We start from the raw sequence: 112,272 nt of genomic DNA, 5'->3' as shown, positions 1-112,272 counted from the left end.
GACTCGTCGTCGATACAGGTACTGACGGTGACCGGGCGTCCGGGTTCGGTGATACGGATCGCGAAGTCGACCATCGCGCGAGCGGTGTCGCCGGCACCCCGAACCGCGACCAAGCTGCTTCGCCAGTGTCGCCGCCGGATACCGTTCGACCGGAACGCGATGACGTCGATCTCGCTGTCGAACAATCCTTTGAGAAACGACGAGAGCCCGCCGTTCTCGTGTTCGGCATACGGCGCGACGACGAGATCACAGTTCTGCTGGCGGGCGGTTCTGAGGACGAGACCCGCGGACTGGTCGCGTGCGGCCGCGACGACGGCGTCACAGGAGACGTCGTAGGCGGTCTCGAGATCGGCCGCCAGTGACTCGAGATGACGGGCCGCGTCGTCGGCTGCCCGTTCGATAGGGGGGAACTCGTCGTCACTGTCGACATCGACGTCGTCGTGCTGTTCGTCGACGACGTCAAAGAGCACGACCTTGCCAGCGTCGTGGGCGGTGGCGATCGACGCGGCGAACCGGGCGACGGTCTCGTCGGCGTCGTTCATCGGGACGAGCACGTGATCGTCACCGCTCGTCGTCCCATAGAGATAGCGGGCGCGCTGTTGGTAGAAGTGACGCCGCCAGACGACGAACGCGACCGCGACGAACGCACTTGAGATGACGATCCCGATAACGTACGCCAACTGCGCGTTGCCGGTCAGGAGCACGAGCAGTGCTGTCGAGAACGCTGCCGGCTCCTCGAGATCGAGCGCCCACGTACAGACGCCGGTGAAGAACACGCCAAGTGCCGCACCAGTTGCACTGACGCGGCCACCCCCAAGTCCGACCAGCGTCGCCAGCGCGAGCGCGAGCCAGCCACAGAGCGCGCCGACGGTCATCCCCCCGACGAACGTCGACGGCGTGGCGTACGTTCCCTCGGGATCGGCAAAGAGCGTGTACGTCCCCGACGCCAGCGGCGGAAACAGGAGGAACGAGACCGCTGCGGTCGCGTTCGCCAGCCACGTCACCACCGCGATCAACAGCGGGACGAACAGCAACACCGAGAGATGCAAGAGATTGCCCGTCCGCTCGATCCAGCGCAAGAAGGCGTCGAGTTCGCGCCGCTCGAGGCGTTGCAGTCGTCTCGCGAGCGCCCACAGCCGCTCTCGAACCCCCTCGAGCATAGCGTTTCGTTGGTCCGGGCACGACCAAAACTGTTTGGCTACGCCTGTGTCGGTGCACCCTCGAGGATCGCCACGCCACTCGAGGCACCGATGCGATCGGCACCGGCTTCGAGCATGGCGACGGCCTCGTCGTAGCTGCCAATGCCGCCGCTTGCCTTGACGGGGAGGAACTCGCTCATGAGGGCGACGTCGTCGACCGTCGCACCGCCGTCGGCGAAGCCGGTCGAGGTTTTGACCATCGTCGCGTCGGCAGCCGCGGCAGCCTCGCAGGCCCGGCGTTTCTCCGCGTCGGTCAGGAGCGCGGTTTCGATGATGACCTTGACAGGAATCGGGACGGCGGCGACCAGTTCTGCGAGTTCGTCCCTGACCGCGTCGTCCTCGCCGGCTTTCAGTCGGCCGACATTGAGAACGACGTCGAGTTCGTCAGCTCCAGCCCGCCACGCTGTCACACCTTCGTCCCGTTTCACAGCGGGATCGTGGTGGCCATGTGGGAAGCCAACGACCGTCATGAGCGTCACCTCGGGAGCGTACTCGACAGCCAGCTCGAGCGCGTACGGCGGGACACAGGCGTTCATTCCGTACTGTTGGGCCTCATCAAGAGTCATGCGAACGTCGTCGGGCGTCGTCGCGGGACCGAGAACGGTGTGATCGATCAGGGGCGCGAGGTCGCTGCGATTCATACCGATGTGGACTCGCCGGATGGGCAAAAACCCGCCCGGTCACTTTTCACGACCTGTGTGTAATCGTCTCACATGGATGGTCCCGAATCCGGTGTCGTACCGGCCGTCGAATCCACCGCCGACGATATCACTGCGATGCGGATTCGCGGTGCCGCGGCGATCGCCGATGCAGCCGCCACAGCACTCGCAACGCAGGCCGAACGCTCCACGGCCGACAGCCCCGCGGCGTTCGAACAGGAACTCCGGGCAGCGGCGACGACGCTATACGAGACGCGGCCGACCGCGGTGAGCCTCCCGAACGCCCTCCGGTATGTCCTTCGCGGGATGGACGGCGACACCGTCGCTGCCCTTCGGTCGTCGACGATTGCCCGGGCCGAGCGCTTCAAGCGCGATCTCGAACAGGCCCAGGATCGCCTCGGCGAGATCGGTTCCCACCGGCTCCAGGACGGCGACACCGTGATGACCCACTGTCACTCGACGGACGCGCTCGCGTGCGTCGAGGCCGCCCTCGAGGCGGGCAAAGCCCTCGAGGCGATCGTCAAGGAGACCCGCCCGCGCAAGCAGGGCCATATCACGGCCCGACAGTTGCGCGAGTGGGACGTGCCGGTGACGTTGATCGCGGACAACGCGGCCCGACGCTATCTCGACCGGACGGATCACGTCCTTGTCGGTGCCGACAGCATCGCAGCCGACGGCAGCGTGATCAATAAGATCGGCACGAGCGGGGTGGCGGTCAACGCCCGCGAACGGGGCGTGCCGGTGATGGTTGCAGCCCAGACGATCAAACTCCACCCGGACACCATGACCGGCCACACCGTCGAGATCGAGATGCGATCGGAGCGCGAACTGCTGTCCGACGAGGAGCGAGCGGCGATCATCGGCGACGCGACGGGCGAGGTTGCAGAGACGGAGGCAACCGAGGACAGCGACCAAACCCAAGTGACCGACAGCGGGCTGACCGTCGAGAACTCCGCCTTCGACGTCACACCGCCGCGATACGTCGACGCGATCGTGACCGAACGCGGTCAGTTTCCGCCCGAAAGCATCGTGACGCTCATGCGGGAGCTGTTCGGCGAACCGACGGACGATCCATGGGAGAGCTGAGACGAGCTACTATACCACCGTCTCGGAGCATCCACACTTGGCACTGAGATCGGCATCACTGACCGCAATTGTCTCCCGATCGCAATGGCCCTGCGATCGATGTCTCATCCGTTCTATCACCGATTCCGCTCGTGTTTATCCGGCAATCGGAAAGTGTTAGTTACTGGTGTGAGCAACACCTCGCTATGGTAGTTCCCGAGGGGTTCGTCGTCCCACCATGGTACCTGCTGGTCCCGGTCGTCGTGATACTGGGGGGCGTCATCGCACTGCTGTGGGCGCTCGAGCCGCCGGTAACTGATCGCACGGTGCTTTCGTTTGCACCCTGGATGCTGTTCGGCTCGAGTCTCCACGTGCTCTACAAGCTGGACGCGTTTCCAGCGACCATCGAACCCCTGTTCAGCGCGCCAATGGTCTATGCGGTGACCGCGGTCGTCGCGGGACTCGCCTGGATCGTCGCGATCTTTCTCCACGTCGGTGGCCTGCAGCCGACGATCGCGCGGTTCGTCGGCATCTCCGGCACGGCGTTTTTCACCGTCTTCGCGATGTTCGCTATCTTCCAGAGCATCGAGTTGGGGACCTTCGCGCCGTTTTGGCCCGTCGTTTCCGTCATCGTCGCCGGCATCCTCACCGCCATCGCATGGCTCGTACTGGGCCTCTGGTTTACCGACGTCGCGGCGACGACGGGCATGACCGGGGCGCTTGTCGTTTTCGGGCACACGTTAGACGGCGTGTCGACCGCGGTCGGCTACGACGTCCTCGGGGCCAGCGAGAACGTCCCGCTCTCGTTGCTGATCTTAGAGGCCGGGAAAGCGCTTCCGACCGCTGGCGTTATCGGTGCCGGATGGCTGTTCGTCCTCGTCAAAGTCGGCCTCGCGATGGTCATCCTCGGGCTGTTTCGGGAATACGTCGAGGAGCGCCCCCGACAGGCCCGGACGCTCCTCGCGCTGGTCGCCGCGGTCGGCCTCGGTCCAGCCGTTCACAACACACTGCTGTTCATGGTGGGGTGACATGACTACTGTCGGTCAGTTCCGGCAGAGTGACGGTCACCGTCACTAGGTTTTTATCGACGGCTCTCGTGCACCTTCTATCATCGAATGGCTTCTGTATCGGTTCTCGTGGCCGGACACGTCAACTGGGACGTAACCCTCCGGGTCGACAGGCTCCCCGAACCCGACGGCGAGGCCGCGATCCGCTCACAGCGCCAGTCTGGCGGTGGCAGCGCCGCCAACGTCGCCGCCGTACTCACCGGGTTAGGCATCGAGACTGAGCTGATCGGCAGCGTCGGCGACGACGACCATGGCCTGCTCGCCCGCCGAGAACTCGAGACAGCGGGTGTCTCCGTCTCGGGCGTTCGCGTGATCGAGGACGCCGACACGGCCGTCAAGTACCTGCTGGTCGACGAGGACGGCGAGGTCGCGATTCTGGGCAACGACGGCGTCAACGAAGCCGTCACGCCCGACGACCTCGAGCCGAGCCGGATCCGGGCGGCCGACCACGTCCATCTGACCGGCCAGCGACCCGACACTGCCGCGGCGATCGCACGTACTGCCAGCGAGGCCGGGAGGTCCGTCAGTTTCGATCCCGGCCGCCGACTCGTAGACCGGGACTACGGCGATGCGCTCGCGCTCGCCGACGTCGTCTTCGTGACCGACCGAGAGGCAACAGCACTGCTTGCAGACGAGTCGACGGCGGCGCTGGCCGACGATCGGATCGTCGTCGTCACCTGTGGTGCCGATGGCGCGGAAGCGTACACCCCGGAGGGGTCGCTCGTCCATTCGGGGTTCGACATTGAGCCGGTCGATACGGCCGGTGCGGGCGACGCCTTCGCGGCGGGCTTTCTTTCGACCTGGCTCACGGATGGCGGCGTCGATCGCGCACTCGCCTACGGCAACGCCTGCGGGTCGCTGACTGCGAGTCGTGACGGCGCGCGGAGTGCACCGACGGCCGAGGCCGTCGAAGACGTTCTCACAAACTGATGTGTTGGTAAACCGTTCTTGTGGACATTGGACCTACCGCAATCGGCTACCGCCGGGTGGTTCTCACCGGGTGCCGTCTGACGGTAGTTATATACGGAGAGGCGTGGCCCACTCGAGTAAGACGGTCACGATTTCGTGACTGAGAGACATGACGAAAGGAAGGGTAACCGAGTCCCACGGATGCGGCCTCAGACGGCACATCCAGTACGAACGAGACGCTGACGAGCCGCCGAGTATCGCCGCTGCAATGGCACTGGCCCAGTACTTCGGTGACGACGTTACTGCGACCAGTACACGGCTATACGACTACATCGACCCGGACGCACTCGATAGTCTCTTTGCCGAGACGAATCGTGGTGCTAGACGGCCGACTGGAACAGTCGAATTCGAGGTCGACGACGCCGTCGTCACGATCCGATCCGACCGCATCGACGTATGCCCCGCGAGGTAACCGCCGTGGGCACACGTCGGTAAGGGACGGGTTGGGGGATAGCACGAGAACCGAGACGACGAACCTTTTTTCTCAGTACCGACGGAAGCCATCGGTATGGCGACGCAGCCACATCTGCTGGTCGACGACGGAGAGCTGACGGATATCGCGCTCATCCCGGGCGATCCCGGGCGGGTCGATCGCATCGCCGATCACTGCGACGAGGCCGAAACGATCGCCCAAAACCGAGAGTACAAGGTCGTCAACGCCACCTACGAGGGGCGAGAACTGACGATTTGTTCGACGGGGATCGGCTGTCCCTCCGCCGCGATCGCCATCGAGGAACTGGCAAACGTCGGCGTCGAGACGTTCCTCCGGGTCGGCACCACGGGGGCACTCCAGTCGGACATCGAAATCGGCGACATGATCGTCGCGACCGGCGCGGCGAAAAACGAAGGCACCACGAAACGCTACGAGGCCGTCGAGTACCCCGCCGTGCCTGACTACGACGCGCTGTCGGCGCTGGTCGACGCCGCCGAAGCGAACGACGAGGACGTCCACGTCGGCCCCGTCACCTCCGACGACGCCTTTTACGCTGAGACTGGGGATACCGTCGACGACTGGGAGGACGCTGGCTTACTCGCCGTCGAAATGGAAGCCGCCGCCGTCTTCTCGCTTGCCCGCCGCAAGGGTCTCCGCGCCGGCGCGATCTGTACCGTCGACGGCAACCTCGTCGAAGGCACCCAGAAAGGAACCGACACCGACGACGACGAACTCCCCGACAAGGCCAAGAACAACGTGGGTCGCGCGATCGATATCACACTCGAGGCAGCGACCAACCTATGACAGCCTCCTCGGCGGAACCGCCGAGGGTTCCCGAGTCAAGCGAGTAGCTGGCGACGGCGAGAGTCTCGTTACGTCTCCTGATCGGACCGCGGCAACACGACAAGCGGCCGATCGGTCTGCGAGAGGAGTTTGCGTTCGACATCGCCGGAGAGCAGCTTCAGCCACCGGTTCGCGCTACGGGGCGTAAAGACGATCGCCGTCGCGTCGAGTTCGTGTGCAGCGTCAAGAATCGTCGCCGCAACGTCGGTACCATACAGGATCTCCGTCTCGAGGGAGACCGGTTCGTCGGCCAGTCGTGCGTCGACGTGGTCGAAGATACGCATAGCGTGTTCTTCGCGCTGTTCGACGCCTGCTTTGTCGGGTGCGCCACCGGCCTTTTCGATCACGTGGACGGCGTGGATCGTCGGTCGCTCGTCGTCGCCGATCGCCTCCAAAATCGCCTGACACGTCTCGTCGGCATCGTCCTCGCTCGCGATCGGGACCACAATTGTCTCGAGGAGGCTACCCATCGATCCACCCTCCGATGTGGTTGCGCTCGAAGTGTTCAGTCATCGTCAAGCCGTTTCGGCGGTGTGAGTATAAATCTCCGCCACCAGCCGTGTACTCACAGCTCCGCCGTGAGCTGTGTTGCGAGTGCCGTCGCCCGATCGGTCAGCGTGTCGGTCGTCTCGGAAGCGTCCTGCAGCGTCTCGTTTATCGTGCCGAAGAGTCGATCGAACGCGATCGACCCACCAGGATGGTGCCAGGCAGCCGTCTCGCAGGCCTCGAGTCCACAGGTCGAACACGTCTTCCCCTCGAGCGAGTCGAAACAGCCGTGACAGCGCTCGAGTGCCGACACGACCGTCTCGCTCAGTTCGATGACCTCGACGAGCCCCGACTGGAGGGCTGTTGCCGTCTCGGTGAACGCTTCGAGCGACGGCCGAACGTCGGGGTCAACGGCCGATTCGAGGGCAGCGAGGTCCTCGAGGTGGGCGTCGACGATCGCGATCGCAAGCAAGACATCGCGCCGGGTGCGGCGGTAGTTCGACACCGCGTCGCTGTCGCCCTGGGTCCCGTCGTCGCGAGCGGACTCGAGGGTCGCGGGCAGCGATGTCGACAGCGACGCGACGGTCGCGACGTCCGAAACCGTCGCTCCCTGCAGCCGGGTCGTCTCGCGGACGCGGTGAAACAGCGTCTCGGCGCTGACGGAGGGTGTCACCGGACCTGCCTCGAGTATCTCGAAACAGTCCGCACAGACGGTGACGAGCGCGCTTTCGTGAACGGTCCCCTCGAGTGGCACGTCACCGACGGGAGAGAGTCGAAGCGACGTCGCGTCGTCGCCGACGGTCTCGCAGTGGCGACACGTGAACGCGTCGCGGTCGAATACGGACTCTCGGTCGGCGGTCCAGTCGCGTGCAGTCACGAGCGAGCGAAGACAGCGCGGCGACAAAAACACACCGGCAGAAGAGACGATCAAGACACACCGACGGCGAGAACCAACCACTAACTCACAGCGCCACGAAGTTCCGCTATGACCGACACACCGAACGATGCCGATCGATCGGACGGCACAGACACAGCTGATAGCTTCGCCCTCGAGCGGGCGTACGACCGCACGGACGTCGCGGAACTCCTCCGCGAGTTGACGGCCGCTGCCGAGTCGGGACGACCGGTTACCTTCTCCGACGACGGTCAGACGGTCAGAATCACGATTCCGGACCGCGTCGTCGCCGGACTCGAAGCGACGAGCGATCCGACTCCCGACCATCCGGTTGCCGACCTGACCCTCGAACTCGAGTGGGACGATCCCGACGGCTCGAGTGTTCGGGTCACCGATCGTGATGACGGCGACACGACGGACGCCGAGCCAACGAACGACACCGAGCGAACCAGCCGCTTCGAGGTCTACGAGGATGCGGCGGGCGAGTGGCGCTGGCGGCTCGTCCACTGGAACGGCAACATCATCGCCGATAGCGGCGAAGGATACGCCTCGCGGTTCAACGCCGAACGGGCGGCTCGCGGTGTCATGCGCAACGCGCCGACGGCGACCATTCACCGGCACGACTGAGTACTGTCGCCGACTCCCGCACCTGCGGCCGACGGACTACCGCCGAACGTCGTCTCCGTCGAGATCGACGTCGAGATCGGCCGACCAGTCGATGCGCTCGTACTCGAGCGACGGGGTGGTCTCAGCCGGAACGGCGTTGTACTCTCGGAGGAACGTGACGATCCCGCTCGTCCCGCCAAAGTCCCCTCGATACTGGCGGAACAGGCGCGGAATCGTCGCTTTGGCTTCGCCGGAATCGTAAGAAACGTTCTCCTCTAGGAACCACTCGATGGCGATATCCAGTTCCTCGTCGACGTCACGGGGCGAGTAGACCGCGATCGGTGGGCAGTGATCGGCCCCGTGACTCACTGCGAAGTGGATCCGCGGATCACACGTCTCGAGGCGGAACTGCCGTTCGAACGACGACGGGAACAGTCGTGGCAGATAGCCCATCCCCCACGGCAGTTTCGAACTCCGAAGCATCCCGTGTTCGATGTCGTTGAGACTCAGCCAGACCCCACTAATCGGGATCTGATCGCGCGCGAAGAACTTCCATTCGTCGAGCAACCCGCCATCGAACAGGTCGTCGTCGGCCTCCTCCTCGAGGAGGAGCTGGGCGTACGCGTTATAACAGTTGAGCCAGAACGCAAGCTTTCCCTTGCGACCGGTCAGTGCCCGATCCAGGTGCGACCGCTCGAGCGTCGCGAGGCGCTCCCGCAACGGGTCCGCGTCGCCCTCGGTCTTGACAGTATAGAGGAGATCAGCCGAGAGCGAGAGTGGATCGAGCTGCGTCGACATTCGAGTCTCACTTCACGAACCAGGCCCTTGAAGCCGTGTGACGGTTCGCGACGACAGTCCTGACTGACAATACGTTCAGGCCGTGGTTTTATCTCACTAACGCTGGAAATAACAGCCGTGAATCTCAGCAAGGGGTTTCTGCTGGTCCTCATCGGTCTCTTCGCCTATCTCTCGTTGCTGCTTGTGCTCCCGTTTTTCCAGTACGTTCTCGGTGCGATCCTCATCGCCTACGTCCTGTTCCCGATTCAGGAACGGCTCGAGCAGCAGGTTCCGTCGCCGGTTGCCGCCTTCGGACTCGTCGCCGTGACAGTCGCAGGTGTCGTCGTTCCGCTGCTCGTAATCGTCGCACTGGTCGCCAGCGACGCTCGACAGCTCGTCGAAAACACTGACACGGAATCGCTCGGCGCAACTGAACTCGAGCGATACATCGAGGAACAGACCGGCATGACCGTCGATCTGACGGCCACACTCACCGACTCCGCGCAGGGAGTCGGCGGCACGGTCCTCGAGCAGTCGACGGCGTGGTTTAGCGCACTGACACACACCGCCGTCGGACTGGGGGTCGCGATCTTTCTGCTGTATTACCTGCTCAAAGACGGGACCGCGCTGTTGGACTGGATCAGGAGGCTGACGCCGCTACCCGATGACGTCCAGGACGATTTCTATCGGGAACTGGACGCGGTGATGGGGGCCGTCCTCGTCGGGCACGTCCTGATCGCGATCATTCAGGGAACGCTCGCCGGACTGGGGCTGCTCGCGACCGGAATTCCGAACGCTGCGTTCTGGACGGTGATCATGATCGTCCTCTCGTTGATCCCGCTGGTCGGCTCGTTTCTCGTTTGGGGACCGGCCGTTGCCTTCCTGTTTCTAGCGAACGAGCCGGTGCTTGCGGTGGCACTCCTCGTCTACAGTACGATCATCGTCGGGCTTTCCGACGACTACCTCCGACCGATTCTCGTCGATCGCTACGCCGATCTCAATCCCGCCGTGATTATCCTCGGTGTTCTCGGCGGCGTCTACGCGTTCGGCGTCATGGGGCTGTTCTACGGCCCTGTCGTCCTCGGCGCGCTGATCGCGACGCTGAACGTGATGAACGATCACTACAACCGACTCGAGAAAACCCCCGGAATGCAGTAGGAAAGCAGCGGTCCAACGACCAGCCGACTGTTATACAGATTCGAGGAGAACGCCCACGACTGCAGTCGTGAGAGGAGTTACTGTGCGTCAGACGTGCCTGCGAGCAACTCGTCGACGAGTCGCGTAAACCGGTCGACGAACCGATCGGGGACCGTCGGCGTCACCGTCGTCAACAGCTGGCCGGTTTCATCGGGGTTTGCGAGTTCGAGGACGACGCGGTTTTGCTCGTCGTAGCGCTTGTCGACGATCTCGTGTTCGACCAATCGGTCGAGGTGGTACTCGAGCGTACTCCGGGCGATTCCGAGCTCGTCGGCGATGTCGCCAGGCGCGGCGGGTTCGTTCTCGATCAGATGCGTGACGATCTCGCGGGCGGTTTCGCGACGGAACAGCGCCAGGGCGCTTCGCTCCCACGCGTCGTACTCCGGCGGGTAGTAGTGGGTCCGGCCGTACCACTCCTCCCGGACGAGGCGATCATCCTCGAGCAGCCGACGGATGTGGTACTGGACCTGTCCCGGCGCGAACGCCGACTCCCTGACGAGCTCATTGAAATGAACGCCAGCGTTGGTTTGGACGTGAGCGTGGATCTCATCTCTCGTATCGGTCATATCACTGTTTCCCCCCTGGAGGGTCGTATTCGTATCCGTGCCTAGCGGCGGGGGGCATATAACGGGTTTCCCGCGTTCCCACTCGCCGAGAACCGCCCGCGTACGATGCACGAACCCGAAAACAGCCGGGAAAGCCGTTGTTCGGGCCGCCGACCGAGCATTGCGGTCGGTCACGAGCTTTTCACGGACGGACCAAAGGGAATAGGTTACTGCCCCTCCCAGTTCAGATGTCGATCACATGGTGCTTGCGCTGTCGTTTGCCGACGAGTGGCTCGATCCGCAACTCGCGCCGATCCTCGTCGCCGTCATCATCCTCGCCGTCATCGGAACGACGGCGTTGTTCGTCATCGGCCTTGTCGCGTACTCACAGCGTCGGTCGGCCCGCTACGTCCTGATCACAGCTGTACTGGGAATCCTCGTCATCCGTTCGGTGATCGGACTGGGAACCGTTCTCGGACTCACCCCGATGACTGTCCACCACCTCATGGAGCACGGGTTCGACTTCCTCATCGCGGTGTTGCTCCTCTATGTGGTCTATCGGAGCGGTTCCTCGAGCCGACGCGTGTCTCGAGGGTTCGACGACTAATCGGCGGTCGGGGTCGCTTGTCGCTGCTCCGATCCGTCGGGCTTTTGCCGTCCGGTCCCCGACAGTTGGACGAAACGGATGGCCCGGTATCACATCGAAACGTATGGGTGTACGTCGAATCGCGGGGAGAGTCGCGAGATCGAGCGACGGCTCCGTGATGCGGGTCACTACCGGGTCGACGGACCGGACGAGGCCGATGTCGCGATCCTCAACACCTGCACCGTCGTCGAGAAGACCGAGCGCAACATGCTCCGACGGGCCGAAGAACTGGCCGACGAGACGGCCGATCTCTTCATTACCGGCTGTATGGCCCTCGCACAGGGCGAGGAGTTCGCCCAGGCCGACATCGACGGCCAGGTCCTCCACTGGGACGAGGTCCCCGAAGCCGTCACCAACGGCGAGTGTCCGACGACGACCCCCGACGCCGAACCGATCCTCGATGGCGTCGTCGGCATCCTCCCGATCGCGCGCGGCTGTATGTCCGACTGCTCGTACTGTATCACCAAGAAGGCCACCGGCAAGATCGACTCCCCGCCGATCGAGGAAAACGTCGAAAAGGCCCGCGCGCTGATCCATGCCGGCGCGAAGGAGATTCGCATCACGGGCCAGGACACCGGCGTCTACGGCTGGGATAAGGGCGAACGCAAGCTTCACCGCTTGCTCGAGGAAATCTGTGCCATCGACGGCGACTTCCGGGTGCGCGTCGGGATGGCCAACCCGAAGGGCGTCCACGGCATCCGCGAAGAACTCGCTGCCGTCTTCGCCGAAAACGACGAACTCTACGACTTCCTCCATGCACCGGTCCAGTCGGGCAGCGACGACGTTCTCGGCGATATGCGCCGCCAGCATCAGGTCCAAGAGTACCTCGAGGTCGTCGACACCTTCGACGACGCCCTCGACTACTGGACGCTGTCGACGGACTTCATCGTCGGCTTCCCCACCGAAACCGACCACGACCACGCACAGTCGATGGCGCTGCTGCGGGAGACGCGCCCGGAGAAGATCAACGTCACGCGCTTCTCGAAGCGGCCGGGCACCGACGCCGCCGAGATGAAAGGGCTTGGCGGGACCGTCAAAAAGGAACGCTCGAAGGAGATGAGCGAACTCAAACGCGACCTCGTCGCCGACGCCTATGCGGATATGGTCGGCCAGCGCCGCGATGACTGTCTCGTCGTCGAGGAAGGGACCGCCGACTCCGTCAAGTGTCGCGATTCGGCCTACCGACAGATCATTGTCCAGAACGCAAGCGAGCACGGCCTCGATCCCGGCGACTTCGTCGACCTCGAGGTAACGGCCCACGAGACCATGTACGCGTTCGGCGATCCGGTCTGAGACGGCTGCCGTCGTGAGGTGTCAGCCTGCCCGAATCTGCGGGAATGGACTGATACGGTTTGCTGTAACGATGTACCGGTGCAACCGCAGGGCGGTCGCGGTTGCACCGGCAATGACTGACAGTAGACCGTATGAGAGGAGTCCGTCTGACGCCGGACGATGGGTTCGACTCGAGAGAGTCAATGCATGACATAATCTTCAGTTCGCGGGAATTGGAACCGCAGATAAACCGCCCCGCAGCGACCGATCGTGCATGAGTGAGACAGCCAGACAACTCTCCCCGTGTACGCGCGCCCAGCGGGACGATGAATTCGGGTGCAATCCCGGCCAGATCATCGAGTTGCTGAGTGACGACGACGCGCGGGCCGTGTTCCTGTCCGCTGACGAGCCGACGACGGTCCGTGAGCTGGCGGCAGAACACGACCTCCCGCTCTCGACTGCCTATCGAAAAGTCGACCGACTCCACGAGTCCGGCCTGCTCACCAATCTTAACCGTCAGTCCGGTGAGACTCCGGCCATCTACGTCCGGTCAGTCGACCACGTGTCGGTGACCTACGACGAGCCGATCCGGATCGAGTGTCTCCGGAACGGCAAGACGTTGTACTGCGAACACTAACGGTCGCGTTCGTTCCGGACGATTCCGGTTGGTGTGGCGGGAGCCCTGGCGCGATCGCAGGACTGCTCGCAGTCGCGTTGGCACTGCGTGCCAGATGCCTGTCTGCGACGACCCGTCGACGAGCGCCGCTACTCGATTACGACTGCGCTGTCCGCGTCGGGAACAGTCGTTCCCTCCTGTGTGGCAAACGCCTCGTGGACGTGCTCGTACGTCGCCTCGAGCGCTTCGACGATTACTGTGGTGTCGCTTAGCACTGGCATGAAGTTGGTGTCACCCTGCCAGCGTGGGACGACGTGGGTGTGCAGATGGTCGTCGATCGAGCCACCAGCCCCGTTTCCGAGGTTCAAGCCGGCATTGAAGCCGTCTGGCTCGAGTGCAGCCTCGAGTGCATCGAAGGTTCGCTGTTTCAAGCGGGCATGATCGAGGAGAATTTCGTCTTCAAGGGCTGCATACTCGCCGGTGTGTGCGTGAGGGATCACCATGGTGTGACCCGGGTTGTACGGATAGTTGTTCAGCATGACGAAGGCATGGTCGCTTCGCGCGACGATCAGATTCTCCCGGTCGGTATCCTGCTCTGGCAGTTCACAGAAGACACAGTCCTCGATCTCCGCGTTTTTGTCCTCGCGTCTGATCCACTCGATACGCCATGGTGCGAACACCTGCTCCATACTACTGGTCTCTCGAGGAGGTCTTAAAGGGTTTCAGCCTGGATGCCCGCTCAAGCAGTTCGATACACCCTGGATCGGTGTTATAGATGATTACAACTAGGTCTTGAAGGAACGTGCGTTTCTCGTAAACGGTTCGAGCGTTCAACGAGGTTTTTCGGCGATGGTACCGCTGTCTTGCGATTTTTGCGTTTCACACGACAAAATAAAGCAGGGTTTTAAGATAATGCTACGGCAGATAATATGACAATGGCAACGACTGACGATTCCGTTAATGGGATGACTGAGTACTGCGATGAATGCGATCTCGAAACTCTCCACGAGGTATCCGTTCAGCTCCGAACCGAGAGCCTCAAGAAAGAGAACGCGCAGTTCTCTCGCGAGCCCTACCGCGTGGCCGAGTGTCAGCGGTGTGGCAACCGTACGAGTCAGCGGATGAACAACGCCTAACCGACCCTCACGGTTCGACCACCAGCGCCCGTTGGTTGGGCTCCCGTGTTCGTCGCTCCCTCCGCGGTGTCTCCCGTCTCACTGCGACGATTACCGATGCTGATCACCGATATACCCGTCCTTACTTCGTCGTCACTTCGCAGCCGTCTTCGGTGACGATGATCGTGTGCTCTTTCTGACTGACGAGGTAGCCGTCGTCTTCCTTGAGAACGGGGTAGCCGTGGATGATATCGTTGCGCTTGAGCCGGCGGAGTGCCATCTCCGGGCGATCCGTCTCGAGCCAGCGCGTCGCGAACGGCAACGTCCGGAACTCCTCGGTGATCTGTTCGAGCGCGTCGCGGGCCTGGCGGTTGCGGACCGTTCCCTCGCGCTGGAGCGAAAAGATCTCCTCGCTTGCGCCTTCCGTGACTTTGCCGCCGCCGTCGGTCGCGAACGGCTCGATCGCGACGACGTCGCCGACCTCGAGTGTCGACCCCTGCGAGACGGCTCGGTTGGGAATGTTCGGACTGGTGTGTTGTTCCCAGTGACCCAGTCCGTGACCCGTGAGGTTGACGACGGGATTGTAGCCGTAGCCGTCGATCACGTCCTCGATCTCCGCGCCGATCTCGCCGGTCTCGACACCTGGTTCGACGATCTCGAGGGCAGCCTCGAGTGCCTGCTCGGAAGCCTCCGCGAGCTCGGGAGTGCCCGACAGGTCGACGGTGACAGCGGTGTCAGCCAGCCAGCCGTCGACGTGAACGCCGATGTCCAGGTTAACCATCTCCTCGCCGAAGGTCGTCTCGTCGCCGATCGACGGGGTTGCGTGGGCCGCCTCCTCGTCGACGGAGATGTTGACGGGGAACGCGGGCTGGCCGCCGAGTTCCCGAATGCGGTCTTCGGCCCACTCGGCAACCTCGAGTTGGCTCGCGCCGACCTCGACACGGTCGGCTGCTTCCTCGCGTACCTGCGCGAGGATCTCGCCCGCCTCGCGGTGTTTCTCGTACTGCTCTGACTCGAGGTCGACCTCGGATTCGGCCATGCACCGGGGTTGGTTCGGTCGACAAAAAGAGGTTCCGTCTCCTCGTCGGACGGCACTGCCACCGCGTTGCTGCCCGTGTGGCCACTGTGACCGGACGCGAGCGGTGAGCGAACGGCGTCGCACTCGACTGTTACAGGAGTAATACAGTATAGTATCCTGCCGCTCGATGAAACGGTCGCCACGGGTTATACCGGATGCACGCCTCGAGTACGGTGGCGTGAGAGACGCCACGAACCGAGCACGTCATCATAGACGCCGGCTCGAGCCACCAACTGTCGCCACGAGACCGCACGCAGGCACGAACGCTCCCGGCGGGTCGCTCGAGCGGTCTCGAAGCGGCAGTTATAGTAGCCATTGAACATCAGTGCATATCCGATCGCATGAGGGCTGTACGATCAGTGTGTGACCAGTTCCAGTCGCTACTATATTATAGTCTGTTCCTCGCGTGGACACGCCAGATTATCACGTACAGTTGGCCACTCAGCATTCCGTATCCGACAGTGGGGCCATCGCCGAGAGAGTGCCACTGATACTGCCGGACAGAACGACGTGACGATCGGGCGCGCTGCTGTGGCCGTCACCGGTAGAGACGGCCGCGAATTCACGACCGAGTTCATATTGACTGCTGTCCGGCAGTATGCAGACACGCTTACCGAACAAATTACCTGTGTGGGTAATATAAAAAGGCAGTTCATTACCCCCTTCATTTAACGGCATTCTACATTATTTACCATCCTATTTTCGAGGCTTCGGGCCCTCAAACCCTCGTTTTCGGCATTTTCAAGAAACACATCTCGTGTAAAGATCGGGCAGGTTTTGCCAGTCGGAGACGGAAATGGTAGACCTTTTACCCCCGTCGGAGAACCGTACAGACGAGATGAGCTACGACAAGATCGACGTCCCCGAGGACGGGGAACAGATCACGCTGAAGGAAGGAACTGAAGACGAGCTCGAAGTGCCGGACAACCCAATCATCCCGATCATCTACGGTGACGGTGTCGGAAGCGACGTCGGCCCTGCCGCACAGAAAGTGCTCGAGGCTGCCGCAGACGCCACTGGCCGCGAAATCAACTGGATGCGCCTCTACGCTGGCGAGTCCGCGCGCGAGAAATACGACGAGAACCTGCCCGCCGAGACCGTCGAGGCAATCAAGGAACACCGCGTCGCGATCAAGGGTCCGCTGACGACGCCCGTCGGTGCTGGCTTCCGTTCGCTGAACGTCGGCCTGCGCAAAAAGCTCGACCTCTACGCGAACGTCCGCCCGACCTATCACCTCGACGGCGTTCCGTCGCCCGTCAAGGAGCCAGGTCAGATGGACATGATCACCTTCCGTGAGAACACGGAAGACGTCTACGCCGGCATCGAGTGGGAAGCCGGAACCGACGAAGTCGAGCAGGTCAAGGAGTTCGTCGAAGACGAGATGGGCGCAACGGGCGTCATCCACGACGGTCCCGTCGGCATCGGTGTCAAGCCGATCACGGAGTTCGGAACGAAGCGACTCGTCCGTGAGGCTATCGACTACGCCCTCGAGAACGACCGCGACTCCGTTACCCTCGTCCACAAGGGTAACATCATGAAGTTCACCGAGGGACAGTTCCGCGACTGGGGCTACGAGGTCGCAGAAGAGGAATACGGTGACGAGGTCATCACCGAGGACACCCTCTGGGAGGAGAAAGACGGCGAAGCGCCGGACGACGCCGTTGTCGTCAACGACCGCATCGCCGACAACATGCTCCAGCAGATCCTCACCCGCACCGACGAGTACGACGTCGTCGCGACGATGAACCTGAACGGAGACTACATGTCCGACGCCTGTGGTGCCCAGATCGGTGGTCTCGGCATCGCGCCCGGCGCTAACTTCGGCGACGGCCTGATGCTCGCCGAACCCGTCCACGGCTCCGCACCCAAGTACGAGGGTCAGGACAAGGTCAACCCGACCGCCATGATCCTCTCGGGCCGCATGATGCTCGAGTACATGGGCTGGGACGACGCCGCCGACCTCGTCCGCGACGCCGTCGAAGAGACCATCTCCTCGGGCAAGGTCACCTACGACTTAGAGCGCCAGCTCGAAGACGCCGAGAAGCTCGCCACCAGCGAGTTCGCCGAGGAAGTCGTTAACAATATCGAGAAACTCGCGTAAGCGAGTTTCTCGTCCTCTCACGGGTTTGCCGTGAGAAATAGAGACGCAAGCTGACACGGGCATCTCGGACGATCGGCTCGCGCCGAACAGAGACCGAGACTGTCATAACGGTTTCCACTCTCACATTCTTCTGCTATCGGTATCACTGACAGTGAGTGATCCACTCTCACGACAGCCCCGCTCTCATCGTCTCGATCGAGACGATTGTCACGGATCCTCGAGACGAAATGGCTGTGTACCTTGAGCGTGTCACGTTCGAAACTGAGCCACGAGCGTGAACTCGAGTTGTCTGTGACTGCACCGATATCGAGGACAACGTTGCAGTCGGAATGGGACTCGTGAGACGTGCTGGTGATAACCCTGGCACCACGCTCTCGACCGCGTTTTCTATTGCGCAAGACTGTTCTAGAAGTCAGGTATATTGTTCTCGAACCAATTAGCTATGGTTATTTGTTGTGCTATTGGAGTTAGTACGCTGATATATGGTAGACAAATACCCGCCATCGGCGTCGAGACGGTCGTTTCTCGTAGGAACAGTTGGGACGACAGTTATCGGAACGACCACCGCAGCTGCGACGGTGGACGAACAGCGGATCGAACAGCCGAAATCAACAGCGTGGAAGCCGACTGCCCACGATCTGACCATGGACGATGGCCACCAACTTCGGGTCTGGGAGCGGACGACCACCGACGACCCGGACGAAGCCGTGCTCTTCGTTCACGGGATGACCTACGGCGGCGTATCGATGTTCGACCCACCCCTCACCGAGGAGTTCGGTTGGCTGCGGTACGCTGCGGCACAGGGGCAGGCGACGTTCGCACCGGACATGCGTGGCTACGGCGACACCGAACTCCCGCGCGAGTACAAACAGCCACCAGAGGTGAATACGCCACCACTGTCGTTCGAACGCGAAGCGCTCGATCTCCTCGCAGTGACACAGTGGCTGCGCAAGGAACGCGGCTTCGATCGCATACACTACGTGGGCCTCTCGGGAGGGACGTGGCGCGGCCGTGCGGTGTACACGCTTGGAGAACCCGACTATGCGACAGTCACCCTCGCCGGCGGCTCGTTCGACACACTCGAGGTCGGTGCAGATCCCGAGGGCCCGGCGTATTTATCACAAGCCCGTGATGAATTCATTACGAGATGGAACGCGGAGGTCCCCGAGGACGCCGACACGGATGACTGGATCGGCGGCGACGAGTTCACTGCCACAGCGGTCCAGGCTGCAGTCTGGAAGGCGATTTTCAATACGAATCAGGCGATCGATGATAGCCCGGAGACGATCATCGCCCCGCTCGTACGCCAAGAGCAGACGTATCACCCGGCGCACATCGACGATCCGACGCTCGTGGTTCGTGGCTCGAGCGATGGGATCATCTCCCGCGAAGGTGCACTGCAGTTGTACGATGCTGTGGGTGCGACCGATCACCAGAAAGGATACGTAGAGATCGCGGGCGGCACGCATTTCATTTTCCTCGAGCGCAAGCGACGGGAGTTTTTCGACGCGGTCCGTCACTTCCAGACGCGACACTGACCTGAATCGAACCGTGGCGAAACGCTCTCGGCCGACTACGTCGTACGTGTTTCTGATGGTCGAGGTGTACGTCGCCGACTCCGAAGTGAAACGGGAAGACGCCTTTGCAGTCCGTCATACGGTGTTCGTCGAGGAGCAGGGCGTCGACGAAGAACTGGAGTACGACACACACGACGAGACGGCCACTCACTTCGTCGCATACGACAGCGACGAGCCGATCGGCGCGGCACGGCTTCGTGAGTACGCAGACAGCGTCGGTAAGGTCGAACGCGTCGCCGTCCGCGAGTCACGGCGTCGATCGGGTGTTGGCCGGGCGCTGATGGAACGACTCGAGGACCATGCCGAGACGCTCGGCTTCGTGACCCTCAAACTACACTCACAGACACAAGCCGCCGACTTCTATCGCAGCCTCGGTTACGAGCGCCACGGCGGAGAATTCGAGGAAGCCGGCATTCCACACGTCGAGATGCGAAAGCCACTCGAGCGGCGCTGAGACGTGGCGTCTGTCACTCGTCTGACTGACTTTCAAGGTCCCCGATATGGTAGTCACTACCACATGTCAGCTATACAGACTCCAACAAAGGCGATGGCAGCCATGATCGCCGCGATGTGGAAAGCTGGCCGAATACTCGTTCCGCTCGGGATCGCGGCCCTCGTTACCGGACTCGGGCTGCTCGTCTTTTTCGGTGTGGTAACCGCGCTTCCATGACAGTTCGATTTCGACCGGCAGTGACACGTGCGGTTCATACGGTCTGCTGTCCCGATGTCCCGGTGGGCCCGCAGTTCGGGTTGCGGGTGCACCGGCACTGACTGCCAGGAGTCCGTATCAGTCCCCGCTGACCCGATCGCGGACGTATCGTCCCGCCAGTCCGAGCAGTGCTAGGGCCATCGCGACCGCGAAGGCGACGACGAACGCCGAGAGCGGGTCGGTGATCGTCTCGAGTTCCCCGCGGACGAACTCACCCGCGAGGAGGGCGGCGACGACGAAGAGCACGACCCCACCGAGGTTCGCCACACGGGAGTTCGTCTTCGAGACGACGTCGGGATCGTTCAGCAGCATGAGGATGACGGCGATGGCAAAGGGGGTTCCGACGAGGCCAAAGGCCAGCGTGAGCACGAGCAACTGGAAGAACGCGCCGCCGAGGAACGCACCGACGGCGGAGACGAGTGCAACGCCGGCGACGGCGGCGCGATACCGGCTGTCGTCTGTCGACTGTTCCCAGCCGAGTTTGTCAGCGAGCAGGTACGGTGGAACGATCGTGTTCCCGCCGAGCGTCGAGACTGCCGCACCGAGGAGACCCGCGAGGAACACCCAGGTCGCATACTCGCCGGCGACCGGGCCAAGGGTCTGGGCGGCGCTGATCCCGTCGATCGTCGCGGGATCGACGCCGGCGGCCGGGAGCACGCTCGCCGCGACGAGAAAGACCGCGAGGCTGAAAACCCCGAACGCGCCAAGCATCGAGCTCAGAATATCGACGACCGCGGTGTCGGCATCACGAACGGTCCAGCCACGGGCGCGCATCGTGTAGCTTTGCATCGTCAGCAGCGTGATGTGGACCGCACCGCCGAGGATGCCCGCGGCGACGAGTGCGCCATCGACGCCTGCGGGAATCGCTGGCACCAGTCCGCCCGCCGCCGCAGTGGGGTCGATCGGGACGACGAACGCAGCTGCGACGAACGCGACGACGACCATCGAGACGAGCACCTTGGCCCCGAGTTCGGCGACCCGGTAGCCGCCGCCAGCGAGTCCCAGCGCGAGAATTAGGGCCCACGTGACTCCCCAGAGGCGCGGATCGGCCAAGACGGCGACATCGACGCCCGCACTGGCAACCATCGTCGCGCTGACCTCGGCAAGCGTCTTCATGATGATTACCTGCGCCAAGCCGGCGGCCAACACGACATCAACCACAAGCACCCAAGCCCAGGTCGATCCCAGATGGCGTTCGACGACCGAGACGATTCCGTCCTCCGTGAGCAGCCCCAACCGCATGGCGAGATACTGGCCGAGGGCACCCAACACCGCCGAACAGACGACGACCCACAACAAGGCGTAGCCGAAGCTCGCGCCCGCGACCAGCAGGCTGCCCATCGTTGCCGGCCCCGCCGCGATCGCGCCAGCGAGCCATGCCGGCCCGAGTCGCTCGAGCGCCGTTCCGATCCACCTGCGTCCCACTGACCGCTGTTCAGTTGCCATGGGCGTATCTTGCGAACCTAGTGGTATAACCTCGTGGTATCTAATAGTGGTGACCAGCAGACACGACAGTCGACGGGGCTACTCCTGCCAGCTCGGGTTCCCCCGTGGCGGGCTGAAGACATCGACGCCACGGACTGTCTCATCACCATTGTTTTCGGCCGCGTGAGGCTGCTCACCCGGAATCGCGTAGGAGTCGCCGGGGCCACAAACGACTACCTCTCCATCGACGAGAAAGGTCAACTCGCCCTCACAAATGAAGCCGGTCTGTTCGTGGGGATGGCTGTGTTCCTCGACGACCGCACCTGGTTCGATCTCGAAATGCTGGACGTTCATCGACTCGGTGCCGGCAAGCAGCGCCAGATGGACGCCGTCGGCTGCCTCCGAGGACTCGCTATCGGTCAGAGAAACGCGCTCCATACGCCTCGAGACGGTGGCAACCGCCTAAAATCCCCACCGGCTGGCCGCGTTTCACTTCCGCTTCGGTTGCCGAAGATTGAACTGCCGGGACGGCCCACTGCCAGCTATGTACGCCGTCGTCGGCTGTAGCGAGTGTTCGAACCTCTGGATCATCGAGGGCCGATCGGAGACGAGCCAGTGTCCCCGCTGTGGCGCACGCAAGGCCTACGAAAAGCGCAAGAAGTTCGTCGAGACCGACGACGCCGCCCACGCCCGCGACGTGCGCGCATCCATGCTCGCAAACCGCCAGGGTGAGGGCGAAGCCTTTGCCAAACTGGATTCCTTTGCCGAACTCGAGGCCGACGTCGCCGACGGCGTCGTCGACGAGACGGAATATCTCGAGGAGGCCGGCCTCGACGCCGACGAAATCGAGGCGGCCGGCGATCGTGATCCGCGCGGGCCGAGTCGGAGCGGCAGCAAACAGGAAATCGTAACGGGGGCACTCGAAGCGCTCGAGCAGCCGACCGAAGACGAAATTATCGCGTACGCGGGCGAGCGGGGTGTGTCGGCCGAGTACGTCCGGGAGGCGCTCGAGAAACTCACGCGGCGTGGCGTCGTCAGCGAGAGTCGCGGCCAATATCGGTTACTCTAACGGAGTGAGAGGGAATCCGGGACGGGTGCCTACCGACCCAGATCCTCGTGTGCGCTCGCGAGGTGTCGCGACGACAGTGCGCCAAGGAGGGAGAGTTCGCCCGCGAGCGCGCCGACGGCGATGATCTCGGCGAGCGCGTCGGCGTTCGAGCCCGGCGGATCGCCGCCACCCCGAAGCCCGAGAACATCGAGCGCTTCGGCCTGAGTCGGCAGTTTCGTGCCGCCGCCGACGGTACCGACCTCGAGAGAGGCAAGCGAGACGCTGGCATAGAGGTCGATGGTGCCGTCCTCGCGTTCGCGGGTGTCCATCGTGGTGATGGTATTCGCGCCTTCGACGACCTGGGCCTCGTCCTGGCCGGTCGCGAGGAAGGCTGCGCCGACGACGTTGGCGGCGTGGGCGTTGAAACCCAGACTGCCCGCTTTGGCGCTGCCGATCAGGTTCTTGCGGGTGTTGGCCTCGGCGATGGCGTCGGCGGTCGTGTGAAGCCGGTCCTCGACGAGTTCGCCGGGGATCACGACGTCAGCGGTCACGGAGCGGCCCCGACCCTCGACGGCGTTGATCGCGGCGGGTTTCTTGTCCGAACAGAGGTTGCCCGAGAGCGCGACCAGCGAGGCGGGCGTTTCGGCCTCGACGACCTCGCAGGCCTCGCCGGTGGCGATCGTCGCCATGTTCATTCCCATCGCGTCCTTGGTGTCGTAGGCAAAGCGCAGATAGACGGAATCGCCGACGACGTAGGGTTCGACGTCGAGCAGTTCGCCATGGCTCGTCGTCGACTCGGCGGTCTCACGGAGCGTCTTGAGGTTGTCCTCGACCCATTCGACGGTTTCTGCGGCCTCGGCGACGCCGTCGACCCGGAAGACCGGTGCGCGAGTCATCCCGTTTTTCGTCACCCGCGCATCTGCGCCGCCGGCCGCGCGGATCACGGCGAGCCCGCGGTTGACCGACGCCAGCAACGCGCCTTCGGTCGTCGCCAGCGGCAGGTAGTGGTCACCGTCGGCTGCACCCCCGTGGACGGGGACTGGGCCGACGACGCCCATCGGCACCTGTGCCGCACCGATCATGTTCTCGATGTTCGGCTCCGCCTGTTCGGCGGGGAACGAGTAGTCGCCGACGGCCTCGAGATCGGCCCCCGTCTCGCGTTCGACGAGCAGCCGGCGTGCCTCGGCCGCGGTGTCGTAGTCGGCATGGTCCTCGAGTTCGTGAATGCGAACGTCGCCGTCGCGCACCCGCTCGGCGAGTTCCTCGGGATCTGTCATGGATGGGTCGAGACGGTCGGCTACCCTAACAGTTGCTGATTCTCCTGACTCGAGGCTCACCGATTCTGGAGGTCAAACGAGACATCGTCGCTGACGGCACGATATCCCGAAAGCGCCTCATAACAGAGCAGTCCAAGCAGCGTGCCGGTGCCGATCGTCGCAAGCAGCAGATAGCGCACGCCCGCTGCGTCGTCAGCGAACGCGACCGCGAACACAGCAGTGGTAACAGCCGCAAATCGGAGTCGCGTCCGCGAACGTGTCCCTGTCTCTGTATACGCAAGATACAGCTGCGGCAGGGCAATGGCAACGCCGCCGACCAGGAGGAAAGACACCAGTGGCCTCTCGCGGAGCGCGATCCCAGTCTGGCGCTCGACGACGACCGAGCACGCGACAAGGAGGACGAACGCCAGAAACGAGCCAAAGACGACGCGTCCCTCCCGATCGATCATAGTGACCGATCACCGGCCGAACAGGTCAACCTTGCGCTCAGTTGCAGTTTCAGCGGCTCAGATGTGAGCGCGATGACTCAGCGCGCGAGGTCCCGCTTTGCCTGCTGGATCTCGTCGCGGGCCTCGTCTGCGCCGTCGACGCGGGCAAGGCCCTCCGCAGCCTCGAGGGTGCGGACGGCGTTATCGAGAAACGAAAGCACGTCGCCTGGATAGGCATACACCATGTAGTCGTCGGTCATCACGTCGACGATCGCATCCGGCCCGAGCCCCTGGGCACGCAACTCGAGCAGGTACTGGATAAACTTCCGCTCCGGGCAGCCACAGTAGGGGTTGTTGTCACAATCACAGTCGAGAAAGTCCTGCGTGAAATCGAGGACGCGATCACGGGTCGCGTCGTCGAGTTTCTCGAGGCCCTCGCCCTGAAAGAGCATATCGAGCGTTGCACCCTTGAACGCTCCCTTGGGGATGTTCGTCTCGAGCTGGGAGCTGAGCTGACGGTGGTTCTTGATGTAGATCTTGTCGGTGATGGCCACGCGTTACCGGTGGTACCGGCCGTGTGCCGAAAAACGTCTCGGTCGCGCGTAGTGTGATCGAAATCGCGCGGTATGGAGTCGCACACCCCGATCCTCGAGTCGTAACGTATTTCAGGCCAACCGCGTGTAGGATATGATGTAAGCGCGTCCGGGTTGGGGTAGTGGTTATCCTTCAGCCTTGTGGAGGCTGAGACGCGGGTTCGATTCTCGCACCCGGACTTTTTCCGACGAACGAAGTGAGGAGTGACAAACCCGGAAGGCGAGATCGAACGAGACGAGTCGCGTGCAGCGAAGTGAGCACGTCTCGACGTGATTCGATTCTCGCACCCGGACTTTCTGTTGCGTACTGCTCTTCGAGCCATGTAACCGGATGTAACCCACCGACTCCAGACAGTATCACCCATACGTGTGCACGCGCTATCTCTGGCGATGACCAAGACGGACGATCCCTTCGACTGCCAGTCCTGTGGTGAAACGGTCCCGTTCGACGAGACGCGCCGAACGAAGACGATGGGCGGGCTGGATCCGATGAAATGGCAGACACTGTGCTGTCCGTCCTGTGGCTCGCGGCTGCAGACGATCTACGTCGGCGAATGAGACGTACCGACAGTCGCAGACACTCACTCTGCAGCCTCGGTCAGTCGCTGTACCTCCGCGTCGGACAGCGACAGGCGTGAGGCAGCAACGTTCGACTCGAGATGGTCGCGGGTGGACGTGCCCGGAATCGGGAGCATGACATCGGCACGCTCGAGCAGCCACGCCAGCGCGACCTGCCGGCGCGTCGCGTCGTGGGCCGCGGCGATCTCGTCGAGGAGGTTGCCGTGTGCGGCCAGATCGTCGCCGTCGATCGGTGCCCACGGGATGAAGCCGATGCCCTCGTCGGCACAGATTTCGAGGACCTCGCGGCTCCCGCGGTCGTGCAGGTTGTACCGGTTCTGGACGGTCGCAATCTCGACCTGCTCGCGAGCGCGGTCGAGGAGTTCGGCCGAGACGTTGCTGACGCCAAGTTCGTCGACGAAGCCGTCGTCTTTGAGTTCTGCGAACGCCGCGATGGAGTCCTCGAAGGGCGTGTCGTCGTCGGGCTTGTGAAACTGGTAGAGGTCGATGGTGTCGGTCCGCAACCGGTCGAGTGAGGTGAGTACCTGATTGCGAATGTAGTCCGGATCGCCGTGGGGGATCCAGTCGCCCGCATCGTTGCGTAGCAGGCCTGCCTTGGTCGCGACGACCACGTCGTCAGGATCGCCGATCGCCTCGCCGATCAACCGCTCGCTGACGGCCGGGCCGTAGGAGTCGGCCGTGTCGATAAAGTCGACACCGCAGTCGACGGCGTGCTCGACTACCTCGCGTGCAGCCGCCTCGTCGTCGGGCGCGCCGATGATATTCTCGCCACAGAGTCGCATCGCACCGAAGCCGAGTCGGTGGACAGTCGTTTCGCCAATCTCGAACGTCTCGCTCTCGTTTGTGATCGAGTTGTGGCTCACAGGTTGGGTACCGAGACGTAACGGGAAAGTCGTTGGCGGTTGCGAGGGGTTTGCCAGATCCGGCACTGTTCGGCGCTCCAACCAGTGGACAGCACTAAACAGCCCGCGACCGTAGTAGCTCTGTGACCACTCCCGAACAGATCTACGCTGCAGTGGTCATCGGCCTCTTACTCGCTGCGATCGGGATCAGTATCCCGGTGCTCAAAGGGATCTATCGGGACGGCCTCGAGCGACAGTCCGAGCGACGGCACAACGATCTCGAGGCGGAGGCGACGGTAGCAGAGCCAACGGCGTCCGACGACGCCACTGGAGACCGCAAGCGACTCTCGTGTCAGCAGTGCGGTGTGGAAAACGATCCCGCGTTTACGTACTGCCGAAACTGTCTCGAACCGCTGTGACGTCCCTACGGCATTGCGGCCATCGCCTGTAAACGGGACCGCGACGTCGATCGGCAACACCCTACGAGCGTACGTTTCAGGTTGACAGCATCTGCCGAGCAATCGCGTCTCGAGCGAGAATTACGTAAAATCGGGATACCGTCTTCCGGATGACCTCCGCCCAGAAATGCTCACTCTGCTCCTTCACTGGCTCGCAGAAAAATGGGTTCAAAAATCACAGTCGGGCTTCATATTTACGGCTCACGAACATGCTCGCCGCAAAAGTATGCCGCCTCCCGGATTTGAACCGAAGGAAGACATTCCTGCTCGCTTCGCTGCGCGGGCTGTGACTTCCAGGGTTCAGAATCCACTCGGGAGCATTTTCACTGCTCACATCGTTCGCAGGAAAATGCCGCCTCCCGGATTTGAACCGGGGACAGCTCGATCTTCAGTCGAGTGCTCTCCCAGTCTGAGCTAAGGCGGCCTGCCTCAATCTCTGTCCATGATATAAAAAAGGATTTCGAATCGCGATCGTTGTTCCACGCTGCTTACAGGAGACTGCAGCGGGGTGTGATATATTGAGTATGGTACTGAAAAACCAGTAACGGAGACAATACGCGGAGGTCTATGTAAGATTACCGTTCGTCTGTTAGATTATCGGATATTCAAGACACCCTTTTCCGCACCGGGAGGTAATACCATGTTATGGAACCCCTTACCTCGAGTCAAGAGCCCACCGAACTCGATGCCGACACAATCCTCGAGTTACTGGCGAACCGACGGCGACGGTACCTCCTCTATGCGCTCCGTGGACAGGACGACCCCATCGAGCTGTCGACGCTGGCCGAGACGGTCGCCGGCTGGGAACACGACGTGCCACCGGAGGAGGTGGCGAAAAACGAGTACAAAAGCGTCTACGTCTCATCGGTCCAGTGTCACGTCCCGAAGCTGGACGACGCGGGTGTCGTCGAACACAACGAAGACAATCACACTGTCGTCCTCGCGGATAATTTCGAGCAACTCGAGCCGTATCTCCGGATCGTCGTCGAGGACGAACCGGAAAACTCGACGCTGCATTCGGCTCTCCAGCCCAGATCGGGAGACGGCCTCCTCGGCCAGATTCGAGAAAACGTTGCGCGGCTCAAACACTGACGACGAGCAGCCCTGGTCGAATCGGGTACTCGAGGGGACTCCTGCGAGATCGGCGGTGTAGTGAACTTCTGTTCGTGACGTGCGCTAGAGAACGTGTCCTCGGAGACCGTTCCGTGACCCACTGTCGGTCCCCAGAACTGGGCTCGAGCGGGTTCGAGCTACGCGAAGACGGTCGCTCTCGCATTCGCTCGATGGACTCGGGCGGGTTCGAACCACGTGAAGACGGTCACTCACTTCGTTCGCTCCGTCTTCTCTCGTTCGAACCGCCGCTCGCATCACACACCTGCTGCTCGCGAAGTTGCTCGCAGCAGGAAGTGGGCTCGGGCGGGTTCGAACCACCGACCTCGGCCTTGTAAAGGCCGCGTCATGACCAGCTAGACCACGAGCCCGCATCCGAGACGAGTAGGTCCGTCCGAATAACCTTTACTCTCTGGCCGTACAGCTATCGGGTATGACAATCGGGCGCGTAGGCAAGGGATTGCTCGCGATTGCGGTCCTCTCGATAGCCGGTGTCGTTCTCGTTCAGGCCGGGCTCGTCTCGACGCCGTGGGGGCCCGACAGCGGAGAGGTGAGGGTCTCCGACGATGCCGATAGCGACGAGCCGAAAGCAGTCATCGACGTCGAGGTCGCAGACGACTCCCGGGAACGCTACACCGGGCTGAGCAACCACGACTCGCTCGAGCCGGGTAATGGTATGTTGTTCATCTACGGAAGCGAGCAAGACCTGACATACGTGATGCGCGAGATGGATTTCGACATCGATATCATCTTTATCGGCGCGGACGGCGAGATCACGACGATTCACCACGCCCGCGCGCCCGGCCCGAACGAAGACGGCAACGATCTCGAGTACTCCGGTCGCGGGAAATGGGTGCTTGAAGTGCCACGCGGCTACACGAACGAGACCGGAATCGAGGTCGGCGACGAGGTCGACATCGATCTCGAGTCGAATCAGACGACCATCACAAGCCTCGGTGGCGGTGACAGCGCGTAAGCCACAGCGAGAACGAGCGTGACCCACAGCCGCCGACGCCGGATCTGGGTCGATCGGTCGGCAATTCTTATTGCTGGCGATCCCTGAGCCCCGTGCAATGAATCGCCCCGACGGAGACGAGGACGATCCATTCGAGGACCAACGGGCCGAGGTCGAGAACCCGATGAAGCGGCTGTTCCTCGAGTACGGTGTGAACTACGTCGGGGCTGCGGTCGTCGGCGTGATCGCGAGCGTCGGCGCTCGAGTCCTGGATCTGTTGCCACCGCTGATGCTCGGAATCGCGATCGACGCCGTGATCCGCCAGGAGATCGCGTACGCGGCGGCGTTTCCAGTGGGTGGGGGGCTCATCGAGCCGTATGTCCCCGGCGGACGGATCGCCCAGTTCTGGCTGACGATCGGGATCATCGCGGGGGCGTTTCTCTGTTCGGCGATCTTCCACTGGACCCGAAACTGGGGGTTCAACACGTTCGCCCAGAACGTCCAACACGACATTCGGACCGACACCTACGACGAGATGCAACGGCTGGACATGGGCTTTTTCGCCGACAAGCAGACCGGCGAGATGATGTCGATCCTCTCGAACGACGTCAACCGCCTCGAGAAATTCCTCAATGATGGGATGAACTCCCTGTTTCGGCTGCTCGTGATGGTGGTGGGTATCGGCGGCTTACTGCTGGCGATCAACTGGCAGCTCGCACTGGTTGCCTTGCTGCCGGTGCCGCTGATCGCCGTCTTTACGTACCTGTTCATCAAGACCATCCAGCCGAAGTACGCCGAGGTGCGCTCGACCGTCGGGACGGTCAACTCACGGCTCGAGAACAACCTCGGTGGGATTCAGGTGATCAAATCCAGCACGACCGAGTCATACGAATCCGACCGTGTCGAGGATGTCTCTCAGGAGTACTTCGACGCCAACTGGGGGGCGATCCGGACGCGGATCAAGTTCTTCCCCGGACTGCGCGTGCTCGCGGGGATCGGCTTCGTTGTCACCTTCCTCGTCGGCGGTCTCTGGGTCATCTCGGGCCCGCCGGGACCGTTCTCGGGTGAGCTCAGTACCGGGATGTTCGTCGTCTTCATTCTCTATACGCAGCGGTTTATCTGGCCAATGGCGCAATTTGGACAGATAATCAATATGTATCAGCGCGCTCGCGCTTCGAGTGCGCGCATCTTCGGGTTGATGGACGAACCGAACCGGGTCGACGAAGAGCCCGACGCGCCCGACCTCACCGTGACCGACGGCCGCGTCGAGTACGACGAGGTGTCGTTTAGCTACGAAGATCGCGAGACCCAGACGTCGGAGTCGACAGAGCCGATCCTCGAGAACATCGACTTTACTGTCGAGGGTGGGGAAACGCTCGCGCTGGTCGGGCCGACCGGTGCCGGCAAGTCGACGGTCCTCAAGCTCCTCTTGCGAATGTACGACGTCGACGAGGGTAAGATCCAGATCGACGGCCAGAACATCCAGGACGTTACCCTCCGGAGTCTTCGCGAATCGATCGGCTATGTCAGTCAGGACACCTTCCTCTTCTATGGCAGCGTCGCAGAGAACATCAAATATGGCACCTTCGACGCCGACCGCGAGGACGTGATCGAGGCCGCGAAGATGGCCGAAGCCCACGAGTTCATCCAGAACCTGCCCGACGGCTACGATACGGAGGTCGGCGAACGCGGCGTCAAGCTCTCAGGTGGCCAGCGCCAGCGACTCTCGATCGCCCGTGCGATCCTCAGAGATCCCGCGATCCTCGTGTTAGACGAGGCGACCAGCGACGTCGACACCGAGACCGAGATGCTCATCCAGCGGTCGATCGACGAGCTCGCGGAGGATCGAACCACGTTCGCTATCGCACACCGACTCTCGACGATCAAGGACGCAGACGGGATTCTCGTCCTCGAGGGCGGTGAGATCGTCGAGCGCGGGACACACGAGGAGTTGCTCAGGAACGACGGGCTCTACTCACATCTTTGGGGTGTGCAAGCCGGCGAGATCGACGAACTTCCCCAGGAGTTCATCGAACGCGCACAGCGCCGGCAGGCACGGACCGAAATCGGTGACGACGACTAAGAGTGTCGGCCGACAGCCATCGTCTGACGCGATGGGATTGGGGCGATGCGGCATCTAGAATGACTCCTGCTCGCTGTACCCATCAGTGTCCGGTGCACCCTCATCTTGCCGCTTCTCGCCCATTGCGGGCGGCGTGCGGTCGCTGTAGTTTTTCCGACCGATAGCCTCGTCGCCGACCATGTTCATGACCGCTCCCTCGACCTCGCTGTAGTCTTGGAACTCATCTTCGCCAAGCGATCCGATGACCTCCTCGAGTGTCGTCGTGGTATCGCTCAGTTGGATTTCTTCGTCGCCGTAGTCCTCGAGTAACTCGTCGCAGGCTGATTGGATACGTCTCGTCATGGAGCTTGCCCCGCAAATCGCCGAGTTCGACGCCGCGCTCGCGGCTCTTGTCGGACATAGGTGACGGAACGCGACGGGGCCGAAAACGGATTGGGCCTGCGCTCGCCATGAGAGCCGGCGAACCGCCATACTGACGTACAGCCGATAGTATACTCGTGCATGGATCTCACAGCGTCGACGTGGACAGACGTTCGAGACCTCGAGACCGATCTCGCCGTCGTTCCCGTGGGGAGCACGGAACAACACGGCCCACACGCGCCTCTCGGGACGGACGTCCTGACCGCGGAGGCGGTCGCCGACGCGGGAATCGAACGCACCGATCGCGAGGTCGTGCGCACACCGGCGATTCCAGTCGGGATCGCCGCGGAACACCGCCAGTTCCCCGGGACGATGTGGGTCTCCGAAGACACCTTCCGGGACTACGTCGGCGAGGCCGTCGAAAGCCTCGCCCACCACGGCTTCGACCGCGTCGTCATCGTCAACGGCCACGGCGGCAACGTCGATGCCCTCCGAGAGGTCGGTGGCCGGCTCACGCGAGCCGGCGACGCCTACGTGGTCCCCTTCACCTGGTTCGAGGCCGTCGGCGAACACAGCGGCGACATGGGCCACGGTGGCCCCTTAGAGACGGCATTGCTTCGCCACTGTAAGCCGGAGCTGGTCCGAGAGGATCGGATCGAGGAGGCCCGTGCCGACGCGGCCGACGGCTGGGGCGACTGGACGAGTCACGTCAATCTGGCCTACGACTCGGCGGAGTTTGCGGAAAACGGTGTCGTCGGCGATCCGGCCGACGGCGACGCCCAACGCGGGGAAACGCTGCTCGAGTTAGCGGCCGACTCGCTGGCTCGGCTGCTCGAGACGGTCGCCGAGCGTGACGTCTCGCGGCCCGACCACCGGTAAGGATCGGACGGCGGGTCGGCCGAGAGACGGGACGATTCGGACCGTCGGTCGAACGGAATCGGTTACTCCTCGGCTTCGTCCGCGTCGTCGGCCGCGCCATCGTCAGCGTCATCGTCAGCTGCGTCGTCTGCGAGTCCGGCATCTTCGAGCGTGCCGCGAAGCGCCGGAATCGTCGACGTGAGGTCGCCGACCTGCTCGCTCGCCCGTGAGAGATCCGCTATTGCTGCTTCCAGGTCGGCGATTTCTGCCTTGAGGTCGTCGGCGTCGTCGAAGGCGTCGGCACGCTGGCCCATGGTGAACCACTTTTTCGCATCGCGGAGGTGGGCCTCGGCGTCGCCGACCTCGAGCGCCGAGTTGAGGCCGTTGAGCACGCCCAACACGTTGTCGGCATCGGTCTCCCAGACGTCGTCGGCATCAGGGAGTGCTCCCCAGGCGTCCGCGAGCGAGGACTCGACGTCCGCACGCATCTCGGTGGCCGCTTCTCCGAACAGTTCCTCGTCGTCGCCGAGCGTCGCTTGGCTCATGTCATCGTGTTCACGGGGACCATGGTTAAAAGGTAGCCCGAAAGTGAAAGTGAAATCGGGCCGGAGCGGATCAATGCCGGAAGAACAGCGACCGAATTTCGAAAGGGAGGTCTTCAGTTATACTGCTGGACAAAACGGTTCATCCCTCGATCGCACCCACGACGCTGTCGCCGACGCCGACAGCCGTCGAGACGCGATCGAGTATTCACTGACGTTTGTCCGGTCGTATATACGAACTCCTTCTAGTCAGTTCCGGCGCACCCGCGACCCGTCCAGTCATGCGGGTGCGCCGGGAACCAGTGGTGGCAGACCGTATTACAGTTCCTCGAGCGACCGCAGCTTCTGCTCGACGTCCGGCGGCGCAGCACTCGGGCCGTCACGGACGCGATGGTCTGGGATGAGAATCGGTGCTGGATTCTCGTCGAGTGCGGTCCGAACGAGAATGATGTCGTCGTCGGCTTCGTGATCAAGCCCCGATGTCATCCGGGCGAGCGTCTCGACGGAAACCTGATCGCCGTAGGGGATCTCCCGAACGCTCTCGAGAACAGCCCGCTGGTCGGTCGGCATAGTCATCGCGACCTGTACGTCATCGAAGCTGACTGGCTCGAGGCCGTCTAAGTACTCGAAGATCTGATCGAGAACAGGGTGGTCCGCCTCGGCATCGGCGTCGGGCACGTCCGGAAACGAGACGCTGAGGACTCGCCCGCTGGCAGCTCCCACTTGCACGTACCGGTCGAGATAGGGCGATTCCCGCGCGTAGATTCCAGCGTCGGTAACGTCCTCCATACGATTCCGTAGGCAAGCCGGACTTGAATAGCCGCCGGTCCTCGATCTCACTGGCGGCTCATATCGGTCCTGTTATACTGCCGGACAAAACGGTTCATCCCTTGATCGCACCCACGACGCTGTCGCCGACGGCGACAGCCGTCGAGACGCGATCGAGTATTCACTGACGTTTGTCCGGTCGTATCGCTTCGGGTCGAAAACAGAACGGGCACAGATCGGCTCGCTCGTCGTCGCCACTCTCGGCAGTCATCTTCTCGAGGACGACGCCCAGCGGGCCAAATACCGCGCTATCGACTATCGGTCGCTGTATTCACGGATGGTATTCCCTCGAATTCTATTTTCGAAGGAAAAAGTTATTCAATACTCGCGTGTGATGTGGGAGTACCCATAGGTGACGTGAAATGGCCAATATGGAAACGGCGGAGTTCGAAACCGATCTCAGTTTGTTCAAATACGACAATCTCGAACAACTCCCGCCACGATACCGCGACCTCGAAGAAAACGAGCGGACAGAACGCATCGAGGCGGCGCTCGCCGAACTCGGCGACGACGTCGTCATTTTGGGCCACAACTACCAGCGACGGGAGATCGTCGAGCACGCGGACTTCATCGGTGACTCCTACCAGCTCTCGAAGCAAGCCGCCGAGGCCGACGCGGAGTACGTGATCTTCGGCGGCGTGACGTTCATGGCAGAGAGTGCTGACATCATCACGGACGACGACCAGTCGGTGATCCTCCCGAGCATGGAGGCGTCGTGTCCGATGGCGGGCATGGCCGAGGCGCTGCAGGTCGACAGCGCGTGGGCCGAGATCACCGCCGCCGCGCCCGACGCCGACATCATCCCGATCACGTACATGAACTCCTACGCCGATCTGAAGGCCTTCTGTGCGAGCCAAGGCGGGCTCGTCTGTACCTCTTCGAACGCCCACAAAGCGTTCGAATATGCCTTCAACAAGGGTGATAAGGTGCTATTCTTGCCCGACAAACACCTCGGTGAGAACACTGCCCACCGACTCGGCATGGAAGACGAAATCGCCCAGTGGGACCCCTGGGATCCGGAGGGCAAAGACACCGCCGAAGTGGCGGAACGCGACATCATCCTCTGGGACGGCTACTGTCAGGTCCACGAGCGATTCCGGGTCGAACACATTGAACAGGTTCGCGAAGACAACCCCGACGCAAAGGTCATCGTCCACCCCGAGTGTCGCCGCGAAGTCGTCGAAGCCGCCGACAAGGCCGGCTCGACGGCGACGATCTGTGAGACGATCGAGAACGCTGATCCCGGCGACACCTGGGCGATCGGCACCGAGGTCCACCTCACGAACCACCTCCAGCGCTGGCATCCCGACGTGAACGTCGTCCCGCTGTGTGGCGACGCCTGCATGGATTGTAATGCCATGCGACAGATCGACCCCAACTATCTGACCTGGGTGCTCGAGGAACTCGCTTGCGGCCGCGAACACAACGTGATCGAGGTCGCCCCCGAGGAGAAAGAACTCGCGGGCGTCGCACTCGATCGGATGCTCGAGATCTAAGATGACTGAAACCACCACCAGCACGGCGACGACGACAGACGGTGAGACGACCGACGTGCTCGTCGTCGGCAGCGGTATCGCGGGCTGTGCGGCCGCCTTGTCAGCCGCACGAGAGGGCGCGGACGTGCTCTTGCTGACGAAAGCGACGAAACCCGCCGACGCCAGTACCGACTGGGCACAGGGCGGTATCTCGACAACGCGTAACGATCCCGAGAGCCTCAAGGAAGACATCATTGCGGCCAGCGACGGCACCGCCGATCCCGCGGCTGTCGATACCCTTGTCAACCACGCCGACGACGCCGTCGAGGACGTGCTCATCGACACGCTCGAGATCGACTTCGACGAGACCGCCGACGGCGACCTTGACTATACGCGCGAGGCCGCCCATTCGGAGTTCCGTATCCTTCACGTCGACGCCGCGACCGGCACGCACATCCTCCGGCCGTTCCTGCAGCACGTCGACAATCACGAGCGCATCGAGGTGCGCCAGGACACCGCAGCGCTCGAGTTGATCACCGCCGAGGGGCGCGTCCACGGCGTGGTCTCTGACGAAGAACCGACCGGCAAACCGATCTATGCCGGCGCGACCGTCCTCGCAACCGGCGGGATCGGTGCGCTCTACAGCCGGTCGACCAACCCCGACGACGCCACCGGCGACGGCATCGCCATGGCCGCGCTCGCGGGCGCGGATGTCACGGACATGGAATACATCCAGTTCCATCCGACTGCCTACGACGGCGAAGACCCGTTCCTGCTCTCCGAAGCGCTGCGCGGTGAGGGGGCCATCCTCCGCAACGGCGATGGCGAGCGATTCATGGACGACTACCATTCGCAGGGCGACCTCGCACCACGCGATGTCGTCGCCCGCGCAGTCGAGGCCGAACGCGAGGCAACCGGCGAGGTCGTCCTCGACGTCAGCCCACTCGAGTTCGAGGCCGACTACCCTGCCATCGCCGAGAAGTGTCGCGACCGCGGTATCGAGGGCGACGAAATTCCGGTCGCGCCGTCCGAACACTTCCTGTGTGGCGGCATCGATGTCGACGACCGCGGTCGCACCTCGCTCGATCGGCTCTACGCCGTCGGCGAGTGTGCCCGCACCGGCGTCCACGGCGCGAATCGGCTGGCGAGTACGAGTCTGCTCGAGGGCCTCGTTTGGGGCCTACGTGCGGGCGACGATGCAACTGGGTTCGATCCCGACATTGTCGAGGCTCCCGAACTCTTGAATCGGGATCCCGACCTGCCCGCACGCTTTGCCGCCGAGAAGTTCACGCGCCTCCAGCAGACAATGGACGAGTATCTGGGCCTCGAGCGCGACCCCGACGAGATCGCCCGCGCGAGTGCCGTCCTCCGGCGGCTGAAAGGCGAGGTCGACGCCTACATTCGCACGCGCACGGCGCGCGAACTCTACGAACTGCGCAACGCCAGCGTCACTGCGCTGTTGATCGCGCGTGCGGCCGGCGAAAATACGGAGTCCATCGGCTGCCACTACGTCGCGGCGGACGCCGGCGAATCGATGGCCGAACCGCCGGCAGACGATTGAGATGATCACCGACACACAGATCGAGCAGTGGCTCCGCGAGGACATCGGCCACCACGACGTGACCAATCAGGTTCCCGGCGAGACGGTCGGCCGGCTCGTCGCGAAGGAGTCGGGCGTCGCCGCTGGCCTCAAGGCCGCGGCAGCCGTCTTCGAGTACCTCGACGTGCCTGTGACCGATCGGCTCGAGGACGGCACCGCGGTCGACCCCGGTGACGAACTGCTCCGGGTCGTCGGGGGTGCCCGCGAGGTGCTGCGCGGCGAGCGCGTCGCCGTCAATATCGCGGGGCATGCCTCGGGGATCGCGACGCGGACCCGCGAGACGGTCGACGCGGCCAGAGACGAGTCCGACGACGTCGCGATTGCCGCGACCAGAAAGACCACGCCCGGCCTACGCGGCATCGAGAAGCGCGCGGTCGTCGCGGGCGGCGGTGACACCCACCGGCTCGATCTCTCCCACATGGTGATGGTCAAGGACAACCACATCGCTGAGCTGGGACTCGAGGACGCCGTCGAACGCTTCCAGGAGCGAACGTCGTTCGCGACGAACGTCGAAGTCGAGGTTGAAACCGTCGCCGACGCCCCGCGGGCGGCCGATGCGGGTGCGGACATCGTTTTGCTCGACAACATGACGCCCGAACAGACGGAAGCGGCCGTCGACGAACTCACAGACTACGAGAGCGTGCTGGCCGAAGCCAGCGGCGGCATCACCCTCGCGGACGTGCCCGACTACGCCGCGACCGGCGTCGACGTGATCTCGATGGGGTCGCTGACCCACTCCGCGCCGTCGCTCGATCTGTCGTTTCGAACCGGGGAGTGAGTATTACTCTTCATCCCAGGCCCGAACGTCCGACTCCTCGAGAAACAGCGACGGATCGTCGTGGGAGAAGCTGACCCAGCCGTCGTCCGGATCGGCCATGACGTGCACCAGCAGTTGTTCCTCGAGCAGCGCCGTTTCGAAGACGGGGCGAACAGCCGTGATGTCGTAGGCAAGCGGGACGAAAATCGCCGTCTCGCTGTCGTCGTCGCGCTCGACTGCGAGAGCGACCCGCTGGTCGATCTCCGCCTCGGCGAGCGGTCGATAGTACACGTCCGCTGCGGTGATCGTCACGTTCCCGCCCTCGATGAGTCCCCCAACGACGTCGTACTCGTCGGCGCTAACCGTCACATCGAGGCCGACTCGCTCCTTGCTGTCGACCGGCGCGATGTCAGTCGGCTCGAGGACGACGACGTCCCAGCCGTCCTCGCGGTACTCGTCTGCGACCGCTCGTGTATCTTCGAGGAGCTCGTTCCACAGGGATTCGGTCAGGTCCGGCCTGTCATCGGCTGACTCGTCCGTCGTCATTGCGCTCCCTCCGGTCGTGATCGGCTCGTCATATGCGAGTCAGACACCGCGAAGCGAAAAAATAGTATCTCAGTCTCTCATAGCGACTCGATCGAAACGGCTGTCGCGTCGCCGACCAGCGCGTCCTCGATCGCCGCGCGAACGGGCTCGGGATCGGACGGCCCGCCCGCGGCCGCGATGCTCCCCACTGACGCCGGTTCGAGCGCCACGTCGAGCGCGTCGTAGACCGCCCCGAGCACGGCCGCGAGATCGCCACGATTGGCCACCAGCACGATTCCGGCGACGAGGGCAGCGTCACTGCGAACGCGCTGGGCGATGCCGACGACCTTGCGCTCTCGCCCGTCCGCGCGCGTATTGACGGAAAGCGAGTGCGTGCCGGGACAGAACGAGTCGTCGGGCTCGCCGTGGCTCGGCTCGAGGCCGAGGTTCTGAAGCGCCTGCTCGAGGGCAGCCGTGGCGCGCTCGTATCGCTCGGTCGTCCCAGTTCTGCCGTCCGTAACCGGCTCGGCACGAGCAAACGCCAGCGTCGTCGCGCCGTCGTAGGCCACCGCACGGCCGCCGACATCGCGCTCAATCGGCGGGAACCCACATTCGTCGGCGGCTGCGCGGGCGCGGTCGTACCCATCGAGACGGGCGTCTCGGCGACCAAATGCGACCTGCCGATGGGGAACCCAGACGCGGACGGCGGGATCGCCGTCGGCGGCGACTGAAAGCAACTGCCGACTCACGTCGCGATCCGTCGAAATCGACCCTGCCCGGCCGCGGAACACGCGCATAGCTGCCGTTAGACCCGGTGGGTCTAAACGCTCCCGCCGCCGAGCGTTCATATCCGATGGCCGTCACGCTCCCTGAACCCGTGCTGGCGCAGTACGAGCGCTTCTCGCTGTATAACTCGCCGTATCCCGCCCACGACGGCGGCTGTGCGATCGATCTCTATCCCGGGACGCTGGTCGACGGGCGGACGACCGTCGCGCCGAGCCCAGTTGCTGGCACCGTCCGCGAGACCCGCACCGTCCGCGCACCGCCGAAACCCTACGCGCCCGAGCACGACCACCTGATCCTGCTCGAGCCCGCGGCCGCCAGCCCGCTCGCGGGACTGACGGTCAGAATTCTCCACGTCGAGCCGTCGGTCGCGGCCGGCGACGGTGTCGAACGAGGGGAATCGCTCGGCCGACTCGTCCGGGCGGGCTTTTTCGCCCCCTGGGTCGACAACCACCTTCACGTCGGCGTCCGCGGCCCCGAGCAGAACCCCTATCGAGCGTCGGGGTCGCTCCCGCTCGAACTTGGGGTCTCAGTCCGGCCGCTCGCGTGGGACGGCACCGGCCGGGTCGTCTCGACCGGCGACACCTACGCCGTGCTCGATGCACCCGCACACCCCGATCCCGGCGCTGGTTTCGCCGGCGTGCGCGCCGACGGGGGCGGCGTCTTGGATGGCGGGCTGCCACACTACGAGGGCGGCGGGGTGCTCGAGCGTGACGACGATACCGACCCCGTGGTCGCGCTCAACGGCGATCGACTCGGCGTCGCCGACGGCCGCACGATCACGTGGGACGACGTGACCGTGATGGCAAACGACGAGCCGATCACCGGATTGTCGCTGTTCTGTGCGCGCGACGGCGACTTCGGCGCGAAACTGATCTGCCCCGAGCGGTCGTTTACGGTCGGCGAGCGAGTTCGGGTGCGGGTTCGCTCGAGCGACCGAGACGAAGGGAGACATCGAGAAACGTAGCCATCAAGACCGTCGCTCACAGACGAGAGGCTATGACCGAGGAGACGCCACCGGCGGACGTGTTCGACGAGTTCGACGACCTCGAGAGTCTGCTCCAGTATTCTCTCGAGGAAGACCACGAGTTCCTCGCGTGGCTCGATACGAGCGTCGACAACGTCGGCGATGGGACGATGACGATGTCGATTCCCTACGACGAGAAGCTGACGAACACGCGGCCAACCGCCGACCCCGACGAGCGGGCGGACCTCCATGGTGGCGTCGCGGCGACGCTCATCGACACCGTCGGTGGGCTCTCGCTTCGGACGGCGATGGACGATCCATTCGAGACGAAAATCGCGACGATCAACCTGAACGTCAACTATCTGCGCCCGGCAACGGGCGATCTCGTCGCGACTGCAGACGTGATCCGAGTCGGTAGCAGCGTCGGTGTCAGCGAGGTCACCGTCGAAAGTACGACGCCCGACGGGGAGACGAAAGTCGTCGCCATCGGACAAGGCGCATACCGGGTCTTCCGCTCACAGTAAGAGCGGGCTTACAGCCCCGTCTCAGGAGCCAGCAATCAGTTTTCGAAGCCGGAACACAAGCACGACCGTCACGAGCCCGGACACGATCGCATACAGATTCGAGCCTGCCGTGACAAAATACCAGAGCGCGTACGCACTGGCCGCAATGCCGAGCAGATAGAGTGGTCGCAACTGTTGTTGGTTCATCGACCGTCACCGTCCGTCCACACCTGGATCGTCGAGGGCGCACGACGTAGCTGCAAGCCGTTCATACCGCACGTTGGATCGGCGGCGACGAAAAAGCCGGTGGGACGGCTGTCGCACTTAGGCGAATTCGAGGTCGGCGCTCTGCTCGACCTCGCCGAACAGCCAGTCGGCGTGCTCTAAGGCGTACTCGTGGTGCTCGTCCTCGAGCGCGCCGATACAGTCTTCGACCAGAATCGGCCGGAAGTCCCGCACTCCCGCGCTGCCGCCGGTATGGAGCACGCAGACGTTCGCGAGGGTGCCACAGATCACCAGATCGTGGATGTCGCGGGCCTTCAACCACCCCTCGAGTTCGGTGTTGTAGAATGCGTCGTAGGTGTGTTTCTCGATGATGTGATCGTCCTCCATGACGGGGAGTTCGTCGACGATTTCGGCTTCCCAGGTACCCTCGAGGACGTGTTCGCCCCACTGCTCGAACTCGTCGTAGTAGTGGGCGTCGTCGAACTGTTCCGGTGGGTGGACGTCGCGGGTGAAGATGATCTGGACGCCGGCCTCGCGGGCGCGCTCGACTAGGTTTGCGATCGGCTCGATGACGGTCTCGCTGCCCGGCGCGTACAGCGATCCTTCGGGATGACAGAACCCGTTTTGCATGTCGACGACCACCACTGCCGTGCGGTCTGGCTCGAGGCGCATAGCTAGGCGGTCGTACGGGCGGAGCCGTGAAAACGTTCGTGTCCGCTTCGGTGCAGGACCGCGGGTTCGTCGTTCTCGCGTGAGCCACAGCGCATCCGTCGCGACCACGAGCCGCCCTTTCATGTGACTGCCGAATAGGGAACGCGCTGGAACGGTTATTCGTGACTCGGCACGGTCCGTGCGCGAACTGACCAACGAGATGTGAGCATGCAATACAACCGCCTCGCTGAGTACGGCGTGATCGGCGACGGAAACACGGTCGCCCTCGTCGGTCGCGACGGTTCGATCGACTGGTGTCCACTCCCACACGTCGAGTCGCCGAGTGTCTTCGCCGCGCTGCTCGATGCCGACCGCGGCGGCCACTTTGCCGTCCGGCCAACGGGATCGTTCGACTCCGTCCAGCGGTATCGCGACCGGACGAACGTCCTCGAGACGACGTTCCGGGCCGCCAGCGGGGAAGCGACGGTGACGGACTTCATGCCCGTTGCGGAGGCGACCGAGTCGGACGACCCGCCGCCTGCCGTCTACCGGCGACTCGAGTGTGCAGACGGGCCGCTCGAACTCGAGATACGATTCGAACCCCGGTTCGACTACGCGCGAGAGATTCCCGAAGTCGAGTCGACAGGGGATGGCGTGGTTGCGACCGGCGACAGCGGTCGGGCAGTCCTCTCGAGCGACCTTCCGATCGAGCCGTCGGCCGGCGGCCACGCAGCGAGCGCGACGGTGAGACTCGAGGCCGACGAGCGATGCTGGCTGGTGCTCGGCTACGGCGAGGGAGTCCCGCTTGCGCCGGCCGCACACCGGGAGACGCTTCAGCGAACCGTCGACTACTGGCGGGAGTGGAGCCACGACTGCAACGGGACGGACTGTCCCGTCGGTGACCAGTGGCACGACCTCGCCGTTCGCTCGTCGCTCGTCCTCAAACTGCTCATCCACCGGCAAAGTGGCGCAGTGTGTGCGGCTCCGACCACATCGCTGCCCGAGGACCTCGGTGGCGTCCGTAACTGGGACTACCGGTACAACTGGATCCGCGACGCGGCCTTCACCGTCCGAGCGCTGGCCGAACTCGGTCATCTCGCAGAGGCACAGTCGTACTTCCAGCTGTGTCTCGACCACTGTCGCGAGCACGATCCTGCCGCGGTGCCGCCGGTCTACGGCCTCCACGGCAGCAGCGACTTCGAGGAACGCGTCCTCGATCACCTCGAGGGCTATCGCGGCTCCGCCCCCGTCCGCGTTGGCAACGCGGCCCGTAATCAGCACCAGCTCGATGTCTACGGCGAACTGATCCTCGCGATCTACGAGGCAATCCGCTACGGCGAGGCTGTGACACCCAACGACTGGGAAGTCATGCGCGACCTCATCGACTACGTCTGTGCGAGCTGGGACGAACCTGACGCGGGCATCTGGGAGGTCCGAAGCGATCCAGAGCAGTTCGTCTACTCGAAGGTCATGTGCTGGACCGCACTGGACCGCGGAATCAAGCTGGCCGAAGCCGCCGACGGCATCGACGCGCCCCTCGAGCGCTGGCGGACGTGTCGCGCGGACGTTCGAGCGGCGATCCTCAAGCGCGGAGTCAGCGACCGTGCGAACAGCTTCGTCCGGACGTTCGGCGACGAGGACACGCTCGATTCGGCGAACCTGCTCGTTCCGGTCGTCGGCTTCCTCCCACCTGATGACGACCGCGTGCAAGGGACAATCGACGCGACGATCGACCGGTTGGCGACCGACGACGGCCTCGTCCGGCGCTATGAGGGTGACGACGGCCTGTCGGGCACCGACAGCCCGTTCGTCGTCACCTCGCTGTGGCTCGTCACCGCACTCGCACTCGCGGGGCGAACCGACGAGGCGACAGCGCGCTTCGAGGCGATCCTCGAGTACGCCAGTCCGCTCGGACTGCTGGCCGAGGCGGTCGATCCCGAAACCGGCGACCAGCGCGGGAACTACCCACAGGCGTACAGCCACATCGGACTCATCAACGGCGCACTCTCGCTGGCCGATACAGCCGGCTCGAGCGCCCCATCGCCGGACACACCGGCACCGCTCGGCCGCGACGAGTCGCTCACAGCCCTCGACTCGAGCGCGGAGATCATCCGCCGACCGACCGACACGGAGTGAGAGACAATGAGTGACGATCGCACCCACGACTCGACCGACGAACGGACCGCTGACACGACCGACGCGCGTAAGCGCCGCTTGCGGGCCGACGGCGGCGACAGAAACCGAGACGAGGCCGACGGACAGGACGGCGACTCGATGCGGCCGGGCGAGATGATGCTCGCGCACCCGACGAAAGAGATCTGGCCCCAGTACGCCGTCGTCTCGCTTGGGATCTGGCTCATCGCGACCGCGCCGGCACTCGGCTACGAGAGCGCGCTGGTGTTCTGGAACAGCGTGGTGAGCGGGCTCGTCCTCGTCGCGCTCGCCGGACTCACCATCGTCCGCGAGAGTGGCTACGCGAACTACGCCAACGGCTTCGTCGGCCTGTGGCTGGTGTTCGCGCCGATCGCCTTTTGGGCACCGACGGCAGCGGCCTACGCGAACAGCGGCCTCGTCGGCATCATGGTGATCACGTTCTCGGTCCTGATCGTGATGCGCTCGGAGATGGATGGGCCGGCCGTTCCGCCGGGCTGGTCGTACAACCCCTCGACGGGCACACAGCGTGCGCCGCTGATCGCGCTCGGGATCTTCGGCTTCGTCGCCTCGTGGTACATGGCCGCCTTCCAACTGGGCTACATCGGTAGCGTCTGGGATCCGATCTACGGATCGGGCTCCGAGCAGATCCTCACGTCGAAGGTGTCGAAGGCGTTCCCCGTCTCCGACGCCGGCCTCGGCGCGGTGGCTTACTCGGTCGAGGCGCTGATGGGCTTCATGGGCGACCGGCGGCGCTGGCGGACGATGCCGTGGATGGTCGCGTTCTTCGGCGTCGTCGTGATCCCGCTCGGCTTCATCCAGGTGCTATTGGTGATCATGCAGCCGATCATGGTCGGGACGTGGTGTACCCTCTGTCTTCTCTCGGCCTTCGGCATGCTGTGGATGATTTCGCTGACGGTCGACGAGGTCGTCGCGATGGGCCAGTACCTCGTCCGGCTGACGCGCCGGGGCGATAGCCTCTGGACCGCCTTCTGGATGGGCGGGACGATCACCGAAGACGAGTCCGGCGTCGACGAAGCCTCGGAGCGACCGATCGGCGACTCACCGATCGGCGAGCCGTTCTGGGGCGTCTCGATCCCGTGGACGCTGCTGGCCGCGATGGCACTCGGCGCGTGGCTCATGCTCTCGCCGACCGTTTTCGGGACGACCGGCTTCATGGCCGACAGCAGCCACCTGGTCGGCTCGCTGGTTGTCTCCTTTACCGTGATCGCGACTGCAGAGCCCGCCCGCGCGATCCGATTCCTGAACGTTCCGCTGGCCGCCTGGATCGCCGTCGCCCCGTGGCTGGCCACTGGTGTCCCGACGCTCGCCGCGATCAACGCCGTCGTCGCCGGTGGGCTCGTGGTGTTGCTCAGCGTCCCCCGCGGCTCGTTCGAGGACCGTTACGGCGGCTGGGAGCAGTATGCCACCCTCGAGACGGTCGATCGACTGAACCCCCTCAGTAGCTAACCATGTCAGACGCAACAGACTCCGAAGTCGTCGTCGTCACAGGCGCATCGGCCGGCGTCGGACGAGCTACCGCTCGCACGTTCGCCGACCGCGGCGCGAAAGTCGGCTTGCTCGCACGCGGTGAAGACGGCCTCGAGGCCGCACGCGAGGATGTCGAACAAGCCGGCGGCGAGGCAGTCGTCGTCCCGACGGACGTTGCCGATCCCGGCGCGGTTGCAGATGCGGCCGAAACTGTCGAGGATGCGTTCGGCCCGATCGATGTCTGGGTGAACAACGCGATGGTCTCGGTGTTCTCGCCGGCCGCGGAGATGTCTGCCGACGACTACCGCCGCGTCACCGAGGTCACGTATCTGGGGTACGTCTATGGGACGCAGGCTGCACTCGAGCGGATGCGCCCCCGCGACGAGGGCACGATCGTCCAGGTTGGCTCGGCGCTGGCGTATCGGGGCATTCCCCTGCAATCGGCCTACTGCGGCGCGAAACACGCGATTCAGGGGTTTACTGAATCGGTTCGAACGGAGCTCATCCACGACGACTGTGACGTCCAGCTATCGATGGTGCAGATGCCTGCGATGAACACTCCGCAGTTCGAGTGGTCGAAAAGCCGGATGTCGAAGGAACCACAGCCGGTGCCGCCGATCTATCAGCCGGAAGTCGCCGCGCGTGCGATCCGATGGGCTGTCGATCACGACAAAGACGAGTTCTGGGTCGGCCGATCGACAGTGAAAGCGATTCTCGGCAACCGAATCATGCCGCGGCGGCTCGACACCTATCTCGCACGCGGTGGCTACGACTCCCAGCAGACCGACGAGCCGATCGATCCCGATCGAGCGCACAATCTTCACGAACCGGTATCGAGCGACTTCGGTGCACACGGCCCGTTCGACGATCGGGCGCGTGACCGGAGTTACCAGCTGCAGGCGTCGATGCATCGGCGAGGGCTCGCCCTGCTGGCCGGCCTCGTGGCTGCGGTTCTAAGCGTCCTGCTTGGCCGGCGGGCCGCGTCGACCGACGCCGAGTGAGTGGCGGTCTGACCGTCGTGCTTTTTGCACTTCTATTCAAATGGGTCACTAGTCACGTCAGATGCCATCGACGCGCCCCCGCACGTCCGTCGCCCTCCTCGTCCTGATCCTCGCCGGAGCGCTGGTGACAAGCGGCCTCGCTGGCCCGGTCCTCGCAGCCAGCACGACCGCAGCTTCCAGCGGGACGACTGCCGCCACTGTCGATCGAGCCGAACCGATCCCTCGTCTGGAATCGACCACGGCCACGACCGCCGCGGTCGCCCCACCGGACGACCGTCCCGAGAACCCATCGACCGAGAACACCGTCGGCTACGTCGAAGGCTACTGGTACGACGACGATCTCCCAGTCGACAACCAGTCGGACGCAGTCGTCGACGATGACGACCTCGAGCCTATCGTCTACCGAGCGATGGCCCGCGTCGAGGTACTGCGGGACCAAACGTTCAAAGAGGGAGTCGCCGTCGACGTCGTCTCCCGCGAAACCTACCGGCAGACCAACGACGAGCGCTTCGAGAACTATACGACAGCCGAGCGGGTAGAACAGAACATCGGCTACGAAGCGTTGTTTATCGTCGGCCGGGACACGACTGCGGTCAACGCGACCAAGACAGTGTACGGCGGTGCCGTCAAGGGCTACTACGATCCCGAGACTGACGAGATCGTGATCGTCTCCGAAAATCCCGAAACACCGGCGTTGGACGAACTCACGCTCGGCCACGAGCTCGTCCATGTCCTGCAAGACCAGCGGTTCAACCTCTCGGAGCTCAACGGCTCGACACAGGACGCGACCCTAGCGACGAAAGGGTTGATCGAAGGCGATGCGAGCTGGGTCGAACGCGAATACGAGCGGCGCTGTGGTGTCACGTGGGACTGTCTTACACCCCGTAGCGACCGGGGATCCGGCCAATTCGACGTCAATTGGGGCATCTACTTCGCTATCTACCAGCCCTACAGCGACGGGCCAGACTACGTCGACTACCTGCGCCAGCAAGGCGAGGGCTGGTCGGCAGTCAACGCGGCCTACGACGAGCCGCCGGCGACCACGTCGGCAGTCATCCACCCCGGCTCCGAGCGCGAGCCGGCCACCGTCTCGGTCCCCGACCGCTCGAGCGATGGCTGGCGACAGCTCACCGTCGATGGTGCAGTGGCAAACGACACTATCGGCGAAGCAGGGATGGTGGCGATGTTCGCCGCTGACGCGATGACTCAGGAGCAACCGTCGGTGCTCGACGGGACCGATCTCGACGTCATGGGCGGCGGGCGTGGGTTCAACTACGATCACACCGTCACCGACGGCTGGGCCGGCGACAAACTGGTTATCTACACCACCGACGAAATCGACAACGCGACCGACCCCACCGCCGCGGCGGGCAAGGCTGGCTACGTCTGGCGAACGGAGTGGCAGTCGACCGAGGATACCGGCGAGTTCCTCGAGGGGTATCGAGAACTGCTCGAGAACCACGGTGCCGAGCCCGTCACCGCCCGTCAAAACACGTTTGTAATCGACGATGGCGGCTACTCGGGCGCGTACTATTTCGAGCGAAACGGGACGACGGCGACGATCGTCCGCGCCCCATCGGTGGCAGCGCTGTCGAACGTCGACGCCGGTGCCGCGCCCGAAGCGACCGCCGGCTTCGGAATGACAGCCGTGGTCGGCGCGATCGCAGTCACGGTGTTCGGAATGGGTGTCTGGCTCGCCGTCGGCCGCAGGCGATAGCGACCGTCCTCGCAATATTTCTCATTCAATCGACTGGTTGCGTCGGACACGCTTCCACATCGAATCGACGGCGACCGTTCATCGCCGTTGCGCGCCGGCAGACGGGTAGCTTTTTTGCTTCCCGCGGGAAATCGGCGATATGTCAAATCCGTTCGGAACCGTGCCCTCGGAGGCGATTCTCGAGGGGGACGCGACTGATGCCTACTTCGAGCGCACGCGGGCCACGCTCGAGCACGCGGGGAAAAACCCCCACGTCGTCGCCGAAGTGACCGCCGACCAGTTCCCGACCGGGGAGTTCGAGGTTTTCACCGGCGTGAAAGACGTGGCGACGCTCTTTGAGGGCCGGGCCGTCGACATCGACGCGCTTCCCGACGGCCAGCTGTTCGACGGCGGCCCCGTCCTCCGAATCGAAGGCCCGTACCTCGAGTTCGCTGCACTCGAAACCTCGCTGCTCGGCTTTCTCTCCCAGCCGAGTGGCTTCGCGACGGCCGCACTCGAGACCAGACTGGCAGCGCCCGAGTCACTGGTGTTGTCGTTCGGTGCGCGCCACGTCCACCCGTCGATCGCGGCGACCGTCGAACGCGCCGCGTTGCTCGCCGGACTTGATGGCTTTTCCCACGTCGCAGCAGGGGAGATCCTCGGCCGCGAGGCAGGCGGAACGATGCCTCACGCACTCATGTTCTGTTTCGGCGAGGGCCACCAAGACGAGGCTTGGACGGCGTTCGACGAGGCTGTCGGCGACGACGTGCCGCGGATCGCGCTGGTCGATACCTTCTGGGACGAGAAAAGCGAGAGTCTGCTAGCCGCCGAAACGCTCGGCGACGATCTAGATGGCGTCCGCATCGACACGACAGGCTCCCGACGCGGCGACTTCCGCCACATCATCCGTGAAGTGCGCTGGGACCTCGACGCACGGGGCTACGATGACGTCGACATCTTCTGTAGCGGCGGACTCACCCCCGAAACGATCCGGGAACTGCACGACGTCGCCGACGGCTTCGGCGTCGGCAGTCACATCACCGGTGCCGACTCGGTGGACTTCAGTCTGGACATCGTCGAAATCAGCGAGGGATCGGAAGATCCCTCGAGCAGCCGGACGCAGTCCGGCGAAGACGGCGAACCCATCTCCAAGCGCGGGAAACTCTCCGGGGTCAAAGACGTCTATCGAACCCCCGACGGCGGCCACCATGTCACGCTCGCCGACCGCGACGGGCCGGCCGAGGGTGAATCGTTGCTCGAGCCATTGGTCCGCGACGGCGAGATCGTCCGCGAGTTCGACCTCGAGACGGCGACCGAGCGGTGTCTGGCCGACGCCGAGGCGGTCGGATTCGACTACAAGACGCCGTCACCCGACCGGTAGCTGCCTGAACTGGACTGGACGCAAGCGCGAAAAGACGCCAACGAAGGTACGATAGTTGACTTTTTGCCGGACGCGAGAAAACCGATCACCGATGGTCGCCGCCGCTGACCCCCCCACACTCTCGAATCGCGACGCAGCTTGCGATCCGCCTCGTCATCGTCTTTGCGGTCGGTGGCGTCTGTACGGTGCTCCTCCTCCCGGGACCGACACTGCTCTCGATCCCGCTGATCCTCATCGTCAACCTGTTCGTCCTCTGGTTTACCGTCCACTACGTGTTCGCGGCGCTGAACGCACTGCTCGAGACGAAACTCGAGCGGCTGGACCCCGATCGAGCAGCCGAATCGAGTGACTCCACGAGCTAGACGCGGGAACGGACTGCATTGCGCATTGCTATCGGTGTACTGAGTGTCTCGAAGAACTGTGAGCCCGTTCAGACCTGCTCGATGCTACCGTCGGCCTCGCGCTCGCGGAACACTTGGCCTTCGAACAGTGTGACGCCGACGTTGTCGTCCTGCCACGCATCCGGCGCGAGCTTTGCCTTCCGGCAGGTACGCTCGAGATACTCGCGGGCGGTCCAGCCGTTTTCAACTGGGACCGTCGGATAGAGCCAGCCACCCTCGCCGCCGTCGACGGCGACGCCATGGGTGCCGACCTCGAGGTCGGCCAGCGGGTCGTCAGTAAGCACGACGTTTCTGACGATACAGACCGAGACCGTCAGGTTCGACAGCTCAGAGGGACTCACCTCGGAACCACAGGAGTCCCCACTGGCGGCTTCGATCGCCGCGTCGACGATGACGTGGCCGAGCTGGTCGCCAGAGCGGTAGCCACCCGCACAGCCACGCAGGCTGCCGCGGCCGCGAGTCGACTCGAGGCGGACGAACGCCCCAGTTCGCTCGTAGAAGGCTTCGCGCATGCTGCCCGGTTGTTCTCGTTGTCCGTGTCGTACGTAGGAGTCGACGGCTTCGCGCGCGAGTTCGACCGCACGTGCACCGTCCTCGTAGGAAAGGTCGACGCCCTGTCCCTGGGACATACAGATAACCATGGCAGTAGTCGTCCTAAAGCGCTTCCATTCGTCGATGGGCGCTTTTTGGAGTCCCAATCGGGGGACTTATTCGGCAACCGCCCCTAGAATGACTGGGAGAGAGAGCCTGGCTGCCGCGATGGTCGCACCGGCAACGGCGCGACTACCTCTCGTGGACCGACTCCTCGAGTCGCTCCACGTACCTACCGTGAGCCGTCCCTTCGGGACGGATCACGCTCGTAACGTTGGCCAACCCTCCGGGGTGCCCAACGCCCGCGAGGAAAGTCCCCCCACCTGTTCGGGCAGGTGACCGGACGCAAGTCTGGAGCGGGAGACCGCTGGCTCTGGAACAGAAACGACACGTCTCGGCCCGACCGATGATGCGCGCGAACCCGACCGAGAGGAAGGGGAGCTAACCCGCAGAGGGAACGTGGTCGCATGTTGCTCGCGGTTGAACTCCGCAGGTCACGCTCGACGTGACCGACCACGCACTGACGGCCGAGGATCGATGGAACGGCGAACCCTCACCGGTGCAAGTCCGCGCCGTGGTAGCCCGAACACCCCGCGGCATCGCCGCGGACGGCGTGGACGCTCAGCCGAATGCCGGGATGAACAGAAGGGGGCTTACTCCTCTCACCCAGTTTCTACAGAGACCGAGGCGAGTAGCTGATACGGACTCCTCTCAGTCAGTTCCGGCGCACCCGCGAGCCGTCCTGCAGGTGCGCCGGTACCCAGTGATAGCAGACCGTCTGACGCCGTGACTCTGAGGGGAAAGCCCACGCTCGGGAGACGTGTCCTGTCATCCTAGAAAAGAATTTTATATTGAATTATCGTCTACGGAAGTGGATATGCCCTCCGAATTCAACAGCCAGCCGTCACCGGGGACAGTACTCGGTGTCGTCATCGTGATCATAGCGATCGTCGGAACCCGATTTCTCGGGTGGGAATGGGGAGGTGGACAACTCGCACCAACGGTCATCGCCGTCGTCCTCGTCGGCGGCGGCGCTTTGCTGGTCCTTCGTGATCGCCTAGGATGATCCCGCCCGGCAGCGATCCGCTGCTACGTTCATATTTGGATTATATTATGTGTCTATTTCCTCGATGATTTTAATATGATTAGTAGAGTATTATTCCATGACTAATGGCTACTACTAGAAGGAACACCCTCGTCGGGACAGCGAGTGCCGGAACAACGTTTCTGGCGGGCTGTAGCAGTATCCTCGGCGGGAATCCGGACGTGGTCGTATTCAACCGAACCGATAGCGAGTTGACGGCCGACATAACGCTCGTCGACACCGATGGCGAGGAATTGCTATCCGAAAGTGCGACCATCGACCCCGACAATGCGTTCGAACACGACGAGGTGCTGTCGTCGGGCACGCACACGCTCAGCGTCGATGTCGAAGGCGGTCCGTCCGGTGAACGGGAATTCGACGTCGAAGACGGCGATTCGTTACAAGCCCGTGTCGATGAAGACGATATCGAGTTTAACAAACTCTGACACAAGCAGGTATGTCGGTGCCGATGCAACCTCGAGAGCGCGCCTCGAGGGGACTCGCGTTTCGGGTTTTCCGGAGACGAAGCAGTTTCGAATACAATATTGGTACTAGCAATAGGGTATAGGTACCGCCACGGGTAGTGAACGTGATGGCATCCGGACACGGACAAGGGCGGGGAGCGAGAACGACCGGCCGCCGAAAGCGACGACGGAAACTCAATCGACTCGTCTCTGACCGCGAGTTGTGCCGACGAAAGACCGGTCAGACGGTCGTCTACTGGCGAGCAGACGGTCGCGGGGACGGGACGGTCGATTCGGCGAGTACTGGAACCCCGAACTAGGCCGATGGCAACCACAAGTGACGACGAGCGGATAGTCAGCCTCAGTGAAGGCCGATATCTCTGTGGGCTGTTGACCCTGACGCTGGCCGACGACCCACCGATTAGCAACAGCGAACTGGCCGACTTCCTCGAGGTCAGCGCGGCGAGCGTGACCGAAATGCTCGACAGCTTCGAGAAGGAGGGACTGGTAACGCACGAACCGTACTACGGTGCCGAGCTAACAGCGTGTGGCGAGCGCGTAGCCCGGGAATTCCGCTGGCGACGCTGTGCTGTCCAACGGTTTTTCGAGGTCACGTCACGCGTCCAGTTACAGAGCGAACAGGCCTATCGTATTGGCCGACTGCTCTCGCACGAGGACGTTTGCAAGCTCAGCGACCGATTCGATCAGCCATGCAGCAAGTACTGCGAGGCAACCGAGCCCGACGAGTGCAATATGCTGGTCTCGTGATCGACAACGGGCAGTGACGGTTTCGCGGCTCCCCCTTCCGCTCGATTACCAGCGATAATTTCACAAGCCGAGACGAGAGCCCGTATCAAACCCGAAACGGTTTCGTCGTCTATAACGGTTAAGTTGTTTTAGGTCAACCTAAAACTAAGGATGCAACGGACGATCGCTGCAGGGAGACTCGAGTGGTGGTATTCACATCGGTGCCCCGGTTGCGGGGGATGTCAGGCTGGTGGTTGGAGATGATCGTGGAGATGTTCTCGGGGGTAGCCATCGAAACGTGGGCGATCATCGGGTCGCTCGTTGCACTGTCGGTCCTGGTAGTCGAAATTGGACGGGTCGTCGTCAATGACACGATCGTATCCTGGTTCAGTGAGTCGGAGTCCCTCCAGCCAGTTGGTGGAGCGGTACTCGGGTTGATTCCTGGCTGTGGGGGAGCGATCGCCGTGATGCCACTGTACGGTCGTGGTGCCGTCGGGTTCGGAACCGTCGTCGCGACGTTGGCGGCGACGGCCGGCGATTCGGCGTTCGTCTTGCTCGCTGTTGCACCCGAAGTGGCCCCGATCGCGTACGGGATCGCATTCGTGACGGCGGTTCTCTCCGGGCTGCTAATAGAAAAATACGGGACGGGGACGGCCCGAATCGATCGGATCGTCAGACAGCCGGCGACGGCCGCCGACGGCGGCATGGCCACTCGATCCGGGCACGCGGCCTGTGGCACTGCCCGTCGGCCGGCCAGTTCGGTCGCTACCGCGGCAAACCTGTGGTCGTGGGCCGTGCTGGTTTCGTGGTGGACAATCGCCCTCGTCGGACTGGGCGTCAGTATGCGCGCACTCCTCACGCAATCAGAGCCACAGCTCGTCCTCTGGGAAACCGACGTCATAGCGGCCGTCGGCGTGACAGGGATCGCCCTCTCCGGATACGTGTACGTCCGCGGAACGGCACCGGCCACCGATCGGACCAGTCTGGATCAATTCGTGTCCGCGCTGTGGCGGAGTGCCGCGTCGACGAGCCGGATCGTCCTCTGGGTCGCAGTCGCACTCCTCGCGTTCGAACTCGCGACCGTGGCCGACATCCAGTTTGCACAACTGCCGACTGCGGGGATGCTTGCACCCATCGGCGGTGCTCTTATCGGGGCACTACCGGGCTGTGGTGTGCACGTCGGGATCGCCACAGCGTACGGCGAAGGTGCGATCCCGTTTTCGGCACTTCTCGCCAACGCGATTAGTCAGGACGGCGATGCGTTCTTCCCGCTGCTGGCGATCGACTACCGAGCAGCGATCGTCGCGACGATCTATACGGTGATCCCCGCCGCCGTCGCCGGTGGTGCCGTTCACATCCTCTGGCAGCTGTTCGATCTTCCTCAATTCTGGTTCGCACTGGCAGGGTAAACTACGGTTCCGACTCGGTTTTCACACCGATCGCATCGTCTATCGTGCTCGCTCGCGGCGCTTCCGGGCGATGGCTTGTCGGTGTTACATTGGTCACGACGTCCTGCCGGAGTCCAACGCGAGCGCGAGCAAGCGTTGGATGCCAGGATCGAAGGCAAGCGTGACTGCTGATCAACGTGACGCACTCGAAAGGAGTGAGCGTCCTGACGGAGATTTGAACACGCCAAGATGTTCCGGGCATGCAGCGCAACGCGCCGTTCCGGGCTGCAACTTGTCTGCTCAAATCTCCACGTTAGAGTTTCGCCGACACTGAACGCTCGCTGCTCACGGCTTCGCCGTTCGCTTTTCGTGGCGCTAACGCGCCACGCATCGCTCGCGGTTTGGTGTCGGCAGAAACGTCCTGACGGAGATTTGAACTCCGGTCCCTGGCTCCGCAAGCCAAGAGGATAGTCCACTACCCTATCAGGACTCATCTCTACGTAACCCGGTGAACATTAAAGCCCTTTCGAAACGAAGCCGTCGCTGGCTGTCGATTCCTGCTGTCTGTCGACACGTCTCGAGAGATAGCGTGTCACAGTATCCAGCCAGGGATTTATATACTGAAAGGCGGCCAGGTGGGGTATGTGTCCCTGCTCGAGCCCCGACAGGTCGTGGCGGTTCCGTGCTGGGTCTGTGACGACGGAATGGGTCGATCCGGCCAGTATGCGTACTGTATACGTCGAACACTCCCACACAGGAAAGCAGCGAATGAATAACGCTTATGCGCGGGCTACCCATGCACGAGCATAGAATGAGCGACATCGAGGGTGTATACGAGGATCTTGAGGCCGACGTTTCTCTCGAGGAGTTTCGCGAGGCCGTCGAGGCGAAAGTCGAGCAGATGGGGGGACTCGCGGACGAGGAGACGGCGGCGATGCTCGTCGCTCACGAAGTCGGCGAGAGCGAGGTCGGTGGCATCGCCGACATCGAGCCCGGCATGGAAGAGGCGAAGTTCGTCGCCAAGGTGATCTCGATCGGCGAGAAACGAACCTTCGAGCGTGACGGCGAGGACGAAGACGGGCAAGTCGTCAACGTCGAGGTCGCAGACGAAACCGGCTCGGTTCGGGCGGCATTCTGGGATGACCATGCCGAAGCCGCTATCGAAGAGCTCGAGGATGGACAGGTCCTCCGGATCAAGGGCCGTCCCAAAGAGGGCTTTTCCGGCGTCGAGGTCAGCGTCGACGATGTCGAACCCGACGACGACACCGAGGTCGACGTGCAGGTCTCCGATACGTACGCGATCGAGGACCTCTCGCTTGGCCTCTCGAACGTCACCCTCGTCGGCCTGCTTTTGGACACCGACAGCGTGCGCACGTTTGACCGCGACGATGGCTCCGAAGGGAAAGTCTCCAACCTCGTCCTCGGGGATTCCACCGGGCGCGTACGCGTAACACTCTGGGACGAACAGGCCGACCGTGCCACAGCACTCGAGGCCGGGACGACCGTCGAGGTGATCGACGGCTACGTCAAGGAACGTGACGGACAGCTAGAACTCCACGTCGGCAACCGCGGTGCCGTCGAGGAAATTGACGAAGACGTCGAGTACGTCCCCGAGAGCACGCCGATCGAAGACCTCGAGATCGGCCAGACGGTCGATATCGCGGGCGTCGTCCGCTCTGCCGACCCCAAACGCACGTTCGACCGCGACGACGGCTCCGAAGGACAGGTCCGAAACATCCGCGTCCAGGATGCGACCGGCGACATCCGCGTGGCACTGTGGGGCGAGAAGGCCGATATCGACGTGGGGCCGGGCGACGAGGTCGCACTCGGCGACGTCGAGATTCAGGACGGCTGGCAAGACGACCTCGAGGCGTCCGCCGGCTGGCAGTCGACGATTACGGTCTTAGAATCCGAGCCAGCCGGCTCGAGTGGGTCGACGGATGCCGACAACTCGAGCGACGAGAACGCTGGTCTGTCTGCCTTTGCCGGCGATGGAACCGACGAGGAACCGGCAACAGATGGCACCGACACCGGGTCGACGAAGACCGAGCCCGGCGACGCCGGATCGGACGAGCCGGCGGACGGCGAGGAACTCGAGTTTACCGGTGTCGTCGTGCAGGCGGGCAATCCGGTCGTCCTCGACGACGGGGAGGAGACCATGAGTGTCGCAACCGATGCCGACGTCGGTCTCGGTGAGGAGGTAACCGCCCGAGGGATCGTCCGCGATGGTCGTCTCGAGGCAAACGACGTGTTCTGACGCCTCGAGCAACCCATCACGAACCTAGGAAAAGCGTTAAGGGCGTTAGCTTCGCCTATAGTGATATGAACGTCGAACTCCCGTTCGCCCCGGTGGACACCATAATCCGGCGGAACGCGGGCGAGCTTCGGGTGAGCGCCGACGCGTCCAAGGAACTCGCAACGCGGATTCAGGAACACGGGAGCGAGCTCGCGATCGACGCCGCCAAGGAGGCGACGGCGGACGGCCGCAAGACACTGATGGCCCAGGATTTCGGGGTCGAGGCGGTCATCGACAAAGACGACCTCGAGTTACCGGTCGCACCGGTTGATCGCATCGCTCGGTTGGAGATCGACGACCGCTATCGCGTCTCGATGGACGCCCGCGTCGCGCTGGCCGACATCCTCGAGGATTACGCCGACAACGTCGCCCGGGCGGCGGCGATCCTCGCACGCCACGCCGACCGGCGGACGATCACCAACGACGACATCGAGACGTACTTTTCGTTATTCGAGTGAGCAAATGCAGTTCGGCTACAGCGAGGACTGTCTCGCACACGATCCCGGTTCGCGACACCCGGAGTCGCCGGACCGGCTACGAGCGATCCGGGAACGACTGAAGCGCAAACACGGCGTCGAATACGTCGAGGCCGACCCCTGCGACCTCGAGACGATGGCTGCCGTCCACGATCGGGAGTATCTCGAAGAGGTCCGGGAGTTCTGTGAGAACGGCGGCGGCAACTGGGATCCTGATACCACCGCCGTCGAAGCCACCTGGGATGCGGCTCGCCGGAGCGCTGGGCTCGCCTGTTGGGCCGCCGAATCGGCACTCGAGGGAGCGACAGGTCGCGAGACGCCGTTTTCGATCGGCCGGCCGCCGGGCCACCACGCGATCTACGACGACGCGATGGGGTTTTGTTTCGTCAACAACGCCGCCGTCGCCGCCCAGTATGCGCTCGATCACGACGACTACGACGTCGACCGCGTGGCGATCCTCGACTGGGACGTCCACCACGGCAACGGGACACACGACATCTTCTACGACAGCGACGACGTGTTCTTTGTCTCGATCCACGAGCAGGGACTCTATCCCGGTTCCGGCGACATCGACGAAACCGGCGAGGGCGACGGTGCGGGGACGACGATGAATATCCCGATGCCGGCTGGCACCGACGAGAACGGCTATCTGGCCGCCATCGACGGGCCGATCGCCGCCGCGTTCACCGCCTTCGATCCGGATCTCGTCCTCATCAGTGCGGGCTTTGACGCCCACCAACACGACCCGATCTCGCGGATTCGGCTCTCGACGGAAGCCTATGCACTGATGAGCGACCGCATGCGGTCACTCGCCGACGACCTCGACGCTGCATTGGCCTTTATCCTCGAGGGCGGCTACGGACTGGACGTCCTCGCCGACAGTGTCGCGCTCGTCCACGAGACCTTCGACGGCCGCGAACCGATCGAACCCGACGACGACCCCAGCGACAAGGCGATAGACACCCTCGAGGACGTGCTCGACGAACACGACCTCGACGTGGATGTCGACAGCCTCTGAGACGCTATCAGGTCTGTCTCAGGGCTGTGGGTCGAAATACGCTGCCAACTCTTGCCCGAACTCGTCGAGCAACGCCACGATCTCATCGTCGACGAGGACCTCGTAGTCGTCCTCGAGTGCCGTCTCGACGTGTGCCCCGAGGCCGACATCGAAAAGCCGGTCGCTTTCGAGGAACTCGCGGGCCGTGGTAAACGATCGCGGGCGCTCGGTGACGTACCGGCCGTCCTCGATGAAGGGCCCGTAGGCGTCGGGGTCGTCCGCGTAGGCGTCGTAGAAGCCGGCGGCATGGTCACGGACCTGAATCGGCGGCCCTTCGTGGCGCTCGACGGCTGGCCGTTCGCTGACGGCGAGTTCGGCAAAGACGACGGCGGTGTCGTCGGCGAACGTCGTCGCCCGGAACACGTCGAACCCGCGATCGTCGAGCCCGTTCGTGATCCCGTCGAGTGACTTGTAGAGTTGCGGGTAGAGTTGATCCTCGACGAGATCGGGGGCGTCGAACCGGACAGCGATGGGTGTGGTGGCTCGCCGCTCGAGGTGCTCGCGGAGCGCTGCGTCGGTGAGTGGCTCCGGGTCGTCGGCATCGAAGTAGTCCGGTCGGGGAGCCGTGAGGAACGCGCGGGCATAGTGTTGGAATCGCGCGACGTTCTCGGCCGCACAGACAGCAGCGACGTTGCGCTCGGGATCGGTGGGGTCGATGACGACCAGCGGATCGTCAAAACTCACACGACCGTGCTCCTCGGGGTCGAGTTCGACCGGCGGGTGCCAGTCGGCGGCAGCCTCGAGCAACGGCCGAAAGCCACCGTACTCACAGACGAGCAGCTCGGTGAGATAGCCGCTAAAGCCCTGCGTTCGGAGGTCGCTGCCGTAGACACCGATCCCCTTGAGAAACTGCTTCGTGACCCGGACGTCGCCGGCAAGATCGTCGTCGAGTCGCTGCTCGAGATACTGCGTGTGAAAGGGCGTCCGGTCGACCGCCGATCGGATTTCCGTCGCCGACTCGAGACGAAAACAGGGGACGACGTCGATGTCGAACCCCTCGACTTCGCCTTTCACGTAAGGATGTTCGGCGTACTCCTCGTGGCCGTCGGGGACCGTCGCGTGGCCGACCTCGAGACCGTACTCTTCTAAGGTGTCGCGGTCGAGCGCCGGTGGGAAGCGGACGAAAATATCGATATCGCGGTCGCCGCTGATCCAGGTGTTTCTGGCCGTCGAGCCGACCTGCAAAACGTCGGCGTCGGCACACCGCTCCGTGGCCGCCGTCTCGGCACGCTCGATCAGCCGATCGGCAACCTCGCGCAGCCGTGCCCGTTCCTCGGCAGCCGGATCGACGCGGTCGCGTACCGCGGCGACGACCCGCTCGGCGTTACCGTCAGCGTCCTCATCGCTCATGGCTGGATACACTCGAGCGGTGCGTGAAAGGGTATCGAACCCGCTGCCGGGAAAACGAAAGTCCTATTAAATGCACCCGGCAACAAGGGAGTAAGCCGAAGTAGCTCAGATGGTAGAGCACCTCGCTGTTAACGAGGTTGTCCCAGGTTCGAGTCCTGGCTTCGGCGCTGTTTTCTGAGCACCCACTCGCGAGGAGCGGTCGCTCCGAGCGGACCCGGCGAGAAAACCGGCGGAACGAGCCAGACTCGAACGCGCAAGTTGCACGCAGCCGAACGAAGTGAGGCCGACCGTCTCGCATCTGTTCGAGTCCTGGCGTCGGCGCTTCTCACGATTTCCCGCTCGACCAGTCGACGGTCTCTGTTGGCGATCGGCAACTGACCATAGGCTGCGTTGGGGCAGGATTAACGTTGTTCGGCAGTGACATAGGTCCATGACCAGCGATAGCGACGATCGACGGGGAACCGACCACCACGGCCACGACATCATCGACCCGCTCTACGTGGGCATCGTAACCGTCTCGAGTTCGCGAGCGAACGACTCCGATCCCGACGATCCGGGCGGCGACACCATCCAGGACTGTTTCGAAGCCGAAGGCCACGAGGTCCGCGAGCGACACCTCGTTCGGGACGACTACGCCGCGATCCGGACCGCCGTCCGGGGACTGGTCGCCCGCCAGGATATCGACGTGGTCTGTACCACCGGCGGCACGGGCGTCACTGTCGACGACGTCTCCCCCGAGGCGACCGCCTCGCTATTCGAGCGCGAGCTGCCGGGCTTTGGCGAGTTGTTCCGGTCGCTGTCGTGGGAGGAAGTCGGCACCCGCGCGATGGCGTCTCGTGCAACGGCGGGGATCGCCGTCGATACGCCGGTGTTCTGTCTGCCCGGCAGCAAAAGCGCCTGCGAAACCGCCTGTGAGGAGTTGATCGTCCCCGAAGCGCCCCACCTCGCGGGGCTGGCGACGCGCCACCGCGCCGGGACGGACGAGCCGACGCTGACGGAGTATCAGGAGTAGCCAGCGGCTCACGGCTCGAGATGCAGCGAGCGAACCGGACAGCAAACGTTAATTAGCGTGCACGGTTTGTGCCGAGTGGAGGGCCCTTAGCTCAGTCTGGTAAGAGCGCTCGGCTCATAACCGAGTGGTCGTTGGTTCGAATCCGGCAGGGCCCATGGAACCTGCGAGCGACAGCGAGCAGTGTGGAATGGACCGCTGACGGATTCGAAGCAGGGAGCAGCTTGCTGCGACCGTGGTTCGAATCCGGCAGGGCGCTCTGTGAACGCGAAATCGATCTGCTCGAGAAACCGTTGCCCGCGTTTCGACACCGTGCTGTGCGATCCCGACTCACTTACTCTGAACGCGGGGTCGGCACCGCGATCGCACCGCAACGCCGGCGGGGTCGGTTCGCGCGCAGCGCGAACGCCCCCTTGGCGGATGTCGCCAAGGCGACAGTGCCAAAAAATTACAGCGCCCTACCCCTGCCGCCGCACGCAGATCTCCAGTTGAAGCAGACGAAACGGTGGTTGTTCGTCAGTATCGGGGCTTCCGAGGATGAGCAACCCCCATATCAGATATATGATAGTTATAGTGGTAATACGATCGGATTTCTATAGTACCTCAAGCGAATAGATAGTACAAAATATATATATATATATATATATATAACAACGATCTTAAATTCATTCTAAAATGGATAAGAGGAGTCTTCTAAATGCAGTCACCCTAATGGACGGGAGACTAATTGAGCGTCGGAATGAAATTAAGAGAAAATTAACTGAACATCTAATAGCCCATAACTATGTATCAGGTCAGTTTGAGATTCACGATGTTCAGAAAGCCATGGAGCGGGAGACCGGATTGGAAGTAAAAGAAGCAGCTATTGAGTCCGCATTACAGTCTTTAGAAGATGACGAAGTTGTTAAGCATGTCTCTGGAGACACCTATCGAGCAACTAATCCACCTACTAAAAAGAATTTTGCAACCGAGTTTGAACCAGTATGGTTTGAATATAAAGACTTACTAGAAAATAGCAATTATGATAGACAAATCGATTATAAAATAGACAATCACAAAAATGCGCTTGAGGATTTCTTCCTTACATTCTTCCATACCGCTTTGGAAAATTCTGGTGATTTAGATCATTCAGATGGGAATACGCTATTAAATAATGACTTTCCCTCAGTTTTATCAGATGTCGTAGAGAGAAGGTCATTTTTGGAAGAGGATATTTTCAAAGAGAAGTTAGAGGAGTACGTAGAAAACAGGTCTTCTACATTACTCAGATTCACGGGTACGATTTACACTGGAATAGTTAATTTCGATCTCTTATCTAGAGAACGATATATAGATTTCAGCAATGCGCCTGATGCTAATAAAATTCTTTTTCTTGACACAAATATCTTGATAGGTTTGCTTTGCAAGACAGACCCTATTCATCCCCTTGTTTCAAGCATATGTGATCGGTCACAGGAGTTAGGATATGATCTCTATTTCCTACCACCCACATCAGAAGAACTTGAATACGTGATTGAGAAGGCCGATAAATTCCTCAATACGCCTTCAAAAACGGGAAAAGAAGCCGATAATCAATTCGTAGTAGATTTCACTAATAGGGGAAATATACATAGGACGGAGAGATATTTCACAGAGATAAACAGATGGAGAAAGACATTAGATGAAAATTGGAATATTACTCAGTGGAATGATAATACGCAAATTAATGAGACGGATTATACACTGATAAAGAACTGGGTTCGGAAAGTAGATGAATTGGAATCTGATGGTGAAAAATCAGCAGAACAAATCGCCCACGATACCAAACTCATCGCCTCAGCTACCGCCGTTCGTTCTTCAATCTCAGATGACTTACTGGTAGGACCATTTGTTGTCTCTAATAACTCATCTCTTTTATCAATAAATGATTTTGGAAAGAAAGAAACTTGGGAAAATGGTGTTGTTATTCATCCCCAAGGTTGGTTAGATTATCTTGTTGCCTTTTCCCCAGCAAAATTCACTGAAAATGAAAAGGAGGATGTTGCCGAAGCAATAATTAGTACTGCATCAACCTTTGATCAAGGGATAGATCTAGATGGCTATCTCGATATTTTGGCATCCCGTTCAGAGCTTGAGGGGGAGAACAAAGAGTTTCTAAAAGATATTGTATATGAGACACCGATTATATCGAAATTAGAATCTACTATTGAAGAAGGTGATAATGAATTATTAGAGTCTGAGGGAAGAGAATTAATGAATCAAGTGAATGAACTACTGCGAGAGAAGGTCGATAACGACAAGCAGCTAAGGAATGTGTCCGAATCATATAAAGAAGAGAAGGAACGTAGAAAAATAGAAGAGGAAAAAAGAAAGGAACTTGAGAAGGTGATTGAAGATACCTCTGGGCTAGAAATCACAAATATCCAGAAATCAAATCAGGAGATGAAGGTACAAGTTACGCAAGATATGAGGCAAAATATCGAGAAGTTCTCCAATGATCTTGAGTCGGCTTTAGAAGGATCATTTGATAAAAACAACGTACCTGAACCACCAGATGACTATTCAAACGTAGATAGTGTGATCAGCTGGTTGGAGAAAGTTGAAAAGATCCTATCTACTGCAGAAAAAATCCCTGACAAAGCTAAACAACTCCAACCTTACGCAATAGGCCTTTTAGCGTCTTTAGGAGCCTAGTTAATGCGGTGAGATTAGTAAATCTGATTTATTTTCTCTAGTTCCTCCCTGGGTTTCCACGTCAACAAAATCCGAGTCCCGAGTATACACACGAACCGTGACTCGTCGTGTGCATCGCTCGAGTCGACCCGTCGGTTACCCCGCCGGTTTGCTCTGGTGACGGATACGCTCTACCGGCTGTGAGCCGACAGCGGCCGTTCAGTGAGTCAAAAACGAGGAGTTCAGTGGCCGTGTGTCGAGTCTGCAAGTCAGGACCATGGCGACGATGCATACCGACGAGACGCACTCGAGCGCGCACCTGACTTTGCCGACTGCAACACGACCAACGCAGTGGTGAGTGCCTGCAACGTTCCGAAGTGCGTCCAAGCTGCCCGCCAGGGCCTCGAGCGCGATGACCTCACACTCGAGCAGCGCCGAGACGCTGTCGACGCGAACAGTGGCGTTCGACGGTGAAATCGAGATTGCTGTCACTACTGAGTTCGGTTTTCGCTCGAGAACCGCCGGCCAGAGCCAGCGGTTGAGCCCCTCCATCCGAGAGGGAGTGTCTCAGACGAGCTGCTGTACTGATGTTCCGGTAGGTCCGCAGTGTGGGTTGTGATTGCACCAGCACTGACTGACAGGAGTCTGTCTCACTCGAGAGGGCCTGAGATCGGGTGATGATGTGGCTATTGACGGTGGACCGATCCCAGGAGGGCGGAGCGGGTCCGTCTGTCTCGAAGCCGATCGGATTCGATCTGGCACCGACGGAATGCCCCCTCCGCCATCTACGGATTTGAAGTGTGTTGAAATAACCCTGGTGGCCGAATGACTGGTACCGTAACAACTAACAGGAATTACCGGAAACAATGAACTACCTCCGGAACAGCCGGAGGGACTTCCCCCACCCCCCATTACCGTTTTGCGAAACACCGAGTCGATCGAAAGCGGTGCGTGCTGCGTTCTACGGTGATCGCTGCCACCGTGTCACCGCAGCGACGCGCGGTCGCTCGCACAGCCACACAACCCAAAGCCGAAACCCCGAAACCCATCCACCACCTACGAGCGCCCATGAGCGAAAAGACGGGGACGTTTGTCGTCACGCACGCCGAGCCAGAGTCGGCGGTCGTCCGCGACGTCGAGACCGCACAGGTCCACCCCCTCGCGTCGAATCCCGGCCTCGAGGTCCACAACGTCCTCGAGGCGACCGTCGCACCGGAACCGCCACTGGAGGTTGCGTGGGAAGTGATCGACGTCGCGGAACGGCGCTCGATCGAGTTGGTCGATAGCGATCTCGAGCCGACCCAGCACGAAAAGGCGCTGGCAGCCGACGCCGAGGTCGGCGACCTGATCCAAGAAGAGCGCGCCGGGACGGGCGAGCTGCACGTGTTCTGTCTCCCCGAAGGCGAGCTCGAGGCAGCAGCTCAGGACGTCCTCGAGGACGAGGAGACGGTCGCGCGAGCAGCCAGACTCGAAGCGGTTCGCGTAGAGGTGCGATGTTCGGCAGCCGACGGCGTGATGAGCGTCCGCTATCTGCCGGAGTGATACGGACTCCTGTCAGTCAGTGCCGGCGGGACCGCGACCTGCACTGCGGTCCCACCGGAACAGCGGGACAGCAGACCGTATGCGCCAGTAGGTCGGCGTCGCGAGTGGCGATGCCGTCGGGTTCGATTCGCTGACACGCGGCGATGAAAGGGAGTCGAAATGGAGAAGGCTTACTTCGGGGGCCTGCAAGAGAAGCGATATATGGCGTATTTCGACGTACCGGAGATCGAATACAACCGGTACAGTAACCGCCAACTCGCGGCGGTTCCGCTCGCGGTCCTCGCGGTTGCATTGCTCGTCCTCAGTGGGTCGTTTCTCGTGTACGGCACGCCGGTGCCGCTGGGGATGGACTTCGCCGGTGGGACGGAACTGACCGTCCAGACGACGGCGTCGGCCGACGAGATCTCGGCGGCGTTCGATCAACAGCCCGAATCGGTGACTGGGGCAGGCGGCGAGAACCAGTATATTGTGCAGTTCGCCTCGACCGACTCCCAGTCCCTGCGAGAGCAGGCTGAATCGAACCTGGCCCAAGACGGCGACAGCGCGATCGTCCAATCGATCTCGTCGACGTCGGCGAGCTTCGGGGAGGGAAGCCAGCAGACGGCCCTTATGGGACTCGTCATTGCCTTCGTCGGGATGAGCGCGATCGCCTTCCTGCTGTTTCGGACGTTCGTCCCCTCGATCGCGATCGTCATCTCGGCGTTTTCGGACCTTATGATCCCGCTTGCGTTCATGCGACTCGTCGGGATTCCGCTCTCGCTTGGGACGGTCGCCGGCCTGCTGATGTTGATCGGCTACTCCGTCGACTCCGACATCCTGTTGAACAACCACGTCCTGCGCCGTAGCGGTGACTTCTACGAGAGTACCTACCGCGCGATGCGCACCGGCGTCACGATGACGGTCACGTCGATGGTCGCGATGCTCGTGATGGGCGTCGCGGCGTTTCTGTTCGGCATCGACCTGCTGGCATCGATCGGTATCATCCTGTTCGTCGGCCTCGCAGCCGACCTGATGAACACCTACATGTTGAATCTAAGTCTGCTTCGCTGGTACAAATTCGAGGGGGTCCGCTCATGAATCCGATCAGCGCCGTCAAGTCCAACTGGCGGGTGCTCTTGCTGGTGGCGTTCGTCGGCTTTGCCGTCGTCGCCCTGTTCATCCCCGGTGGTATCGTCGCCGACAACAGCGTCGCCGGAAACGAAAGTCTCCAGGACAGCCCCACGAACCTCGAGTTCGGCCTGGGTCTCGAGGGCGGGACCCGGCTACGGGCCCCCGTCACGGGGATGACCGCCGAGGGGATCGCACCCGACGCGGTCAGCGACAACGGGCAAGTCGACCAGAATCGGATCGACGAAGTCGAGGCAGCGCTCCGCGGTGATGGGGCAGAGCAACTCGGCCTCGAGCCGGCAAACGCCAGCGTCCACGTCCAAGACGACGGGACGGTCGTCGCGGAGGTGTTCACCGACGACGTCAGCGACGCGGAGTTCGCTGCAGCACTGCAATCGGCAGGCGCTGACGTCTCCGAAGACGATATCCGCGACGGCGTGAGCCAGCGGACCCGCGATCAGATCATCGAGACGATCCAGACGAAGATCAACGCTGCGGGGCTCTCCGGTGGCACGGTTTACGAGCAGACGACGCCGAACGGCGACCACTATATCGTCGTCGAAGTGCCCAACATGGGCTCCGACGAACTCCGCACCATCCTCTCCGAGCGCGGCGTCGTCGAGGTCGTCGCCTACTATCCCACCGGAAGCGGGAACCAGACCAACGAAACGGTGCTGACCGGCGACGATATCGCCAGCGTCGACCCACCCCAGCAGCCACAGTCGCGGCCGGGACAGGCGAGTCAGGGCTACGTGGTCCCAGTCCAGGTCAGTGAGGACGCCGCACCCGGGTTCCAACAGCAGATGAACGACCAGGGCTTTACCGACCCGAACGAAGGGATGGGCCGGTGTAGTCTTGACACCACCAACGGAACCGTCGACTTCGACCACGAGAACGAGCAATACTGTCTGGTGACGGTCACCGACGGCAAGCCCGTCGCCGCACACAGCATGGGCTCGCGTCTGGCCGAAACGATGCGAAGCCAAGAGTGGGCCAACGACCCCACCTTCCAGATGGGTGCCCAGAACCAACAGGACGCCCAGTCACTCTCGGTCAATCTGAAAGCCGGCAGCCTGCGCGCACCGCTCGACTTCGGTGAGAGTCAGATCTACTCGATCGAAGCGGCCCACGCCGACCAGTTCAAACAGTACTCGTTGCTGATCGGGCTCCTCTCGGTGTTCACCGTCAGCGGCGTCGTCTACGCCCGCTATACGGACACGCGCGTCGCCCTGCCGATGATCGTCACGGCACTGGCAGAGGTCGTCGTCTTGCTCGGATTCGCCGCGCTGATACGCATGCCGCTGGATCTCTCCCACGTCGCCGGGTTCATCGCCGTCGTCGGGACCGGGGTCGACGACCTCGTGATCATCGCCGACGAAGTGATGGACGAAGGCGACGTCAGTTCGGAACGAGTCTTCCAGTCACGGTTCCGCAAAGCCTTCTGGGTCATCGGAGCCGCCGCGGCGACGACCGTCGTCGCCCTCTCACCGCTTGCCGTCTTGAGCCTCGGCGACCTCCGCGGGTTCGCGATCATCACCATCCTCGGCGTCTTCATCGGGGTATTGATCACTCGCCCCGCCTACGGTGACATCCTCCGTCGGCTGCTGACCGACCGCTAACGCTCGCTTTGGGCGTTTTCATCGCCCGTCTCGACATCGTGGACACCAGTTGACAGTGTCGCCATCACCGTGTGCAGACGCGAATCGTCCGAAACCGGGTCGTTACACGACGGACAGCTCGGCATTCAGATTACCACGATACCACAGCGCTGCGAGTGTCACAAGCGATCAGCTGGCAGGTACAGCACGCTCGGACGAAGATTGGTAACTCGTCAGCAGGCGTCGTTCCCTGGCCGATGAGCGGCGTCGGGCCGATCGGCGCTACTCTCGAGAGCGAAGAGGATCGCATCGACGTACTCGAGCGCTCGTATCGACATCCCGCCCGTTTCTGAGGGCCGTCCTCTTCTAGATTTACAAGCGGGGCAACGAAGAGGAGCTGAGCTATTGAACAGACGCTCGAAGACGATCAGTGAGAACAGTGGGAAACGTCCTCGCCAGAAATCGGGGAAAGCCTAGGCCGGGATTTGAACCCGGGCTCTCGTCCTTACCAAGGACGCGCTTTACCGCTAAGCTACCCAGGCGCGTACTTCTTCGTTGTTCGGAGCCGTCTTTATGGGTTTCGATTCGGACGGGCTGTGCGTCGGTATGTCGTAGCGCCCTTCCAGTATCTATCGTCGCCACTGGTCGTCAGTACAGCGTCGATCGCACGTCAATGCGCGATCGGTGACAAACTCGAGTCAGCTGGTGCGAGAAATACGATCAGTGATCCGTCGCCGATGTCGCTCGATCAGTCGTGGAGTCCTCGAGCGATTGTTCGCGGACCTTCGCTTCGAGATCGGTCAGACACTCCGTGACCGGCGGGAACGAGGTGCCGGCAGTGTCGGCGATGTCCGCGGCGACGGCGAGCAGTTTGGGTGACGGGGTTTCGTCGACGGCGACAGCGCCGGTGCGGACGGCGAGTTCGAGCACGTCGCGTTCGAGATTGGTATCGATCGATTCGAGATCGGTGCTGTCGGTCCCGACATCTGCCTCCGTCTCGGCCTCGAGTGCACTGCGGCAGGTCTGGTCGCGCCCGAACGACTGGACCGTGCGGACGGCTTTCCCGGCGGCGTCGGTATGAGCCAGCAGGTAGAAGCCGCGTGCGACGAGAATATCGGCCGCGAGGATCGCGAGGTCAGCGTCGCTGGCATCGGCGTCGGTCGCCGTCCACGGTTCGTCGTGGGCGAGCGACCGCGTCAGTCGGAGCCCCTCGTAGATGAGCTGGACGCCGGCGGCGTGCGTGACGATGCTCTCGGGGTCGCGATCGCGGTCGGACGCATGTGATTGATGATGGTCCCCAGAGTCGGGCTCGATGTCGTGGCAGCGGCCCTTCACGTCCTCGAGAGCGTGGCCCTCGGGAGCCATCGCCACAGCGCTCTCGAAGGTGAGTGCTGCGGGAACCATCGATGCCCGGTCGAGGACGGATTCGATGTACTCGTACAACCGTGGTGGTTCGACGTCCGCGACGGCCTCGACGGCGGCACGCCGACAGCTGTCGGCCTTCTCCATTAGCGGGGGGTTACGACGGAGTAGGCAAAGACCTTTGGAAACGCCTGATCGACTGCAACTATGATCGATGTTGACACGAACGGATCGATTCGGACGATCACGCTCGACCGCCCCGAAGCGCGCAACGCCTTCACCGTCGACGGGCTCACCGCACTCGAGACAGCAGTCGACGACGCCGACGAGCCAGTCATCTACCTTTGTGGCCGCGGCCCGGCGTTCTGTGCAGGGGCAGATCTGAACGCGGTCGCGGCCCTCGAGGGAGATCGCGACCGTGCGGCCGAGTTCGCGCGACTGGGCCAGCGCGTCGCGCGCACGATCGAGGACACACCGGCGATCGTCGTCGCCGGGATCGACGGCCCCGCACGCGGTGGCGGGCTCGAGCTCGCGCTGGCCTGTGACGTCCGCATCGGCACACCCGACTCGACCTACGGCGAGCCTGGTGTCAGCTTCGGACTGTTCGGTGCCTGGGGCGGGACCGTCCGGCTGCCACGTGTCATGGGCGAGGGAGACGCCCTCGAGTTCGCACTCACCGGGCGATCGATCGACGCCGAGGAGGCCCTGCAGAAGGGCGTGATCTCGCGCATCGAGGACGATCCTCAGTCAGTGGCCGAGGAGATCGCGGCAAACGCCACGGACACGCTACCAGTCCTGAAACGACGGCTCCGTGACGACAGCGAGCGCGCGACACAAGAGCGACGCGAGGCCGCAGCCTTTGCCGACCTCGTCGCCGCCCACGCCGACGACATCGACGCCGTGCTCGACTAGAAACCCTTTGAACCGAGCATTTCACTCGCACAGTGATCTTGGTGACGAGAAGGGAACATATCGTGAGAGAGCTTGAACCGGCCCGGATCGGTGTTACTCGAGTGGCTCCGGAGCCGGCGGCACCGTGCGCTTGTGTTCGCTGCCGGCGTACATCCCGCGGACCCGCTCGACTGTCTCCGCGTCGACCTCGAGCAACCGACAGGTCGCCGCCACGGAGAGCGGACCGTCGATATGGGCAGCCAGAATCGAGTCGAGCGTCTCGTAGCTGATTCCCAGTTCGTCCTCATCGGTCTGGTCGGCCCACAGCTCGGCGGTCGCGGTCTTGGCCGCCAGGTCCTCGGGAACGCCGACATGACGGGCGAGCTGACGAACCTGTGCCTTGTAGAGGTTGCCGATCGGGTGGCAGTCGACCGCGCCGTCGCCGTACTTGGTGAAGTAGCCAACGGCGGCCTCGCTGCGGTTGCCGGTGCCCAGCACCAGCCGACTCTCGTGATTGGCGACGAGATAGTTGAGCACCGCCCGAACACGGGCACGGGCATTGCCGACGGCTTCGTGGTCACCCTCGGCGTCAGGGTAGACAGACAGCAACGAGTCGACGATCGGCTCGATTTCGATCACGTCGTAGGTAATCTCCAACTTCTGGGCGACCCGCTCGGCGTCGCTCATGTGCTCCTCGCTGCTGACGTGTGCCGGCAATACGAGCCCGTGGACGTTTTCTGCCCCAAGCGCTTCAACGGCGAGATGGCCGATCAGCGTGCTATCGATCCCACCCGAAAACCCAAGGACGACGCCGTCGGCTCCCGCGGCCTCGACCTGCTCCCGAATGAACGCCGTGATGTGGTCGCGCTGTTGCTCGAGTTCTGCCTCCGAAAAGCGAAGGTCGATCATATGACAGGCTAGGGGCGGCGTGACCTAATAGGCACCCCTCCCCGCGAAAAAGTGGTCGAACGACCGGTTTCGATGTGTGCTCGAGAGCGCTACGTTGAAGTGTAGCCGGCAAGTACAGTCATGCGAGCGCCGATGGTGAGCAGTTCCGGCGGAACTGTGATCTGTGGTGCGCGAGGAACGCAGTGACGAAGCGCGCCGATGGTCCAGTGGTAGGACTCGAGCTTCCCAAGCTCGCGGCCCGGGTTCAATTCCCGGTCGGCGCATTTTTCGAGGATATCTCCGGATGAGTGTCGTTACTCCGCAACGATCAAGAATAGCAAGAAGCTCAACGTCGTGACTCGAGCCCCGACAGCCGCTACTCGTGAATCCCCATCGCTTCGATCTGCTCTTGATACCGGTTGCGAATCGTCACTTCGGTCACCTGCGCAACATCGGAGACCTCGCGCTGGGTCTTCTTCTCGTTGCAGAGCAGTGAGGCAGCATAGATCGCAGCTGCGGCATACCCCGTCGGTGACTTGCCCGAGAGCAGTCCCTGTTCGGTCGTCGTATCGATGATCTCGTTGGCTTTCGCCTGGACCTCCTCGGACAGCTCGAGTTCCGAGCAAAACCGTGGCACGTACTTTTTGGGGTTGACCGGTTCCATCTCGAGGCCGAGTTCTTGAGCCACATACCGATACGTGCGGCCGATCTCCTTGCGCTCGACGCGTGAGACGCCGGAAACTTCCTCGAGCGAGCGGGGGATGCCCTCCATCCGGCAGGCGGCATAGAGGGTGCTGGTTGCGACGCCTTCGATCGAGCGCCCGCGGATGAGGTCTTCGTCGAGTGCACGCCGGTACATCACACAGGCGACCTCGCGCACCGAGCGAGGGATGCCAAGCGAGGAGGCCATCCGGTCAGTCTCGGAGAGTGCGAACTGCAGGTTGCGCTCGCCGGCGTCTTTGGTGCGGATGCGCTCTTGCCACTTGCGCAGGCGGCGCATCTGGTTGCGCTTGTCCGAGGAAAGCGACCGGCCGTAGGCGTCCTGGTTCTTCCAGTCGATCGAGGTCGTCAGCCCCTTGTCGTGCATCGTCTGGGTCGTCGGCGCGCCCACCCGGGACTTGTTCTGGCGTTCGGAGTGGTTGAACGCTCGCCACTCCGGCCCGTGGTCGATGTTCGTTCCTTCGACGATCAGGCCACACTCGTCACAGACGAGTTCGCCCTGATCCTCGCTTTTGACGAGGGTCCCGCTACCGCATTCGTCACAGGCACGCTCACCCGCTGATTCCTGCGTTTGTTCTGTCGTTCCAGGATTACGTTCGCGCTGGCGGGGTGGGCTTGCCATGTCATGTAGAGAACAACGGCGCAAGAACTTAAGGCCTCGCCGCGATAGAACGCCGGCCTCACAGAAGAGTGATGAGCCGTTTCACCGATAAATCGACGCTACGGAGGTCAGAAATGACCCGACAGCGTGCCGACCAGCACCAGAATCCACATCGCGATTCCGACTAGCAGCATGTCGTTGACCCGTGAGGGACGCGCTGCGCGTTTGGCCGCACCGCCGGCGAGCAGTCCGAGCGCGACGACGACGAGCATCCGCTGGACGACGACCTCGAGCGGCAGTGTATCGACGCCGAGCATGCCGTAGTCGAGCCAGATCGCGACCGCAAGCGAGCCCGCGGCGACGACCGCGGCGTCGAGTCGACGCGTCAGCCCGCGTGCGATGAGAGAGGTCGCCGTCGGGAGACCGAGGCCGATCACCGGATACAGTACCGCGGCGATCTGGTGGGGCGTGAGAAACGTCGCACGGTGCTCGAGGACGATACCGCCCGCCCGCACGCCGAGCAACAGGGCGATGATGGCGAAGGCGAGGGCAAAGTGGCCACCCTCGAGTCGGGCGAGTGCAGCCGCAAGGCGACGCCGATCGGCGTCGGTCAGGTGATCGTCGAGGGCATCGGCCGTTCGCTGGCCCAGTCGGTCGGTGACGTGGTCGGCTCCAGCGGGGTCGTGAGAGTGCCGCCTGTGAGCCCGGATGCCGACCAGCGTGGGCACGACGAGCAGGCCGGCGAGATCGACCACCGTCGCCCAGCCGTCGGCATCGGAAGAGTTGCTGTTCCCCAGATAGATCCGCCGTACGTCGTCTTCGACGTCGATCTGGGGATGATCCATGAAGTTGGACTCGACCGTTCGCTGGGCGGCCTGTGAGCCGTGGACGCGGTGGCGGAGCGTAAACCAGTCGAAGTGTTCGGAGTGTGTCTGCATGGCGACCCAGTCGTCGCCCTCGTTGGGACTCTCGTAGAGACGGATGTGATAGCGCTGGCCGTAGTAGCTGCCGTCCTCGAGCTGGCGTGTTTCGGTCATCCAGTAGCCGCTCTCGTTGGGCCCGGGATCGACGTAGGCGTAGCGAGTTCCGCCGTCGGCCTCACCCCAGTTGAACTCGGGCAAGCGGCTCCGTGGGCCGTTCGATGCGTCGTCGGGTGCATCGGTGCTCGAGTCGGTCGACGCGTTGTGTGTCGAGTTATTCGACGCAGTGGCGACCGAGTCGTTCGGCGGCGGTTCGGTGATCGACTGGGCCTCGTTGTCGGAGCTGTTCCCGCCAACGAGGGCATACGTTTCCGGAACCGCAGCCTCCTCGGGATCATCGATCTCGGACCAGTCGCCGTCGTTCGCTTCGACCAGGACTCGCTCGACGTCCGTGACGTCACCGCGGACGATTACGTTGATCGGGCTCCGCTTTTGAAACCCCTTGCGAGGGCTGAGATACTCCCAGAAGCCGCTCTCGGAGTCGTCGAACGAGACGAGGGCTGGGGTTGGCTGTGTGGTGTGGGTCGGCTCCGCGGCTGGCTGCTGGCTCGACGAGAGCGACAGTGCCATCGATGGCCCACCGATGAGCACGAACGCGAGAAAGAGCAAGACGGCCGCAATCACGAGCGAGCGACGCATGTCTCCGTCAGTAGCGACAGAAGACATATCAAACTGTGTGTACCGACCCGATCCGTCGAAAAGCGGGCAACGGCCAACGGCTCGTCACGTCAGCGATCGGGCGCGAAGCAAGCGTGCCCCCGGCTCGTCGGTCGGACCCGAATCAGTTCTCGACGTCGGGGCCGACGGTGGTGACGGGAACGGGCGCTTCGCGGACGACGCGCTGTGAGACGCTGCCAACGACGTTGCGTTCGTACTCGTCGCCGCTGGTTCCCATAACGATCAGGTCAGCATCGACGTCCGCGGCGTAGTCGACAATACACTCGGCCGGGTTGCCCGTCTCGACTGCCGTCTCCGTCTCGATGTCGTGTTCGGTGGCGCGGGTCACGGCGTTGTCGATCGCTTCGCGGGCGGTCGCCGCGAGGTCTTCGCGGACGCGCTCGACGCGGTCGTCGTCAAGGACGAGGAAGGCGCGGTCGTCGACGACCGAGAGGATGTGCAGAGTGGCGTCTCGTGTGGCCGCGATATCGATCGCGTGGTCCGCGACGGTTGCCGCGTGCTCGCTGCCGTCAGTCGGGAACAGAATCGTCTCGTACATCGCTGTCTAGGCTGTCCTCTCGCGCCGACGGAAAAAGGGGTTTCCCTCCATCTTCGGCGATGGGAACGCGCGGGCCATCCGATCGTCTCATACATCCGGGATTCCGAGCGCATCGGGCGTGACAAAGCCAATCACCGCGAACGCATAGACGAGCGCGACCGCGACGATCCAGGCGACGAAGCCGATCGCGACGGCAGTACCCCAGCCGCCGGGGTAGCGCCAGTTGATTACGCCGACCCAGACGACAAGCATCAACACCACACCCAGAATCGGGACCCAGCCGACGAAGAAACTCGTGATCGCCCATGCGATCGCGCCGATCAATGCAGTCACGGCTGCGTTCGCAAAGCCCGCATCCCTGTCTACTACCAGTCGCACGCCCGCGAGGATGGCGACCGTTCCCACGAGCAGACTCAAAACGAAGATGAGGATCGAGTCAGCAACAGCCATATTACCGTTTCCAGCTCAGTTCGATGTCGACCGTCTCGCGGTCCCCTCGCAGCATCGACGACCGTTCGACCACTTCGACCGACACGTCGAGCGTCTCCGGCGGCGTCAGCGCGACGTTCTTGTTCCCGACCGGAACGGTGATTTGCTCGTCGCCACGCTCGAACTCCGCCGCGAGATCACGAAGGTAGGCGGCAAGTTCGTCTCGTGGCAGTGTTTCGTCGGCGGTCGTCCGTTGGGCCATGCGGGGGTATGGCGTCCGTACCCGCAAAAGTATGGACACCAAACGGCACCCTAACTCGCTGTTACTCGGTCAGCCGTCGCCGTAACAGTTCACTGCCCCGAAAAGTGATGGGAACACAGGTTCACCTGCTGGTGAACCGAGATGGCTCCGGGAACGCTCGAGAGTGGGTCGCATCGCGGAGCGGCTGGCTTTCGACTGCCAGCCTGGTCTCGCGGACGTCGTCCGACTGACCGTACTTGTAGACGATGGCATCGGTGAGATGCGCGACGATACCATACCGCGAGGCGTCCGCCTCGCCTCTGTGGCTTCGCTCGTTAGCAACGTGGTAAGACCCGCATTCTTCAAACCGCGGATGAAATCATAGATTTCGTTTCGCCAGTTCGCCCGATTCCCGTCCATCAACTCGAGCGACGATACGCTCGCGGACAACCCAGGGTACGTATCGATCGAACTCGACGTAGCGACCGACCCCACCACGAGCCGCGAGACACTGACCGCCTCGACGAGTGTCGGGAGTTCGTTGCGGATCGATGCCAGGCAGTCTGCGATCTCGATCGGATCGACAGCGACGACTGCGAGTTGGCCGTCGGCCATGGGGCCCAGCAAGACAAGCGTGGCTTTTTGACCACGGGGCGGGAAGCCGCCGACGATGGACGTCGCCGTCGGAATCGTGGCTCAACGGAACAACGAACGAGCACAGGCACTCGCCGCGACCCTCGTCGACACTCTCGAGCACGAGGGCGCACGCGTCGTCGTCGACGAACTCACTGGCGAGGCTGTCGATGCGACCGCCGTCCCGGTCGCCGCGATGGCAGGGCGCGATCTCGTCGTGAGTATCGGCGGCGACGGAACGCTGCTGTTCGTCGCCCGTGAAGTCGGCTCCACGCCGATTCTCGGCGTCAACCTGGGTGAGGTCGGCTTTCTCAACGCCGTCGCCCCCGACGACGCACTCGCTGTCGTCACCGACCTCGTCGCCGACCTCGAGGAGACGGGCACCGTCGAGGGACGCGAACTGGCGCGGCTGCAGGCGACGGGCGTCGACACGGAGTGGACGCTCGAGCCCGCGCTCAACGAGGTAGTCGTCCACGGTCCCCGGCGGGGCCACGGTGGTGGTGCAACCATCGAGATCCGCGTCGACGGCCAGCAGTATGCCGAGAGCCACGCCGACGGCGTGCTCGTCGCCACGCCGACGGGCTCGACGGCTTACAACCTGAGCGAAGGCGGCCCGCTCGTTCATCCGTCGGCCGACGTACTCGTCGTCACGCAGATGGCCGCGACCGAGTCGATGCCACCGTTAGTGGTTGAACCCGACAGCGAACTCACGCTCACTGTCTCCGGCACCGACACCGCCTACGCGATCAGCGACGGGCGCAACCGACAACAGCTCGAGCCGCCGGCGACGGTCTCGATCTCGCTTGCGGACGACGCCGTCACGCTCGTCGGCCCACAGGCGAACTTCCTCGATGGGCTCGACAAGCTCGAGTAGTCACTCCCGATCGGGCAAGTCACGCGAGGTGCCGACTCGCGTTCGATAGGCACGCAGCGACGGACTCGAGGCGGGACAAGAGAAGCGTCTCTCACCGGCAACTGGCAGGTCAGCTTTCCGTTCCGGAGACGGTTACGTCGGCAGTGTCTTGGTCGGTCACGTCAGGCAGGTTCGGATCACGGTAGGGGTTGCGACCGTAGGCCGGAAGCTCGTCGTCGAGTTGCGATTTCAGGACACGGCGCAAGCGATTCAGGCTCGTCGTATCGAGTCCGTACTCGGCCGCGAGGCGCTTGAACGGCTCCTCGTCGGTGATGTCGTGGGCCCGATACTGGGCGAACAACTCTTCCATACGGTCGGCAGACAGCGCCTGCGCGTCGATATCGTCGAGTCCGAAGTACTGCTGGCGGTCGACGTCGACGACGTGACGGATCACCACGAGCGCGACCTTCTCGATCGCCCGTTGGCTGCCGAACTCGGTGAGATCGATCTCGTCCATGACGCCGAGTGCGAGATCGCGCTGCCACGGCGTCACCTCGAGGGCGTTACACAGCGCCTGCGTGGTTCGGAGCCGATCGAGGCGATGGGCGCGCTCGCTGTAGCCCGGCGTCGCCGCGTGCTGTTCGTCGTGGAGGCGGCGGACGCTTTCGGAGAGGTCCGCGTCGGGAGACTCGGCGCGGCCGATAACGGTCGCACTGGGCGTGACGACGCCCCACTGGCGAACCGTCGAATCGCGCTGGACCTCCGCCCGCGAGAGCGCCCCGGAACCGGGCCGGGTCTCGAGGCGTCGCTCACGATCGGAATCGTACTCGACGCCGTCCGTGCTGGTCCCACCCGCCGCAGGGGGACGACCAGGGTCGGCACCGTCGTCGTGCATCACCTGTCGCTCGGATGGGGAGCGTGAAAAAGGCTCGCTCCGAGCGTCTCGCGTATCAATTTGACTGACAGGATCGCTAACAGGTCGGGTCCGAACGGGGATAACGACCGGTGCCGTGGCTCGTGTCTCGAGACGATCGGCCCGCGAAAAGCCCTTCGTAGCTTCACCTTGTGACCAGAGGCACTTAAAGAACGGACGGGACCGACGGACTACTGGACCGCGTCGATCACCTCGTCGACGAACCCATCCAGCCGCGTGGGATCGGGACCGTCCCGTGCATGCACGTCGGGATCGATCCGTTTCGGTGGGTGTGCAAACGCGCGGCCGACAGCATCACCGATCGTGGCGTCGCCCTCGCCGGCCCGTTTTCGCTCGAGCAACTCGCGGGCACACTCGATCCGCTTGCGATCGAAGACCGCAGGTGCCTGCTCGCGGAGGAACGTCTCGAATGCGAGCGCCGGCAGATCGTGTGTGCCGCGCTCGCCGGTCGCTTTGAGATAGCGGGCGGCCATGGCCGCGCGGTAGATCGTCAGGTTTCGCTTGACTGTTGGCTTCGTTTGTGTCTCCTGAAAGCGCTCGTCGTCGGCCGACACCGTCATCGTGCCGTCGTCGGTCTCGACGAGGTACGTCTCGTCGTCTGCCTCGACGATCGGAAAGAGTTCGTCATCACTGCGGACCAAGTGATGCGAGATGTACTTGCGGTAGTTACTCGTCGCGATCCCGCGCCACGTATGATAGAGGTCGATCGGATTGTACGTCCGTTCGATGTAGGCGGCGAGTTCGTCGGGATCGTACGCACGGTGGTAGCTGATCGGACTGCGCAGCAGATCGATCGCACCCTCGTTCGAGTCGGCGAGCAACTGCGCGAACGTCCGCACGTCCCAGCCCTGGTACTCGAACGCACCGCGATCTTCGACGATGGTCTCGGGTGGACGCTCGAGGTGTGCGTACCGACGCAGATCGGTCGACACGAAGACGAAGCCGACGTCGTAGTCGCTGTCTGGGCTCGCCCCACCCCAGGCGTGGCTCCCGCGAGCGACCGCCAGCGGGACCGCAACGTCGTGTTCGCGTTCGATGGTCGTCAAGTGGTCAGCGACGGTCTCGTAGACGTGGTCGGGGACAGCGGCCATAGCTGTGGCTCGAGACGCGGAAGACGAGAGAAGACCGGGTGCCGAATGCCCTTCGTAGCTTCACCTTGTGACCAGAACTACTTAAAGAACCAGCAGAGTAGACACGTCACGATGACGACCGTGTGAACGAAACGACACTCGTCACTACCGAACCAACAGTCAGGAGAACGGCCGTCTTCCCGTCGTATCTTCACCTTGTGACCAGAAGCACTTAAAGGAAGACGAGCGCCGAACCTGACTCGTTCTCCGCTACTCGAGACACGGAGACACCTGTCGCTCGGCGATCTGAGAATTCGAGAAGCGACGATCTCCCGTCATAGCTCTACTTTGTGACCAGAGGCACTTAAAGAACCGATGGCTCGAGCCAGTACCGAGACGCCCCAGTGTAATACTCCCGGTTCCGAAAGCTTGAATCGGCCGCTGCCCTGAATGCGGTCAATGAGTCATCAGTTGCCGGACGTGCAGGCGACATCGCCCGACGTGACCGTCGGTCTGAGCCAGGTCGGTGTCACCGGCGTCGACAAGCTCGTTAAAATCGCCCGCGAGGACAAACGGCCGATCGTCCTCACCGCCGAGTTCGAGGTCTTCGTCGACCTCCCCGGCTGGCGCAAGGGTGCGGACATGAGCCGCAACATGGAGGTCATCGACGAAATCCTGGAGGACGCGACCCGCGAGGAGGCCTACGGGGTTGAGGAAGTCTGCGGTGAGGCCGCCGAACGGCTGCTCGAGAAACACGACTACACCTCCCGAACGGAGGTCTCGATGGAAGCCGAATTCATGCGCCGCGAGCAGACGCCAGCAAGCGACCGCGAGACCCAACACATGGTCGATATCGTGGCCTCGGCGACGGCGACCGAAGAGGGCACCCGCGAGGAGATCGGCGCACAGGTCACCGGCATGACCGTCTGTCCCTGCTCACAGGGGATGTCCGCCGCCCGCGCGAAACAGACGCTCGAGGACCTGGGTGTCGAAGAAGAGACGATCACCGAATTCTTGGAGGAAGTGCCACAGCCGGGCCACTCCCAGCGTGGCCACGCCACGCTGACCGTCGAGGCCGGTGGTGACCCCGAAGTCGATCTCAATGACGTCATCGACATCGCGCGGGACTCGATGAGCGCGCGGATCTACAACCTCGCGAAGCGACCCGACGAGGATCACATGACCTACGCGGCCCACGCCGACGCGAAGTTCGTCGAGGACTGCGTGCGTGCGATGGCGGAAGGCGTCGTCGACGAGTTCGATCACCTGCCAGACGACGCGGTGATCACGATGGCCCAGTCCAACGACGAGTCGATCCACCAGCACAACGCCCACGCCGAGCGCGTCGTCGATCTGGGGACGCTCCGCGAGGAGATCAGCGACTAGAACTCGAGGGGCTCCGCCGCTTCCCACCGCGGAACGAACTCCTCGTGGACGTTCGCAGCGAACTCCGGATCCTTGAGGTCGATCATCCCGAAGGGCTCGCCCGAGGACAGCGGGTTCGGCACCTGAATGCAGACCTCGACGCCGTCGATGATGTTAAACGAGCCCGTGAGATCGTCGTGGGTCCGGACGTTGAACGCCGTCCGTTGCTGTAAGGTTTCCCGGTAACGACGGCCGACCGCTTCGGAGAGGGAGGCGACCATGTCGCGGGTCATCAGGAGATCGATCGAGACACCCCTATCGAGTGCGTCCTCGAGTTGTGCGTTGACCGCTTCGCTGACGGCCTCGATGTTCCACTGTGGGGAGGGATGTGCCGACACCATCACGATGTCGTTGTCGGCCGCCGCGAGCCGCTCTAAGAGGAGATCGCGCGTCTCCTCGGGACCGACGGCAGCGGTCCAGAACTGTTCGTCGACCGGCTCGGCTGCGTCGAGTTCGTCGGAGAGGTCGTCGACGATCGACTCGTACTGTTCGGCCTCTTCCTCGAGTTCGCGTTTCTTGTCTTCGAGGAGGCGATCGAGCGCGGTCGCGGGCTCGACAGCGACGTATTTCTTCGGCCGGCTGGCGGTCTGGCTGCGGACCAGATTGTACTGTTCGATGCTATTGAGCACGTCGTAGATCCGTCCCATCGGCACGTCGCTGGCTCGCGACAACTCCTTTGCCGTTGTGGGACCTGTCGTGAGCAGTGATCGATAAGCCCGCGCTTCGTACTCGGAAAGCCCGAGATCTCTAAGAGTGGCCATATCAAACACGAACCTACCGAAACGGCATAAACGCTAGGATAGTTTTAAACAGATGACAACACCGATCGAGATGAGCCAAACTGGCTGTCAAAGACGGTCTCATACGGACTCCTCCCGGTCAGTTCCGGCGCACCCGCGACCCGTCATTCGGGTGCGCCGGTACACAGTGGTCGCAGCCCTATCAGTCGAGGATCGTCTGGACGCGCTCGCTCAACGCTGCTGGGGTTTCGGCAGGTTCAGACACACGGTCGCCCCGTTCGACCCGTGCCGTTCCAGCCTCGAGCCCGTCGGCGTCGGGAACGACCACCTTCTCGTGGTCTGCGAGTCGGAGTGCCGCCCGATGCAGATCCGAGCCGGTGTCGGCGGCGACGCGGAGCACGAGCGGCCCCTCGAGCAGCCGGGCGGCTGCGGTCGCGTAGCGTGCGATCTGGACGCCAAAGCGGTCGCTGGCCCCTGCAAAAGCCTCGAGCGTCTCGCGGGCAAGTTCGCGGTAGCGATCGTCGCCGCTGAGGACGGCCAGCTCGAGCAGCCCGTCGGCGAACGCAACGTTCGCGTCGAGCGGTCGCAGGGATCGGTCGAGTAGGCCGACGCCTTCGGCAGGGCCGTCGAGGAACGAGTCCTCGTCGTACAAGCGGTCGATCGTCGCGTCGGCGACCGCCGTTGCGTCCGCGAGGATGGACGGATCGATCGTGCTCGCAGCCGTCGTCAGTGCACCCAGCGCACGGGCCTGATTCGTGAGGAGACACGTGGGTCCGTCGTCGCTCGCCGCGTTCTCGAGGGAGTGGGTAACGACGCCGTCGACGAGCAGGTCCTCGCGGAGAGTCGCGAGTGCGCGTTCGGCGTATCGGCGGGCGCGCTCGTCGTCGGTGTACGCATAGTAGATCAGCAGGCCCTCGATCGCGAGCGCGTTCGGGCCGGCGAAGACGCCGTCGTCGACCGGTGGCTCGTCGGCGCTCGCTCGGTCGGTCGCGTCGAGGCTGTGAGCATCGTCCTCGCCAGGTGCCTGACTGTTCGCGAAGGCGTCGGCATCACCGTTCCAGAGCGTTGCGGTCAGATAGTCGATCGTGCGCTCGGCAGGCTCGCGGTATTCGTCTTTGCCCGTGAGAAGATAGGCGTTTGCGAACGCACGCACCAGCGCGCCGTTGGAATCGAGGAGTTTTTCGTGTTGCAGCCCCGACCAGTCGCGGTCGGTCGCAAACCGGTAAAAACCGCCTTCGTACTCGTCTAACAGGTTCGCGCTGACGGCGTCGTACGACCGCAGCGCCATCTCCCGGTCGCGTTTGAGCGCGAACTCGAGGGCGTCCGGTAGTGGGAACTTCGGCTCCTGGCCCCAGCCGCCGGCGGTCTCGTCGTACGTTTCCGACAACTGACCCAGCATGGCCTGTTCGATCTCCGGCGTCAGTTCGCCTGCTGGCGGGTTATCCTCTCGCAGCGGCCGCGGAACGCGTGCCGCGCCGCTGCCTTTGGTCTGCCACATCGTCCGAACGCTATCTAAGACCTGGCGCATCCCGTCGGGGCCGAGATAGCCCGCCCCCGTCAGGACCTCGCCGTTGGGTGCGAGAAAGACCGTCGAGGGAAACCCGCCCATGTTGTATCGGTCGCGGACGCGCGGCTGCCGGTCGACATCGACCCGGATAGGCACGAAACTATCGTTGATGTTGGCCGCGATGCGAGGCTCCGCGTAGGTTTCAGCATCCATCTCGTGGCAGTGATCACACCACGTCGCAGTCAGCGAGAGCAACACAGGGATATCGGCCGCTGCCGCCTCATCGAAGGCCGCTTGGCCCCACTCGCGCCACTCGACGCGCGTTGGATCGTCCATATCGGAGCGAGGCGAGTCGCCGGGGTAAGCCCTTCGTTCGCTTTCGCTCCCGACATGTGCGTTTGCGTCGGCGTGTCCGATCGCGCCTCGAGCCGGGCGCTGCTGTGACGAGAGTAAAGGACTTTCACCCTTCGGCGGCTAGAGTGTGGTATGCCTTGGTGGATCTTCGCGCTGTTGCTCATCCCGTTTCTCGACGCCGTGTTACTCGCGGTGATCGTCACTCAGTTTGGCTTCCTCAACTGGGTCGGGATGGTGCTGCTGGTGGTCCTGACGGGCCTGGTGGGTATGCTCCTCGTGCGAGCCGAAGGGCGGCGAACGCTCCGGAAGATGCAACGCTCGATGGTGCGTGGCGAGCCGCCGACCAACGAACTGCTCGACGGCGGCTTGCTGATCGCCGCCGGTGCGTTCCTGCTGACGCCGGGACTGGTGACCGACGCCATCGGCTTCCTGCTGGCCGTGCCAGTGACACGGATTCCGATCCGCGCGGCGCTCAAACGCTTCGTGATCGTGCCGTACGCGGACAAGAAGACCGGTGGATTCGCCAGTGGGAAGGTCTGGACGTTCGGTTTTCCCGACCAAGAGACGGCGCAAGGACGAACTGACTCGACTGCTGGCGGAACCTACGACCTCGGCGACGACGACTATACCGTCGACGGCGACGACAGCGAGGACTCGTATACGATCGATTTCGGTGACGAGCACACTGACGACCGAGACGACGACCCCTTTGCCCGGTAGCGGTTCGCACGGGGCTTCCAGAAAGAAACGTTTAAACGTCCCACCGAGCAACTACCGAGTGCGAAGCAGGCGACGCGGGCCAATAGCTCAATCAGGTTGAGCGCCACTCTGATAAGGTGGAGGCTCTCGGTTCAAATCCGAGTTGGCCCACTGGTTTTCCGACGAGCAAACTCGAGAGCTTGACGTTTGTGACGAGGCTCCTATCAGTTGCGACGAGCACGTTCTCGAGCTACTGCGATTATTTCGAGTCGTTGGCAGGAAGGAGAACGGACGAGCGCATTCGAGGCCCTCGTCCGCTGTCAGGACGCTGGATCGGACCTGTCGAGCGATACGAGGGGAACACCAGCAGTAACGGCTCGCACAACGCGAGCAAAACGACGTTGTTGGTCCGAAAAGGGCAGAGAGAGCCATTCTCAGCACGGCTGTCGACGCGGGCTACTGGTACGCTTGCAGCCCAGTCAGGTCTTCACCGAGGATCAGCGTGTGAATGTCGTGAGTCCCCTCGTAGGTGTAAACCGTCTCGAGGTTCGCGAGGTGGCGCATGGGCGAGTAGTCGGTCGTGATACCGTTGCCACCAAGCATTTCGCGGGCGACGCGTGACTGTTCGCGGGCCATGCGGACGTTGTTGCGCTTGGCCATCGAGACGTGCTGGGGGCGCAACTCGCCGCGTTCTTTGAGCTCAGCCAGACGGTAGGCAAGCAACTGGCCGAGCGTAATCTGGGTGGCCATCTCCGCGAGCTTTCCCTGTTGGAGCTGAAACCGGCCGATCGGACCGCCGAACTGCTCGCGCTCGGTGGCATAGTCGCGGGCCGCCTCGAAACAGTCCCGTGCCGCGCCGACGGCACCCCAGGCGATGCCATACCGGGCCTGCGTGAGACAAGACAGCGGTCCCTTCATCCCGGAGACGCCGGGTAAGACGTTCTCCTCGGGGACGGAGACGTCGTTCAATCCGATCTCACCGGTGATCGACGCGCGCATCGAGAGCTTGCCGTCGATTTCGGACGTCGTGACACCGTCGCGGTCGGTTTCGACGAGGAACCCGCGGACGGGGTCGTCAGTAGCCGACCGATCGCGCGCCCAGACGACGGCGATGTCGGCGATCGGCGCGTTCGTGATCCACGTCTTCGACCCGTTCAGAACGTAGCCGTCGCCGTTGGGGGCGCGCTCCGCGTGGGTCTCCATCGCCGATGGGTTCGAGCCGTGTTCGGGTTCCGTCAGCCCGAAACAACCGACTGCCTCGCCCTCACCCAGCGCCGGCAGCCACTCCTCTTTCTGGGCCTCGCTGCCGTAGGCGTGAATGGGATACATGACGAGCGCACCCTGAACCGACGCCATCGAGCGGATTCCGGAATCCCCAGCCTCGAGTTCCTGCATCACCAGCCCGTAGGCGGTCTCCGAGACGTTCGGCGAGCCATAGCCCTCGAGGTTCGGCGCGTAAAACCCCAGTTCGCCCATCTTCGGGATGAGTTGCGTCGGGAACGTCCCGGTCTCGAAATGCTCGCCGATATCGGGCCGCACGTGGTCTGTGACGAACTCACGCGCCGTCTCGCGGATGAGTCGCTCTTCTTGCCCCAGGTCGGCCTCGAGCTGTACGAAATCCAGCATACGTCTTACATACCGAATGAGAGGCATAGACATTCCGATTAGTGCCGCGGGTAACGTTTACAAGACACACAGATTGCCGCGAAGCCGACAGCGAGGGCGACTGCGGTTTGGTGGGGCCATCGGCACAGATACCTCACTAGTTAGGCACATTGTTTGTTTTTATGCCTCGAGTACGGACGGGTGCCGTTCGAGACAGCGAACGGCGGCCCCCAGGGGGCACGCGTTGAAAAGCAGTGAGGCGACGTTTGACCTCGATCACATCTCAGAACCAAACGCGTGCCGGACAGGGGGTTCGAGATCCCCCGCCTGTCCGACTACCCCTTCCTGTGATGTCAGTGATTGATACGGTCTGCTGTACCGATTTACCGGCGTATCCGCGACCCGTCCTGCGGATACGCTGGAAATGACTGACAGTAATCCGTATGACAGCGAAACACGAGACGACCGAACAGCCCCAGTACCGGTCGTCTAATGGGAGAATGCGGGTGCTTTTTGTCGCCCCTGCGCAAGGGTGACGTATGTCTTTGGAGCCGAGCGCCGACCCGGCCGCCGACCGGCGAGCGAACTACGACTACCGGAGCGACGACGTCGACCGCCCGGCCCTGGTCACAGACCTCGAGCGGCTCGTCGCCTGTGAGATCCGGGCTGACTCCTACTCCCGCGAGCTATATGCGACCGATGCAAGCGCCTACGAGGTGACGCCGATCGCTGTCGCTTTCCCCGAATCGACGGCCGACGTCGCGGGGATCCTCGAGTACTGTGCCGAACGCGAGATTCCGGTGCTCCCACGGGGTGGCGGGACGAGCCTCGCCGGCCAGACAGTCAACCGGGCCGTCGTGTTGGATTTCACCCGGCATATGAACGAGATCCGCGCGATCGATCCCGACGATCGCACCGCCACAGTCCAATCGGGGACGATCGTGGGCACGCTGAACGAGGCGCTGGCTCCCCACGACCTCAAGTTCGCACCCGACCCCGCGTGGCGTGACAAAAGCGCGATCGGGGGTGCGATCGGCAACAACTCGACCGGCGCACACTCCCTGAAATACGGTAAGACAGACGCCTATATCGAGGAGGTCGAGGCCGTTCTCGCCGACGGCACCGTCACCCGCTTTGGCGAGGTGACCAGAGAGGAGCTCAGCGAGCGAGCCGATCCCGACGGCGATCTCGAGGGGCGAATCTACGCCGAAATCGAGCGGATTCTCGCGGAAGACGCGGATCTGATCGACGAAACCTACCCCGATCTCAAGCGCAACGTCTCGGGCTACAACCTCGATCGGCTCGTCGCCGAGGCTCGCGGCGACGAGTTGCCCGGCGGCGAGGAAACCGGCGAGCCCGGCACTGTCAACCTCGCGCGCCTGCTGGCCGGCAGCGAGGGGACGCTGGCGGTCGTCACCGAAGCGACGGTCTCGCTCGAGCCGGTCCCCGAGACGAAGGCCGTCACCTTGCTGTGTTATCCCGATCTCCATACCGCGATGTGCGATGTCGAGCCGATCCTCGAACACGACCCCGCCGCAGTCGAGGTCCTCGACGACGTGTTGATCGATCTCGCCCGCGACACTGCGGAGTTCGGCCCCGTCACCGAAATCCTGCCCGAGGGAACCAACGCCGTCCTCCTCGTCGAGTTCTACGCCGAGGACGACGCCCACGGGAAAGAACAGGTTGCCGGCCTGCTTGCCGACCGGGTGCCATCGGCAGACCCCGCTGGCGAGCCGGCCGCCAATGTGCCACACAGCGACGACGAAACGCGCGCGATCGAAGCACTCGAGGCCTACGACGAGGCAGAACGTGCGAAGCTCTGGAAGCTCCGCAAGTCCGGGCTCCCGATCTTGCTCTCGCGGACGACCGACGCAAAGCACATCTCCTTTATCGAGGACACTGCGATCCCGCCCGCACACCTCCCCGAGTTCGTCGAGGGCTTCGAGGAGATCCTCGAGACCCACGACACCTATGCCACGTTCTATGCCCACGCTGGCCCTGGCGTACTCCACGTCCGGCCGCTGGTCAATACGAAAACCGAGGTGGGCCTCGAGCAACTGCACGGAATCGCCGACGACGTGACGGATCTCGTGGTCGAACTCGGTGGCTCGGTCTCGGGCGAACACGGCGACGGTCGCGCACGCACGCAATGGAATCACAAACTCTACGGCGACGAACTCTGGGAAACCTTCCAGGATCTCAAGACCGCCTTCGATCCCGACTGGCTGCTCAATCCTGGGCAGGTCGTCTTCCGCGAGAGCGATCCAACCGATTTGCGAGAGCATCTGCGATTCGATCCCGACTACGACTTCGAGGCGGGGTTCGAGCCTGCTCTCCAGTGGGACAACGACAACGGCATGCAGGGCATGGTCGAGCTCTGTCACGGCTGTGGCGGCTGTCGCGGCGAACAGTCGACCACCGGTGGCGTGATGTGTCCCACCTACCGGGCCAGCCGCGAGGAGATCACGGCGACCCGGGGCCGAGCGAACGCGCTCCGACAGGCCATGAGCGGCGGGCTCGAGCCGGACGAAGCCGTCTCCGACGAGTTCGTCGAGGAGGTGATGGACCTCTGTATCGGCTGCAAGGGCTGTGCCATCGACTGTCCGAGCGAGGTCGACATGGCGAAGCTCAAAACCGAGGTCACCCACGAATACCACCAACGCAACGGCGCGAGCCTGCGCGATCGGCTCTTCGCCAACGTCGCGACGCTGTCGAAATGGGGGAGTCGACTCGCACCCATGTCCAACGCCGCGTCGAAGGTGCCGGGTGCTCGCAAGCTCCTCGAGGCCGTCGTCGGCATCGACGCGAGCCGGCCATTGCCGACGTTCCACGCCGAGACGTTCCGCGAGTGGTTCGACGAACGCGGCGGTTCACGCGTTCGCGAGGCCGACGCAGATCGCACGGTCGTCCTCTATCCCGACACCTACACCAACTACAACCATCCCGACGCCGGGAAAGCGGCCGTCCGCGTTCTCGAGGCCGCGGGCGTCCACGTCAGGGTGCCCGACGGATTGGGCGATACCGGCCGGCCGGCGTTCTCGAAGGGCTTTCTCGAGAAAGCGCGGACGACGGCCCGCGAGAACGTGACCGCGCTCGCACCGCAAGTCAAGGCCGGCTGGGACGTGGTCGTGATCGAACCCTCCGATGCCGTCATGTTCCAGTCCGATTACCTCGATCTGCTCACATCCGACGCTGCCGAAACGGTCGCCGACGCCACCTACGGTATCTGTGAGTACATCGATACGTTCCGGCTGGACGAGGCCATCGACTTCGACCCCGCGGCGGTCCAGCAACAGCTCGCCTACCACGGCCACTGCCACCAGAAATCGGTCGCGAAGGACCACCACGCCGTCGGCGTGCTTCGACGGGCGGGCTACGCCGTCGATCCCCTCGATTCGGGCTGCTGTGGGATGGCCGGCTCCTTCGGTTACGAGGCCGAACACGCCTCGATGAGCGACGCGATCGCCTCGATCCTCTACGAACAGGTCGCAGACAGCGACGGCGACCGCGTCGTCGCGCCGGGTGCCTCCTGTCGGACCCAACTCGAGAACCGCCCCGGCGCACCCGAGGAACCGCCGACGCCGATCGAGGTCGTGGCGGAAGCACTCGAGCGGCCACAGTAGCACCGTCGCTGTGACGGCAGTATCGCTCGATAGCCCAGGATACACGCCGCGTCATCGACGACACACCTCGCTCGAGAGTGGCAAAATCATTTATTATGGTCGTTGCTCTATGAGGAGACGCTTCCAGAATCGGAAGCCGCTGTGTGGGGGCTCGAATGGTAAGCGGTGGTGGACCCCACACATGGCGCACCTTGCGGTGCAACCCGTCTGTTGGAGCGCGGATTTAAAGAGACTATTCCAATGTTATTTGGTATGTATCGGAGACCTACATGTCCCGGTCGCTCCGCCGGGCGAGTGGCTGTCTGATCTCATACGGACTCCTGTCAGTCAGTGCCAGTGCAACCGCCATCGGCTGCGGTTGCACCGACATCGGGACAGCAGCCCGTATCAGTCGCCGAGACGAGCGTTAGGTTCCGATCAGATCATCGTAGCGTGCGCCCGTCTGCTTTAGCGTCTCGGTCGAGTAGAGTCGCTCGTGGTCGACGGGAAGATAGTCGGCTGCGAGTTCGTCGATCTTCGCGTCGACGGCCTCGGGATCGCGGCCGTGGATCATCGTAAACAGGTTGTACGGCCACTCCTGGTCGGGCCTGCGCGGCCGGTGATAACACAGCGTCACGTACGGCAAGCCACCCGCACGCTCGCCCCACTCGTCTAAGTTCTCGTCGGGAACGTCCCAGACGACCATACAGTTGGCGTCGAAGCCCGTCACGACGTGGTTGATGATACAGCCGATCCGTTTGATACAGCCGTTTGCGAGCAGCCGAGAGACGGCCTCGAGGACGTCCTCGACGTCGGAGCCGATCGCGTCGGCGATGTCGCGATACGGCGTCGCCGACAGCGGAAAGCCGTCCTGAATCTCGAGCAAGAGGTCTGCCTCGAGCGCCGAGAGATCGCCAGTCGCTTCCTCGCTGATCCGAGTGGCCGACGAATCGGTGCGATCTTCGAGGGACTCGCGGGCGAACCGGTCGCTATTGACGACGGGGAACTCGAGGTCGATGTAGTAGTCGGTCAACATCGGCAGGTTGAGGACCGCACAGCCAGTTTCGGCCTCGATCTCGGCGAGGATTTCGTCGCGTCGCTGCTGTGACCCGGCGGTGACGACGAACCACATGTTCCACTCGTGGTCGCGGGCGTAGTTGTGGTTGACCTGCCGGTAGTCGTTGATGATCGCTGCGATTTCCTCGAAGCGGTCTTCCGGTGCCTGGACGGCAGCGAGCGTCGACGAGCCGATCACCGGCGGATTGAGGACAGCGCCGAACCGGCGGACGATCCCTTCCTCCTTGAGCGCGCGAACGCGTTCGACCGCGTCTGATTCGTCGATCTCGAGGTCGGTAGCGAGCCGCCGGAACGGCCGTTCCTCGATCGGGAAGCCGCTCTGGTAGCCGTCGATCAGCGCTGCGTCCACGTCGTCGATGGCCTCACGCCAGTTCCCCGACAGGGTGCTCATTGGCCGTTCTAGGGAGACGGCCACCGTAGTGGTTTCGGGACTCCTCGGTCATCGACAGTGCCAGTGGGTTCCCAGGAGACGGTTCCGCTGCTGGCCGATTATATACACCACGTACACTCAGACACGGGCGGAGACGTGAGCGGGTATTCACGGACTGTTTCCCGGAAGGATGCAGGAAACGGGGGGTTTTTGCGCCGTCCGTTCCAACGGCCGCACATGGCGAAGGCATCCCAGACGTTCGGCGAATGGCCGTTGAAACGCCTGCTGACGGAGGTCATCGGTTCGGGTCCCAAGTCGGCCGACGACATGAGCCACGCGCAGGCTCGCGAGGCGTTCCAGCGGATTCTGGCGGGCGAGCCCGAGGACACCACCCTCGGTGCGTTCTGGCTGGCCAACCGCTGGAAGCGCAACAACCCCGAGGAGCTGTCGGCCTACACCGACGTCATGCGCGAGGAGTCGGTCGTCACCGCCGAGCCCGAGTGTGATCCGGTCGACTGCGGTGCGAACTACGACGGGAAGGACACGTCCGCTATCCTCGGCGTCGGTGCCGGCGTCGTCGCCGCCGCTGCGGGGACGCCGGTCGTCGTCCACTCCGGCGACTACGTCCCCTCCCAGAAGGCCACGGCGTACAAACACGTCCTCGACGAACTCGGCGTCCGGACCGAACTCGAGCCAACGGAAAGCGCCGACATGGTCGACGAGACCGGCTTCGGCTTCTACTATCAGCCCGCGTTCAACCCCGGAATCGACGACCTCTTCGAGCGTCGCGACGAGATGGGTGTCCGAACCTTCGTCAACACGATCGAGACCGTTGCCAACCCGGCGAACGCCGACGTACACCTGGGCTCGTTCTACCACCTCGCGTTCGCGAAGAAGCTGACTGATCTTATCAAGGAAAGCGACCAACTCGACTACTCCCGGGCGATCTTCTTCCAGGGGATGGAAGGCTACGACGACATCCGCCCCGGCTATACGAAGGTCGCCGAGTGGGACGAAACAGGAGCCGACGGCGACGAATCCTTCGAGGACTACGAGATCGAAACCGCCGAATACGGCATGGAGATGGAACGCGACGACCTCGCCGTCGACGACATGGCAGCCGACTCCGCAGCGATCACCGAAGCCGTCCTCGCCGGCGAGCGCGACGACCACTTCGCCGACGCGATCGCGCTCAACGGCGCGTTCCGGATGTACGCCCGCCAGGACGTCGACAGCCTGGACGACGGCCTCGAGCAGGCCCGAGAGGTCATCGCCGACGGCAGCGCCCAAGCCGTCCTCGAGGAGCTACAGGCGTACTGAGCGGTCGACGAAACCGGGCAGTTCTCCGCTGTTTTCCGATCGCGGTTCGTTCGTCGTCGACCGGAACGGTGTGACTCAAGCGCCGCCCACAGAGCGAAGAGCGCCAGTAGGCTTTTGAGAACGGCCCGTCACGTGAGCACATGCAACTCGATTCTGTTCAGATACTTGACCTGACCCGTCTTCTCCCGGGGCCGTACGCGACGCAATTGCTCGCCGACGCAGGTGCCGACGTCATAAAGGTCGAAGACACTGGGACGGGCGACTACGCCCGACACATGCCGCCGATGACCGACCGCGAGGTCGGCGCGCTGTTCGACAGCGTCAATCGCGGCAAGCGAAGCGTCGCACTCGATCTGAAATCCACGGAGGGCCGAACCGCGTTCTACCGGCTGGTCGAAGACGCCGACGTCGTCTTCGAGGGGTTCCGACCGGGCGTCGCTGACCGCCTCGAGATCGACTACGAGACGCTGACCGAGTACAACGCGGACCTGATTTACTGTTCGCTGTCGGGCTACGGCCAGACCGGCCCGTACGCAGACCGCGCGGGTCACGACCTCAACTACGTCGGCGTTTCCGGGCTGCTTGATATGACCCGCGAGGACGAGTCGGAACCGCCGCAAATTCCGGGCTATCAGATCAGCGACTTTGGCGGCGGCCTGTTCGCGGCGTTCAGCATCGTCGGCGGCCTGCTCTCGCGCGAACTCGGCAACGGCGGGGAGTACATCGACATCGCCATGACTGACGTGGTCGCCTCCTTCTCGCAGGGCCTCTCCTACGAGGCGCTTACCGGCGATGATCCCCGCCCCGGCGAGACGGCACTCACCGGCGCGGTGCCCTGGTACGATATCTACGAGACTGAAGACGGCCGATACGTGACGTTCGCGGCACTCGAAGAGAAGTTCTGGACCACGTTCTGCGAGGACGTCGGGCGTGAAGATCTCATCGACGTTCACGAGACCGACGATCCAGCCGAAATGGAAGCCATCCGTGCGGAACTCGCCGACCTGTTCGCGAGTCGCTCGCGGGACGAGTGGCTCGAGACGCTGGGTGACGAGACGGTGGTTGGACCAGTATATACGCCGGCCGAAGCCCTCGAGCACCCACAGTTCGAGGCCCGCGGACTGGTCGAACGGCCGGACGATGCACCCCCACGAGTCGGGTTCCCGGCTGCGGGATCGGACGCACCCGACAGCGACGACGAGTCGCTCCCGGCCCACGGTGAGCACACCGACGAGCTGCTCGCGTCGGTGGGCTACGACGAGACACAGCGAGCTGCCCTCCGCGACGCGGGCGTCATCCGCTAACTCGCTGACTCACTCGAGCGGCCTTGAGTAGCGGTTTCAGTCGAGTGGCCGCGACCGGGAATACTGTTATGTCAGCCGTCCGCAAACCGTGGTGGTAATGAGACGCGGACAGGACGGTCCCGACACGCACCGCCCCACGACGGAACGACCGCCGGCGATGACCGGTCAAACGGCCGGGGGACATTACGATGCCGACTAAGTCACTCGCGGAACTCGAGGCGATGGTCGGCGACTCACGAGTGACAACGGAGGCGTTCCGCATCGAGGCCGGCAAGGTCGCGGAGTTTGCACGCGCGATCACGTCCAATGACCCCGTGTTTCGTGACACAGCGGCCGCTGCAACGCGGGGCTACGACCGCGTGCCTGCGCCGCTGACCTACAGCCAGGTCAGCCGGTTTCCGCGACACACGCCCGAAGGCATCGAGGGTACTGGCTTCGACCTCGGCTTCCAACCAGAGTACGTCCTCCACGGCGAACAGTGCCACGAATACGAGCGCCCGCTGTTCGTCGGCGACATCCTCGAGGGAACGACCACCCTCACGAACGTCTTCCAGCGCGAAGGGGGCCGTGCGGGGACGATGACCGTCGCCCACCTCGAGACCGAGTACAGAGATCAGCACGACGACCGCGTGCTCACCGAACGGACCACCATGCTCGAGACGGAGGACGCGGTTGTCGATGAGCATACAGCAGACGACATGGCCGAGCCAAACGGTGGAGCCGTCACGGCCGACAGCGACGGTCCGTCACCGACCGGCGACGGGTTCGAGCGAGTCCGCGACCTCGACGGACTCGCGGTCGGCGACAGCGGCCCGACGGTCGTCGTGGACGATCTCGAGCGTCGGCACTTCGTCAGGTACGCGGGCGCGAGCGGTGATTTCAATCCGATCCACTACGACGAACCGTACGCGACGGCCGCCGGCAATGAGACCGTCTTCGGCCAGGGGATGTTAACTGCCGGCATCACCTCCCGCGTCGTCACCCGCTGGTTCGACCTGCGGGACGTCACGCGTTTCGATGTCCGATTTCGGTCGCGAGTCTTCCCCGGCGATACTGTTGTCGCGACGGGCGAGGTCGCCGAGATCGACCCCGACGCCGGAACGGTCGAGACGGCACTCGAGGCACGGACGGCCGCAGACAAGACGCTGCTGACCGGTTCGGCGACAGTCGATCTCTCGAGGGGTGATTGATACCGCCGATTACGCGATCAAATTCTCGTCGTCGACCACCGCCACGCTCGCGAGTTGGTCGCCAGCAGTCACCGTCGCTTCTCGAGTGAGTGCATAGAGCAGGCCGTCGCGGTCGACGCATGGCTCGTGGCGCGATTCGTACGTCGTCGGATGATAGACCGTCCCGATCGGCGTCCCTGCCTCGACCACGTCGCCCACCTCGAGCGTCGGATTCGGTCGGAATAGTCCGGACTCGGTGGCAGTGACCTGTCCGGCGTGATTGTGGGCGACGGTCTGATCACGTTCGGGTACCGAGCCGGGAAGGAGATCGAGCTGACGACAGACATCGAGCAAGCCCGTGACGCCGTCGGCGACGACTCCCTCGAGGATCTGCTTGTTGTGGGCGAGTTCGGGCGTGATCGCGGGGATCCCCTCGCCGGCGGCGGTAACACGGAGCTTGCCGTCGAAATCACGTTGGGACCATGCGTCCGGCGCGTCGTCGCCGGCCCGTTCAGCCAGCAGGAGATCGGTCCCGAAAGCTTCGGCAAGCGACTGGGATCGGTCATCGCCCGCGCTGTAAACGACATGGGGGAGCATGTCGGGGCTGCCCGTATGGAGATCGACGACGGCGTCAGCCGCCGTGACGTACTCCCAGAGGCGGGCGACCATGCGCTGGTGGAGACTGCCATCGGCGTCGCCCGGCCAGACTCGGTTCATGTTCGGGTTGACGCTGTCGAACGGCTCCGGCGTCGTGTAGGAGACCCGATCGAACGTCAGCGGGTTCGCGACGGGGACGGCGATCACGGTCCCTGACAGCGACTCGAGAGGAAGGCGCTCGTGAAACCGGCGGAGCAGTTCTGTCCCGTTTATCTCGCGGCCGTGCTGGGCCGCCTGCACGTATAGCGTCGGTCCTGGCTTGCCGCCCCGATAGGTGTGGACCGTCGTCGTCAGTTCCACGCCCGACGGCAATCGATCGAGCGTGACCTGCTCCGCCGTGTGCGTGCCGTCGCTCATGGCGGGTCGTTCCACGGCCGGCGGTATGTACTTGCGGCCGCGAGTCGACGGTAACCCACACCGACCGCGACGCGAGACCACTATCGTTTTCAGTCGTCCCGTCGACCCCGACGTATGGGAGACGTTACTGCGACCCTGCACACGAACAAAGGTGACATCGAGGTCGAACTCTACGACGAACGCGCACCGCGCACCGTCGACAACTTCGTCGGCCTCGCGACCGGCGGCAAGACCTGGACCGACCCCGAGACGGGCGAGGAAGTCGAAGGCGAGCCGCTGTACGACGACGTGGCCTTCCACCGCGTCATCGAGGGCTTCATGATCCAGGGCGGCGACCCGACCGAAACCGGCCGCGGCGGCCCCGGCTACCAGTTCGACGACGAGTTCCACGACGAACTGCGCCACGACGACGAGGGCATCCTGAGCATGGCCAACTCCGGGCCCGACACCAACGGCTCGCAGTTCTTCATCACGCTCGACGCCCAGCCCCACCTCGACGGCCGCCACTCCGTCTTCGGCACGGTCACTGATGGGATGGACGTCGTCCACGAGATCGGCAGCGTCGACACCGACGCCAACGACCGTCCGAAAGAGGACGTCGTCCTCGAGTCCGTCTCGGTCAACTACGAGTAACTGCCGAACCCGCTGTTTTATCGCTGGAATACCCGTCGGCAGCCCGTTCAATCCCGCCGAAGCCGCGCACACCGAGAGAGATCGTTGGCACACGCCTTTAGGGCCGCGGTAGCATACCACGCGTATGGACTGGACGACCGACGACATTCCCGACCAGGAGGGCCGCCAAGTCGTCGTCACGGGCGCGAACAGCGGCATCGGCCTCGAGGCGACCCGGGAACTCGCACGCAACGGCGCGACGGTGATTATGGCCTGCCGGAGCACAGAGCGGGGCCAGGATGCGGCGCAGGACGTGCGCGCGGACGTCCCCGACGCCGACCTGCGCGTCGAGGCGTGCGATCTGGGCGATCTCGAGTCGATCCACGCGTTCGCCGACCGACTCGGCGACGCGGCCCTCGATGTCCTGATCAACAACGCGGGCGTCATGGCGATCCCGCGCTCGGAGACCGCGGACGGCTTCGAGACCCAGTTCGGCGTCAACCACCTCAGTCATTTCGCGCTTACCGGGCTGCTGCTCGAGAACCTCCACCCTCACGATGCGTCCGAGTCGCGGATCGTCACCGTCTCGAGTGGCATCCACGAGCGCGGCGAGATCGATTTCGACGAACTCCAGCACGAGGAGTCCTACGACCCGTGGGATGCCTACGCCCAGTCGAAGCTGGCGAACGTACTGTTCGCGTACGAACTCGAGCGCCGGCTGCTGACGGCGGATGCCAACGCAAAGAGCATCGCCGTCCATCCGGGCTATGCGAACACGCAGTTGCAGTTTCGCGGCCCCGAACAGCGCGGCAGCCGCCTGCGAAAAGCCGCGATGTGGGCCATGAACACGGTTCTGGCCCAGCCGGCCGCGATGGGCGCGCTCCCGACGCTGTACGCCGCGACCGCGCCCGAGGCCGAGGGTGGCGCGTACTACGGCCCCGGCGGATTCATGAACATGCGTGGGACGCCCGAACGCCAAGCCTCCTCGGAGCGCTCCTACGACGAGGAGACCGCGCGTCGGTTGTGGGCCGTCTCGAGCGAGCTGACCGGCATCACCTACGACTTACCGGAGCCGAACGCTGAGGTCTCGGCGTAGGTCGTCTCTCTCATTCGGCCCAACCGTAACGCGAAAGGCCACTCGCTCGAACGAGGACACATGAGCGACGACGGTATTCAGCGCGCCAGCGATGTCGGCTCGAGCGACGCACCGCCGGTCGAAGAGAAGCCCTACAAGATCATCTTCGAGGCCAACAAGTGCTTTGGCGCGGGCAAGTGCGCCGAAGTCAGCGACAACTGGGAGATGTCGATCGCCTCGGGTATGGCCCAGCCCGAGGAATACTTCATCAGCGAGGAGGACCTCGAGCACAACGTCCGTGCCGCGGAGGTCTGTCCCGCCAAGAAAGACGACGGGTGTATCCACGTCGTCGACCGCCGCACTGACGAAGAGATCGCCCCCGACCCCCACGGCGACGGCACGCTGAGCGTCGACTGGTGAGCTTCGCCTCGAGCGCACACCGAAACGCACATCCCCACCCCGGGACAACGACTGACTGCCTTCTGTGCGAGGGTAGCCAAGCAGGCCAACGGCGGTGGGCTTAAGACCCGCTCCCGTAGGGGTCCCTGGGTTCAAATCCCAGCCCTCGCATACCGACTCGAACGACAGTGAGAGTCGTGTCTGCGAGACGCAGGATTTGAACGAGAGAAGTCGTGGTTCGGAAGGTGCAAGCGGCACCTTCCGTCATCCCGAGACGGCTCCGCCGTCTCGAACGACAGCGCTCGAGCGACGCGAGAGCGACCGTCTTCGCGTGGTTCAAATCCCAGCCCTCACAATCGGCCTCGAGACCTCTCATACTGTCCAACAGACCTATTTGAAGATCACTCGCTCATACGGTCTGCTGTAACGAGTTACCGGTGCAACCGCAGGACTGTCGCGGTTGCACCGGAACTGACTGACAGGAGCCCGTATCAGGGTCGGCTGTCATCGATAGAGACAGCCAGCTTTCGCGAGCGGCTTCTCACTGACTCCAGTCCGACATCTTGTATCAACTCGGAAGCCGGCCGGCTCGCTCGAGCACAGCGAGGACGACGATCGAGCCGGCAAGACAGAGCGCGGCGGTGGCAAACACCGTGTCATAGGCATAGCCGCGCTCGAGGATCAGCCCGACGAGCCAAGAGCCCAGCGACTGGGTCAGCATCCAGACGGAGCTGAACACGGCGTAGGCGCTGCCCCGGGTCGAGTCGGGGAGCGTATCGAGGAGGTACGTGTCCGCGGCCGGAAACAGCGCGTGGATGATAAAGCCGAGGAGGGCGGTCAGCACGACCAGCGCGAGCAGGCCGTCGACGAGCGTCAGCGCAAGCAGGCACGCGGCGAACGCCCCGACGATGCCGAGCAGATACGGGACGTGCGGGAATCGGTCGGCCAGATCACCGCCGACGTAAAACGCCGGCACGCCGGCGGCGAAGACGAGCGTGAGCATCGTGCCCGCGGTCCGGTCGGAGAGGTCCTTCGATTGCATGTAGAGTTCGTAGAAGTTGAACACGCCCTGCCAGACGAACACCGCCGCGCCGACGAGTGCCAGCGCGGTGACGATGATGCGCCACTCCGAGAGTGCGCCGGCGACGAAATCCCGATCCGCACGTCCCGCCGTCGGCATCTTGGTTCCCTTCGCAGCGAGCCAGGTGTAGGCCGTGCCAAGCGCCGCGCCGGCGGCGATCACCCACAGCGCGAATCGCCAGTCGACGAGCACGGAGAGCGCGACGAACGGCGCGGCGATCACCGCGGCGAGCTGGCTGGCTGCCCCGTGAATCCCCATGACCCGGCCAACGCGGGACGGATAGAGTTCGCTCAGGAGCGGGTTCGCCGAGACGAAGTAGATGCCCGAGGCGACGCCCATGAGGAACGACCCGGCCATGAGATGTGGCACCGTCGTCGCGGTCGCGGCGAACGCCGAGGAGGCTGCGAGCACGACGCCCGAGGCGACGACGACGCGGTGTCGCGGGACCTTGGTGAGCACCCACCCGGTTGGGAGTCGAAGGGACGCGCTGCCGACCCATACCAATGTCGCGATGAGTCCGGCGGTCGCCTCGCCGATCGCGAACTCGGCGATAAACACGTCCAGCAGCGGCGCAAAGACGATTCTGGCGAGGTTGAGGAGAAAGACGAGGCCACAGAGAGACCCGAAGAGGCGAGCGCGGGACACGGACACTGTTGTCGATAGCGGCTCTCAAGCGTTGCGAAACCGACAGTGCGTCACGGACGGCTATCTGCCAGGATCCGGTCGTCTCGAGTGCGACCGCGTCGATAGGCGAAACAGCGCCTACTCGTCGGCCTCGGTGACGTCTTCCGCGCGGAGTTCCGCGCTTGCCTCACGGACCTCGCGCATGACACTCGAGATGCGCTCTTCGGCCTCGAGTTCGTCTTCGACCGAGAGGTCAACGCCCTCGACCTCGAGCAGGAATTTGGCAACCTCGGTGGCCTCGTACATCACGTCGTCGAGTTCTTCGGCGGTGAAGAAATCACACATCGCGCCGTAGAGAAACGTTGCGCCGGCCATCCGAACCTTCTCCTCGAAGGAGGCACGGGCCTGGTTGACCGCCTGTGGCGTGTAGGTGTCGGTCATGAAGGGGACGAGGTCGGGCAGGTTCTCGCCGATCTTGGTCATCTCGACGCCAGTCTCGGTCCGGAAGTCAGAACAGAGTCGGGCGATCGCCCACTCGCGGGCGGTGATGTAGGTGCGATCCCGCAGAAAGTCGTTGACCCGGTCGTACTGTGCGCCGTCCATCTTCTTGAAGCGGGCGTACTTCTGGACGTCGTCAGGCACGTCGTTTTCTTGTGGATCGGGGTCCGGGACGCCCGGCATCGCTGCCTCGTCGGTTGCCCCTGGGCTGTCCGTGTCGGTGGTGCCTGCGTCGTCGGCACCCGATTCCGTATCGCCATCGACTCGAGCGGCGTTCGCTCCGTCCTCGTCCATGTCCGCGTATTCCCAACAATCCGAGATAAGGGTTGTTCTCGAGCGAGTCCGCTCATCGGCCGACAGCAATCTGCGGCCGATCGCGGTCGAAATCGACCCAGCGAGGGATATCACTGGCCGTAAACGGCTCACGTATGAACTCGAGTTCGACCGGATTTAAGGCCGTGTACGGCATTCGGTAGGACATGACACAGACGCCAGTCGTCGTGAAGGCAGTCCGAACGCCGCAGGGGAAAGAAGACGGGGTGTTCGCTGACGTCCGCAGCGAAGACCTCTCGGTCCCGCTGATCGACGAGATTCTCGCGGAAACGGGCCTCTCGAGTGCCGAAATCGACGACCTGATGTGGGGCTGTGCACAGCAACGCGGCGAGCAGGGGAACAACGTCGCTCGCGTCATCGCCTTGCTCTCTGAACTGGGCGAAGACGTTCCCGCGGCGACGATCAACCGGTGGTGTGCCTCCTCGATGCAGGCGATCATCTCGGCGTCCGACGCCATCGCGGCCGGCAACCGCGACGCCATCATCGCTGGCGGCGTCGAGAACATGAGTCGCGTCCCGATGGGCGAGAACATGGGCAGCGTCCACCCGCGGCTGGCCGAACTGTACAACATCGGCGAGCTCCAGATGGGGATGACCGCTGAGAAAGTCGCCGAGGAGTACGGCATCAGCCGCGAGCAACAGGACGAGTACGCCGCCCGCAGCCAACAACGCGCAGTCGACGCCACCGAATCGGGCCGCTTCGACGACGAAATCGTCCCGATCGAGACTGGCGACGACACCGTCACCGAAGACGAGGGGCTCCGGCCCGGTACAACCCCCGAGAAACTCGCCGAGCTGCCGACCGTGTTCAAATCCGATGGCATGGTTACTCCCGGTAACGCCTCCCAGATCTCCGACGGCGCGGCCGCACTGCTCGTCACGAGCGAGGCCTTCGCCGACGAACACGACCTCGAGATCATGGCCGAGGTCGGCATGAACAACGTCGCCGGCGTCGACCCCACCGTGATGGGGATCGGCCCGGTCCCGGCGACGCGGGGCCTGCTCGAGCGAAACGGTCGCGATATCGACGACTACGACCTCGTGGAACTCAACGAAGCCTTCGCCAGTCAGACGGTGTACGCCCGTGACGAACTCGGGATCGACCCCGAGATCTTCAACGTCAACGGCGGCGCGATCGCGATCGGCCACCCGCTGGGAGCTTCGGGTGCCCGCCTGCCGGTCACGCTACTCCACGAACTCGAGAAACGTGGCGGCGGTCTCGGGTTGGCGACGCTGTGTGTCGGCTTTGGACAAGGGGCTGCGATCGAGTTCGAGGTCAACTAAGACGGTTGGTCTGGGATTTTTGGTCCAGATTTTGCGAGTGAGGGGAGCGCGGTTCGGAACGAGCCACGCGAGTGAGAACCGCGGACTGCGAACGGGGAGCGAAGCGACCCGTGAGCAGCCGTCCGCGAGCGAGACAAAAGGTGGTTGCGTCAGGGTGCGGCGATCGAGTTCGAGGTCAACTGAACTGGACAGTGAGGATTCGGTCGATCAGTGAGTAGCAAGCGAAACGACTCCTGTGCAGTGGCGCGCGCCGTGACTCGGTTCGCTGTAATGATCAAGGAAACTTTTGAAAATCAAGGAACTTCTCACACCAGCTCTTTGCGAAACTGACTCGTTGTGTCACTTGATCAAATACGTCCTTGACGAGTTCGTGGAACTCGTCTTCGTTCTCAACGATGATCGGTGCCATCGTCCACTTGAGGTATTTCCAAACCTGTTCGATTGGGTTGAGATGTGGTGATCCTGAAGGAAGGAACACGAGATCGATGCCAAGTTGGTGCGCCCGCTTGCGCGTGTATTCACAGATGTGGGAGCCGTGCTTGTCCAAGACGAGCAGAATCCGCTTGCCGGGATTCTGCTCGCGTACCGCCTCTAACACCTTGCAGATCTGCTCTTTCTCTTCGGTTTCTTTCCACTGGACCACACTGGTGCCGTTCACTGCGTAGAACCCAACCGCCGAGTCTTCTGTCTTCACTAACGGCCGCTCAACGTGTGGATCATCGACGTACCAGACACGTCGTGAATTATCATACGGTTGTGGTTGTGATGCATCGAAAAACCCGAGAACAGTGCCACCATCTGTACAGATATCGTCGTTGACGATCCACCCTTCTTCATCATCTCCTTCACGTTTGTTGTGGGGTTGATCATCTTCGTCGAGCGCGTCGTCGACGCGCTCTTCGAGAATCTCCTCTGGATTCTCCGGTCGCCATGGACGTTTTGGGCGGGGTTTTGCATACGATAAGCCCAATTCACGGAGGAATTTCCCGAGATAGTCCGGGTGATATTCAACGTCGAACTCCTGTTTGAGAAGATGGCGAATCTCCTGTGATTTCCACGGCTGTCCTTCTCGAAGCATCTCAACCAACTGTTCCTGTTCGTCTTCGTCGAGTTTCGGGGGTCGACCGCCCCCGAAACTCGGCATCAATCCTTCGAGCCCACCTTCGTTCCAAGCATCCGCCCAGCGACCGCCGGTCGCTGCCGACCTGCCCTCACGGTCGGCAGCTTCCGCAATCGAATCGCCATAATAGAGGTTCTTCAGAAAACCCAACCGCTCTTTCCGGCGATCGTCTTTAGCCTCGCGGAGGAGTTCATCAATTTCCTCTTCTGAAAGATGATATTTGATCTCCTTCCGACGATCTTCACCCATCACCTGGTGAGCGAACGTGGCCAACAAAAGTTTTCACGATCATTACAGCGAACCGAGGCTCAAAAGCGTGCGAGGGATGAGCGAGGGAACGGAGTGACCGAGCGAATCGGCTGGGGAGGATGTGGTGATTCCGTGCCGCCAGGATTGCAGGACCGTCGTCCGCTGGTATGATCTGTCGTTCTCGCGACAGAAGGCCACCTCGAGTCCCATGACCGACCACACGAATCAAAGACCGGTGATCGGAATCGAGCAACCGGCGATTTAGGTAGCTCGAGCGCGTCAGCACGCGTATGGAACGGCTGTTGCTGGCGATACTCGTGGGGATTCCGCTCGTCTGGCATCTGGGCCTGACCGGCGTCGCCTACTACGATGCCGGACGGGTCGGGCTCGAGCCACCGAAAAAGTGGGCTGCACTGACGTTTTTCGTTCCGGTGATCGGCTTTTTCATCTACCTCTTCGAGCGCAGCGAGCTGTCCTACGACCCCGAAACGGACCCCTATCGGGGAAACAACGTCAACATCCACCCGTCGCGGGCCGATGACACCACGCTGCCGTCTCGCGGTGACAACCGGCTCACGGCGGACGACCTCGAGGACGACAGCGACGACGCTGGGCGCGGGAAGTGACAGAACGCAACGATTCGCGTCGGGTCGCTGAGATCAGTCGTCGGCGACGATGTCCGTACTCCCCTCGAGTGCCGCATCGGGGACCGTCCCGTCGTCGTTCCAGCCGCGTTCGTCGTAGTACGCCTCGAGTCCCTGCTCGAAGTCCGGTATCTCGTAGGGCACCGTGTCGTCCTCGCGGTCGAAGCCGCGCTGGTTGTTGAAGTGGCGCTCGAGCGAGACGATCTCGCTGCCGATCGCGAGCAACTCGTCGTAGTCGGCGTCGAGTAACGTCTCGAGGCGGGCTTCGGTGATGAAATCCCGCGAGAACTTACAGAGGACGGCACTGTCTTTGATCACGTTGATGTTCTCGAGTTCGACGATTTTCGGCGGTTTCCCCTCGAGTCCGGCTTTGTCGAAGGCGTCGTCGGCGTCGACCAGCGGGTACTCGTAGGGGTAGAACTCGGCGTACATGTGGTCGGCACCGCGATTCGAGGTTGCAAAGGCAAGTCCCTGGCCGTTCAGCGTGCGGCCGTCGTGGGCGGGGAACTCCATGCCCTTGGCGGTCCAATTCTCGACGCCTAACTCGTCGTGAATCCGATCGATACCCTCTGCGAGCAGGTCGCCGACGCCCTCGCGGTAGGCGATCCGCTCGACGAGGTCGTGGATCAACGCGGCGTTGCCGAACTCGTCCTTGCTCGCGAGGTAGGCCGCGACGGTGTCGCCCGCAGAAATCGTGTCGAGCCCGAGTTCGTCACACAGCTTGTTCGATTGCATCACGTCGACGATATCGTCGACGCCCGAGTTGGGGCCGAAGGCCATCAGCGTCTCGTACTCGGGGCCCTCGGTCTCGAGGCCCGACTCCTCGTCTCTGGTCGGCAGTTTGCAGGCAAAGGCACACGACGAACAGGTGCCTTTCTTGTACTTTTTCTCCTCGACGCGGTCGCCGCTGACGCCCTCGATTCCCTCGAAAGAAAGCTCCGAAAAGTATCGGGTCGGCAGGGCTTCGACCATGTTCGCATACTCCGTGACCGACGTGGTTCCCTGGGCTTTCATCGGGTTCTCGGACTGGGCGGCTTCGCCGTGGATCTCCATCTGCAGCGCCGGAAGCTCGATCTCGCGGGTCGAGTCGCCATCGAACGTGATCGCCTTGACGCCTTTCGCGCCCAGCACCGCGCCGAGCCCACCGCGACCGAACGCGCGCTCTTCGGAGGTCATGATCGAGGCGAACCGAACCTCGTTTTCGCCGGCCGGGCCGATGACGACGGTGTGCTCCGAGCCGAGGCCGTGTTCGTCTTCGATGTACGCACAGGTCTCGGGGACGGTCGCCTCGGCGAGCTCGGGGACCGGTTCGAACTCGACACGTGGGCGAGACGCCGTCTCGCTGCCCGACGAGTGTGACTCGTCGACCTCGTCTCTGACGTGGACGATCACGAGCTCATCGCTCGCACCAGTAATCTCGACGGCGCTGTAGCCCGTCCCGGTGAAGTTCCGCGAGAGGAAGCCACCGGCGTTCGATGAGAGCAGCCCGTCGGTCAGCGGCGAGACGCCGGTCGCCGACATTCGGCCGGTAAAGCTCATCGTCGAGTGCTGGAGTGGCCCCGTCGCGAAGTAGAGTCGATTGTCCGGCCCCAGTGGATCGGCGTCGAACGGGATCCGATCGTGGGCGAGTCGCGTCCCGAGTGCCCGGCCGCCGATCGAGGACTCGAGGATGTCGTCGATCGAGACGGACTCAGCCGTGCGTTCGCCCACGTCGATCGAACACAATGGGCCCCGTGAGTGGTTCATACTACCACACTGATGGATACGGGTGCAAAACGGTGTCGGTTGGACGGATCTCAGCCCTGTGTTCTGTCTCGAGTCCGGTTAGACGGGTTTGCCACACCGCTCGATGGCCTCGCGGACCGCGTCGGTCCTGCCAATAAGCGTGATGTGATCGCCTTTCTGCAGTTCGACCTCGGCTGACGGGACCTCGTTGGTCCCGTTCCGACTCACAAGCGCAATGAGAACGCCGCTTGGGAGTTCGTCACCGACGTCGACGACCCGTTTTCCGACGAGGTTCTCGTCAGTGACTTCGATCTCCTGAACGTCGCCCGACCGGCCGAGTTCGGACATCCAGTTCGAGAGCGCGGGGCGTTCGATCACGTTGTCGATCGCCCACGCGGTCGACTCGGCAGCCGAGATCGTCTCGACGTCGAGCTCTTCGAAGGCGTCGACGTTCGAGGGGTTGTTCGCCCGGGCGATGACCGTCTCGACATCGAACTTCGACCGGGCGAGCTGTGCCACGAGGAGGTTGACGTCGTCGTTACCGGTCGCTGCGATGACGGTGCGTGCGTTCTCCGCACCTGCCCCCTGCAACACGTCGATGTCGGTCCCGTCGCCCTCGCGAGCAGTAAAGCCGTCGTTGCGAAGTTCTTTGAGGGTCGACCGATCGTCTTCGATCAAGACCACGTTTTCACCGCGCGCTTCGAGCCGTTCTGCCAGCGAGCGACCGACACGGCCGCCGCCGATGATGAGTACACGCATTGGTATCACGTCGAGTTGTTCTGCGATCTGTCTGGCAAACCCGCCCTCCAAGACGACCGTCACGAGGATAACGAGAAAGACCGTCCCGACGAGCAGATCCGCGCCGGCCGGGTTCGTCGGTGCCTCGGCCGTCTGCAGGCGGATCGCAAACAGCGTCGCGACCGAGGCTGGAATGATCCCGCGTGGGCCGACAAAGCTCATAAACAGCGTCTCGCGGAACGTAAACCGGTCGCCGCGAGTCGACAGGAAGACCAGCAGCGGTCGCAAGACGAACATCACGGCGACGACGACGGCCACACCGCCGAGTCCGAGCGCGAACAGCTGCTCGAACTCGAGCAACGCCGCGAGCGTAATGAAGACAAACGAAAGGACGAGCAAGGTGATGTCGCCTTTGAACGCCGCGATATCCTCCTCGTACGGAAGATCGGCATTGCCGAGGATCAACCCAGCCGTCGCTGCGGCCGCGACGCCCGCCTCGGAGAAGACGTAGTCGGCCGCGCCGAAGGCGACGATCGCCCCCGCAAGCGTGAGCAATCGCGCGTTCTGTGGCGCATTGTCCGGCGAGAGATCGACGTACTGCAACAGCGCCCAGACGATCGTCGCGACGACGACGCCGACGAGCAGGCCCGTTCCAAGTCGCTCGGCGAACAACTGGAGGTAGACATCGGGGGTTAGCTCCCGGACGGTCATCGCCTTGAACAGCACGACCGCCAGGATCGCCGCCGTCACGTCGTTGACGATCCCCTCCGTCTCGAGGGTCGCTGCGACCCGATCGCGGACGGGAACGACTTTCAGGATCGGCGTGACGACCGTCGGCCCGGTCGCGACCAAGAGCGCGCCGATCAACAGTGCGATATCCCACTGGGCCTCGAGGAAAAAGCGAACCGAGGCGGCGGTCCCCACAAGCGCGATCGCCGCGCCGATCGTCGTTAGCCGCAACACGGCTGCTGGTGCTTTCCTGATCTTGCTGATCTTGAGGTGGAACGCACCCTCGAAGACGATGATCGCGACGCTCAGTCCGACGATCGTCGAGAGCCCGCTGCCCCCGCCGAACGACTCGACCGACAGGACGCCGAGCCCCTCCGGACCGATGGCGACGCCAGCGACGATGAGAAAGAGGACGCTCGGAACTCGAAACTTCGCCGAGAGGAGCTGTGAAACGACGCCGAGCCCGACGATGACGGCGACGAGGACGAGCAGATTACCGCCACCAGCCGCGCTCATGGCTTCAGCTCCCGGGCTGCGGCCAGTCGGGAAACCGATACAGCAGCGCTATCCATTCGTTTCAACGAAGACACTCGAATAGGATAACTCCTGTGAGATACGTCGAGACACGGGTATGGCGAGACAGTCGCCGAGTGCTAGACGACACCAGATCGCACGACAGCAGCCGGTCACGCACTCGCGTACAGTCGGTCGATTCGGTCCTCGAACCGGTCCATAATGACTCGGCGTTTCTTTTTCATCGTCGGCGTGAGCATGTCGTTTTCCTCGGTGAATTCCCGGGGGACGAGTTCGAACCGTTTGATCGTCTCGTGTGGCTGGAACTCCGTGTTGATCCGATCGACCTCTCGTTGGACGTACGCGCGAACGTGCTCGTCGTCACACAGTGGCTGTGACTCGTCGGGCAAGTCGATCCCCTCCGCCTCGGCCCACGACCGAATGTGTGCCTCGTTCGGCACCAGCAACGCCCCGACGAACTTTTCGCCGTCGCCGACGACCATCGCCTGGTCGACGACCTCACTGGCGGCGAAGGCGTCCTCGAGCGGCCCAGGAGCGACGTTTTTCCCCGTCGAGAGAACGATGAGCTGTTTGAGTCGATCGCGAAACTCGAGGTAGCCGTCGGGACGGATATGGATGATGTCGCCGGTTCGGAACCATCGGCCAGCCGGCGCATCGTCCGCCTCCCCAGCCGGTTGGGCTTCTTTCGAGAGAGAGTCGCTTGAGCGGTCCGGTGGCTCGGATTCCGTGCGACTCTCGAGAGCGTCGTCCGTAAACGCACGCCGTGTCGCTGCGGGGTCGTTCCAGTAGCCCTGCGTGACGTTTGGCCCGCACACGAGGAGTTCGCCGACTGCGCCGGGATCGTCCGCAAACGCCGCCTGATCGACGACGGTCTCGTCGACGCGCACTTCGACGTTCGACAGCGGCGGCCCGATCGTCCCAATTGTTACGGCGTCCGGTGGGTTCGTCGAGACGACCGGCGCGGTCTCGGTCAGGCCGTAGCCCTCGTAGATTGGCAGCCCCATCGCGTGATAGAGCCGACAGAGCTCCGCCGAGAGGCTGCCGCCGCCGCTGATCAGCAACTCGAGGTTGCCGCCGAGTGCCTCCCGGACCGACGAGAAGACCAGTTTGTCGGCAATCGCCTGTTTGGCACTCAGAAGCAGTCCCGGTGAGTCGGCCTGCTGGTACGCGACGCCGACGTCGGTCGCACACTCGAACAGGCGCGCTGTGACGCTCGAGTCGCTCGCCTCCTCGCGAATCGTGTCGTAGATCGTCTCGTAGACACGTGGAACGCTGGTCGCCATCGACGGTTCGACAGCGCTGAAATCCTCCTGGAGCGTGTCCGGACGCTCCGCGTAGGCGACACAGGCCCCGCTTGCAAACGGCACAAAGTGGCCGGCGGTCCGCTCGAAAACGTGTGCCAGCGGGAGGTACGACACGGCCACCGACTCCTCGTCGAGCGTCGGCACGTCGTCGGCTTTGTCCGGTCGTGGCCCGAAGCGTTTCCGAACGCCGTTGACGTTCGACCGGAAGTTCCCGTGGGTCAGTTGAACGCCCTTGGGCTGGCCTGTCGTCCCGCTGGTGTAGATCAGACTTGCCAGATCGTCGAGGTCCGTCTCCGCGAGGCGTGTCTCGTAGGCTTCGCGATCGAAGCTCTCCTCGCCGCGGTCGTAGACCTCCCCGAGCGTCAGAATATCGTCACGGTCGTCGTAGCCCTCGAGGGCGTCGATCGAGACGAGAAACTCGAGATCGAGGTCGTCCTCGACGGCGAGGACTCGCTCGAGCAGGGCTTCGTTCTCGACGATGACGCCGTCGGCGTCGGGGTCGTCGAGCCGGTAGTGAACCTGCTCTGGCGAGGACCCCGTGTAGACGGTCGTGACGACCGCACCGGCCGACAGCAGGGCGAAATCCGTCTGCGCCCACTCCATGCGCGTCGCAGAGAAGATGGCGATCCGATCGCCGCGCTCAACGCCGAGCGTGTGAAAGCCGGCCGAGAGCCGGCGGACGATCGTGCGCATCTCGGCGTACGAGATCGGTCGGAACTCGCCGGGTGTCGCAGCGGGCAACGCCGACTCGGTCAGCGATCGCTCGTAGACACCGCCTTTGTACTGCTGTGCCGGCCGGTTCGCATTGCGCGCGGCGGCGTCTTCGAACAGTTGCCCGAGTGGGGTGTCCCCGATGACCGCGTCCACGTACTCTCGTTCGGCGTCCCGCCAGCCCATACCGCGTGAGAATGTCAGCCATGGAGATAAAACGTGATGAAACCGTTAGCAGGTGTTGACACGTTTATTCCCCGCTCGGCAGGAATCGATTCGACTGTGTCACTCGAGACGGTGCCACTCACCCACTGCGGCGACGATCATTCCCGGTGCGCGAGATAGCCCAGGACGCCGCGGGTGTTCAGCTTCGCCTCCTCGCTGGCTTTCTCCTCGCCCCAGACGTCGGCCATATCGGTCGTCGCGGCGAAATGCTCGATGACCGCCTCGTCGTCCTCGAGTTCGTCTCGTTTCTGTGCGACCGCGTCGACCCACTCCTCGAGGACGGTCGCGTACTCCTCGAGGGCCGTCTCGACGTCGTCGCCGACGAATCGGGGACCGAAGTGGGGATAGCAGAGCACATCGGGATCGAGCGCCTCGAGCGTCTCGAGGTCTGCAAGACACTGCTCGAAGTCGAAGTTCGAGGGTGGCGATGTCACCCGGATTTCTTCGATTTCGGGGACCCAGATCCCGGCGGCGTCGGCGACGAAAACCGCGTTGTTTTGGGGATCTTCGAAGACCACCTGATGTGGCGCGTGGCCCGGTGCTCCGTGGACGCGTAGCTCGTGGGTTCCGAGATCGATGCTGTCGCCATCCTCGATTTCGACGATCCGCGCTTCCGGAATGGGCTCGGGTTCGACGTAATATTGCCACTGCTGGCCGACGGCTGCTTTCGTCCCCGCGACCAGCCGTGAGGGGTCGACCATGTGGTCGGTGCCGATCGGGTGGACGTAGACGTCGGCGTCCGGATAGTCGGCGGCGAGAAAGCCTGCGCCGCCGGCATGGTCGAGATGGATGTGGGTGAGTGCGATGACCTCGAGGTCGTCCTCGTCGATGCCGACCTCGGCCAGTGCCTCGCGGACCAGCTCGTAGTTGGTGCCGATGCCGGTGTCGACGACGGCAGGGCGGTCGTCGTCGATGATGTAAACGGCCCCGTACTCGTTCGTGTCGTACATCCCCGTATCGAGATAATAGAGATCCGAACAGTCTCCAGTCGTGACCTCGCGGACGTCTCCGACTTCCATACCGGGTAGCCTGTCGTCACGTAGCATAAAAGCTCGCGTCGCGGCTAATCGGCGGTCGGATTTCATACGATACCTATCAGTCAGTGACTGCAACCGGTCTCATACGGTCTACTGTAAATCATTACCGGTGCAACCGCGACCGCCCTGCGGTTGCACCGGTACATCGTTACAGCAAACCGTATCAGTCGTCGTCGATCGAGTCCTTCCATTCGCCGATCCCGGACGGATCGAGGTGAACGTGTGCATCACCGACGTCGTCGATCCCGCTCAACCGAGTGACCAGCTCCGATTCGACGTCGTGAGCCTCTCGGAAGGGAATGTCGCCGTCGACCTCGGCGTGGACTTCGACCTCGAGGACGGTCCCATCGTAGAAGACGGTCAGGTCGTGGATGCCCTGGACGGCCGGGTGACACCGCAGGGTATGGGTGATCTCCGCGCGCTTTTCGGGACAGGGGGCAGCGCCGATAAGATACTCGACGTTTTCTTTGCCGATCTCGACGCCCTGATAGACGACCAGCAGACTGACCAGTCCGCCGGCGAGAGGGTCGAGCAGCGGGACACCGACCAGTACGCCGAGCACGCCGACGATCGCGGCGATCGACGTATAGATGTCGTTCAGACAGTCCACCGCGAGCGCGGTGAGCGCGGTCGACTCCAGCCGCTCGTTGACTCGGACGGTGTAGCGGTAGACGAGATACATATCCACGATCGATAGCACGAGCGCCGCGAGCAACAACGGACTGAACTCGACGCCGGTTCCGGAGATGATCCCCTCGAGCGATCGGTAGAGGAGATTGAGGCCGAGGAGTGCGATGACGGCACCGACGAACAGCGCCGTCAGCGGTTCGATTCGATCGTGCCCGTGTGGGTGCGTCTCGTCGGGTTCGTCGAACGCGCTTCGTCCCCAGACGAGCACGACGACGCTGGCGACGAGATCGGCCACTGAGTGAGCTGCGTCCGCCAGCAAGGCAACGCTGCCAAAGGCATAACCCGCCGCCCCCTCGGCGACGATCTTGGCGACGTTCCCGAGGACGTTCACCCACGACGCTCGCGCGAACCCGCTTCGCCCGCCGTCGGTGGTACCGTCTTCGGCCATAGCTCGGTTTAGAGGCAGTCTAACCTTGGCTTTTTTCGTTCCGGTTTTCGAACTGGTCGGGACCCGCCGGCTGGCTTTCGGAATCCTCATTGAGGGGCAACAAAGAGAGACGAGACAACTGGGCGATGGGGCCCGCCTGACCCAACTGCCGGGCGATACGTGACGGTTCGTGTCTGGCGTCGCTGCCAGCACACGCCGAGCGACGGTCGGCTGACGGTCCCTGCCACACACCTCGCTATGGCAGCCGATCATCCCCTCGTTCGACTCGAGACGCTCGCACTGATCGCCGTCGGCGGCTTCGCCGGCTCGAACCTCCGGCTGTTCGCGATGGATCTGTTCGCGGACGTGCCGTCGATCGTCCTCGTCAACGCCGTCGGAAGTGCGGTGCTTGGCTTTCTGGTCTACGAAGCCGAGTATACGGGTCACATCGGCTCACGGACGCGGACCGTCTTCGCGACCGGCTTTCTCTCCTCGCTGACGACCTACAGCACGTTCGCACTTCAGACCGCGTTCGCGGCGGGCCCGCTCGCGATCGGCGGAATCGTCGCCGCCAACTACGGGCTCGGATTCGCCGGGGTCCTCGCGGGACGCGCGCTCGCCCGCCGACTCGAGACGCCACAACCGACCGGCGGTGAGACCGCATGAGCGCGAGTCCGCCGATCGTTGCGGACGCACTCGCCGGCAGCCTCGTCACCGTCGATCCCGATCCGGCTCATATCGTCGGCACCGGCGGGGCGATCGGTGCGCTGTTGCGCTACTGGGTCGGCCAGCAGGTCTCGAGTCGCGTCCCGAGTAGCCAATTCCCGCTGTCGACGGTCGCCGTCAACGTCATTGGCAGTTTCGCCCTCGGACTCGTGGTGCTCGCGGGCGCAGGCGAGTCGACACTGCAACTGGTCGGCACCGGAATCTGTGGCTCGTTTACGACCTTTTCGTCGTTTTCGGTCGAAACCGTCCGACTGTACGAGCGCGGCGACCGCGCCCGCGCGATCGCCAACGCCGTCGCCAATCTGGCGTGTTCGCTCGCGGCGATCGGACTTGCCTGGGCGCTTGTCGCTGTGACTCCTCTGTGATACGGTCTACTGTAAGTCATTGCCGGTGCAACCGCGACCGCCCTGCGGTTGCACCGGTAACTCGTTACAGTAAACCGTATGAGGACGCGTCGCCGCTCGCGTGCGTCAAAACACGTTCGCGTTCGTTCAGGACCGATAGCAACCCGCACGGGCTCGAGCGGTTTACTCGCGTTCGACCCGCGGTAGGTTTATGTTCGGACTACGTCATTCGCCGCTATGGAGGGTCGCCAATCCGCGTGGCGTATCTACCGCGAGTCGCTGCCGATCCTCGTGGTCAGTCTCGCCGGCGGCATCTTCGCGGGATCGGTGCTCGGTTCCGAGGGGATGACTGAAGGGTTCGAGCGCTTTCCCGGCATGCTGTTGTTGCTGCCCGCGTTCCTCGCGACCCGCGGGAACGTCTACGGCGCACTGGGCGCGCGGATCTCGAGTGGCCTCCATCAGGGGATGATCGACCCCGAATTCTCGTGGGATCGACGGCTGGTCAACGCCGTCGCCGCCTCCTTTATTAACGGAATCGGTGTTTCGGTATTCATCGCCGTCCTTTCATGGGGGCTCTTACAGGTGTTGGGGCGAGAATCGGCACGGCTCATCGAACTCGTTTCGATCATGGTCGTTTCGGGGGTGTTCACGTCGACGACGCTGATTTTCGGCTTGCTGGCGCTGGTGTTTGCAAGCTACGAGTACGGCCTCGATCCGGACAACCTGATCGGCCCGATCGTCACCACGCTCGGCGATTTCTTCGGCGTCGTCTTCCTCTTTATCGCACTCACGTTCGCCGAGGTGATCTTCTGATGGCGGCCGCCGACGCTGATGACGCACTCGATACCTGGACGATCAGCCACATCGTCGGGACGATGTTCCCCATTCTGATCGGGCTCTCCGTTCTCGAGATGGGATCGGGCTACGTCCTCGAGGAACTCCAGGAAACCTACCTCGGGAATCCGACCCTGCTGGTGCTCGTCCCCGTGATGATCGGGATGGGCGGGAATCTCGGTGCGATCCTCTCCTCGCGGCTCTCGACGCGGCTTCACCTGGGCGTCCTCGAGTTCGACGTTCGCGACGAGGTGCTGTGGACGAACGTAATCGCGATTCTGGGGCTGGCGGCGACGGTCTTTTCAGCGCTTGGCGTCGCCGCCTGGGTTGTCGGCCAGCTCATCGCCGAGCCGATGGCACTCGGCGAGTTGTTGCTCATCTCGATCAGTAGCGGCATGTCCCTGGCGGTGATCGCGATCGGATTGAGTCTCGCTGCGACCTACGTCTCCTACACGCGGGGCCTCGATCCTGACGACACCACGATTCCGGTGGTCACGAACCTCTGTGATATCCTCGGCGTGGTCGTCCTCTCGGGCGTCGCGATCATCGTGCTGAACTGAACCGTGAATGGCCGAGCGATCACAGCCACGCTCGAGTGTCGAGACCGTGGCGAAGACGGCTGCTGTGCTAGGAAGTGAGAATACGCGAGAACGGACGACTTCCCGTCATAGCTCTATCTTGTGACTAGAGGTACTTAAATGGCGACCGGGGCCCGAATCAACGTTACGCGGTCGCGAGTTCGCGGAAGTCGGCTGCGGCCGTTCGGGTCCCCTTCGAGATCAGCACGTCGCCGCCGCGTAACTCGGCGTCGGCGTCGGCGACCAGCAGCCACCCCTCGCCGGGTCGGCGGATGGCGATCACCGACATCATCGAGTCGGCATCGGGCACGCCGGCGGTCACTGCAGTGTCGTCGAGGTCGCTGTCCGGATCGACCACGACGCGGGTGATGATCTCGTCGCTCTCCTGAACGGCCAGTTGCACGACTGGGTGGACGTCGATATCTCGCAGGACACCCTCGCTGATCTCGATCGCGCTGTCGCTGATCCGCTCCGTCGAGTTGCCAAGCTGAATCAGCCCCCGCAAGACGACCGGATCGCTCGCGTCGGCGGCCGCCCGAAGCGTCCAGGCCTCGAACCGCGACTGCATCGCGTCGACTTCGACCTCGAGATTACGGACC

Annotated in this window: 108 protein-coding genes, 10 tRNA genes, 1 other RNA gene and 2 pseudogenes (2 of these 121 only partly in view); 71 read left to right on the top strand and 50 right to left on the bottom strand. The window is 63.0% G+C overall.

From position 1 onward, the window contains the following. On the bottom strand, nt 1-1,160 hold the 5' portion of the coding sequence (locus BDK88_RS06090) for an HPP family protein (RefSeq protein WP_130499607.1). 250 nt of this gene lie to the left of the window's left edge; 1,160 of the gene's 1,410 nt are visible here — the first part of the coding sequence; the start codon lies at nt 1,158-1,160; the stop codon falls past the left edge of the window. Between the two features lie 38 nt (nt 1,161-1,198). Next, nucleotides 1,199-1,840: a deoxyribose-phosphate aldolase gene (deoC, locus tag BDK88_RS06085; RefSeq protein WP_130499606.1), complete on the bottom strand. Its 642-nt coding sequence runs from the start codon at nt 1,838-1,840 to the stop codon at nt 1,199-1,201. Between the two features lie 72 nt (nt 1,841-1,912). Here deoC and BDK88_RS06080 point away from each other — a divergent pair, with 72 nt between their 5' ends. The 5 genes from BDK88_RS06080 to BDK88_RS06060 all read left to right on the top strand — a co-directional run bounded on the left by BDK88_RS06080 (nt 1,913) and on the right by BDK88_RS06060 (nt 6,196). Next, nucleotides 1,913-2,944, top strand: a complete 1,032-nt coding sequence (locus tag BDK88_RS06080) for a ribose 1,5-bisphosphate isomerase (RefSeq protein ID WP_130499605.1) — start codon at nt 1,913-1,915, stop codon at nt 2,942-2,944. Between the two features lie 185 nt (nt 2,945-3,129). Beyond that, on the top strand, nt 3,130-3,951 hold the full coding sequence (locus BDK88_RS06075) for a DUF63 family protein (RefSeq protein ID WP_130499604.1): 822 nt from the start codon (nt 3,130-3,132) through the stop codon (nt 3,949-3,951). A gap of 87 nt (nt 3,952-4,038) precedes the next feature. Beyond that, complete coding sequence (locus BDK88_RS06070; RefSeq protein ID WP_130499603.1) at nt 4,039-4,920, top strand: carbohydrate kinase family protein; 882 nt, start codon at nt 4,039-4,041, stop codon at nt 4,918-4,920. A gap of 148 nt (nt 4,921-5,068) precedes the next feature. Beyond that, nucleotides 5,069-5,371, top strand: coding sequence for a HalOD1 output domain-containing protein (locus BDK88_RS06065; protein ID WP_092932632.1), 303 nt, complete (start codon nt 5,069-5,071; stop codon nt 5,369-5,371). Between the two features lie 96 nt (nt 5,372-5,467). After that, entirely contained in the window at nt 5,468-6,196 is a 729-nt protein-coding gene (locus BDK88_RS06060; RefSeq protein ID WP_130499602.1) for a nucleoside phosphorylase, read from the top strand. Between the two features lie 68 nt (nt 6,197-6,264). Here BDK88_RS06060 and BDK88_RS06055 read toward each other — a convergent pair whose 3' ends face one another. Together BDK88_RS06055 and BDK88_RS06050 are read right to left on the bottom strand one after the other, a co-directional pair. Further along, the gene (locus BDK88_RS06055; protein ID WP_130499601.1) at nt 6,265-6,705 is read right to left on the bottom strand and encodes a universal stress protein; all 441 of its coding nucleotides are present in this window, start codon (nt 6,703-6,705) and stop codon (nt 6,265-6,267) included. 95 nt (nt 6,706-6,800) lie between these two features. Beyond that, nucleotides 6,801-7,598: an HNH endonuclease gene (locus BDK88_RS06050; protein WP_130499600.1), complete on the bottom strand. Its 798-nt coding sequence runs from the start codon at nt 7,596-7,598 to the stop codon at nt 6,801-6,803. 108 nt (nt 7,599-7,706) lie between these two features. On the opposite strand from BDK88_RS06050, the gene BDK88_RS06045 reads away from it, so the two are divergent. Continuing rightward, nucleotides 7,707-8,243 (top strand): amphi-Trp domain-containing protein, encoded by a 537-nt coding sequence (locus tag BDK88_RS06045; protein ID WP_130499599.1) that lies wholly within the window; start codon nt 7,707-7,709, stop codon nt 8,241-8,243. Between the two features lie 36 nt (nt 8,244-8,279). Here the strand turns inward: BDK88_RS06045 and BDK88_RS06040 are convergent, their stop codons facing one another. After that, nucleotides 8,280-9,020, bottom strand: coding sequence for a DUF547 domain-containing protein (locus BDK88_RS06040; protein WP_130499598.1), 741 nt, complete (start codon nt 9,018-9,020; stop codon nt 8,280-8,282). Nucleotides 9,021-9,137: 117 nt separating this feature from the next. Between BDK88_RS06040 and BDK88_RS06035 the strand changes: the two genes are divergently transcribed. After that, nucleotides 9,138-10,157, top strand: a complete 1,020-nt coding sequence (locus BDK88_RS06035) for an AI-2E family transporter (protein WP_130499597.1) — start codon at nt 9,138-9,140, stop codon at nt 10,155-10,157. A gap of 77 nt (nt 10,158-10,234) precedes the next feature. On the opposite strand, the gene BDK88_RS06030 is transcribed toward BDK88_RS06035, so the two are convergent. Continuing rightward, nucleotides 10,235-10,762, bottom strand: coding sequence for a winged helix-turn-helix transcriptional regulator (locus BDK88_RS06030; RefSeq protein WP_130499596.1), 528 nt, complete (start codon nt 10,760-10,762; stop codon nt 10,235-10,237). 238 nt (nt 10,763-11,000) lie between these two features. On the opposite strand from BDK88_RS06030, the gene BDK88_RS06025 reads away from it, so the two are divergent. From BDK88_RS06025 to BDK88_RS06015, 3 genes are all read left to right on the top strand, one after another. Then, nucleotides 11,001-11,348 carry a DUF7471 family protein gene (locus tag BDK88_RS06025; RefSeq protein ID WP_130499595.1) on the top strand — a complete coding sequence of 116 codons (348 nt, stop codon included), beginning with the start codon at nt 11,001-11,003 and terminating at the stop codon, nt 11,346-11,348. Nucleotides 11,349-11,426: 78 nt separating this feature from the next. Next, nucleotides 11,427-12,680 carry a tRNA (N(6)-L-threonylcarbamoyladenosine(37)-C(2))-methylthiotransferase gene (locus BDK88_RS06020; RefSeq protein ID WP_130499594.1) on the top strand — a complete coding sequence of 418 codons (1,254 nt, stop codon included), beginning with the start codon at nt 11,427-11,429 and terminating at the stop codon, nt 12,678-12,680. Between the two features lie 253 nt (nt 12,681-12,933). Then, entirely contained in the window at nt 12,934-13,296 is a 363-nt protein-coding gene (locus BDK88_RS06015) for a winged helix-turn-helix domain-containing protein (RefSeq protein WP_130499593.1), read from the top strand. A 128-nt stretch (nt 13,297-13,424) separates the two neighbouring features. Here the strand turns inward: BDK88_RS06015 and BDK88_RS06010 are convergent, their stop codons facing one another. Beyond that, entirely contained in the window at nt 13,425-13,964 is a 540-nt protein-coding gene (locus tag BDK88_RS06010; RefSeq protein ID WP_130499592.1) for an HIT family protein, read from the bottom strand. A 246-nt stretch (nt 13,965-14,210) separates the two neighbouring features. Here BDK88_RS06010 and BDK88_RS06005 point away from each other — a divergent pair, with 246 nt between their 5' ends. Further along, nucleotides 14,211-14,411, top strand: coding sequence for a DUF7835 family putative zinc beta-ribbon protein (locus BDK88_RS06005; protein ID WP_008008912.1), 201 nt, complete (start codon nt 14,211-14,213; stop codon nt 14,409-14,411). Between the two features lie 121 nt (nt 14,412-14,532). On the opposite strand, the gene map is transcribed toward BDK88_RS06005, so the two are convergent. Then, on the bottom strand, nt 14,533-15,429 hold the full coding sequence (map, locus tag BDK88_RS06000) for a type II methionyl aminopeptidase (protein WP_130499591.1): 897 nt from the start codon (nt 15,427-15,429) through the stop codon (nt 14,533-14,535). Nucleotides 15,430-16,306: 877 nt separating this feature from the next. Between map and icd the strand changes: the two genes are divergently transcribed. The 4 genes from icd (at nt 16,307) to BDK88_RS21080 (ending at nt 19,816) form a co-directional block, all read left to right on the top strand. Further along, on the top strand, nt 16,307-17,569 hold the full coding sequence (icd, locus tag BDK88_RS05990) for an isocitrate dehydrogenase (NADP(+)) (RefSeq protein WP_130499589.1): 1,263 nt from the start codon (nt 16,307-16,309) through the stop codon (nt 17,567-17,569). Nucleotides 17,570-18,147: 578 nt separating this feature from the next. Beyond that, nucleotides 18,148-19,107: an alpha/beta hydrolase gene (locus BDK88_RS05985; protein WP_242611612.1), complete on the top strand. Its 960-nt coding sequence runs from the start codon at nt 18,148-18,150 to the stop codon at nt 19,105-19,107. 55 nt (nt 19,108-19,162) lie between these two features. Next, complete coding sequence (locus tag BDK88_RS05980) at nt 19,163-19,600, top strand: GNAT family N-acetyltransferase (RefSeq protein WP_130499587.1); 438 nt, start codon at nt 19,163-19,165, stop codon at nt 19,598-19,600. A gap of 63 nt (nt 19,601-19,663) precedes the next feature. Further along, nucleotides 19,664-19,816, top strand: a complete 153-nt coding sequence (locus BDK88_RS21080) for a hypothetical protein (RefSeq protein WP_165396914.1) — start codon at nt 19,664-19,666, stop codon at nt 19,814-19,816. Between the two features lie 117 nt (nt 19,817-19,933). Here BDK88_RS21080 and BDK88_RS05975 read toward each other — a convergent pair whose 3' ends face one another. Both BDK88_RS05975 and BDK88_RS05970 read right to left on the bottom strand, forming a co-directional pair. After that, on the bottom strand, nt 19,934-21,301 hold the full coding sequence (locus BDK88_RS05975; protein ID WP_130499586.1) for an NRAMP family divalent metal transporter: 1,368 nt from the start codon (nt 21,299-21,301) through the stop codon (nt 19,934-19,936). A gap of 78 nt (nt 21,302-21,379) precedes the next feature. Further along, complete coding sequence (locus BDK88_RS05970) at nt 21,380-21,718, bottom strand: cupin domain-containing protein (RefSeq protein WP_130499585.1); 339 nt, start codon at nt 21,716-21,718, stop codon at nt 21,380-21,382. Nucleotides 21,719-21,824: 106 nt separating this feature from the next. Between BDK88_RS05970 and BDK88_RS05965 the strand changes: the two genes are divergently transcribed. Further along, complete coding sequence (locus BDK88_RS05965) at nt 21,825-22,349, top strand: DUF5817 domain-containing protein (protein ID WP_130499584.1); 525 nt, start codon at nt 21,825-21,827, stop codon at nt 22,347-22,349. A gap of 29 nt (nt 22,350-22,378) precedes the next feature. Here the strand turns inward: BDK88_RS05965 and hmgA are convergent, their stop codons facing one another. The 3 genes from hmgA to BDK88_RS05950 form a co-directional block, all read right to left on the bottom strand. Continuing rightward, nucleotides 22,379-23,605, bottom strand: coding sequence for a hydroxymethylglutaryl-CoA reductase (NADPH) (gene hmgA / locus BDK88_RS05960; RefSeq protein ID WP_130499583.1), 1,227 nt, complete (start codon nt 23,603-23,605; stop codon nt 22,379-22,381). 56 nt (nt 23,606-23,661) lie between these two features. Continuing rightward, a complete protein-coding gene (locus tag BDK88_RS05955) occupies nt 23,662-24,054 on the bottom strand; it encodes a hypothetical protein (protein WP_130499582.1) in 393 nt (130 codons plus the stop codon). Nucleotides 24,055-24,131: 77 nt separating this feature from the next. After that, a complete protein-coding gene (locus BDK88_RS05950; RefSeq protein WP_092932592.1) occupies nt 24,132-24,587 on the bottom strand; it encodes a DUF5814 domain-containing protein in 456 nt (151 codons plus the stop codon). 147 nt (nt 24,588-24,734) lie between these two features. On the opposite strand from BDK88_RS05950, the gene BDK88_RS05945 reads away from it, so the two are divergent. Further along, nucleotides 24,735-24,806, top strand: a tRNA-His gene (locus BDK88_RS05945). A 210-nt stretch (nt 24,807-25,016) separates the two neighbouring features. Beyond that, nucleotides 25,017-25,184, top strand: coding sequence for a hypothetical protein (locus BDK88_RS21075; RefSeq protein ID WP_165396913.1), 168 nt, complete (start codon nt 25,017-25,019; stop codon nt 25,182-25,184). Nucleotides 25,185-25,207: 23 nt separating this feature from the next. Here the strand turns inward: BDK88_RS21075 and BDK88_RS05940 are convergent, their stop codons facing one another. Continuing rightward, entirely contained in the window at nt 25,208-26,068 is an 861-nt protein-coding gene (locus BDK88_RS05940; protein WP_130499581.1) for an aldo/keto reductase, read from the bottom strand. A gap of 122 nt (nt 26,069-26,190) precedes the next feature. Between BDK88_RS05940 and BDK88_RS05935 the strand changes: the two genes are divergently transcribed. Beyond that, nucleotides 26,191-26,466 carry a DUF7577 domain-containing protein gene (locus BDK88_RS05935; RefSeq protein ID WP_130499580.1) on the top strand — a complete coding sequence of 92 codons (276 nt, stop codon included), beginning with the start codon at nt 26,191-26,193 and terminating at the stop codon, nt 26,464-26,466. Nucleotides 26,467-26,855: 389 nt separating this feature from the next. On the opposite strand, the gene BDK88_RS05930 is transcribed toward BDK88_RS05935, so the two are convergent. After that, nucleotides 26,856-26,929 (bottom strand) — tRNA-Phe (locus BDK88_RS05930). 221 nt (nt 26,930-27,150) lie between these two features. On the opposite strand from BDK88_RS05930, the gene BDK88_RS05925 reads away from it, so the two are divergent. Further along, entirely contained in the window at nt 27,151-27,597 is a 447-nt protein-coding gene (locus tag BDK88_RS05925; RefSeq protein ID WP_130499579.1) for a DUF7344 domain-containing protein, read from the top strand. Nucleotides 27,598-27,912: 315 nt separating this feature from the next. On the opposite strand, the gene BDK88_RS05920 is transcribed toward BDK88_RS05925, so the two are convergent. Next, nucleotides 27,913-27,986, bottom strand: a tRNA-Val gene (locus BDK88_RS05920). 62 nt (nt 27,987-28,048) lie between these two features. Here BDK88_RS05920 and BDK88_RS05915 point away from each other — a divergent pair. After that, on the top strand, nt 28,049-28,591 hold the full coding sequence (locus BDK88_RS05915) for a DUF192 domain-containing protein (protein WP_130499578.1): 543 nt from the start codon (nt 28,049-28,051) through the stop codon (nt 28,589-28,591). 97 nt (nt 28,592-28,688) lie between these two features. After that, entirely contained in the window at nt 28,689-30,653 is a 1,965-nt protein-coding gene (locus BDK88_RS05910; RefSeq protein WP_130499577.1) for an ABC transporter ATP-binding protein, read from the top strand. Between the two features lie 54 nt (nt 30,654-30,707). Here the strand turns inward: BDK88_RS05910 and BDK88_RS05905 are convergent. Then, nucleotides 30,708-31,053: pseudogene (locus tag BDK88_RS05905) on the bottom strand (DUF5789 family protein). A gap of 101 nt (nt 31,054-31,154) precedes the next feature. Between BDK88_RS05905 and BDK88_RS05900 the strand changes: the two are divergent. After that, on the top strand, nt 31,155-31,892 hold the full coding sequence (locus BDK88_RS05900; protein ID WP_130499576.1) for a creatininase family protein: 738 nt from the start codon (nt 31,155-31,157) through the stop codon (nt 31,890-31,892). Nucleotides 31,893-31,954: 62 nt separating this feature from the next. Here BDK88_RS05900 and BDK88_RS05895 read toward each other — a convergent pair whose 3' ends face one another. Both BDK88_RS05895 and BDK88_RS05890 read right to left on the bottom strand, forming a co-directional pair. Next, nucleotides 31,955-32,416 carry a DUF5790 family protein gene (locus BDK88_RS05895; RefSeq protein ID WP_130499575.1) on the bottom strand — a complete coding sequence of 154 codons (462 nt, stop codon included), beginning with the start codon at nt 32,414-32,416 and terminating at the stop codon, nt 31,955-31,957. 315 nt (nt 32,417-32,731) lie between these two features. Next, complete coding sequence (locus BDK88_RS05890) at nt 32,732-33,202, bottom strand: MGMT family protein (protein ID WP_130499574.1); 471 nt, start codon at nt 33,200-33,202, stop codon at nt 32,732-32,734. Nucleotides 33,203-33,603: 401 nt separating this feature from the next. Here BDK88_RS05890 and nadA point away from each other — a divergent pair, with 401 nt between their 5' ends. The 3 genes from nadA to nadC are packed head-to-tail and all read left to right on the top strand — an operon-like array spanning nt 33,604 to nt 37,094. Continuing rightward, the gene (gene nadA / locus BDK88_RS05885) at nt 33,604-34,737 is read left to right on the top strand and encodes a quinolinate synthase NadA (RefSeq protein WP_130499573.1); all 1,134 of its coding nucleotides are present in this window, start codon (nt 33,604-33,606) and stop codon (nt 34,735-34,737) included. A 1-nt stretch (nt 34,738) separates the two neighbouring features. Continuing rightward, a complete protein-coding gene (locus BDK88_RS05880) occupies nt 34,739-36,277 on the top strand; it encodes an L-aspartate oxidase (RefSeq protein WP_130499572.1) in 1,539 nt (512 codons plus the stop codon). Nucleotide 36,278: 1 nt separating this feature from the next. Further along, nucleotides 36,279-37,094, top strand: a complete 816-nt coding sequence (gene nadC, locus BDK88_RS05875; RefSeq protein WP_130499571.1) for a carboxylating nicotinate-nucleotide diphosphorylase — start codon at nt 36,279-36,281, stop codon at nt 37,092-37,094. A 3-nt stretch (nt 37,095-37,097) separates the two neighbouring features. On the opposite strand, the gene BDK88_RS05870 is transcribed toward nadC, so the two are convergent. Next, on the bottom strand, nt 37,098-37,619 hold the full coding sequence (locus tag BDK88_RS05870; protein WP_130499570.1) for a DUF7529 family protein: 522 nt from the start codon (nt 37,617-37,619) through the stop codon (nt 37,098-37,100). Between the two features lie 77 nt (nt 37,620-37,696). Continuing rightward, nucleotides 37,697-38,395 carry a lipoate--protein ligase family protein gene (locus BDK88_RS05865; protein WP_130499569.1) on the bottom strand — a complete coding sequence of 233 codons (699 nt, stop codon included), beginning with the start codon at nt 38,393-38,395 and terminating at the stop codon, nt 37,697-37,699. Between the two features lie 56 nt (nt 38,396-38,451). Between BDK88_RS05865 and BDK88_RS05860 the strand changes: the two genes are divergently transcribed. Then, nucleotides 38,452-39,348 (top strand): hypothetical protein, encoded by an 897-nt coding sequence (locus BDK88_RS05860; protein WP_130499568.1) that lies wholly within the window; start codon nt 38,452-38,454, stop codon nt 39,346-39,348. A gap of 32 nt (nt 39,349-39,380) precedes the next feature. Then, nucleotides 39,381-39,872, top strand: coding sequence for a PaaI family thioesterase (locus BDK88_RS05855; RefSeq protein WP_008008874.1), 492 nt, complete (start codon nt 39,381-39,383; stop codon nt 39,870-39,872). Nucleotides 39,873-39,893: 21 nt separating this feature from the next. On the opposite strand, the gene BDK88_RS21070 is transcribed toward BDK88_RS05855, so the two are convergent. Continuing rightward, entirely contained in the window at nt 39,894-40,058 is a 165-nt protein-coding gene (locus BDK88_RS21070; RefSeq protein ID WP_165396912.1) for a hypothetical protein, read from the bottom strand. A 117-nt stretch (nt 40,059-40,175) separates the two neighbouring features. Then, the gene (locus BDK88_RS05850; protein ID WP_130499567.1) at nt 40,176-40,748 is read right to left on the bottom strand and encodes a cysteine hydrolase family protein; all 573 of its coding nucleotides are present in this window, start codon (nt 40,746-40,748) and stop codon (nt 40,176-40,178) included. Nucleotides 40,749-40,955: 207 nt separating this feature from the next. Between BDK88_RS05850 and BDK88_RS05845 the strand changes: the two genes are divergently transcribed. The 6 genes from BDK88_RS05845 to BDK88_RS05820 all read left to right on the top strand — a co-directional run bounded on the left by BDK88_RS05845 (nt 40,956) and on the right by BDK88_RS05820 (nt 48,809). Continuing rightward, nucleotides 40,956-42,863 (top strand): glycoside hydrolase family 15 protein, encoded by a 1,908-nt coding sequence (locus tag BDK88_RS05845; protein WP_130499566.1) that lies wholly within the window; start codon nt 40,956-40,958, stop codon nt 42,861-42,863. 6 nt (nt 42,864-42,869) lie between these two features. After that, a complete protein-coding gene (locus BDK88_RS05840) occupies nt 42,870-44,348 on the top strand; it encodes a vitamin K epoxide reductase family protein (protein ID WP_130499565.1) in 1,479 nt (492 codons plus the stop codon). Between the two features lie 2 nt (nt 44,349-44,350). Beyond that, a complete protein-coding gene (locus BDK88_RS05835) occupies nt 44,351-45,370 on the top strand; it encodes an SDR family oxidoreductase (protein WP_130499564.1) in 1,020 nt (339 codons plus the stop codon). A gap of 61 nt (nt 45,371-45,431) precedes the next feature. Then, nucleotides 45,432-47,087, top strand: coding sequence for an Hvo_1808 family surface protein (locus BDK88_RS05830; RefSeq protein WP_130499563.1), 1,656 nt, complete (start codon nt 45,432-45,434; stop codon nt 47,085-47,087). 139 nt (nt 47,088-47,226) lie between these two features. Continuing rightward, nucleotides 47,227-48,447, top strand: a complete 1,221-nt coding sequence (locus BDK88_RS05825; protein ID WP_130499562.1) for a nicotinate phosphoribosyltransferase — start codon at nt 47,227-47,229, stop codon at nt 48,445-48,447. A 185-nt stretch (nt 48,448-48,632) separates the two neighbouring features. Further along, entirely contained in the window at nt 48,633-48,809 is a 177-nt protein-coding gene (locus tag BDK88_RS05820) for a hypothetical protein (RefSeq protein WP_242611611.1), read from the top strand. Between the two features lie 68 nt (nt 48,810-48,877). Here BDK88_RS05820 and BDK88_RS05815 read toward each other — a convergent pair whose 3' ends face one another. Beyond that, nucleotides 48,878-49,477, bottom strand: coding sequence for a TIGR00296 family protein (locus BDK88_RS05815; RefSeq protein WP_130499560.1), 600 nt, complete (start codon nt 49,475-49,477; stop codon nt 48,878-48,880). Between the two features lie 250 nt (nt 49,478-49,727). On the opposite strand from BDK88_RS05815, the gene rnpB reads away from it, so the two are divergent. From rnpB to BDK88_RS05785, 6 genes are all read left to right on the top strand, one after another. Beyond that, an RNA gene (rnpB, locus tag BDK88_RS05810) (RNase P RNA component) lies at nt 49,728-50,107 on the top strand. A 209-nt stretch (nt 50,108-50,316) separates the two neighbouring features. Further along, on the top strand, nt 50,317-50,505 hold the full coding sequence (locus BDK88_RS05805; protein ID WP_130499559.1) for a multidrug transporter: 189 nt from the start codon (nt 50,317-50,319) through the stop codon (nt 50,503-50,505). A 104-nt stretch (nt 50,506-50,609) separates the two neighbouring features. After that, nucleotides 50,610-50,969, top strand: a complete 360-nt coding sequence (locus BDK88_RS05800; RefSeq protein WP_130499558.1) for a hypothetical protein — start codon at nt 50,610-50,612, stop codon at nt 50,967-50,969. Nucleotides 50,970-51,115: 146 nt separating this feature from the next. Continuing rightward, nucleotides 51,116-51,307, top strand: coding sequence for a hypothetical protein (locus tag BDK88_RS05795; RefSeq protein ID WP_130499557.1), 192 nt, complete (start codon nt 51,116-51,118; stop codon nt 51,305-51,307). A 4-nt stretch (nt 51,308-51,311) separates the two neighbouring features. Next, nucleotides 51,312-51,755, top strand: a complete 444-nt coding sequence (locus tag BDK88_RS05790) for a metal-dependent transcriptional regulator (protein ID WP_130499556.1) — start codon at nt 51,312-51,314, stop codon at nt 51,753-51,755. 239 nt (nt 51,756-51,994) lie between these two features. Next, a complete protein-coding gene (locus tag BDK88_RS05785; RefSeq protein WP_165396911.1) occupies nt 51,995-53,143 on the top strand; it encodes a putative manganese transporter in 1,149 nt (382 codons plus the stop codon). 396 nt (nt 53,144-53,539) lie between these two features. On the opposite strand, the gene BDK88_RS05780 is transcribed toward BDK88_RS05785, so the two are convergent. Then, nucleotides 53,540-53,612: transfer RNA gene (locus BDK88_RS05780), tRNA-Arg, on the bottom strand. A gap of 321 nt (nt 53,613-53,933) precedes the next feature. Between BDK88_RS05780 and BDK88_RS05775 the strand changes: the two genes are divergently transcribed. The 3 genes from BDK88_RS05775 to BDK88_RS05765 all read left to right on the top strand — a co-directional run bounded on the left by BDK88_RS05775 (nt 53,934) and on the right by BDK88_RS05765 (nt 56,912). Continuing rightward, nucleotides 53,934-55,379: a single-stranded DNA binding protein gene (locus BDK88_RS05775; protein WP_130499554.1), complete on the top strand. Its 1,446-nt coding sequence runs from the start codon at nt 53,934-53,936 to the stop codon at nt 55,377-55,379. Nucleotides 55,380-55,444: 65 nt separating this feature from the next. Next, nucleotides 55,445-55,876: a histone gene (locus BDK88_RS05770; protein ID WP_130499553.1), complete on the top strand. Its 432-nt coding sequence runs from the start codon at nt 55,445-55,447 to the stop codon at nt 55,874-55,876. 4 nt (nt 55,877-55,880) lie between these two features. After that, nucleotides 55,881-56,912 carry a histone deacetylase family protein gene (locus BDK88_RS05765; RefSeq protein WP_130499552.1) on the top strand — a complete coding sequence of 344 codons (1,032 nt, stop codon included), beginning with the start codon at nt 55,881-55,883 and terminating at the stop codon, nt 56,910-56,912. Nucleotides 56,913-56,930: 18 nt separating this feature from the next. On the opposite strand, the gene cca is transcribed toward BDK88_RS05765, so the two are convergent. Continuing rightward, nucleotides 56,931-58,301 (bottom strand): CCA tRNA nucleotidyltransferase, encoded by a 1,371-nt coding sequence (gene cca, locus BDK88_RS05760; RefSeq protein WP_130499551.1) that lies wholly within the window; start codon nt 58,299-58,301, stop codon nt 56,931-56,933. A 94-nt stretch (nt 58,302-58,395) separates the two neighbouring features. Here cca and BDK88_RS05755 point away from each other — a divergent pair. From BDK88_RS05755 to BDK88_RS05720, 8 genes and pseudogenes are all read left to right on the top strand, one after another. Then, nucleotides 58,396-58,468 (top strand) — tRNA-Asn (locus BDK88_RS05755). Between the two features lie 263 nt (nt 58,469-58,731). Beyond that, nucleotides 58,732-59,313: a MogA/MoaB family molybdenum cofactor biosynthesis protein gene (locus BDK88_RS05750; protein WP_130499550.1), complete on the top strand. Its 582-nt coding sequence runs from the start codon at nt 58,732-58,734 to the stop codon at nt 59,311-59,313. Between the two features lie 80 nt (nt 59,314-59,393). Beyond that, nucleotides 59,394-59,468 (top strand) — tRNA-Ile (locus BDK88_RS05745). 517 nt (nt 59,469-59,985) lie between these two features. Further along, nucleotides 59,986-61,983 carry a hypothetical protein gene (locus BDK88_RS05740; RefSeq protein WP_130499549.1) on the top strand — a complete coding sequence of 666 codons (1,998 nt, stop codon included), beginning with the start codon at nt 59,986-59,988 and terminating at the stop codon, nt 61,981-61,983. 201 nt (nt 61,984-62,184) lie between these two features. Then, a pseudogene (locus BDK88_RS05735) lies at nt 62,185-62,461 on the top strand (DUF7692 domain-containing protein); the annotation flags it as partial. Between the two features lie 569 nt (nt 62,462-63,030). Next, complete coding sequence (locus BDK88_RS05730) at nt 63,031-63,504, top strand: DUF5812 family protein (protein ID WP_130499548.1); 474 nt, start codon at nt 63,031-63,033, stop codon at nt 63,502-63,504. A 201-nt stretch (nt 63,505-63,705) separates the two neighbouring features. Beyond that, the gene (gene secF, locus BDK88_RS05725; RefSeq protein ID WP_130499811.1) at nt 63,706-64,581 is read left to right on the top strand and encodes a protein translocase subunit SecF; all 876 of its coding nucleotides are present in this window, start codon (nt 63,706-63,708) and stop codon (nt 64,579-64,581) included. Then, entirely contained in the window at nt 64,578-66,230 is a 1,653-nt protein-coding gene (locus BDK88_RS05720) for a preprotein translocase subunit SecD (RefSeq protein WP_130499547.1), read from the top strand. The genes secF and BDK88_RS05720 overlap by 4 nt, the downstream gene beginning before the upstream one ends. 449 nt (nt 66,231-66,679) lie before the next feature. On the opposite strand, the gene BDK88_RS05715 is transcribed toward BDK88_RS05720, so the two are convergent. Next, nucleotides 66,680-66,751 (bottom strand) — tRNA-Thr (locus BDK88_RS05715). Nucleotides 66,752-66,929: 178 nt separating this feature from the next. Next, nucleotides 66,930-67,718 (bottom strand): DUF7114 family protein, encoded by a 789-nt coding sequence (locus BDK88_RS05710; protein WP_130499546.1) that lies wholly within the window; start codon nt 67,716-67,718, stop codon nt 66,930-66,932. 60 nt (nt 67,719-67,778) lie between these two features. Here BDK88_RS05710 and BDK88_RS05705 point away from each other — a divergent pair, with 60 nt between their 5' ends. Beyond that, nucleotides 67,779-68,483 carry an enoyl-CoA hydratase/isomerase family protein gene (locus BDK88_RS05705; protein WP_130499545.1) on the top strand — a complete coding sequence of 235 codons (705 nt, stop codon included), beginning with the start codon at nt 67,779-67,781 and terminating at the stop codon, nt 68,481-68,483. A 93-nt stretch (nt 68,484-68,576) separates the two neighbouring features. On the opposite strand, the gene BDK88_RS05700 is transcribed toward BDK88_RS05705, so the two are convergent. Continuing rightward, nucleotides 68,577-69,371 (bottom strand): NAD+ synthase, encoded by a 795-nt coding sequence (locus BDK88_RS05700; RefSeq protein ID WP_130499544.1) that lies wholly within the window; start codon nt 69,369-69,371, stop codon nt 68,577-68,579. Between the two features lie 192 nt (nt 69,372-69,563). On the opposite strand from BDK88_RS05700, the gene BDK88_RS05695 reads away from it, so the two are divergent. Next, nucleotides 69,564-69,634: transfer RNA gene (locus tag BDK88_RS05695), tRNA-Gly, on the top strand. Nucleotides 69,635-69,726: 92 nt separating this feature from the next. On the opposite strand, the gene BDK88_RS05690 is transcribed toward BDK88_RS05695, so the two are convergent. From BDK88_RS05690 to BDK88_RS05670, 5 genes are all read right to left on the bottom strand, one after another. Then, the gene (locus BDK88_RS05690) at nt 69,727-70,692 is read right to left on the bottom strand and encodes a transcription initiation factor IIB (RefSeq protein WP_130499543.1); all 966 of its coding nucleotides are present in this window, start codon (nt 70,690-70,692) and stop codon (nt 69,727-69,729) included. Nucleotides 70,693-70,799: 107 nt separating this feature from the next. Continuing rightward, nucleotides 70,800-72,290: a hypothetical protein gene (locus tag BDK88_RS05685; RefSeq protein ID WP_130499542.1), complete on the bottom strand. Its 1,491-nt coding sequence runs from the start codon at nt 72,288-72,290 to the stop codon at nt 70,800-70,802. Nucleotides 72,291-72,432: 142 nt separating this feature from the next. Continuing rightward, nucleotides 72,433-72,867 carry a universal stress protein gene (locus BDK88_RS05680; protein WP_092932493.1) on the bottom strand — a complete coding sequence of 145 codons (435 nt, stop codon included), beginning with the start codon at nt 72,865-72,867 and terminating at the stop codon, nt 72,433-72,435. Nucleotides 72,868-72,954: 87 nt separating this feature from the next. Next, nucleotides 72,955-73,317 carry a hypothetical protein gene (locus tag BDK88_RS05675; protein WP_130499541.1) on the bottom strand — a complete coding sequence of 121 codons (363 nt, stop codon included), beginning with the start codon at nt 73,315-73,317 and terminating at the stop codon, nt 72,955-72,957. A gap of 1 nt (nt 73,318) precedes the next feature. Beyond that, nucleotides 73,319-73,558 (bottom strand): amphi-Trp domain-containing protein, encoded by a 240-nt coding sequence (locus BDK88_RS05670; protein ID WP_130499540.1) that lies wholly within the window; start codon nt 73,556-73,558, stop codon nt 73,319-73,321. A 649-nt stretch (nt 73,559-74,207) separates the two neighbouring features. Between BDK88_RS05670 and BDK88_RS05665 the strand changes: the two genes are divergently transcribed. Further along, the gene (locus BDK88_RS05665) at nt 74,208-75,044 is read left to right on the top strand and encodes an NAD(+)/NADH kinase (RefSeq protein WP_130499539.1); all 837 of its coding nucleotides are present in this window, start codon (nt 74,208-74,210) and stop codon (nt 75,042-75,044) included. Between the two features lie 109 nt (nt 75,045-75,153). On the opposite strand, the gene BDK88_RS05660 is transcribed toward BDK88_RS05665, so the two are convergent. Then, a complete protein-coding gene (locus BDK88_RS05660; protein ID WP_130499538.1) occupies nt 75,154-75,918 on the bottom strand; it encodes a DNA-directed RNA polymerase subunit epsilon in 765 nt (254 codons plus the stop codon). Between the two features lie 209 nt (nt 75,919-76,127). Then, complete coding sequence (locus BDK88_RS05655) at nt 76,128-77,048, bottom strand: nucleotidyltransferase domain-containing protein (protein WP_130499537.1); 921 nt, start codon at nt 77,046-77,048, stop codon at nt 76,128-76,130. Between the two features lie 438 nt (nt 77,049-77,486). Between BDK88_RS05655 and mptA the strand changes: the two genes are divergently transcribed. After that, nucleotides 77,487-78,413, top strand: a complete 927-nt coding sequence (gene mptA, locus BDK88_RS05650; protein WP_130499536.1) for a GTP cyclohydrolase MptA — start codon at nt 77,487-77,489, stop codon at nt 78,411-78,413. Here the strand turns inward: mptA and BDK88_RS05645 are convergent. After that, nucleotides 78,410-79,213 (bottom strand): TrmB family transcriptional regulator, encoded by an 804-nt coding sequence (locus BDK88_RS05645; protein ID WP_130499535.1) that lies wholly within the window; start codon nt 79,211-79,213, stop codon nt 78,410-78,412. The two genes, mptA and BDK88_RS05645, sit on opposite strands and share 4 nt — an antisense overlap. 181 nt (nt 79,214-79,394) lie before the next feature. Then, complete coding sequence (locus BDK88_RS05640) at nt 79,395-81,035, bottom strand: DUF255 domain-containing protein (RefSeq protein WP_130499534.1); 1,641 nt, start codon at nt 81,033-81,035, stop codon at nt 79,395-79,397. Nucleotides 81,036-81,185: 150 nt separating this feature from the next. Between BDK88_RS05640 and BDK88_RS05635 the strand changes: the two genes are divergently transcribed. Both BDK88_RS05635 and BDK88_RS05630 read left to right on the top strand, forming a co-directional pair. Beyond that, the gene (locus BDK88_RS05635) at nt 81,186-81,773 is read left to right on the top strand and encodes an FxsA family protein (RefSeq protein ID WP_130499533.1); all 588 of its coding nucleotides are present in this window, start codon (nt 81,186-81,188) and stop codon (nt 81,771-81,773) included. 76 nt (nt 81,774-81,849) lie between these two features. Next, nucleotides 81,850-81,923 (top strand) — tRNA-Ile (locus BDK88_RS05630). 285 nt (nt 81,924-82,208) lie between these two features. On the opposite strand, the gene BDK88_RS05625 is transcribed toward BDK88_RS05630, so the two are convergent. Further along, entirely contained in the window at nt 82,209-83,378 is a 1,170-nt protein-coding gene (locus tag BDK88_RS05625) for an acyl-CoA dehydrogenase family protein (protein WP_130499532.1), read from the bottom strand. Between the two features lie 518 nt (nt 83,379-83,896). Here BDK88_RS05625 and BDK88_RS05620 point away from each other — a divergent pair. After that, entirely contained in the window at nt 83,897-86,980 is a 3,084-nt protein-coding gene (locus BDK88_RS05620; RefSeq protein ID WP_130499531.1) for an FAD-binding and (Fe-S)-binding domain-containing protein, read from the top strand. Nucleotides 86,981-87,386: 406 nt separating this feature from the next. On the opposite strand, the gene ahbB is transcribed toward BDK88_RS05620, so the two are convergent. Continuing rightward, nucleotides 87,387-88,427 (bottom strand): siroheme decarboxylase subunit beta, encoded by a 1,041-nt coding sequence (gene ahbB, locus BDK88_RS05615; RefSeq protein ID WP_130499530.1) that lies wholly within the window; start codon nt 88,425-88,427, stop codon nt 87,387-87,389. Between the two features lie 216 nt (nt 88,428-88,643). Between ahbB and BDK88_RS05610 the strand changes: the two genes are divergently transcribed. The 3 genes from BDK88_RS05610 (at nt 88,644) to BDK88_RS05600 (ending at nt 92,220) form a co-directional block, all read left to right on the top strand. After that, entirely contained in the window at nt 88,644-89,726 is a 1,083-nt protein-coding gene (locus BDK88_RS05610) for an anthranilate phosphoribosyltransferase (RefSeq protein WP_130499529.1), read from the top strand. A gap of 140 nt (nt 89,727-89,866) precedes the next feature. Continuing rightward, on the top strand, nt 89,867-91,030 hold the full coding sequence (locus BDK88_RS05605; RefSeq protein WP_130499528.1) for a CaiB/BaiF CoA transferase family protein: 1,164 nt from the start codon (nt 89,867-89,869) through the stop codon (nt 91,028-91,030). A 188-nt stretch (nt 91,031-91,218) separates the two neighbouring features. After that, nucleotides 91,219-92,220, top strand: coding sequence for an FAS1-like dehydratase domain-containing protein (locus BDK88_RS05600; RefSeq protein ID WP_130499527.1), 1,002 nt, complete (start codon nt 91,219-91,221; stop codon nt 92,218-92,220). 9 nt (nt 92,221-92,229) lie between these two features. Here BDK88_RS05600 and BDK88_RS05595 read toward each other — a convergent pair whose 3' ends face one another. Further along, the gene (locus BDK88_RS05595; RefSeq protein ID WP_130499526.1) at nt 92,230-93,213 is read right to left on the bottom strand and encodes a succinylglutamate desuccinylase/aspartoacylase family protein; all 984 of its coding nucleotides are present in this window, start codon (nt 93,211-93,213) and stop codon (nt 92,230-92,232) included. 114 nt (nt 93,214-93,327) lie between these two features. Between BDK88_RS05595 and BDK88_RS05590 the strand changes: the two genes are divergently transcribed. The 4 genes from BDK88_RS05590 to BDK88_RS05575 all read left to right on the top strand — a co-directional run bounded on the left by BDK88_RS05590 (nt 93,328) and on the right by BDK88_RS05575 (nt 95,470). After that, entirely contained in the window at nt 93,328-93,846 is a 519-nt protein-coding gene (locus BDK88_RS05590) for a peptidylprolyl isomerase (protein WP_130499525.1), read from the top strand. 124 nt (nt 93,847-93,970) lie between these two features. Further along, nucleotides 93,971-94,921, top strand: a complete 951-nt coding sequence (locus BDK88_RS05585; RefSeq protein ID WP_130499524.1) for an oxidoreductase — start codon at nt 93,971-93,973, stop codon at nt 94,919-94,921. Nucleotides 94,922-94,981: 60 nt separating this feature from the next. Further along, nucleotides 94,982-95,320 carry a ferredoxin gene (locus BDK88_RS05580; RefSeq protein WP_130499523.1) on the top strand — a complete coding sequence of 113 codons (339 nt, stop codon included), beginning with the start codon at nt 94,982-94,984 and terminating at the stop codon, nt 95,318-95,320. A 66-nt stretch (nt 95,321-95,386) separates the two neighbouring features. Then, a tRNA-Leu gene (locus BDK88_RS05575) sits at nt 95,387-95,470 on the top strand. 397 nt (nt 95,471-95,867) lie between these two features. Here BDK88_RS05575 and BDK88_RS05570 read toward each other — a convergent pair. Together BDK88_RS05570 and BDK88_RS05565 are read right to left on the bottom strand one after the other, a co-directional pair. Then, the gene (locus tag BDK88_RS05570; RefSeq protein ID WP_130499522.1) at nt 95,868-97,025 is read right to left on the bottom strand and encodes an MFS transporter; all 1,158 of its coding nucleotides are present in this window, start codon (nt 97,023-97,025) and stop codon (nt 95,868-95,870) included. A gap of 117 nt (nt 97,026-97,142) precedes the next feature. Further along, the gene (locus BDK88_RS05565) at nt 97,143-97,796 is read right to left on the bottom strand and encodes a DUF5806 family protein (RefSeq protein WP_130499521.1); all 654 of its coding nucleotides are present in this window, start codon (nt 97,794-97,796) and stop codon (nt 97,143-97,145) included. A gap of 185 nt (nt 97,797-97,981) precedes the next feature. On the opposite strand from BDK88_RS05565, the gene BDK88_RS05560 reads away from it, so the two are divergent. Next, nucleotides 97,982-99,118 (top strand): thiolase family protein, encoded by a 1,137-nt coding sequence (locus BDK88_RS05560; RefSeq protein WP_130499520.1) that lies wholly within the window; start codon nt 97,982-97,984, stop codon nt 99,116-99,118. 274 nt (nt 99,119-99,392) lie between these two features. Here the strand turns inward: BDK88_RS05560 and BDK88_RS05555 are convergent, their stop codons facing one another. Next, nucleotides 99,393-100,487: an IS630 family transposase gene (locus tag BDK88_RS05555; RefSeq protein WP_130499519.1), complete on the bottom strand. Its 1,095-nt coding sequence runs from the start codon at nt 100,485-100,487 to the stop codon at nt 99,393-99,395. Nucleotides 100,488-100,777: 290 nt separating this feature from the next. Here BDK88_RS05555 and BDK88_RS05550 point away from each other — a divergent pair, with 290 nt between their 5' ends. Further along, a complete protein-coding gene (locus tag BDK88_RS05550) occupies nt 100,778-101,113 on the top strand; it encodes a hypothetical protein (RefSeq protein ID WP_130499518.1) in 336 nt (111 codons plus the stop codon). Nucleotides 101,114-101,146: 33 nt separating this feature from the next. Here BDK88_RS05550 and BDK88_RS05545 read toward each other — a convergent pair whose 3' ends face one another. The 5 genes from BDK88_RS05545 to BDK88_RS05525 form a co-directional block, all read right to left on the bottom strand. After that, nucleotides 101,147-102,877 carry an aldehyde ferredoxin oxidoreductase family protein gene (locus tag BDK88_RS05545; protein WP_130499517.1) on the bottom strand — a complete coding sequence of 577 codons (1,731 nt, stop codon included), beginning with the start codon at nt 102,875-102,877 and terminating at the stop codon, nt 101,147-101,149. Between the two features lie 78 nt (nt 102,878-102,955). Beyond that, on the bottom strand, nt 102,956-104,839 hold the full coding sequence (locus BDK88_RS05540) for a cation:proton antiporter domain-containing protein (protein WP_130499516.1): 1,884 nt from the start codon (nt 104,837-104,839) through the stop codon (nt 102,956-102,958). A gap of 170 nt (nt 104,840-105,009) precedes the next feature. Further along, nucleotides 105,010-107,058: an AMP-dependent synthetase/ligase gene (locus BDK88_RS05535; protein ID WP_130499515.1), complete on the bottom strand. Its 2,049-nt coding sequence runs from the start codon at nt 107,056-107,058 to the stop codon at nt 105,010-105,012. A 137-nt stretch (nt 107,059-107,195) separates the two neighbouring features. Next, on the bottom strand, nt 107,196-108,116 hold the full coding sequence (locus tag BDK88_RS05530; protein WP_130499514.1) for an MBL fold metallo-hydrolase: 921 nt from the start codon (nt 108,114-108,116) through the stop codon (nt 107,196-107,198). 181 nt (nt 108,117-108,297) lie between these two features. Next, nucleotides 108,298-109,212 carry a cation diffusion facilitator family transporter gene (locus BDK88_RS05525; RefSeq protein ID WP_130499513.1) on the bottom strand — a complete coding sequence of 305 codons (915 nt, stop codon included), beginning with the start codon at nt 109,210-109,212 and terminating at the stop codon, nt 108,298-108,300. Between the two features lie 237 nt (nt 109,213-109,449). Between BDK88_RS05525 and BDK88_RS05520 the strand changes: the two genes are divergently transcribed. The 4 genes from BDK88_RS05520 to BDK88_RS05505 all read left to right on the top strand — a co-directional run bounded on the left by BDK88_RS05520 (nt 109,450) and on the right by BDK88_RS05505 (nt 111,655). After that, the gene (locus BDK88_RS05520; RefSeq protein ID WP_130499512.1) at nt 109,450-109,857 is read left to right on the top strand and encodes a CrcB family protein; all 408 of its coding nucleotides are present in this window, start codon (nt 109,450-109,452) and stop codon (nt 109,855-109,857) included. After that, nucleotides 109,854-110,282 (top strand): fluoride efflux transporter CrcB, encoded by a 429-nt coding sequence (crcB, locus tag BDK88_RS05515; RefSeq protein ID WP_130499511.1) that lies wholly within the window; start codon nt 109,854-109,856, stop codon nt 110,280-110,282. The genes BDK88_RS05520 and crcB overlap by 4 nt, the downstream gene beginning before the upstream one ends. A gap of 216 nt (nt 110,283-110,498) precedes the next feature. Then, on the top strand, nt 110,499-111,074 hold the full coding sequence (locus tag BDK88_RS05510) for a magnesium transporter (protein WP_130499510.1): 576 nt from the start codon (nt 110,499-110,501) through the stop codon (nt 111,072-111,074). Beyond that, nucleotides 111,074-111,655, top strand: a complete 582-nt coding sequence (locus BDK88_RS05505; protein WP_130499509.1) for a magnesium transporter — start codon at nt 111,074-111,076, stop codon at nt 111,653-111,655. Before BDK88_RS05510 ends, BDK88_RS05505 begins: the two co-directional genes overlap by 1 nt. 163 nt (nt 111,656-111,818) lie before the next feature. On the opposite strand, the gene BDK88_RS05500 is transcribed toward BDK88_RS05505, so the two are convergent. Continuing rightward, nucleotides 111,819-112,272, bottom strand: partial view of a potassium channel family protein gene (locus tag BDK88_RS05500; RefSeq protein WP_130499508.1) — the 3' end only. Its footprint extends 755 nt past the window's final position; only the last 454 of its 1,209 coding nucleotides appear in the window; the start codon falls outside the window, past its right edge — the gene reads right to left on this strand; the stop codon is at nt 111,819-111,821.

Source organism: Natrinema hispanicum, from assembly GCF_004217335.1.
Classification (GTDB): domain Archaea; phylum Halobacteriota; class Halobacteria; order Halobacteriales; family Natrialbaceae; genus Natrinema; species Natrinema hispanicum.
Note: the sequence above shows the minus strand (reverse complement) of the source record. Positions and strands in the feature narration are given on the sequence as shown.

Bases quoted from the DNA above. Each gene is read 5' to 3' on its own strand.
- deoC (WP_130499606.1), bottom strand. From the start codon at position 1,840: ATGAATCGCAGCGACCTCGCGCCCCTGATCGATCACACCGTTCTCGGT.
- BDK88_RS06080 (WP_130499605.1), top strand. From the start codon at position 1,913: ATGGATGGTCCCGAATCCGGTGTCGTACCGGCCGTCGAATCCACCGCC.
- BDK88_RS06075 (WP_130499604.1), top strand. From the start codon at position 3,130: ATGGTAGTTCCCGAGGGGTTCGTCGTCCCACCATGGTACCTGCTGGTC.
- BDK88_RS06070 (WP_130499603.1), top strand. From the start codon at position 4,039: ATGGCTTCTGTATCGGTTCTCGTGGCCGGACACGTCAACTGGGACGTA.
- BDK88_RS06065 (WP_092932632.1), top strand. From the start codon at position 5,069: ATGACGAAAGGAAGGGTAACCGAGTCCCACGGATGCGGCCTCAGACGG.
- BDK88_RS06060 (WP_130499602.1), top strand. From the start codon at position 5,468: ATGGCGACGCAGCCACATCTGCTGGTCGACGACGGAGAGCTGACGGAT.
- BDK88_RS06055 (WP_130499601.1), bottom strand. From the start codon at position 6,705: ATGGGTAGCCTCCTCGAGACAATTGTGGTCCCGATCGCGAGCGAGGAC.
- BDK88_RS06045 (WP_130499599.1), top strand. From the start codon at position 7,707: ATGACCGACACACCGAACGATGCCGATCGATCGGACGGCACAGACACA.
- BDK88_RS06040 (WP_130499598.1), bottom strand. From the start codon at position 9,020: ATGTCGACGCAGCTCGATCCACTCTCGCTCTCGGCTGATCTCCTCTAT.
- BDK88_RS06030 (WP_130499596.1), bottom strand. From the start codon at position 10,762: ATGACCGATACGAGAGATGAGATCCACGCTCACGTCCAAACCAACGCT.
- BDK88_RS06025 (WP_130499595.1), top strand. From the start codon at position 11,001: ATGGTGCTTGCGCTGTCGTTTGCCGACGAGTGGCTCGATCCGCAACTC.
- BDK88_RS06020 (WP_130499594.1), top strand. From the start codon at position 11,427: ATGGCCCGGTATCACATCGAAACGTATGGGTGTACGTCGAATCGCGGG.
- BDK88_RS06015 (WP_130499593.1), top strand. From the start codon at position 12,934: ATGAGTGAGACAGCCAGACAACTCTCCCCGTGTACGCGCGCCCAGCGG.
- BDK88_RS06010 (WP_130499592.1), bottom strand. From the start codon at position 13,964: ATGGAGCAGGTGTTCGCACCATGGCGTATCGAGTGGATCAGACGCGAG.
- BDK88_RS06005 (WP_008008912.1), top strand. From the start codon at position 14,211: ATGGCAACGACTGACGATTCCGTTAATGGGATGACTGAGTACTGCGAT.
- map (WP_130499591.1), bottom strand. From the start codon at position 15,429: ATGGCCGAATCCGAGGTCGACCTCGAGTCAGAGCAGTACGAGAAACAC.
- icd (WP_130499589.1), top strand. From the start codon at position 16,307: ATGAGCTACGACAAGATCGACGTCCCCGAGGACGGGGAACAGATCACG.
- BDK88_RS05980 (WP_130499587.1), top strand. From the start codon at position 19,163: ATGGTCGAGGTGTACGTCGCCGACTCCGAAGTGAAACGGGAAGACGCC.
- BDK88_RS21080 (WP_165396914.1), top strand. From the start codon at position 19,664: ATGTCAGCTATACAGACTCCAACAAAGGCGATGGCAGCCATGATCGCC.
- BDK88_RS05975 (WP_130499586.1), bottom strand. From the start codon at position 21,301: ATGGCAACTGAACAGCGGTCAGTGGGACGCAGGTGGATCGGAACGGCG.
- BDK88_RS05970 (WP_130499585.1), bottom strand. From the start codon at position 21,718: ATGGAGCGCGTTTCTCTGACCGATAGCGAGTCCTCGGAGGCAGCCGAC.
- BDK88_RS05965 (WP_130499584.1), top strand. From the start codon at position 21,825: ATGTACGCCGTCGTCGGCTGTAGCGAGTGTTCGAACCTCTGGATCATC.
- hmgA (WP_130499583.1), bottom strand. From the start codon at position 23,605: ATGACAGATCCCGAGGAACTCGCCGAGCGGGTGCGCGACGGCGACGTT.
- BDK88_RS05955 (WP_130499582.1), bottom strand. From the start codon at position 24,054: ATGATCGATCGGGAGGGACGCGTCGTCTTTGGCTCGTTTCTGGCGTTC.
- BDK88_RS21075 (WP_165396913.1), top strand. From the start codon at position 25,017: ATGACCAAGACGGACGATCCCTTCGACTGCCAGTCCTGTGGTGAAACG.
- BDK88_RS05925 (WP_130499579.1), top strand. From the start codon at position 27,151: ATGGAACCCCTTACCTCGAGTCAAGAGCCCACCGAACTCGATGCCGAC.
- BDK88_RS05915 (WP_130499578.1), top strand. From the start codon at position 28,049: ATGACAATCGGGCGCGTAGGCAAGGGATTGCTCGCGATTGCGGTCCTC.
- BDK88_RS05910 (WP_130499577.1), top strand. From the start codon at position 28,689: ATGAATCGCCCCGACGGAGACGAGGACGATCCATTCGAGGACCAACGG.
- BDK88_RS05900 (WP_130499576.1), top strand. From the start codon at position 31,155: ATGGATCTCACAGCGTCGACGTGGACAGACGTTCGAGACCTCGAGACC.
- BDK88_RS05895 (WP_130499575.1), bottom strand. From the start codon at position 32,416: ATGAGCCAAGCGACGCTCGGCGACGACGAGGAACTGTTCGGAGAAGCG.
- BDK88_RS05890 (WP_130499574.1), bottom strand. From the start codon at position 33,202: ATGGAGGACGTTACCGACGCTGGAATCTACGCGCGGGAATCGCCCTAT.
- nadA (WP_130499573.1), top strand. From the start codon at position 33,604: ATGGCCAATATGGAAACGGCGGAGTTCGAAACCGATCTCAGTTTGTTC.
- BDK88_RS05880 (WP_130499572.1), top strand. From the start codon at position 34,739: ATGACTGAAACCACCACCAGCACGGCGACGACGACAGACGGTGAGACG.
- nadC (WP_130499571.1), top strand. From the start codon at position 36,279: ATGATCACCGACACACAGATCGAGCAGTGGCTCCGCGAGGACATCGGC.
- BDK88_RS05870 (WP_130499570.1), bottom strand. From the start codon at position 37,619: ATGACGACGGACGAGTCAGCCGATGACAGGCCGGACCTGACCGAATCC.
- BDK88_RS05865 (WP_130499569.1), bottom strand. From the start codon at position 38,395: ATGCGCGTGTTCCGCGGCCGGGCAGGGTCGATTTCGACGGATCGCGAC.
- BDK88_RS05860 (WP_130499568.1), top strand. From the start codon at position 38,452: ATGGCCGTCACGCTCCCTGAACCCGTGCTGGCGCAGTACGAGCGCTTC.
- BDK88_RS05855 (WP_008008874.1), top strand. From the start codon at position 39,381: ATGACCGAGGAGACGCCACCGGCGGACGTGTTCGACGAGTTCGACGAC.
- BDK88_RS21070 (WP_165396912.1), bottom strand. From the start codon at position 40,058: ATGAACCAACAACAGTTGCGACCACTCTATCTGCTCGGCATTGCGGCC.
- BDK88_RS05850 (WP_130499567.1), bottom strand. From the start codon at position 40,748: ATGCGCCTCGAGCCAGACCGCACGGCAGTGGTGGTCGTCGACATGCAA.
- BDK88_RS05845 (WP_130499566.1), top strand. From the start codon at position 40,956: ATGCAATACAACCGCCTCGCTGAGTACGGCGTGATCGGCGACGGAAAC.
- BDK88_RS05840 (WP_130499565.1), top strand. From the start codon at position 42,870: ATGAGTGACGATCGCACCCACGACTCGACCGACGAACGGACCGCTGAC.
- BDK88_RS05835 (WP_130499564.1), top strand. From the start codon at position 44,351: ATGTCAGACGCAACAGACTCCGAAGTCGTCGTCGTCACAGGCGCATCG.
- BDK88_RS05830 (WP_130499563.1), top strand. From the start codon at position 45,432: ATGCCATCGACGCGCCCCCGCACGTCCGTCGCCCTCCTCGTCCTGATC.
- BDK88_RS05825 (WP_130499562.1), top strand. From the start codon at position 47,227: ATGTCAAATCCGTTCGGAACCGTGCCCTCGGAGGCGATTCTCGAGGGG.
- BDK88_RS05815 (WP_130499560.1), bottom strand. From the start codon at position 49,477: ATGTCCCAGGGACAGGGCGTCGACCTTTCCTACGAGGACGGTGCACGT.
- BDK88_RS05805 (WP_130499559.1), top strand. From the start codon at position 50,317: ATGCCCTCCGAATTCAACAGCCAGCCGTCACCGGGGACAGTACTCGGT.
- BDK88_RS05800 (WP_130499558.1), top strand. From the start codon at position 50,610: ATGGCTACTACTAGAAGGAACACCCTCGTCGGGACAGCGAGTGCCGGA.
- BDK88_RS05795 (WP_130499557.1), top strand. From the start codon at position 51,116: ATGGCATCCGGACACGGACAAGGGCGGGGAGCGAGAACGACCGGCCGC.
- BDK88_RS05790 (WP_130499556.1), top strand. From the start codon at position 51,312: ATGGCAACCACAAGTGACGACGAGCGGATAGTCAGCCTCAGTGAAGGC.
- BDK88_RS05785 (WP_165396911.1), top strand. From the start codon at position 51,995: ATGATCGTGGAGATGTTCTCGGGGGTAGCCATCGAAACGTGGGCGATC.
- BDK88_RS05775 (WP_130499554.1), top strand. From the start codon at position 53,934: ATGAGCGACATCGAGGGTGTATACGAGGATCTTGAGGCCGACGTTTCT.
- BDK88_RS05770 (WP_130499553.1), top strand. From the start codon at position 55,445: ATGAACGTCGAACTCCCGTTCGCCCCGGTGGACACCATAATCCGGCGG.
- BDK88_RS05765 (WP_130499552.1), top strand. From the start codon at position 55,881: ATGCAGTTCGGCTACAGCGAGGACTGTCTCGCACACGATCCCGGTTCG.
- cca (WP_130499551.1), bottom strand. From the start codon at position 58,301: ATGAGCGATGAGGACGCTGACGGTAACGCCGAGCGGGTCGTCGCCGCG.
- BDK88_RS05750 (WP_130499550.1), top strand. From the start codon at position 58,732: ATGACCAGCGATAGCGACGATCGACGGGGAACCGACCACCACGGCCAC.
- BDK88_RS05740 (WP_130499549.1), top strand. From the start codon at position 59,986: ATGGATAAGAGGAGTCTTCTAAATGCAGTCACCCTAATGGACGGGAGA.
- BDK88_RS05730 (WP_130499548.1), top strand. From the start codon at position 63,031: ATGAGCGAAAAGACGGGGACGTTTGTCGTCACGCACGCCGAGCCAGAG.
- secF (WP_130499811.1), top strand. From the start codon at position 63,706: ATGGCGTATTTCGACGTACCGGAGATCGAATACAACCGGTACAGTAAC.
- BDK88_RS05720 (WP_130499547.1), top strand. From the start codon at position 64,578: ATGAATCCGATCAGCGCCGTCAAGTCCAACTGGCGGGTGCTCTTGCTG.
- BDK88_RS05710 (WP_130499546.1), bottom strand. From the start codon at position 67,718: ATGGAGAAGGCCGACAGCTGTCGGCGTGCCGCCGTCGAGGCCGTCGCG.
- BDK88_RS05705 (WP_130499545.1), top strand. From the start codon at position 67,779: ATGATCGATGTTGACACGAACGGATCGATTCGGACGATCACGCTCGAC.
- BDK88_RS05700 (WP_130499544.1), bottom strand. From the start codon at position 69,371: ATGATCGACCTTCGCTTTTCGGAGGCAGAACTCGAGCAACAGCGCGAC.
- BDK88_RS05690 (WP_130499543.1), bottom strand. From the start codon at position 70,692: ATGGCAAGCCCACCCCGCCAGCGCGAACGTAATCCTGGAACGACAGAA.
- BDK88_RS05685 (WP_130499542.1), bottom strand. From the start codon at position 72,290: ATGCGTCGCTCGCTCGTGATTGCGGCCGTCTTGCTCTTTCTCGCGTTC.
- BDK88_RS05680 (WP_092932493.1), bottom strand. From the start codon at position 72,867: ATGTACGAGACGATTCTGTTCCCGACTGACGGCAGCGAGCACGCGGCA.
- BDK88_RS05675 (WP_130499541.1), bottom strand. From the start codon at position 73,317: ATGGCTGTTGCTGACTCGATCCTCATCTTCGTTTTGAGTCTGCTCGTG.
- BDK88_RS05670 (WP_130499540.1), bottom strand. From the start codon at position 73,558: ATGGCCCAACGGACGACCGCCGACGAAACACTGCCACGAGACGAACTT.
- BDK88_RS05665 (WP_130499539.1), top strand. From the start codon at position 74,208: ATGGACGTCGCCGTCGGAATCGTGGCTCAACGGAACAACGAACGAGCA.
- BDK88_RS05660 (WP_130499538.1), bottom strand. From the start codon at position 75,918: ATGCACGACGACGGTGCCGACCCTGGTCGTCCCCCTGCGGCGGGTGGG.
- BDK88_RS05655 (WP_130499537.1), bottom strand. From the start codon at position 77,048: ATGGCCGCTGTCCCCGACCACGTCTACGAGACCGTCGCTGACCACTTG.
- mptA (WP_130499536.1), top strand. From the start codon at position 77,487: ATGAGTCATCAGTTGCCGGACGTGCAGGCGACATCGCCCGACGTGACC.
- BDK88_RS05645 (WP_130499535.1), bottom strand. From the start codon at position 79,213: ATGGCCACTCTTAGAGATCTCGGGCTTTCCGAGTACGAAGCGCGGGCT.
- BDK88_RS05640 (WP_130499534.1), bottom strand. From the start codon at position 81,035: ATGGACGATCCAACGCGCGTCGAGTGGCGCGAGTGGGGCCAAGCGGCC.
- BDK88_RS05635 (WP_130499533.1), top strand. From the start codon at position 81,186: ATGCCTTGGTGGATCTTCGCGCTGTTGCTCATCCCGTTTCTCGACGCC.
- BDK88_RS05625 (WP_130499532.1), bottom strand. From the start codon at position 83,378: ATGCTGGATTTCGTACAGCTCGAGGCCGACCTGGGGCAAGAAGAGCGA.
- BDK88_RS05620 (WP_130499531.1), top strand. From the start codon at position 83,897: ATGTCTTTGGAGCCGAGCGCCGACCCGGCCGCCGACCGGCGAGCGAAC.
- ahbB (WP_130499530.1), bottom strand. From the start codon at position 88,427: ATGAGCACCCTGTCGGGGAACTGGCGTGAGGCCATCGACGACGTGGAC.
- BDK88_RS05610 (WP_130499529.1), top strand. From the start codon at position 88,644: ATGGCGAAGGCATCCCAGACGTTCGGCGAATGGCCGTTGAAACGCCTG.
- BDK88_RS05605 (WP_130499528.1), top strand. From the start codon at position 89,867: ATGCAACTCGATTCTGTTCAGATACTTGACCTGACCCGTCTTCTCCCG.
- BDK88_RS05600 (WP_130499527.1), top strand. From the start codon at position 91,219: ATGCCGACTAAGTCACTCGCGGAACTCGAGGCGATGGTCGGCGACTCA.
- BDK88_RS05595 (WP_130499526.1), bottom strand. From the start codon at position 93,213: ATGAGCGACGGCACGCACACGGCGGAGCAGGTCACGCTCGATCGATTG.
- BDK88_RS05590 (WP_130499525.1), top strand. From the start codon at position 93,328: ATGGGAGACGTTACTGCGACCCTGCACACGAACAAAGGTGACATCGAG.
- BDK88_RS05585 (WP_130499524.1), top strand. From the start codon at position 93,971: ATGGACTGGACGACCGACGACATTCCCGACCAGGAGGGCCGCCAAGTC.
- BDK88_RS05580 (WP_130499523.1), top strand. From the start codon at position 94,982: ATGAGCGACGACGGTATTCAGCGCGCCAGCGATGTCGGCTCGAGCGAC.
- BDK88_RS05565 (WP_130499521.1), bottom strand. From the start codon at position 97,796: ATGGACGAGGACGGAGCGAACGCCGCTCGAGTCGATGGCGATACGGAA.
- BDK88_RS05560 (WP_130499520.1), top strand. From the start codon at position 97,982: ATGACACAGACGCCAGTCGTCGTGAAGGCAGTCCGAACGCCGCAGGGG.
- BDK88_RS05555 (WP_130499519.1), bottom strand. From the start codon at position 100,487: ATGGGTGAAGATCGTCGGAAGGAGATCAAATATCATCTTTCAGAAGAG.
- BDK88_RS05550 (WP_130499518.1), top strand. From the start codon at position 100,778: ATGGAACGGCTGTTGCTGGCGATACTCGTGGGGATTCCGCTCGTCTGG.
- BDK88_RS05545 (WP_130499517.1), bottom strand. From the start codon at position 102,877: ATGAACCACTCACGGGGCCCATTGTGTTCGATCGACGTGGGCGAACGC.
- BDK88_RS05540 (WP_130499516.1), bottom strand. From the start codon at position 104,839: ATGAGCGCGGCTGGTGGCGGTAATCTGCTCGTCCTCGTCGCCGTCATC.
- BDK88_RS05535 (WP_130499515.1), bottom strand. From the start codon at position 107,058: ATGGGCTGGCGGGACGCCGAACGAGAGTACGTGGACGCGGTCATCGGG.
- BDK88_RS05530 (WP_130499514.1), bottom strand. From the start codon at position 108,116: ATGGAAGTCGGAGACGTCCGCGAGGTCACGACTGGAGACTGTTCGGAT.
- BDK88_RS05525 (WP_130499513.1), bottom strand. From the start codon at position 109,212: ATGGCCGAAGACGGTACCACCGACGGCGGGCGAAGCGGGTTCGCGCGA.
- BDK88_RS05520 (WP_130499512.1), top strand. From the start codon at position 109,450: ATGGCAGCCGATCATCCCCTCGTTCGACTCGAGACGCTCGCACTGATC.
- crcB (WP_130499511.1), top strand. From the start codon at position 109,854: ATGAGCGCGAGTCCGCCGATCGTTGCGGACGCACTCGCCGGCAGCCTC.
- BDK88_RS05510 (WP_130499510.1), top strand. From the start codon at position 110,499: ATGGAGGGTCGCCAATCCGCGTGGCGTATCTACCGCGAGTCGCTGCCG.
- BDK88_RS05505 (WP_130499509.1), top strand. From the start codon at position 111,074: ATGGCGGCCGCCGACGCTGATGACGCACTCGATACCTGGACGATCAGC.